The 115343-nt window shown below is 59.3% G+C and carries 103 protein-coding genes and 1 riboswitch; of the genes, 39 read left to right on the top strand and 64 right to left on the bottom strand.

What is annotated here, in order from left to right; genetic code table 11:
* Positions 1–128: 128 nt before the first annotated feature.
* From hslV to tatC, 10 genes are all read left to right on the top strand, one after another.
* Positions 129–650, top strand: a complete 522-nt coding sequence (gene hslV, locus NAT21_RS02300; RefSeq protein WP_250935353.1) for an ATP-dependent protease subunit HslV — start codon at positions 129–131, stop codon at positions 648–650.
* Between the two features lie 4 nt (positions 651–654).
* Positions 655–1980: an ATP-dependent protease ATPase subunit HslU gene (hslU, locus tag NAT21_RS02295; RefSeq protein ID WP_250935352.1), complete on the top strand. Its 1326-nt coding sequence runs from the start codon at positions 655–657 to the stop codon at positions 1978–1980.
* Between the two features lie 67 nt (positions 1981–2047).
* Positions 2048–2431, top strand: a complete 384-nt coding sequence (locus NAT21_RS02290; RefSeq protein ID WP_250935351.1) for a gamma-butyrobetaine hydroxylase family protein — start codon at positions 2048–2050, stop codon at positions 2429–2431.
* Positions 2432–2553: 122 nt separating this feature from the next.
* The gene (ubiE, locus tag NAT21_RS02285; RefSeq protein ID WP_250935350.1) at positions 2554–3300 is read left to right on the top strand and encodes a bifunctional demethylmenaquinone methyltransferase/2-methoxy-6-polyprenyl-1,4-benzoquinol methylase UbiE; all 747 of its coding nucleotides are present in this window, start codon (positions 2554–2556) and stop codon (positions 3298–3300) included.
* A gap of 69 nt (positions 3301–3369) precedes the next feature.
* Positions 3370–4008, top strand: a complete 639-nt coding sequence (locus tag NAT21_RS02280; protein ID WP_250935349.1) for a ubiquinone biosynthesis accessory factor UbiJ — start codon at positions 3370–3372, stop codon at positions 4006–4008.
* Positions 4005–5633, top strand: a complete 1629-nt coding sequence (ubiB, locus tag NAT21_RS02275; RefSeq protein ID WP_250935348.1) for a ubiquinone biosynthesis regulatory protein kinase UbiB — start codon at positions 4005–4007, stop codon at positions 5631–5633. The genes NAT21_RS02280 and ubiB overlap by 4 nt, the downstream gene beginning before the upstream one ends.
* Before the next feature lie 64 nt (positions 5634–5697).
* Positions 5698–6045: a phosphoribosyl-ATP diphosphatase gene (locus tag NAT21_RS02270; protein WP_250935347.1), complete on the top strand. Its 348-nt coding sequence runs from the start codon at positions 5698–5700 to the stop codon at positions 6043–6045.
* Between the two features lie 68 nt (positions 6046–6113).
* On the top strand, positions 6114–6365 hold the full coding sequence (gene tatA / locus NAT21_RS02265; RefSeq protein WP_250935346.1) for a Sec-independent protein translocase subunit TatA: 252 nt from the start codon (positions 6114–6116) through the stop codon (positions 6363–6365).
* 5 nt (positions 6366–6370) lie between these two features.
* The gene (tatB, locus tag NAT21_RS02260) at positions 6371–6736 is read left to right on the top strand and encodes a Sec-independent protein translocase protein TatB (protein ID WP_250935345.1); all 366 of its coding nucleotides are present in this window, start codon (positions 6371–6373) and stop codon (positions 6734–6736) included.
* Positions 6733–7497, top strand: a complete 765-nt coding sequence (gene tatC / locus NAT21_RS02255; protein WP_250935344.1) for a twin-arginine translocase subunit TatC — start codon at positions 6733–6735, stop codon at positions 7495–7497. The genes tatB and tatC overlap by 4 nt, the downstream gene beginning before the upstream one ends.
* Before the next feature lie 6 nt (positions 7498–7503).
* Here the strand turns inward: tatC and elbB are convergent, their stop codons facing one another.
* A complete protein-coding gene (elbB, locus tag NAT21_RS02250) occupies positions 7504–8163 on the bottom strand; it encodes an isoprenoid biosynthesis glyoxalase ElbB (RefSeq protein ID WP_250935343.1) in 660 nt (219 codons plus the stop codon).
* A gap of 281 nt (positions 8164–8444) precedes the next feature.
* Here elbB and ppk1 point away from each other — a divergent pair, with 281 nt between their 5' ends.
* Positions 8445–10616 carry a polyphosphate kinase 1 gene (gene ppk1, locus NAT21_RS02245; protein WP_250937953.1) on the top strand — a complete coding sequence of 724 codons (2172 nt, stop codon included), beginning with the start codon at positions 8445–8447 and terminating at the stop codon, positions 10614–10616.
* On the opposite strand, the gene NAT21_RS02240 is transcribed toward ppk1, so the two are convergent.
* The 7 genes from NAT21_RS02240 to trxA form a co-directional block, all read right to left on the bottom strand.
* Positions 10587–11669 carry a 3-deoxy-7-phosphoheptulonate synthase gene (locus tag NAT21_RS02240; protein WP_250935342.1) on the bottom strand — a complete coding sequence of 361 codons (1083 nt, stop codon included), beginning with the start codon at positions 11667–11669 and terminating at the stop codon, positions 10587–10589. The genes ppk1 and NAT21_RS02240 overlap by 30 nt on opposite strands.
* A gap of 502 nt (positions 11670–12171) precedes the next feature.
* Positions 12172–12300: a hypothetical protein gene (locus tag NAT21_RS15470; RefSeq protein WP_265896203.1), complete on the bottom strand. Its 129-nt coding sequence runs from the start codon at positions 12298–12300 to the stop codon at positions 12172–12174.
* Positions 12301–12366: 66 nt separating this feature from the next.
* Complete coding sequence (locus NAT21_RS02235; RefSeq protein WP_250935341.1) at positions 12367–13071, bottom strand: SDR family NAD(P)-dependent oxidoreductase; 705 nt, start codon at positions 13069–13071, stop codon at positions 12367–12369.
* The gene (locus NAT21_RS02230; protein WP_250935340.1) at positions 13068–13802 is read right to left on the bottom strand and encodes a ferredoxin reductase domain-containing protein; all 735 of its coding nucleotides are present in this window, start codon (positions 13800–13802) and stop codon (positions 13068–13070) included. Before NAT21_RS02230 ends, NAT21_RS02235 begins: the two co-directional genes overlap by 4 nt.
* Before the next feature lie 9 nt (positions 13803–13811).
* The gene (ubiD, locus tag NAT21_RS02225; RefSeq protein WP_250935339.1) at positions 13812–15302 is read right to left on the bottom strand and encodes a 4-hydroxy-3-polyprenylbenzoate decarboxylase; all 1491 of its coding nucleotides are present in this window, start codon (positions 15300–15302) and stop codon (positions 13812–13814) included.
* Between the two features lie 84 nt (positions 15303–15386).
* Positions 15387–16646: a transcription termination factor Rho gene (gene rho / locus NAT21_RS02220; RefSeq protein WP_250935338.1), complete on the bottom strand. Its 1260-nt coding sequence runs from the start codon at positions 16644–16646 to the stop codon at positions 15387–15389.
* A gap of 362 nt (positions 16647–17008) precedes the next feature.
* Positions 17009–17338 (bottom strand): thioredoxin, encoded by a 330-nt coding sequence (trxA, locus tag NAT21_RS02215; protein WP_250935337.1) that lies wholly within the window; start codon positions 17336–17338, stop codon positions 17009–17011.
* A 161-nt stretch (positions 17339–17499) separates the two neighbouring features.
* Here trxA and ppx point away from each other — a divergent pair, with 161 nt between their 5' ends.
* A complete protein-coding gene (gene ppx / locus NAT21_RS02210) occupies positions 17500–19020 on the top strand; it encodes an exopolyphosphatase (RefSeq protein WP_250935336.1) in 1521 nt (506 codons plus the stop codon).
* On the opposite strand, the gene tilS is transcribed toward ppx, so the two are convergent.
* The 18 genes from tilS to rpsB all read right to left on the bottom strand — a co-directional run bounded on the left by tilS (position 18977) and on the right by rpsB (position 39694).
* Positions 18977–20302 carry a tRNA lysidine(34) synthetase TilS gene (gene tilS / locus NAT21_RS02205; protein WP_250935335.1) on the bottom strand — a complete coding sequence of 442 codons (1326 nt, stop codon included), beginning with the start codon at positions 20300–20302 and terminating at the stop codon, positions 18977–18979. The genes ppx and tilS overlap by 44 nt on opposite strands.
* A gap of 80 nt (positions 20303–20382) precedes the next feature.
* Positions 20383–21336 (bottom strand): acetyl-CoA carboxylase carboxyl transferase subunit alpha, encoded by a 954-nt coding sequence (accA, locus tag NAT21_RS02200; protein ID WP_250935334.1) that lies wholly within the window; start codon positions 21334–21336, stop codon positions 20383–20385.
* A 160-nt stretch (positions 21337–21496) separates the two neighbouring features.
* Complete coding sequence (gene dnaE, locus NAT21_RS02195; protein ID WP_250935333.1) at positions 21497–24994, bottom strand: DNA polymerase III subunit alpha; 3498 nt, start codon at positions 24992–24994, stop codon at positions 21497–21499.
* Positions 24995–25054: 60 nt separating this feature from the next.
* Complete coding sequence (gene rnhB / locus NAT21_RS02190) at positions 25055–25669, bottom strand: ribonuclease HII (RefSeq protein WP_250935332.1); 615 nt, start codon at positions 25667–25669, stop codon at positions 25055–25057.
* On the bottom strand, positions 25662–26795 hold the full coding sequence (lpxB, locus tag NAT21_RS02185) for a lipid-A-disaccharide synthase (protein ID WP_250935330.1): 1134 nt from the start codon (positions 26793–26795) through the stop codon (positions 25662–25664). The genes rnhB and lpxB overlap by 8 nt, the downstream gene beginning before the upstream one ends.
* The gene (gene lpxA, locus NAT21_RS02180; RefSeq protein ID WP_250935328.1) at positions 26795–27568 is read right to left on the bottom strand and encodes an acyl-ACP--UDP-N-acetylglucosamine O-acyltransferase; all 774 of its coding nucleotides are present in this window, start codon (positions 27566–27568) and stop codon (positions 26795–26797) included. The genes lpxB and lpxA overlap by 1 nt, the downstream gene beginning before the upstream one ends.
* Positions 27565–28008: a 3-hydroxyacyl-ACP dehydratase FabZ gene (gene fabZ / locus NAT21_RS02175; protein WP_250937951.1), complete on the bottom strand. Its 444-nt coding sequence runs from the start codon at positions 28006–28008 to the stop codon at positions 27565–27567. Before fabZ ends, lpxA begins: the two co-directional genes overlap by 4 nt.
* A 129-nt stretch (positions 28009–28137) precedes the next feature.
* On the bottom strand, positions 28138–29175 hold the full coding sequence (lpxD, locus tag NAT21_RS02170; RefSeq protein ID WP_250935326.1) for a UDP-3-O-(3-hydroxymyristoyl)glucosamine N-acyltransferase: 1038 nt from the start codon (positions 29173–29175) through the stop codon (positions 28138–28140).
* A 21-nt stretch (positions 29176–29196) separates the two neighbouring features.
* A complete protein-coding gene (locus NAT21_RS02165; protein ID WP_250935324.1) occupies positions 29197–29709 on the bottom strand; it encodes an OmpH/Skp family outer membrane protein in 513 nt (170 codons plus the stop codon).
* Between the two features lie 31 nt (positions 29710–29740).
* Positions 29741–32083: an outer membrane protein assembly factor BamA gene (gene bamA, locus NAT21_RS02160; protein WP_250935322.1), complete on the bottom strand. Its 2343-nt coding sequence runs from the start codon at positions 32081–32083 to the stop codon at positions 29741–29743.
* Between the two features lie 188 nt (positions 32084–32271).
* Positions 32272–33630: an RIP metalloprotease RseP gene (gene rseP, locus NAT21_RS02155; RefSeq protein ID WP_250935320.1), complete on the bottom strand. Its 1359-nt coding sequence runs from the start codon at positions 33628–33630 to the stop codon at positions 32272–32274.
* Positions 33631–33644: 14 nt separating this feature from the next.
* Complete coding sequence (gene ispC, locus NAT21_RS02150) at positions 33645–34829, bottom strand: 1-deoxy-D-xylulose-5-phosphate reductoisomerase (protein ID WP_250935318.1); 1185 nt, start codon at positions 34827–34829, stop codon at positions 33645–33647.
* A 4-nt stretch (positions 34830–34833) separates the two neighbouring features.
* Complete coding sequence (locus NAT21_RS02145; protein ID WP_250935316.1) at positions 34834–35631, bottom strand: phosphatidate cytidylyltransferase; 798 nt, start codon at positions 35629–35631, stop codon at positions 34834–34836.
* Positions 35624–36370: a polyprenyl diphosphate synthase gene (uppS, locus tag NAT21_RS02140; RefSeq protein ID WP_250935315.1), complete on the bottom strand. Its 747-nt coding sequence runs from the start codon at positions 36368–36370 to the stop codon at positions 35624–35626. The genes NAT21_RS02145 and uppS overlap by 8 nt, the downstream gene beginning before the upstream one ends.
* Positions 36371–36418: 48 nt before the next feature.
* A complete protein-coding gene (gene frr / locus NAT21_RS02135) occupies positions 36419–36976 on the bottom strand; it encodes a ribosome recycling factor (protein WP_250935314.1) in 558 nt (185 codons plus the stop codon).
* Between the two features lie 4 nt (positions 36977–36980).
* The gene (gene pyrH / locus NAT21_RS02130) at positions 36981–37712 is read right to left on the bottom strand and encodes a UMP kinase (protein ID WP_250935313.1); all 732 of its coding nucleotides are present in this window, start codon (positions 37710–37712) and stop codon (positions 36981–36983) included.
* Between the two features lie 228 nt (positions 37713–37940).
* Positions 37941–38813 carry a translation elongation factor Ts gene (gene tsf, locus NAT21_RS02125; protein ID WP_250935312.1) on the bottom strand — a complete coding sequence of 291 codons (873 nt, stop codon included), beginning with the start codon at positions 38811–38813 and terminating at the stop codon, positions 37941–37943.
* A gap of 140 nt (positions 38814–38953) precedes the next feature.
* Positions 38954–39694, bottom strand: coding sequence for a 30S ribosomal protein S2 (rpsB, locus tag NAT21_RS02120; RefSeq protein ID WP_250935311.1), 741 nt, complete (start codon positions 39692–39694; stop codon positions 38954–38956).
* Positions 39695–39979: 285 nt separating this feature from the next.
* On the opposite strand from rpsB, the gene map reads away from it, so the two are divergent.
* The 6 genes from map to NAT21_RS02090 all read left to right on the top strand — a co-directional run bounded on the left by map (position 39980) and on the right by NAT21_RS02090 (position 46659).
* Entirely contained in the window at positions 39980–40768 is a 789-nt protein-coding gene (gene map / locus NAT21_RS02115) for a type I methionyl aminopeptidase (protein WP_250935310.1), read from the top strand.
* Between the two features lie 68 nt (positions 40769–40836).
* Complete coding sequence (locus NAT21_RS02110) at positions 40837–43524, top strand: [protein-PII] uridylyltransferase (RefSeq protein ID WP_250935309.1); 2688 nt, start codon at positions 40837–40839, stop codon at positions 43522–43524.
* A 107-nt stretch (positions 43525–43631) separates the two neighbouring features.
* Positions 43632–44015, top strand: a complete 384-nt coding sequence (locus NAT21_RS02105) for an arsenate reductase family protein (protein ID WP_250935308.1) — start codon at positions 43632–43634, stop codon at positions 44013–44015.
* 29 nt (positions 44016–44044) lie between these two features.
* A complete protein-coding gene (dapD, locus tag NAT21_RS02100; protein ID WP_250935305.1) occupies positions 44045–45070 on the top strand; it encodes a 2,3,4,5-tetrahydropyridine-2,6-dicarboxylate N-succinyltransferase in 1026 nt (341 codons plus the stop codon).
* 50 nt (positions 45071–45120) lie between these two features.
* Positions 45121–46263, top strand: a complete 1143-nt coding sequence (dapE, locus tag NAT21_RS02095; protein ID WP_250935303.1) for a succinyl-diaminopimelate desuccinylase — start codon at positions 45121–45123, stop codon at positions 46261–46263.
* A 3-nt stretch (positions 46264–46266) separates the two neighbouring features.
* Positions 46267–46659 carry a hypothetical protein gene (locus NAT21_RS02090; protein WP_250935301.1) on the top strand — a complete coding sequence of 131 codons (393 nt, stop codon included), beginning with the start codon at positions 46267–46269 and terminating at the stop codon, positions 46657–46659.
* Positions 46660–46713: 54 nt separating this feature from the next.
* On the opposite strand, the gene NAT21_RS15465 is transcribed toward NAT21_RS02090, so the two are convergent.
* Complete coding sequence (locus tag NAT21_RS15465; RefSeq protein WP_284732644.1) at positions 46714–47202, bottom strand: cold-shock protein; 489 nt, start codon at positions 47200–47202, stop codon at positions 46714–46716.
* 75 nt (positions 47203–47277) lie between these two features.
* Here NAT21_RS15465 and NAT21_RS02080 point away from each other — a divergent pair, with 75 nt between their 5' ends.
* Positions 47278–47553 carry a SlyX family protein gene (locus tag NAT21_RS02080; RefSeq protein WP_250935298.1) on the top strand — a complete coding sequence of 92 codons (276 nt, stop codon included), beginning with the start codon at positions 47278–47280 and terminating at the stop codon, positions 47551–47553.
* Between the two features lie 108 nt (positions 47554–47661).
* Here NAT21_RS02080 and trxB read toward each other — a convergent pair whose 3' ends face one another.
* The 3 genes from trxB to NAT21_RS02065 form a co-directional block, all read right to left on the bottom strand.
* Complete coding sequence (gene trxB, locus NAT21_RS02075) at positions 47662–48639, bottom strand: thioredoxin-disulfide reductase (RefSeq protein WP_250935296.1); 978 nt, start codon at positions 48637–48639, stop codon at positions 47662–47664.
* 156 nt (positions 48640–48795) lie between these two features.
* Complete coding sequence (locus tag NAT21_RS02070) at positions 48796–49398, bottom strand: peroxiredoxin (protein WP_250935294.1); 603 nt, start codon at positions 49396–49398, stop codon at positions 48796–48798.
* 158 nt (positions 49399–49556) lie between these two features.
* Positions 49557–49769 carry a zinc ribbon domain-containing protein gene (locus NAT21_RS02065; RefSeq protein ID WP_250935292.1) on the bottom strand — a complete coding sequence of 71 codons (213 nt, stop codon included), beginning with the start codon at positions 49767–49769 and terminating at the stop codon, positions 49557–49559.
* A 285-nt stretch (positions 49770–50054) separates the two neighbouring features.
* Here NAT21_RS02065 and acnA point away from each other — a divergent pair, with 285 nt between their 5' ends.
* Entirely contained in the window at positions 50055–52790 is a 2736-nt protein-coding gene (gene acnA, locus NAT21_RS02060; RefSeq protein ID WP_250935289.1) for an aconitate hydratase AcnA, read from the top strand.
* Between the two features lie 142 nt (positions 52791–52932).
* Here acnA and NAT21_RS02055 read toward each other — a convergent pair whose 3' ends face one another.
* Positions 52933–54624, bottom strand: coding sequence for an NAD-dependent malic enzyme (locus NAT21_RS02055; protein ID WP_250935287.1), 1692 nt, complete (start codon positions 54622–54624; stop codon positions 52933–52935).
* Between the two features lie 258 nt (positions 54625–54882).
* A complete protein-coding gene (locus NAT21_RS02050; protein WP_250935285.1) occupies positions 54883–55896 on the bottom strand; it encodes a tryptophan--tRNA ligase in 1014 nt (337 codons plus the stop codon).
* 187 nt (positions 55897–56083) lie between these two features.
* Here NAT21_RS02050 and NAT21_RS02045 point away from each other — a divergent pair, with 187 nt between their 5' ends.
* A complete protein-coding gene (locus NAT21_RS02045; protein WP_250935283.1) occupies positions 56084–58099 on the top strand; it encodes a S9 family peptidase in 2016 nt (671 codons plus the stop codon).
* 404 nt (positions 58100–58503) lie between these two features.
* Positions 58504–59691: a GGDEF domain-containing protein gene (locus NAT21_RS02040; protein WP_250935280.1), complete on the top strand. Its 1188-nt coding sequence runs from the start codon at positions 58504–58506 to the stop codon at positions 59689–59691.
* On the opposite strand, the gene NAT21_RS02035 is transcribed toward NAT21_RS02040, so the two are convergent.
* The 4 genes from NAT21_RS02035 to NAT21_RS02020 all read right to left on the bottom strand — a co-directional run bounded on the left by NAT21_RS02035 (position 59678) and on the right by NAT21_RS02020 (position 64748).
* Positions 59678–60913 (bottom strand): YeeE/YedE family protein, encoded by a 1236-nt coding sequence (locus tag NAT21_RS02035; protein ID WP_250935278.1) that lies wholly within the window; start codon positions 60911–60913, stop codon positions 59678–59680. The genes NAT21_RS02040 and NAT21_RS02035 overlap by 14 nt on opposite strands.
* A 98-nt stretch (positions 60914–61011) precedes the next feature.
* Positions 61012–62202 carry a class I SAM-dependent rRNA methyltransferase gene (locus tag NAT21_RS02030; RefSeq protein ID WP_250937949.1) on the bottom strand — a complete coding sequence of 397 codons (1191 nt, stop codon included), beginning with the start codon at positions 62200–62202 and terminating at the stop codon, positions 61012–61014.
* 197 nt (positions 62203–62399) lie between these two features.
* Positions 62400–63212, bottom strand: coding sequence for a bifunctional DNA-formamidopyrimidine glycosylase/DNA-(apurinic or apyrimidinic site) lyase (gene mutM, locus NAT21_RS02025; protein WP_250935276.1), 813 nt, complete (start codon positions 63210–63212; stop codon positions 62400–62402).
* Between the two features lie 102 nt (positions 63213–63314).
* Entirely contained in the window at positions 63315–64748 is a 1434-nt protein-coding gene (locus tag NAT21_RS02020) for an NAD-dependent succinate-semialdehyde dehydrogenase (protein WP_250935273.1), read from the bottom strand.
* A 236-nt stretch (positions 64749–64984) separates the two neighbouring features.
* Here NAT21_RS02020 and NAT21_RS02015 point away from each other — a divergent pair, with 236 nt between their 5' ends.
* Genes NAT21_RS02015 through NAT21_RS02005 form a run of 3 tightly spaced genes read left to right on the top strand, consistent with a single transcriptional unit; the run spans position 64985 to position 67176 of the window.
* A complete protein-coding gene (locus tag NAT21_RS02015; RefSeq protein ID WP_250935271.1) occupies positions 64985–65737 on the top strand; it encodes an amino acid ABC transporter substrate-binding protein in 753 nt (250 codons plus the stop codon).
* A gap of 48 nt (positions 65738–65785) precedes the next feature.
* Positions 65786–66436, top strand: coding sequence for an amino acid ABC transporter permease (locus NAT21_RS02010; RefSeq protein ID WP_284732695.1), 651 nt, complete (start codon positions 65786–65788; stop codon positions 66434–66436).
* On the top strand, positions 66433–67176 hold the full coding sequence (locus NAT21_RS02005) for an amino acid ABC transporter ATP-binding protein (RefSeq protein ID WP_250935267.1): 744 nt from the start codon (positions 66433–66435) through the stop codon (positions 67174–67176). Before NAT21_RS02010 ends, NAT21_RS02005 begins: the two co-directional genes overlap by 4 nt.
* Before the next feature lie 44 nt (positions 67177–67220).
* Here NAT21_RS02005 and NAT21_RS02000 read toward each other — a convergent pair whose 3' ends face one another.
* The gene (locus NAT21_RS02000; RefSeq protein WP_250935265.1) at positions 67221–68048 is read right to left on the bottom strand and encodes an HDOD domain-containing protein; all 828 of its coding nucleotides are present in this window, start codon (positions 68046–68048) and stop codon (positions 67221–67223) included.
* Positions 68049–68167: 119 nt separating this feature from the next.
* Between NAT21_RS02000 and NAT21_RS01995 the strand changes: the two genes are divergently transcribed.
* Positions 68168–68635 carry a YchJ family protein gene (locus tag NAT21_RS01995; protein WP_250935263.1) on the top strand — a complete coding sequence of 156 codons (468 nt, stop codon included), beginning with the start codon at positions 68168–68170 and terminating at the stop codon, positions 68633–68635.
* 9 nt (positions 68636–68644) lie between these two features.
* Here NAT21_RS01995 and NAT21_RS01990 read toward each other — a convergent pair whose 3' ends face one another.
* From NAT21_RS01990 to NAT21_RS01965, 6 genes are all read right to left on the bottom strand, one after another.
* Positions 68645–69067, bottom strand: a complete 423-nt coding sequence (locus NAT21_RS01990; RefSeq protein ID WP_250935262.1) for a DUF3465 domain-containing protein — start codon at positions 69065–69067, stop codon at positions 68645–68647.
* Positions 69068–69116: 49 nt separating this feature from the next.
* Positions 69117–70049 (bottom strand): efflux RND transporter periplasmic adaptor subunit, encoded by a 933-nt coding sequence (locus NAT21_RS01985; RefSeq protein ID WP_250935261.1) that lies wholly within the window; start codon positions 70047–70049, stop codon positions 69117–69119.
* A 15-nt stretch (positions 70050–70064) separates the two neighbouring features.
* The gene (locus NAT21_RS01980; protein ID WP_250935260.1) at positions 70065–70271 is read right to left on the bottom strand and encodes a DUF1656 domain-containing protein; all 207 of its coding nucleotides are present in this window, start codon (positions 70269–70271) and stop codon (positions 70065–70067) included.
* On the bottom strand, positions 70261–72324 hold the full coding sequence (locus tag NAT21_RS01975) for an FUSC family protein (RefSeq protein ID WP_250935259.1): 2064 nt from the start codon (positions 72322–72324) through the stop codon (positions 70261–70263). The genes NAT21_RS01980 and NAT21_RS01975 overlap by 11 nt, the downstream gene beginning before the upstream one ends.
* Positions 72325–72561: 237 nt before the next feature.
* Entirely contained in the window at positions 72562–74010 is a 1449-nt protein-coding gene (gene pepD, locus NAT21_RS01970) for a beta-Ala-His dipeptidase (RefSeq protein ID WP_250935258.1), read from the bottom strand.
* Between the two features lie 23 nt (positions 74011–74033).
* Positions 74034–76157, bottom strand: a complete 2124-nt coding sequence (locus NAT21_RS01965) for a tRNA(Met) cytidine acetyltransferase TmcA (protein ID WP_250935257.1) — start codon at positions 76155–76157, stop codon at positions 74034–74036.
* A gap of 237 nt (positions 76158–76394) precedes the next feature.
* On the opposite strand from NAT21_RS01965, the gene NAT21_RS01960 reads away from it, so the two are divergent.
* From NAT21_RS01960 to NAT21_RS01910, 11 genes are all read left to right on the top strand, one after another.
* Positions 76395–76916, top strand: a complete 522-nt coding sequence (locus NAT21_RS01960) for an iron transporter (RefSeq protein WP_250935256.1) — start codon at positions 76395–76397, stop codon at positions 76914–76916.
* Between the two features lie 51 nt (positions 76917–76967).
* Positions 76968–77297, top strand: coding sequence for a cupredoxin domain-containing protein (locus NAT21_RS01955; protein WP_250935254.1), 330 nt, complete (start codon positions 76968–76970; stop codon positions 77295–77297).
* A 69-nt stretch (positions 77298–77366) separates the two neighbouring features.
* Positions 77367–78218, top strand: coding sequence for an FTR1 family iron permease (locus tag NAT21_RS01950; RefSeq protein ID WP_250935252.1), 852 nt, complete (start codon positions 77367–77369; stop codon positions 78216–78218).
* Complete coding sequence (locus tag NAT21_RS01945) at positions 78218–79630, top strand: 4Fe-4S binding protein (RefSeq protein WP_250935250.1); 1413 nt, start codon at positions 78218–78220, stop codon at positions 79628–79630. Before NAT21_RS01950 ends, NAT21_RS01945 begins: the two co-directional genes overlap by 1 nt.
* A gap of 69 nt (positions 79631–79699) precedes the next feature.
* On the top strand, positions 79700–81436 hold the full coding sequence (locus NAT21_RS01940) for an ArnT family glycosyltransferase (protein WP_250935248.1): 1737 nt from the start codon (positions 79700–79702) through the stop codon (positions 81434–81436).
* A 98-nt stretch (positions 81437–81534) separates the two neighbouring features.
* A complete protein-coding gene (locus tag NAT21_RS01935) occupies positions 81535–81891 on the top strand; it encodes a hypothetical protein (protein ID WP_250935246.1) in 357 nt (118 codons plus the stop codon).
* 132 nt (positions 81892–82023) lie between these two features.
* Positions 82024–82953 carry a Gfo/Idh/MocA family protein gene (locus NAT21_RS01930; RefSeq protein ID WP_250935244.1) on the top strand — a complete coding sequence of 310 codons (930 nt, stop codon included), beginning with the start codon at positions 82024–82026 and terminating at the stop codon, positions 82951–82953.
* 27 nt (positions 82954–82980) lie between these two features.
* Positions 82981–83850 carry an SMP-30/gluconolactonase/LRE family protein gene (locus tag NAT21_RS01925; protein WP_250935243.1) on the top strand — a complete coding sequence of 290 codons (870 nt, stop codon included), beginning with the start codon at positions 82981–82983 and terminating at the stop codon, positions 83848–83850.
* A gap of 119 nt (positions 83851–83969) precedes the next feature.
* A riboswitch (cobalamin riboswitch) is annotated at positions 83970–84154 on the top strand.
* A gap of 35 nt (positions 84155–84189) precedes the next feature.
* A complete protein-coding gene (locus NAT21_RS01920) occupies positions 84190–84864 on the top strand; it encodes an energy-coupling factor ABC transporter permease (protein ID WP_250935242.1) in 675 nt (224 codons plus the stop codon).
* Between the two features lie 166 nt (positions 84865–85030).
* Complete coding sequence (locus tag NAT21_RS01915; RefSeq protein ID WP_250935241.1) at positions 85031–86164, top strand: YncE family protein; 1134 nt, start codon at positions 85031–85033, stop codon at positions 86162–86164.
* Between the two features lie 217 nt (positions 86165–86381).
* Positions 86382–87551: a glycerophosphodiester phosphodiesterase gene (locus tag NAT21_RS01910; RefSeq protein WP_250935240.1), complete on the top strand. Its 1170-nt coding sequence runs from the start codon at positions 86382–86384 to the stop codon at positions 87549–87551.
* Positions 87552–87573: 22 nt separating this feature from the next.
* On the opposite strand, the gene yccS is transcribed toward NAT21_RS01910, so the two are convergent.
* From yccS to NAT21_RS01835, 15 genes are all read right to left on the bottom strand, one after another.
* Entirely contained in the window at positions 87574–89766 is a 2193-nt protein-coding gene (yccS, locus tag NAT21_RS01905) for a YccS family putative transporter (RefSeq protein WP_250935239.1), read from the bottom strand.
* A 164-nt stretch (positions 89767–89930) separates the two neighbouring features.
* Complete coding sequence (locus NAT21_RS01900) at positions 89931–90371, bottom strand: RbsD/FucU family protein (RefSeq protein WP_250935238.1); 441 nt, start codon at positions 90369–90371, stop codon at positions 89931–89933.
* A 52-nt stretch (positions 90372–90423) separates the two neighbouring features.
* The gene (locus NAT21_RS01895) at positions 90424–91488 is read right to left on the bottom strand and encodes an ABC transporter permease (protein WP_250935236.1); all 1065 of its coding nucleotides are present in this window, start codon (positions 91486–91488) and stop codon (positions 90424–90426) included.
* Position 91489: 1 nt separating this feature from the next.
* Positions 91490–93013: a sugar ABC transporter ATP-binding protein gene (locus NAT21_RS01890; RefSeq protein WP_250935234.1), complete on the bottom strand. Its 1524-nt coding sequence runs from the start codon at positions 93011–93013 to the stop codon at positions 91490–91492.
* Positions 93013–93627: a DUF2291 family protein gene (locus NAT21_RS01885; RefSeq protein ID WP_250935232.1), complete on the bottom strand. Its 615-nt coding sequence runs from the start codon at positions 93625–93627 to the stop codon at positions 93013–93015. The genes NAT21_RS01890 and NAT21_RS01885 overlap by 1 nt, the downstream gene beginning before the upstream one ends.
* A gap of 49 nt (positions 93628–93676) precedes the next feature.
* The gene (locus NAT21_RS01880; RefSeq protein ID WP_250935230.1) at positions 93677–94621 is read right to left on the bottom strand and encodes a D-ribose ABC transporter substrate-binding protein; all 945 of its coding nucleotides are present in this window, start codon (positions 94619–94621) and stop codon (positions 93677–93679) included.
* A 328-nt stretch (positions 94622–94949) separates the two neighbouring features.
* Positions 94950–95963 (bottom strand): substrate-binding domain-containing protein, encoded by a 1014-nt coding sequence (locus NAT21_RS01875; RefSeq protein ID WP_250935228.1) that lies wholly within the window; start codon positions 95961–95963, stop codon positions 94950–94952.
* A gap of 253 nt (positions 95964–96216) precedes the next feature.
* Entirely contained in the window at positions 96217–98415 is a 2199-nt protein-coding gene (locus NAT21_RS01870) for a xanthine dehydrogenase family protein molybdopterin-binding subunit (RefSeq protein WP_250935227.1), read from the bottom strand.
* Complete coding sequence (locus NAT21_RS01865) at positions 98412–99416, bottom strand: FAD binding domain-containing protein (RefSeq protein ID WP_250935226.1); 1005 nt, start codon at positions 99414–99416, stop codon at positions 98412–98414. Before NAT21_RS01865 ends, NAT21_RS01870 begins: the two co-directional genes overlap by 4 nt.
* Positions 99416–100075, bottom strand: coding sequence for a (2Fe-2S)-binding protein (locus NAT21_RS01860; RefSeq protein ID WP_250935225.1), 660 nt, complete (start codon positions 100073–100075; stop codon positions 99416–99418). The genes NAT21_RS01865 and NAT21_RS01860 overlap by 1 nt, the downstream gene beginning before the upstream one ends.
* A 48-nt stretch (positions 100076–100123) precedes the next feature.
* A complete protein-coding gene (locus tag NAT21_RS01855) occupies positions 100124–102337 on the bottom strand; it encodes a xanthine dehydrogenase family protein molybdopterin-binding subunit (protein ID WP_250935224.1) in 2214 nt (737 codons plus the stop codon).
* On the bottom strand, positions 102334–103335 hold the full coding sequence (locus tag NAT21_RS01850) for an FAD binding domain-containing protein (protein ID WP_250935223.1): 1002 nt from the start codon (positions 103333–103335) through the stop codon (positions 102334–102336). Before NAT21_RS01850 ends, NAT21_RS01855 begins: the two co-directional genes overlap by 4 nt.
* 3 nt (positions 103336–103338) lie before the next feature.
* Positions 103339–103878 (bottom strand): (2Fe-2S)-binding protein, encoded by a 540-nt coding sequence (locus NAT21_RS01845; protein WP_250935222.1) that lies wholly within the window; start codon positions 103876–103878, stop codon positions 103339–103341.
* A 182-nt stretch (positions 103879–104060) separates the two neighbouring features.
* Positions 104061–105587 carry a DHA2 family efflux MFS transporter permease subunit gene (locus NAT21_RS01840; RefSeq protein WP_250935221.1) on the bottom strand — a complete coding sequence of 509 codons (1527 nt, stop codon included), beginning with the start codon at positions 105585–105587 and terminating at the stop codon, positions 104061–104063.
* The gene (locus NAT21_RS01835; protein ID WP_250935220.1) at positions 105587–106714 is read right to left on the bottom strand and encodes an HlyD family secretion protein; all 1128 of its coding nucleotides are present in this window, start codon (positions 106712–106714) and stop codon (positions 105587–105589) included. Before NAT21_RS01835 ends, NAT21_RS01840 begins: the two co-directional genes overlap by 1 nt.
* A gap of 80 nt (positions 106715–106794) precedes the next feature.
* On the opposite strand from NAT21_RS01835, the gene NAT21_RS01830 reads away from it, so the two are divergent.
* On the top strand, positions 106795–107412 hold the full coding sequence (locus tag NAT21_RS01830) for a TetR/AcrR family transcriptional regulator (protein WP_250935219.1): 618 nt from the start codon (positions 106795–106797) through the stop codon (positions 107410–107412).
* On the opposite strand, the gene NAT21_RS01825 is transcribed toward NAT21_RS01830, so the two are convergent.
* The 6 genes from NAT21_RS01825 to NAT21_RS01800 form a co-directional block, all read right to left on the bottom strand.
* A complete protein-coding gene (locus NAT21_RS01825) occupies positions 107409–108386 on the bottom strand; it encodes a S66 family peptidase (RefSeq protein ID WP_250935216.1) in 978 nt (325 codons plus the stop codon). The genes NAT21_RS01830 and NAT21_RS01825 overlap by 4 nt on opposite strands.
* 11 nt (positions 108387–108397) lie before the next feature.
* Positions 108398–109006: a DNA-3-methyladenine glycosylase gene (locus NAT21_RS01820; protein ID WP_250935214.1), complete on the bottom strand. Its 609-nt coding sequence runs from the start codon at positions 109004–109006 to the stop codon at positions 108398–108400.
* 69 nt (positions 109007–109075) lie between these two features.
* A complete protein-coding gene (locus NAT21_RS01815) occupies positions 109076–110989 on the bottom strand; it encodes a metallophosphoesterase family protein (RefSeq protein ID WP_250935212.1) in 1914 nt (637 codons plus the stop codon).
* A 126-nt stretch (positions 110990–111115) separates the two neighbouring features.
* Positions 111116–112240 (bottom strand): NAD(P)-dependent alcohol dehydrogenase, encoded by a 1125-nt coding sequence (locus NAT21_RS01810; protein WP_250935210.1) that lies wholly within the window; start codon positions 112238–112240, stop codon positions 111116–111118.
* 107 nt (positions 112241–112347) lie between these two features.
* Positions 112348–112752, bottom strand: coding sequence for a thiol-disulfide oxidoreductase DCC family protein (locus tag NAT21_RS01805; RefSeq protein WP_250935208.1), 405 nt, complete (start codon positions 112750–112752; stop codon positions 112348–112350).
* Positions 112753–112830: 78 nt separating this feature from the next.
* On the bottom strand, positions 112831–113760 hold the full coding sequence (locus tag NAT21_RS01800; protein WP_250935206.1) for a LysR family transcriptional regulator: 930 nt from the start codon (positions 113758–113760) through the stop codon (positions 112831–112833).
* A gap of 148 nt (positions 113761–113908) precedes the next feature.
* Between NAT21_RS01800 and NAT21_RS01795 the strand changes: the two genes are divergently transcribed.
* Positions 113909–115306, top strand: coding sequence for a GntP family permease (locus tag NAT21_RS01795; RefSeq protein WP_250935204.1), 1398 nt, complete (start codon positions 113909–113911; stop codon positions 115304–115306).
* The last annotated feature ends 37 nt before the right edge of the window (positions 115307–115343 follow it).

Raw genomic sequence — 115343 nt, 5'->3', positions numbered from 1 at the left:
CGGGGGCCGCCTGCCTTGAGTTCTCGCTCGACCGACCTCATTTCCCCTTCATGATCTCCCATGGCGCCGTCACGCGGTGTCAAAGTCACCTGGGGTTTTCCCCTTTTTATGTATACCGGAGCACACACATGACCACGATCGTATCCGTTCGCCGCGGCGAGCAGGTCGCCCTGGCTGGCGATGGTCAGGTTTCTCTTGGCAACACCGTCATGAAAGGCAATGCCAGCAAGGTTCGCCGACTGTATCGCGGCCAGATCCTGGCCGGCTTTGCCGGGGGAACGGCGGATGCCTTTACCCTGTTCGAGCACTTTGAAGCGCAGCTTGAAAAATATCAGGGCAACCTGACCAAGGCCGCCGTCGAGCTGGCCAAGGAATGGCGGACCGATCGCGCGTTGCGTCGTCTTGAAGCCATGCTGGCAGTCGCCGACAAGAATGCCTCGCTCATTATCACCGGAACCGGCGATGTGCTGGAACCCGAACACGGCATCATCACCATCGGCTCAGGCGGACACTACGCCAATGCCGCTGCGCGCGCCCTGCTGGATAACACAGACCTGTCCGCCCGTGACATTACCGAAAAAAGCCTGACCATTGCGGGCGATATCTGTGTGTTCACCAATCACAACATCACGCTTGAAGCCCTGGATTAATCTCATGAATGAACAGATGACACCTAGAGAAATCGTCCATGCACTGGACCAATACATTGTCGGCCAGGGTGATGCCAAGCGCGCCGTGGCCATCGCGCTTCGTAACCGCTGGCGCCGCATGCAGCTCGGCGACGACCTCAGAGGTGAAGTGGTTCCGAAGAACATTCTGATGATCGGCCCGACCGGCGTGGGCAAGACCGAGATTGCCCGCCGTCTGGCGAAGCTAGCCAATGCACCGTTCATCAAGATCGAGGCGACCAAGTTCACCGAAGTGGGCTACGTCGGGCGTGACGTGGAATCCATCGTGCGCGACCTGGTTGAAACGGCAATGAAACTCGTCCGCGAGCAGGCCAAGAAAAAGGTCGAAAGCAAGGCCGAAGACGCCGCTGAAGAGCGCATTCTTGATGCCCTTCTGCCTCCGGCCCGTGGCAACGAATACGATAGCGGCGCCCGTCAGGACAGCGCTACGCGCCAGACCTTCCGCAAGAAGCTGCGTGAAGGTCAACTCGATGACAAGGAAATCGATATCGAAGTGACCCCTCAGGGTCAGGGCATCGATATCATGACGCCGCCGGGCATGGAAGAAATGACCAGCCAGCTGCAGAACATGTTTTCCAGCATGGGCAAGCAGAAAAGCGAAACCAAGCGGATGGCCGTGAAGGATGCCATCAAGCTGGTTCGTGACGAGGAAGCCTCGAAACTGGTCAACGATGAAGACCTGAAAGCCCAGGCGATCGATGCCGTCGAGCAGCACGGCATCGTGTTCCTCGATGAAATCGACAAGGTCGTCAAGCGCGGCGAGTCCGGCGGCGACGTATCCCGTGAAGGGGTACAACGTGACCTTCTGCCGCTGATTGAAGGCTCGACCGTATCCACCAAGCATGGCATGGTGCGCACTGACCACATTCTGTTCATCGCATCGGGCGCCTTCCACCTTGCCAAGCCTTCGGACCTCATCCCGGAGCTGCAGGGTCGCCTGCCGATCCGCGTTGAGCTCGCGGCACTGACCCCTGATGACTTCAAGCGCATCCTGACCGAGCCCTCCGCCGCACTGACCCGTCAGTACGAGGCGCTGCTCCAGACGGAAGGCCTTGAAATCCAGTTTACGGATGACGGCATCGAGCGGATTGCCCGCATTGCCTATGACGTCAATGAAGGCACGGAAAACATCGGAGCACGCCGCCTGCACACCGTCATGGAGCGCCTGCTTGAAGAGGCCCTCTACGCCGGTGGCGACATGCAGGGGCCGTTGGTCATTGACAATGCCTACGTGGAAGAACGTCTGGGTGATCTGGCGCAGGACGACGACCTGTCCCGCTACATCCTCTAGACTGGTTCGCTCCGGCCCTGCGCTGCAGGGCCGGTTGTCCCCTCTTCATGTTCGGCAAGGAGACCTCATGTCCACCCCGGAACTGACCCACGTGCATTATCGCCGCGACGCACGCGAACTGGTGCTGACCTTCGGCAACCAGCCACCCTTCACATTGAGTGCGGAATACCTGCGGGTCCATTCCCCCTCTGCCGAAGTGAGAGGGCATGGCAAGGGCCAGGAAGTCCTGCAGACCGGCAAGCAGGACGTTGGCCTGCTGAATATTACCCAGACCGGCCACTACGCTCTGAAACTGCATTTTGACGATGGTCACGACAGTGGTTTATATACCTATGACTATCTTCATGAGCTGGCAACGCACCAGGCAGACTACTGGCAGCAGTACCTGACCCGCCTCGAACAGGCCGGCGAATCCCGTCAGGCACCATCGATCATGATCAAGCAGCTCTAGCCCACCGCACCGAAAGACAAATGCACGGCTGACCGCTACAATGTCAGCGTTATCGGAATGCGATACACCACGCAACCGATGCCCGCCGATCATTTTTCAGGCCCAACACCGTTGAGGAAAGCATGGACAAGCGAACCACAGACTTTGGCTATCAAAAGGTCGCGTTTGAAGAAAAAGCCGGACGTGTCGCCGATGTGTTTCACTCTGTCGCTTCCCGCTACGACACCATGAACGATCTGATGTCGATGGGCATCCATCGAGTCTGGAAACGTGTCACCCTGGAGCGCTCCGGCGTTCGTCGTGGTCACCGGGTCCTCGATATTGCCGGTGGCACCGGTGATCTGGCGGCCAAGTTCTCGAAACGCGTAGGCGATACCGGCCGCGTGGTACTGGCTGATATCAACAGCTCCATGCTCAATGTGGGTCGCGACAAGCTGACCGACCTGGGCATCTGCGGCAACATCGAATACGTTCAGGCTAACGCCGAAAACCTGCCATTCGATGATAATACCTTCGACTGCATTACCATTGCCTTCGGTCTGCGAAACGTGACCGAAAAGAGCAAGGCACTGCGCTCCATGGCGCGTGTTCTGAAACCCGGCGGCCGTCTTCTGGTGCTGGAGTTCTCGAAACCGATCAATCCGGTATTTTCCCGGGTCTACGACGAATATTCCTTCCGGGTGCTTCCACAGCTCGGCCGCCTGATCGCCAATGATGCCGAATCCTACCGGTATCTGGCAGAATCCATTCGCATGCATCCTGACCAAGAAACACTCAAGAGCATGATGGAACAGGCAGGCCTCGAGCGTGTCGATTACACCAACATGACAGGTGGCGTGGTCGCCCTGCACCGTGGTATCAAGCTGTAAGGCCCGGGGCGCCCGCTCGCAGATTTTCCCTGACGCAGCTTCGGCTGCGTTTCCGGCAAGAGTATAACCATGACGCTACTGACATCCATGCTGCTTAACGGCATGGAGAAAACGGTCAATCAGCTGCTGGATCGCGATCCTGCAGCTGCCGAACGACTCAATGCGCTCGCCGGCCTTCGCATGCTGGTCTGCCTGGAGCGTCCGGCAGTGAATGTGCGCCTGAGTTTTGATCCCCGCGGCATTCATCTGGCCTCGCTCAGAAATATTCAGGAAAAGGATGCCGACATCATTGTCGAGCTGACGCTCGAGACACTGGCAAGCCTTCTGGGCGGCGCGGATGTTCGTCAACTGATGTTTTCAGGCCGGCTGGCTGCGCGCGGCCAGATAGCGCGTCTTGAAACCGTCCGTGAACTGTTCATGGACCTGGACATCGACTGGGAAGGCGCACTGGTCGAGTGGTTCGGTGAAGTGCCGGCACACAGCCTCGCTACCGGCCTGCGGCGAGTAGGTCATTTCGGCCTGCATTCACGTGACGCCCTGACCAGGGATCTCCAGGAATATATGCAGGAAGAAGCACAGATCATTGCCGGGCAGTCCCAGACACGTGTCGCACGGGAACACCTGACCAACCTTCAGGTCGCCGTGGATCGTCTGGAAGCCCGCATGAATCTGATGCAACACCGGCTTCTTGATGAGGACGCTTCGTGAAACTGGTTCGCCTCGTTCGCATCGGCTGGATCATTGCCCGTTACCGCCTTGATACGCTGGTGCCTGTCGAGCGATTACCCGCGATCGTCCGCATGGTCATGGTCATTTCACCGCTGAAGTTGATCCCGAAGGGAGACAAGTCCCGCGGTGAGCGGCTTCGGCTGGCCCTTGAATCCCTAGGCCCCATTTTCATCAAGTTCGGCCAGATGCTTTCCACGCGTCGCGATCTGCTGCCTCCCGACATTGCCGTCGAGCTGAAGCGACTGCAGGACCAGGTTCCGCCCTTTCCCAACGACGTGGCACGTGCCACGGTCGAACAGGAGCTCGGAGCCAGTATTGATGAGTGCTTTGCCGAATTCAGCGCCGATCCGCTGGCCTCGGCATCGATCGCTCAGGTTCACCCCGCCAGGCTGCATACCGGCGAGCAGGTAGTCGTCAAGGTCATTCGGCCTGGCATCGATCAGATCATGCGCAGCGACATTCAGCTGCTGTATACCTTTGCCCGGTTACTGCTGCTGCTGTGGCCGGATGGCAAGCGCCTGCGACCCGTCGAAGTGGTACGTGATTACGAATCCACGCTGTTCGACGAACTCGATCTGATGAAGGAGGCGGCCAACACCTCCCAGCTCAAGCGCAACTTCCAGCACTCACCCCTGCTGTACGTACCGACAATCTACTGGTCGATGTCTCGCAAGCGCGTCATGGTGCAGGAACGGATCGAGGGTATTCCCGTCGCCGAGACAGAAGCACTGGTAGCGGCCGGCATTGATCTCAAGAAGCTTGCCGAGCGCGGCGTCGAAATATTCTTCACCCAGGTCTTTCGCGATAACTTCTTTCATGCCGACATGCACCCAGGCAACATCTTCGTTTCGACCGAGCATCCGCATGACCCGCAATACATAGCCATTGACTGCGGGATAGTCGGCAGCCTGACGCGTGAAGACCAGGATTACCTGGCCCGCAATATCCTAGCCTTCTTTCACCAGGACTATTACGAAGTGGCCATGCTGCACATCGAGTCCGGCTGGGTCGGTGAAGGTACCCGCGCCAACGAATTTGCGGCCGCCATTCGCGCCGTGTGCGAGCCTATTCTTGAAAAGCCCCTGAAGGATATCTCCTTCGGCCAGGTATTGATGGGCCTGTTCCAGACTGCTCAGCGCTTTCATATGGAAGTGCAGCCCCAGCTCGTACTGCTGCAAAAGACCCTGCTCAATATCGAGGGTCTAGGACGTCAGCTTCACCCCGAGCTTGATCTGTGGCATACCGCCAAGCCGTTCCTGGAAGAATGGATGAAGGAACGTGCCGGGCCCAAGGGATTCTGGAAAGAACTGAAAAAGCAGGCGCCCGACCTCGCACAGCGCCTTCCAGGGTTGCCCGTTCTCGCCCATCAGGCGCTCTCCCGGATAGAGAGCGAACGCAAGCAACGCCTGCAGCAGGCTACCGCGCTGGATAATATTCAGCGTGAGCTGAAACATACCCGCCAGGGAACCCGTCAGCTCCGCCTGGGTCTGATACTGGTTGCGATAGCCCTGGGCTGGCAGCCATTGCTGTCCTGGGCAGATCATCAGCCCTGGGGCGTACTTGCAGCCGCCGCGCTGGGCGTGGTGCTTCTGGCATGGCGCTGATCGAGCCCTCATGTTTCAATTGCAGCCAACCGGGGCTTATCAGGCCCGCATAGACAGGTAGTTCATGAAACAGACACATTCTGATGACACGCTGGCACAGCTGGCGGATATCCTTGCCAGCCGTCGACATGGTGACCCGGACACATCCTATGTGGCTCAATTGCACCATCGAGGGCTTAACAAGGTACTCGAAAAAGTCGGCGAGGAAGCAACCGAAACACTGCTGGCTGCCAAGGACGCACATCTGGGCGATAGTCAGCGTCAGGCAGTGATCAGTGAAACAGCGGATTTATGGTTTCACTGCATGGTCATGCTTTCCCATCTCGATATCAGCCATGACGATGTCCTCGCCGAACTGGCGGGGCGCTTTGGCATGTCGGGGCTTGAAGAAAAGGCCGCTCGATCATCCTGATCGTGTGTACCCGCGATATTATCTGAACCGGAACATCAATGCGGCAGGTGCCGCCAGGAGTAGACAGCATGTTAGGTGGCATCAGCATTTGGCAGTTGCTTATCGTCCTCGGGATTATCATCCTCATCTTTGGTACCAAGAAGCTGCGCAACATGGGCGGTGACCTGGGTTCGGCAGTAAAAGGCTTCAAGGAAGCCGTTAATGACGACAAAGACACCACTGGCGATGCACAGCACAAGGTAGGCCAGGAAGATGATGCTGGCAGTCGCACCTATACACAGGACGCGACCAGTGAAAAACAGCCCGATAACCGGAAGTAACCATCATGTTTGATGTCGGCTTTTTCGAGCTGATGGTCATTGGGGTTATTGCCCTGCTGGTCCTGGGCCCGGAGCGCCTGCCAACAGCCGCGCGTACTGCCGGGCTCTGGATTGGTCGCATCAAGCGAACCATTTCGAGCGTACAGCAGGATATTTCATCACAGCTGGAAGCCGAAGAACTGCGCCGCAAGATGAAGGCGCATGAAGACTCGCTGAACGAAGGCTTTGACAAGGTGCGCAAGGGCGCCGAGTCGCTGGGGCACTACGAAGGGCCTTCTTCTCGCCCCACTGATACTGCCTCCAGGCACCCGTCTGCCGTCGCAGAGACAAGCACTGCACTGTCTGATCACAAGGACGACAGCACATCATGAGTACCCCGCCGGACGTGGACCAACAGATGCCGCTGATCGAACACCTGGTCGAATTGCGCTCGCGACTCCTGAAAGCCGTCGTGGTGATCGTGGTGATCTTTCTAGGGCTTTACAGCTTTTCAAACGATATCTACACCTTCATTGCCCAGCCGCTGATGTCGCTGCTACCCCCGGGCTCGCAGATGATTGCAACCGAAGTAGCATCCCCGTTTCTTGCTCCATTCAAGCTGACACTGGTGGTGGCACTGTTTATTGCAGTGCCCTTTCTGCTTTATCAGGCATGGGCCTTTATTGCGCCAGGGCTTTATACCCACGAAAAAAAGCTGGCCTTTCCCCTGCTGGCATCCAGCATTGTGCTGTTTTATTCCGGCGCCGTATTTGCCTACTTTGTCGTGTTCCCACTGTTGTTCAAGTTCTTCACGACTGCAGCGCCCGCCGGCGTACAGGTGATGACAGACATCAATGCCTACCTGACATTCGTGCTGAAGCTGTTTTTTGCCTTTGGTCTGGCCTTTGAAATCCCCATTGCCACATTCCTGCTGATCCTGACCGGTGCTGCCACCGTTAAAACGCTCTCATCCAAGCGCCCCTATATCGTCATCGGCTGCTTTGTGGTGGGCATGCTGCTTACGCCCCCGGATGTGGTCTCCCAGAGCCTGCTGGCCGTCCCAATGTGGTTGCTGTTTGAAGTGGGTATCATCTTTGGCCGATTCGTGAAGCATCAGCGCGGAGGACGCGCCGAGGAAACCCCCGACGCGTAAGACAGATCAGCGCAGCATATCGCCGATTTTCTCTACCAGCTTGAAGATACCACGAGCGGCGTCGTCAAGGTTTTCCGCCAGCAGATAGGCGGGAGTGGTAACGACCTTATGCTCATGGTCAATCACGATATTGTCTACGCTGCAGCTTCTGTGTAGCCCACCCATGGCGCTGATGGCCCCGGCAATGCTGGCATCATCACCAATCGTGACCGGAATGCTGCCGTTGAGCATTTTTGGCACCATGACCGGCGCGATGCACATCATGCCGATTGGCTTGTTGGCTTCGTAAAAGGGGCGAACCTTCTCTACCAACAGGGGCAGAATCGTGATGCTGTCGCCGGTGATGGCGAAGTCACACAGGTTCTTGGCTGCGCCAAACCCGCCCGGAATGATGATCGCGTCAAAGGCATCAGGGTCCAGTTCGTCCAGCGGCTGGATTTTACCACGCGCCAGACGTGCCGATTCCCTCAGCACATTGCGCGTTTCTCCTTCCACCGGCTCACCGGTGACATGGTCCATGACGTCATGCTGATCAATATCAGGCGCAAAGCACTGATACGGCATCTTGAGCTGGTCAAGACGCAATAGCGTCAGCGTCGTTTCATAGATCTCGGACCCGTCAAGATAGCCACATCCAGCCAGTACAACTGCAATTTTCCTGTCCATACCGTACTCTCTTGATAGTGCATGAAGGGCGGCTCTCATGGTTTTCAACACAAGAGGCCGATAAACAAGGTGAGGCAGGTAGTGGGTAACCTGGCAGTGCATCAACTCTAGCCAATCAAAGTGGCTTACGGCAAGGAGAGTCCACTTTCCGTTACCGTCACCTCACTGTCATGAGGCGGACTTATGCTACGGCGCCAACACTACAACAACTCGAGGGCCTTGATATGGGTACGCCGGAAACACCAGCCATGAAACAGGCAGCCATACCAGAGGCGCAGCAGATGGACGCGCCGGATGCCCTCCCGATCGATCCCGCCGCCTCATTGCGACTGAACCGCACACGCACCGGCATTCGCACCCGCCCGGCCCCTGAGCGTAATACGGAACTGACGCATCCGCAGCTTTATTTCAATCGTGAAATCTCTACTCTGCAGTTTCATATTCGTGTATTGGAACAGGCGCTCGATGAGGCCCATCCGCTGCTGAACCGATTGATGTTTTTGCTGATCTTCTCATCCAACATGGATGAGTTCTTTGAAATACGGGTGGCCGGGCTGAAGCAGGCCATTGGCATCGATGAAAGCGCCAAGAGCCGCGATGGCCAGACCTATCAGCAAACGCTGGCCGATATTTCGCAGATAACCCATGAGCACGTCGCTCGGCAGTACATGATCCTGAACAAGGTACTGATTCCGTCATTGGAACAGGAAGGCATCCGCTTTTTACGACGCGCCAACTGGACGAAAGCCCAGCAGCACTGGATAGCATCCTACTTCGAAAATGAAATTCAGCCGGTCGTGAGTCCGATCGGGCTGGACCCGTCCCACCCCTTTCCGCGTCTGGTCAATAAAAGTCTCAATTTCATTGTTGAGCTGGATGGACAGGATGCCTTTGGCCGCACGGGCGGGCTCGCCATCATCCCTGCGCCACGCTCGCTCCCACGACTTATTCAGTTGCCTGCTGAAGTCAGCTCTGGTGAAGGCACTGATTATGTTTTTCTGTCGTCGATGATTCACGCCCATGCCAACGAGTTGTTTCCCGGCATGATTATCAAGGGATGTTACCAGTTCAGACTGACACGCAACGCAGACCTCGCGGTTAACCCCGAGGATGTCTCTGACCTGGCCTCTGCACTGAAAGGCGAGCTGCTGGCAAGGCGTTATGGCAGTGGCGTACGACTCGAAATCGCCAATAACTGCCCGGCGCATCTGACAACCTTCCTACTGCAGCGCTTCGAACTCAGCGAGCAGGATCTCTACCTGGTGGATGGCCCGGTCAACCTGGGCCGGCTGATGGCAGTGATCGAAGGCGCCGGCCGCCCTGATCTGCTGTACCCTCCTTTCACACCTGGATTGCCTCGCGCCCTGAGACGCCAGACCGGCAGTTATTTCGATACCGTCGCCGAGGCCGACATCCTGCTGCATCACCCTTATCAATCCTTTGCACCGGTTGAGCAATGGCTCAAGGAAGCCGCCGTAGACCCCGACGTGCTGGCGATCAAGCAAACCCTGTACCGTACCGGCCCTGGTTCACGCATCGTTACAGCGCTGACCGAAGCGGCCCGCAATGGCAAGGAAGTGACAGTGGTCATCGAACTGCGAGCCCGTTTCGATGAAGCTGACAATATCGAGCTGGCATCGAGGCTGCAGGAATCCGGTGCCAATGTGATTTACGGGCTCATGGATTACAAGATCCATGCCAAGCTCATGCATATGGTACGACGGGAAAATGGTCGCCTGCGCCACTACGCCCACCTGGGAACCGGTAATTATCATGCCACCACCGCCAGGCTTTATACCGATTACAGCCTGATGACGGCACACCCGGAAATCTGTCAGGACGTACATCTCATATTTCAGCAGATTGCCGGCATGGGCCAGCCACGTACCACCCGGCATGTCCTGTATGCACCGTTCACCCTCAACAGTACCCTGATCGACATGATCGACCGTGAAGCTGCGCATGCCCGGCGCGGCTGCAAGGGGTATTTGATGATCAAGTGCAATGCCCTGACCGAGCCTGGCCTGATACAGGCTCTGTATCGGGCTTCACAGGCCGGAGTGAAGTGCGATCTGATTATTCGAAGTACCTGCTGCCTACGCCCCGGGATTGAAGGCGTGTCATGCAATATCCATGTCCGCTCGATCGTCGGGCGTTTTCTGGAGCATACCCGCGTCTTCTACTTTCGCAACGCCAACAAGCCGGAACTGTGGTGCGGCAGCGCCGATGCCATGGAGCGCAACATGTTCCACCGGGTCGAAACCTGCTTCCCGGTGCTGGATAAAAAACTGGCGCGCCAGATCAAAAAGGACATGGATACGTATCTTTTGGACAACTGTCAAAGCTGGCAGCTGGAAGCTGATGGCCATTATGTCGCCACGCCACTGCCCGACCAGCAAGAGGCCATCAGCGCTCAGGAAACCCTACTCTACGCTTACGCTCTGAAGCGATGAGCAGCTCATCGGGGCTCGCAGTGCCTGTGCTGCACGCAAAAGCTCCTGTTCGGTGCGCTCCCAGCTCAGGCACCCATCGGTAACGGACTGCCCATAGATCAGCTCCGTTCCGGTGAACGCCTGACGCCCTGCAGCAATGAAGCTCTCAAGCATGACACCACGCAGCGCCTCGGCTCCGCCACGGCGCTGGGCAATGACACTCGACAGCACCTCGGGCTGACGTTCGGGGTTCTTGAAGCTGTTGGCATGAGAGCAGTCCACCATGATGGCTGGGGCTACACCCGCAGCGGCCAGCAGTGTTGATGCACTGGCGACACTTTCAGGACTGAAGTTGGGACCGGACGCCCCACCACGCAAGACAAGATGTGTATCCCGATTGCCGGGGGTCACGCATGCCGCCGGCTGGCCGGAATCATCGACGCTGAAGCAGTAATGCCCGTGAGCAGCGCTGTTGATAGCATCCACCGCGACCTGAATCCCGCCATGTGTATCATTTTTGAACCCTACCGGCAGCGATAGCCCACTGACCATTTCACGATGCAGCTGAGACTCCGTGGTTCGTGCACCAATCGCCCCCCAGGCCAGCAAATCATCCACATACCGTGCCACGACCGGGTTAAGAAGCTCGGTGGCGACCGGCAATCCCATGGACACGATGTCACGCATGACCTCGCGAGACTGTCTGAGCCCTTCTGCCATGTCATGACTACCATCAAGCTGGGGATCATAAGCCAGCCCTTTCCAGCCGGTTATCGTACGCGGCTTCTCGATATAGACCCGCATGACCAGAAGCAATTGATCAGAGACTGCCTCGCTGAGCTGCAACAGGCGCTGCGCATAATCCAGCGCCGCTACCGGGTCATGAATGGAGCACGGGCCGGTAACGACCAGCAGCCGTGAATCCTCTCCGGACAGCACGCGGCAAATATCGCGGCGTTGCATTTTGATACGCTCATCAAGGTCAGGATGAGAGGGAATTGCCTGGCGCAGCATGGCCGGAGAAGGCAGCGACTGGTGGCAGGCGGGGGAAGATGTGCAGGTCTCAACGTTCATGAAAGCTCCAGGCCGAGCGCGCTCGGTTCAACAGTGTAATGGTTCAGGTCTTGAATGCGGGGTATGACGGGTCATCCCCTGAGAAGTCAACGACACGTAATACCAGGCACCGATTTCAAAATAAAAATATGTCATGGCTCGTTCCTCACAGTGGTCTTCACAGTTGTGTATCTATTATTACAGCCATAAAAAAACCCCGGTCGGGGGGCCGACCGGGGTGCTGTGCTGGATGGTCGGCCGGTATATCGGGCGACCTGACAAAAATCAGGCGTGCCCGCTACTAAACCAGTACCAATAACCAAAACCTGCACACGACACGATGCACGCCTGGCCGGCGGCATCGAAACGACATGCAGATGTGGTTGAAGGTACTGTGTTCATGACGGCTACTGATCCATTCCTGGTGTTACAGCGGTTTATCATGGCCGGCACCTTCAAGGTGCATGGCCGATTCATCTTTGTTCAGGAATCTTCCCAAGCTTAAGGAGCCTTCCTGCATCTTTCAAGAAAACAGCTTAAGCCAAAGAAGCACCGTAGGTACTGCAGTAAGAATACCCAGCACTGCCACACCGGTAATCAATCCAACCAGTGCCACATGCTCACTGCGTGTACGTGACTTTACTGCTGCCATGCCCGACACCTCCTGGCACGTTATTGTTGATGACATACAGGGCCTATCAGTTCAGCACCTGTATATTTACGCCACGTGATGGCTGCCGTCAACCGGCAGGGTTATACCTGTAACGAAAGGCGTATCCAGCAAATAACGAAGACCTTCCCAGATCACAAGAGGGCCAGGCGGTACCGGGCCCGAGACGGCGCGCTGTGAAACAGGCGCCTGCTCGAAATCTGATTCACGTTGCATCACCAGCCCGGGCGCAATGGCGTTGACCTGAATATGCGGGGAAAAACGTTTGGCGAAGGAGCGCGTCAGGTTGTCAAGGCCAGCCTTGGCCGCTGCATATTCCGGCCTGTGCGCACAGCCCGAAGTCGTTCTGGCATCGGTAAGGTGGATAATATCGCGCTGCGGCTCGCCACTGGCCATCAGCAGGTCGTATGCCGCAAGATTGACCAGATACGGTGCCATCATGTTGGTATGGAACTGTCGATCAAACTGTTCGGCGCCCCCCTCGCACTCCTCGACCGCCGCCCCGGCATTATGAATGACTGCACGCAGTGACGGCGCCTGAAGGATCAGAGCTTCGATAAACGCCTCGATGCCTTCTCGCGTACTGAAATCCGCATGCATGGTCCTGGCACCAAGGCGCTCCAGCGCATCAACCGCGGAGCCCCGCGTACGCCATGTAATGATGACCGGATGACCATCTTCCATCAGACGCTCGGCACAGTAGCGACCAAGGCGACGAGTGCCTCCGGTAATCAGTACCGGTGAAACACTCATGACGGGGATGACGCCGAGGGCCTGGGCGCGTAGCTGAATACGTCGGAGAAGACCCGCTCGGTCAGCGGCTCGATCGCCTCCAGAGTATCGACCACGGCATACACCATACCCGGGGACCCGGAAATGAAAATGCTGGCCTCGCGGGTACTGGTGACGCATTCATGAAGCGCCCGATCGATGCGCGCCACCACACCGTCAAAGTCATGCTCATCCGGCGCCTCTATCACAGGCGTGAAACTGACATTCCGGTGATCGGATACCCACTGTCTCGCAAGTGATTCAAGATAAAGGTCAGCACGTGTCTTGCCAGCCCACCACAGGTGAATAACACGGTCGGGATGATGCGCCAGCGCGGCCTCGACAATGGCCTTCATCTGGGCAAAGCCGGTACCTGCGGCGATCAGCATCAATGGACGGTCATCATCGACATCCAGCACACTTTCACCACTGGGCAAGCGTACCGTCAGCTCGCCATGTGCCACCAGCCGATCAAACAGCGCCAGGGAGCGGCTGCTTTCAGGCGCCTGTTGAACATGGAGCTCAAGCTCACCGCTCCCCTGATGGAAATTGGCAATCGAAAACGGCAGCCACTGGCCGTCAATATCGATCTCGAGATACTGCCCCGGGGCATGAGCAATGATGGCAGCATCCCCCTTTAAAAATACGCGATATACCGATTCGCTCAGGGTCTCGATCGCTTCAATCCGGCAGGATACAACCGTCGGACTCATGAAAATACCTCAATGTGTTTCATCGGCAGGTGGTTTGACTATAGCGAATTCATCCCAGCGCGCCGTGACGCGCGCCTTGATTTCTTCATTCATGACAATGGGCTGGCCCCATTCCCGGTTTGTCTCACCGGGCAGCTTATCGGTTGCATCCATGCCCATCTTGGATCCCAGGCCACTGACCGGCGAGGCGAAATCCAGATAATCGATCGGCGTGTTTTCAACCAGTACCGTATCACGGGCCGGGTCCATTCGTGTCGTAATGGCCCAGATGACATCCTTCCAGTCCCTCACATTGATATCATCATCCACCACGATCACGAACTTGGTATACATGAATTGCCGCAGGAAGCTCCAGACACCCATCATCACGCGCTTGGCATGCCCCGGATACTGCTTTTTCATCGACACTACCGCCATGCGGTACGAGCACCCTTCCGGCGGCAGGTAGAAATCAACGATTTCGGCAAACTGACGCTTGAGAATCGGCACAAATACCTCATTCAGTGCAACACCGAGCACGGCTGGCTCATCCGGTGGACGGCCGGTATAGGTTGAATGATAAATCGGCTCAAGACGGTGTGTAATACGCTCCACGGTAAAGACAGGGAATGTATCTACCTCATTGTAGTAACCCGTATGGTCACCGAACGGACCTTCCTCGGCCATGTCATCCGGATAGATAAACCCTTCCAGCACAATCTCGCTCGACGCAGGCACATCCAGATCCGCATGGCCGCACTTGACCAGCTCCGTCCGTGATCCACGCAGCAATCCAGCGAACGCGTACTCAGACAATGAATCCGGTACCGGAGTCACTGCGCCCAGAATGGTCGCAGGATCCGCGCCCAGCGCGACCGCAACAGGAAAGGGTTCGCCGGGATGCGTCTGCTGCCATTCCTTGAAATCCAACGCCCCGCCGCGATGCGATAACCAGCGCATGATCAGACGGTTTCTGCCGATTTTCTGTTGCCGGTAGATGCCAAGGTTCTGACGCGTCTTGTGAGGCCCCCTGGTCACTACCAGAGGCCAGGTCACCAGCGGCGCGGCGTCACCGGGCCAGCAGTGCTGAATGGGAATCACGTCAAGGTCTACCGCATCGCCTTCCAGTACGACTTCCTGACAGGGTGCCTTGCGAACCCGCTTCGGCCCCATGCTCATGACCTGCTTGAAAATCGGCAGCTTGTCCCAGGCATCCCGAAAGCCCCTGGGTGGCTCGGGCTCCTTCAAAAAGGCCAGTAATTCACCCACTTCACGTAGAGCTTCGACGCTGTCCTGCCCCATACCCAGCGCAACCCGTTTTGGCGTTCCGAACAGATTGGCCAGAATCGGCATACGGCTTCCCCGGACATTTTCAAACAGCAGCGCCGGTCCGCCGCCCCGCAGCACGCGATCACAAATCTCGGTCACCTCAAGGTGAGGATCAACTTCAGCCTGAACGCGAACCAGCTCACCTCGCGCCTCAAGGCCTTCGATAAATTCCCGTAAATCCCGGTACTGCATAGGGCTACCGTGCTCCGTGCCGTTTTTTGCCTGTCATAAAAAAGGGCAGGAATAACCCTGCCCTTTTTACATCCTGTCTGCCGATCAACGACGCTTCATGGCTTCGAAGAATTCCAGGTTGGTCTTGGTATCCTTCAAGCGGTCGATCATGAACTCGGTCGCTGCAACATCTTCCATGGGATTAAGCAGCTTGCGCAGAATCCACATACGCTGCATCTCTTCTTCGCTGCACAGCAGATCCTCGCGGCGCGTACCGGAGCGGCGAATATTGATGGCCGGGAAAACGCGCTTTTCCGCCAGCTTGCGGTCCAGGTGCGCTTCCATGTTGCCGGTACCCTTGAACTCCTCGAAGATTACCTCATCCATCTTGGAGCCGGTGTCGACCAGTGCGGTTGCCAGAATGGTCAGGCTGCCGCCTTCCTCGATATTACGAGCGGCCCCGAAAAACCGTTTGGGTTTTTCCAGAGCATGTGCGTCGACACCACCGGTCAGCACCTTGCCGGACGACGGCACTACCGTATTGTAAGCCCGCGCCAGACGAGTGATGGAATCGAGCAGGATAACCACATCCTTTTTATGCTCCACCAGCCGCTTGGCCTTCTCGATCACCATTTCAGCCACCTGAACGTGACGCGCCGGCGGCTCGTCAAAGGTGGAGGCCACAACCTCGCCCCGCACGGTGCGTGACATTTCGGTCACTTCCTCGGGACGCTCATCGATCAGCAGCACAATCATGTGACATTCAGGATTGTTGCGGGTGATGGAGTTGGCAATATTCTGCAGCATCAGTGTCTTGCCGGCCTTGGGCGGCGACACGATCAGGCCACGCTGGCCCTTGCCGATCGGAGCGGCGAGATCAATGATGCGGGAAGTCAGATCCTCGGTAGACCCGTTACCGATTTCCATCGGCAAACGTGACTGAGGGAACAACGGCGTGAGGTTTTCAAACAGGATCTTGTGCTTGGCGTTCTCAGGCTTGTCGAAGTTGATCATGCTGACCTTCAACAGCGCAAAATAGCGCTCGCCTTCCTTCGGCGGCCGAATCTTTCCGGCAATCGAGTCGCCCTTGCGCAGGTTGAAGCGGCGGATCTGGGAGGGCGAGACATAAATATCGTCAGGACCTGCCAGATACGAGCTGTCGGCGCTGCGCAAAAAGCCGAAACCATCCTGAAGTATTTCCAGCACGCCATCTCCGAAGATGTCTTCGCCACTCTTGGCGTGCTTTTTCAAAATGGCAAAGATGATGTCCTGCTTCCGCGAACGCGCCAGGTTGTCGATGCCCATCTGACGGGCAAGTTCAAGGAGTTCGGGAACGGATTGTTGCTTGAGTTCGGTAAGATTCATCGGTTTATTCGAAAATCGCTCGTGTCAGCATGGCAATGGAGGTGCGATGTGATGCAGGACAGGAGGCGGTCAAAACAGAGTCAAAGCCGCCCGGTGCGTTCAGAAGCCTCTCGGGTGTCATTTTGTGTCCCGACAGCGCGGCATAGCGCGGCGACACTTCTGGTCGAGACATGCAGGAAATGATCGATAACAACGTTCGCCTGTAGCTTGAAACACGTGCCGCAATACTGGCATTGAACCGTGCTCAAGAAAACCGGCGATCTGGGAAAACCGCAAATGGTGCGGCCGGAAAGCATTCAAAACAGGTGAACGGCTCGATGGTAGTCAACCTGGGGAAGCAACGCAAGCCTTCCATGAAAATCCTATTTAAGCTCTTCCTCCACAAATGCAACAATCTGGTCTCGTGGCAGGGCACCAACTCGAGTAGCCTCGACATTCCCGTCAACGAACAGGATAAGCGTGGGAATACCGCGCACGCCAAACCGGGCAGCAAGTTCCGGGTGCTGATCCACATCCACCTTGCCGATCCGGACCCGGCCATCGTAGTGCACGGCCATTTCCTCAAGCACGGGCGCAAGCTGCTTGCATGGCCCGCACCATGGCGCCCAGAAATCCACCAGTACAGGGCCAGAGTGCGCCGATACTTCACGATCAAAGGAAACGTCATCAAACAACGCGACGCTATCGCTCATGGTCAAGCCTTTTAAATAAAACCAGGTTAATGTGGCCGATAAAGCCACGCAGAAACTGCGTTATGCTGAATCAGCATGCTTACCAACTATAAAGCGGGGCAGCGAACTTGTCACAGGCAAGTGACGACGACTCGTGATTGTGCATATACCAGGATACCCCTATGACCCAGGCCCGTGACGGCAGTGCGCCACGTCAACTGGCAGCCATCGATCTTGGCTCCAACAGTTTTCACCTGCTCATCGTCGAGTACAGCGAAGGCTATTTCAAGACGCTTGAAAAGCGTGGTGAAAAGGTGCAACTGGCCGATGGCATGGACCACCACGGACAGCTGAGCGAAGAAGCCATGGAACGCGCCATGGCCTGCCTGGCCATGTTTGCACGTTTCATCGATGGCATTGCACCGGAAGATATTCGCATTGTAGGCACCAATGCGCTCCGTATTGCATCGAACAGCGGCGAATTCCTGTCTCGCGCCCAGCAATTTCTGCAACATGACATCGAGATCATTTCAGGCCGCGAGGAGGCTCGACTGATTTATCTGGGAGCTGCCCATGCCCTGGCGGATGTCCATGGACGACGACTGGTCGCCGACATCGGCGGCGGGTCCACCGAGATGATCATTGGCGAACGTTTTACCCCCCTGGCGCTTGAAAGCCTCGAGATGGGATGCGTGGTATATACCGATCGATTTTTTGCCGACGGCCGAGTGACCGAGAAGAATTTCCGTCAGGCTGAGCGAGAAGCGCGCTCCGAGCTTGCCAGTATCGCAAGAAACTACCGTCGCCTTGGCTGGCAGGATCCGATCGGCACCTCCGGTACCATCCGGGCCACGGCAGAAATACTGGAAGCCCACCAGCAGTGCAGTGAAGGCATAATTACACGCAAGGGACTTGAATGGCTGAAAAAACGCCTGATCAAGTCAGGTCAGCTGGAAGGATTGGCTCTGGACGGGCTTAAACCGACACGAGCACGGGTCTACCCCGCTGGACTGGCTATTCTGCGCGCCATATTTGACCTTCTTGAGCTGGAAAGCATGCGCTATGCCGGGGGCGCTCTGCGTGAAGGCGTCATGTATGACCTGATCGGCAGGAATACCCCGGAAGACCCTCGCCACGAAAGCGTCAAGGCGCTGGTCAAGCGCTTTGATATTGATGAGCGCCAGCAACTCAACGTCTGTCAGACAGCAGACATTCTGTTTTCATCCGCTCGCAGCGAATGGGGGCTCACCGAACTGCACCGCTGCTACCTGCAGTGGGCGGCATCGCTTCATGAGATGGGCCTGAGCATTTCACACGCACGCTTTCATCGTCACGGCAGCTACATTCTCGAAAATGCAGATTTATCCGGATTCTCTCGCCCGGAACAGGGACTGCTGGCATTTCTTGTACGCGCGCACCGACGCCGCTACCCGACCAGAGAAGCCAGGCAACTGCCGGAACGCCAGGCACTGCATTTTCAACGCATTGCCGTGCTGCTGCGTTTGGCCGTCATGCTCAACCACTCCCGCGATGACGAACCCTTTCAGGACCTTTCGCTGACCGTCAAGGGTGAAACCCTCATCCTGACACTGCCCGAGCAGGATACGCTGCGGCTGAATGATGCCGAGCGTGAAGCACATTACCTGCAGGAAGCCGGTATCACGCTTGAGGTGGCAATCCGTCAGACCAACCCGCCTGCATAAGCTGCCAGTGATCAGCGACCAAGGGTGCTCGATCACTGTGGGGCGGAAAGATCAGGGCAACAGGGCGGGATGCAACGCTTAGCACCACACATTGTGTTCGCTGCCATGGCGGCACCCCGGCCTCCTGAAGCAGGGTCTTGAGACGACGGTGATGGCCACGAAGGTACAGCTGCTCGCCCCCCCGGCGAGCAGAGGCCTGGCCCTGAGGCACCGGCCCGGCCAGCAACGGCAGCAACTCGCCATGCCACCGGCCCAGCGGCGTATCAAGCGCCACACCGCTGGTCCACTCGACACACCAGTCCGGTGGCAGCGAGGTGGCGGGCGCTTCAAGATACAACCGCCCCCGCCAGCACCGCGCCTCGGCTCCCGGCCAGACCACACAAGGCAAGGCATTACCAGTCGCCTCCAGCTGTTCAAGAAGGCTTTCCAGACGCGCCCGTGGCGGCATGGGCAGCTTCACTCGAGCCAGCGCGCTACGAATCAGCACGCGACGGGCGGCAGGCTCCTGCGCCTTCAGACCGGCTATATCCAATACCCCGGGCACTGGCATGATGGTCTCAAGAAACGTTCCACTCCAGTCAGCCATCAGCGCAGATGCCTCGCGGGCCTGATGCGCCGATGAAGCCATGGCACCGGCAGCCTGCGGCCAGCGCGCCATAAGCAGCGGCATCACCTGATGGCGCAGATAGTTGCGATCAAGCGACATATCCTCATTGGTGGGATCATCATGAAAATGAAGCCGATGATGACAGGCATACGCTTCAAGCTGCGTGCGGGATACCGACAGTAATGGTCGCTCGACCCGAAAGCCTCCGGCGGCGTCGCGCTTCTCGGCCATTGCTCCCAACCCGTCTACACCACTGCCTCGCAATAACCGAAGCAATACGGTTTCCGCCTGATCGTCCAGGTGGTGGGCCAACCACAGAACATCACCGGCACCCATTACCTCATTGAAGGCTTGATAGCGCGCCTCACGCGCGGCGGCTTCGATGCCTCGGCCGCTGCTGCGGTCAACCTCCACCGTCATAACGTCCAGCGGTACAGAAAGCGCATCACAAAGAATCTGACAGGCCTGCTGAAGGGTACCTGCGTCTTCATGGAGTTGATGATTGACATGCACAGCCCTGACAGTCATCTCAGGGGGACAGGACCGTGCAGCCAGATGCAGGAGGCAGGCACTATCGAGCCCGCCAGACACGCCAACAAACACCTGGCGAGATGCCAGGGCCTTCAGTGCCTGACGAATCATGCCCTGAAGCTCAGGGTATGCATACCCACTCATTACCGCCTCCTGTCATTGCCGCCTTTCGCAGAACCAAAAAAAGGCGTGCCAATGCACGCCTTTCATGGATCACCGCAGGATTATTGCGGTGCCCCGTAGCTCATCAGACGAGAGTAACGCCGCTCGAGCAGCGCCTCGGTGTCCATGGCTGTCAGCCGGTCAAGCGAGTCATTAAGGGCCGTGCGAATACGCTGAGCCGTCGCCTCACGCTGGCGGTGCGCACCGCCGAGCGGCTCTTCGATCAATGTATCGACAAACCCGAGCTCCTTCAGGCGAACCGCCGTAATCCCCATGGCCTGGGCGGCATCAGATGCCTTGTCTGCGCTCTTCCACAGGATCGAAGCGCACCCTTCCGGAGAAATGACCGAATAGGTGGAATACTGCAGCATCTGGAGCTCATCACACACGCCAATGGCCAGTGCACCACCGGAGCCACCTTCGCCAATCACCGTCGAGATGATGGGTGTCTTGAGTCTGGACATCACCGCCAGGTTACGCGCAATCGCCTCACTCTGGCCACGCTCCTCGGCATCAATGCCCGGGTAGGCACCAGGGGTATCGATGAATGTCAGGATCGGCATCCTGAAGCGCTCGGCCATTTCCATCAGCCGCTGCGCCTTGCGATAGCCTTCCGGCCGGGGCATACCGAAATTGCGCCGCACCTTGTCCTTCACGGTACGTCCCTTTTGATGGCCGATGACCATGACAGGACGCTCATCAAGTCGGGCTACGCCGCCCACCAGAGCTGCATCATCGGCAAAAAGACGATCACCGTGCAGCTCTTCGAAATCAGTGAAGATCTCTTCAAGATAATCCAGCGTATACGGGCGCTGCGGATGACGCGACAGCTGCGTCACCTGCCAGGGCGTCAGGTCCCGGAAGATCTGCTCGGTCAGCTTTCGGCTTTTTTCCTCAAGCTTGCCCACTTCGTCGCTGATATTGATCTTGGAGTCATTGCCCACCAGACGCAGCTCTTCAATCTTGGCCTGCATCTCGGCAATAGGCTGTTCAAAGTCCAGATAGTTCGGATTCATAGGGGCTTTATCACACTCTCGGGCAGCTCGTCATACAGGAAACCGGTACGGAACTGTCGGGTTTGCTCGCCGCTACTGTCATGCTGCCGACGAGCGTAAATGGCGTATTATCCCATGGTGCTGCGTGACTGCAAGCACCGGGGCCGTTGCCGTGAATGCATCAGCGATACCTGAGGCTGACGCGCTCCTGGCCTTCTACCTCATTCAGGGCGATGAACAGCTCATCGCTGGGGGTCACCCGCCAGGCCTCGCCCAGCTCTACCTGGCCCTGTGCTACCGCGTTGCGGTAGGTCAACCGGACGGGAAGTCCCTCAGCCGCCTTATAGGGCGTGAGCTGTGCCTGCAGCGTTCGGATCAGCCCGCCGTTGGCGCGCGCACCATCGATATGCAGCTCCACCGCCTCACCGAAGCGTGTCCGCGCCGAAACTATCGGCGTAATTTCCTTGCCACGCAGCCGCAAGCCGCCGGAATAATCGTCCTGGCTGACCTCGCCTTCGATAATAAGCACCTGATCTTCCGCCAGCTGGCCACGCACCTGATCATAAAGCTCTCCGAACAGGGACGCCTCGATACGCCCGGTGCGATCATCCAGAGTAGCAAAGGCCAGCGTATCGCCGCGTTTTGACTTCATGGTGCGCATCGCCACTACCAGCCCGGCTACCCGCTGTGACTCACGGGAAGGCTTGAGATCAACGATACGGGTGCTGACAAAGCGCTTCAGTTCGCGCTCATATTCATCGATCGGATGGCCGGTCAAATAAAGGCCGAGGGTATCCTTCTCCCCCGCCAGCCGCTCACGATCCGTCCAGTCACGGACACGGCGATACTCGAGGTAGACATCTTCATCAGCGGTACTGTCACCGAAGGCCTCACCAAACATGTCCATCATGCCGATGCTGGCATTGGTATGGCTCTGGGACGCCGCCTTGATGGCATCATCAAGCCCGGCGGCCATGACAGCACGCGATGGCCCGACCGAGTCAAGGGCACCGGAGCGGATCAGCGCCTCCAGCGTACGCTTGTTCATGCGCTTACCGTCGATACGCCGGCAGAAATCGAAGATGTCCGAGAAATCTCCCCCTTCGGCACGCGCTTCTACGATGGCCTCGATCGGCCCCTCACCAACGCCACGAATGGCGCCGAGCCCGTAAACCACTTCATTTTGTTCATTGACGGTGAACTTGTAGCCGCCCACATTCACGTCCGGTGGCGTCACGGTCAGCCCCATCCGTCTGCATTCCTCGATCAGCGGCACCACCTTGTCAATGTTGTGCATCTCGGTGGAAATGACAGCGGCCATGAACGGTGCCGGATAATGTGCCTTGAGCCAGGCCGTCTGATAGGACACCAGACCGTAGGCCGCCGAGTGCGACTTGTTGAACCCGTACCCGGCAAACTTTTCCACCAGGTCAAAAATGTTGCCGGCCAGGCTTTTTTCAACCCCATTGGCAGCGCACCCTTCCATGAAGCCAACACGCTGCTTGGCCATTTCCTCGGGCTTTTTCTTACCCATGGCACGACGCAGCAGATCCGCCTGCCCCAGACTGTAGCCGGCCAGCACCTGTGCAATCTGCATGACCTGCTCCTGGTACAGGATGATCCCGTAGGTCGGCTCCAGTACCGGCTTCAACGATTCATGCTGATAATCCGGATGAGGGTAGGACACCTCGGCCCGGCCATGCTTTCGGTTGATGAAGTCATCCACCATGCCTGACTGAAGGGGGCCGGGACGAAACAGGGCCACCAGGGCGATCATGTCTTCCAGCGAATCCGGCTGAAGCCGTTTGATCAGCTCTTTCATGCCACGGGACTCAAGCTGAAATACCGCGGTGGTCTCGGCCTTCTTGAGCATGTCAAAGGTAGGCGCGTCGTCCAGCGGGATCGTAGCGATATCCAGCGGTTCCTGTCCTTCGCGTGCACGCACCGCGTCGACCATCTCAAGTGCCCAGTCGATGATCGTAAGCGTCCGGAGCCCCAGAAAGTCAAACTTGACCAGACCGGCTTCCTCGACATCGTTCTTGTCGAACTGAACGACCAGTCCGGAACCGTCCTCGTCACACAGCAGCGGCGAGAAGTCGGTCAGTTTGGTGGGTGCAATCACGACCCCACCGGCGTGCTTGCCGGTACCGCGCGTAATGCCCTCGAGCTTCTGCGCCATTTCCCATATTTCATGGGCTTCTTCGTCATTGTTGACGTAATCCCGCAGCCCCTCCTCCTGATCCCAGGCCTTGCCCAGGGTCATTCCGACTTCAAACGGAATCAACTTCGACAGCTTGTCGCCCAGCGAATATGGCTTGCCCTGGGCACGCGCCACATCCCTGACCACCGCCTTGGCGGCCATGGTGCCGAAGGTCACGATCTGGGATACGGCCTCACGCCCATACCGATCCGCCACATAGTCGATAACCCGGTCCCGCTTCTCCATGCAGAAGTCGACGTCAAAGTCGGGCATCGAGACACGCTCGGGATTCAGGAACCGCTCGAACAGCAGATCGTATTCCAGTGGATCCAGATCAGTGATCTCAAGCGCATAGGCCACCAGCGAGCCGGCACCGGAGCCTCGCCCGGGCCCGACCGGTACGTCGTTCTGCTTGGCCCAGCGAATGAAGTCCATCACGATCAGGAAGTAACCGGGGAACCCCATCTGGTTAATGACGTTCAACTCGAAATCCAGTCGTTCACGATAAGCCGGCTCACAGGCAGCGCGATCACGATCACGATAGATGGCATGGTCGGCATCGAACAGCTTGTGCAGACGCTGGGTCAGACCGTCATGGGACAACTTGCAGAAGAACTCTTCCATTGTCATGCCATCAGGCACGGGGTACTCGGGCAGAAAGTATTCTCCCAGCCGAACATCCACGTTGCATCGCGCGGCAATCATGACCGTATTATCGATGGCTTCGGGCAGGTCAGAGAAAAGCTCGGCCATCTCGTCGGCCGACTTGAAGTATTGCTCTTCGCTATAGCGCGTTTCACGACGTGGATCATCCAGCGCGCGACCTTCACCTACAGAGACGCGGGTTTCGTGCGCCCAGTAATCCTCACGGTGCATGAAGCGGACATCATTGGTGGCTACCACCGGCGTGCCGGTCTCGAGGGCCAGCTCGACACTCAGGTTCACACAGGCTTCCTCGTACTGGCGCTTCGTGCGCTGCAGCTCAAGGTAGAATCTGTCAGGGAAAAACCGCTGCCATTCGGTCAGCAGGTCACGGGCAGTCTGATAGTGTTCGGACAGCAGAAAACGGCCGATTTCACCCTCTCGCCCACCGGACAGAACAATCAGCCCGTCACTCTGCTCGAAGATCCATTCCTTCTTGAGCTGTGCACGGCCCTGACGCTGGCCATGCTGCCAGCTACGAGCAATCAGCTCAGTCAGGTTGCGATAGCCCTGATTATTCATTGCAATCAGGGTCAGCCGGTAGGGATGATCCTCATCGAACGGGTTATCCATCCAGACATCCGCACCGATGATCGGTTTGATACCTGCCGCTTGACTGGCCTTGTAGAACTTGACCAGCCCGAACAGATTGGAGTCATCGGTCAATGCCAGCGCAGGCAATCCCTGCTCCCCTGCCTGCTTGACCAACGGCTTGAGCCGAATCAGACCGTCAACCAGCGAATACTCACTATGAACGCGGAGATGAACGAAGGACATCGCTGAAACCACTCATTGCTGTCTGTCGAAAGAGGGCATGGGTGCTGAAGGCACACCCACTCAAAAAAGATTGTGCTGGTGCTTGAGCGGCGCAAAGGACCGGCGATGCTCCGGCAAGGGCCCCAGTCGCTTCAGCGCGTCCAGGTGCTCCCGTGTCGGGTACCCCTTGTGCCGGGCAAAACCATACGCCGGGTGCGCTGCGTCAAGTGCAACCATCTGCCGGTCACGGGTGACCTTGGCGATGATCGATGCTGCGGCAATGGCGTCATGTCGGGCATCGCCCTTGACCACGGCCTGGCCGGGAAGAACATGGCCCGGCAGCTTGTTGCCATCCACCAGCAGATATTCTGCCGCCGGCGTGAGCGCGTCAATGGCACGACGCATGGCCAGGTGGGTGGCATGATGGATATTGAGCGTATCAATCTCATCCGGGGTGGCGTGGGCGATGGCAAAGCAGAGCGCCTGCTCGCGGATCAACTGATCCAGTGCCTCTCGCCGCTTGCTGCTGAGCTTCTTGGAATCCGCCAGCCCGGTAATCGGTCGCGCCGGATCAAGTATCACCGCTGCGGCGACCACATCACCTATCAGCGGCCCGCGTCCTACCTCATCCACACCCGCCAGGCGCTCGCCCTGATAATCAATCACCAGCGGTGGCCACTGCATTGCCTCAGCCATGCTCAACCACCTCCAGCACTGCTCTGGCGGCTCGCTCGCTGGCACCACACTGCAACTGCCTGTGCAGGGCTCTGAAACGTTCGCCTATCTGCTGCCGCTCGGCCTGATGCTCAAGCATGGGCCACAGGGTCTCGGCCAGCGCCTCGGGTGTCGCTGCATCCTGAATCAGCTCCGGCACGATTTCTTCCTGCGCAATGAGATTGGGCAGTGAAATCCAGGGAGTCTTGACCAGCCGCTGCGCCATCCAGTGCGTTACCTGGCCATGACGATAGGCCACGACCATCGGCCGATGGCAAAGCATGGCTTCAAGCGCGGCAGTGCCGGACGTCAACAGGACGGCATCTGCAGCAGTCATGGCCATCCAGGCCAGACCATCAAGTACCGTGAAGCCACCGGCCTGATCCATGCCCAGTGCTGCCAGCTCATCCCGTCGCTGGGTATTGGCCGCCGGAATCACGACCTGCAACTCTGGATCACGCTGTCTCAGCAGCGCGACTGCATCACGAAACGTCGGGGCATTGAACGCAATTTCCTGACGTCGGGAACCGGGCAGAACGGCAAGCACTCGAACTGTTTCAGACAGACCCAGCTTGTCCCGGGCGGCCTCCCGATCATCTTCCAGTGGCAGTTCTTCTGCCAGCGGATGACCGACAAAGGTAACCGGTACCTGATGGGCACGATAGAAGGAGGCTTCAAAGGGCAAAAACGTCAACATTCGATCAACGGATGCTCGAATACCCTTGACCCGCCCCTGACGCCAGGCCCAGACCGACGGACTGACGTAATGAACGGTTTTCATGCCGGTAGCGCGCAACTGACGAGCCAGCCGTAGATTGAAATCAGGGTAATCAATACCGACCATGATATCGGCCTGCCAGGCCAGTGCATCTTCACGCAGCCGGGCACGAAACCCGAACAGAGCAGGCAGGTGGCGAACCACTTCCACCAGCCCCATGATAGCCAGCCGCTCGAGCGGAATCTGACTATCCAGCCCTTCGGCCTGCATGCGTGGCCCGCCGACACCTCGAAAGGCAATATCGGGGTGCAGCGCCTTCAGCGCCCGCATCAATCCGGAACCAAGAAGGTCCCCGGACAACTCACCCGCCACCAGGTAGACCCTGATCATCAGCGAGTAATGCCACGCTCGGAGGCCTTGAGCGACGCGATAAAGACGTCTATTTCAGGTCCTGTCAACGCATCATCCTGCTCAATGCTGTCGATGGCCTGCTCAAGGGTCAGCCCCTGCCGCCATGTTCGCTTGTAGGCTGTCTGCAGGGACAAAAGAGCCTGGCGGGAGAACCCACGACGTTTTAGCCCTACCAGATTAAGCCCGTGCACATGCGCCGGGTGACCGTTGGCCATGGTGTACGCCGGAACGTCCTTGGTCACGATCGATCCACCACCACACATGGCATGATCCCCGATATGGCAGAACTGATGCACTGCCGAAAGACCGCCCAGAATAACGTGATCGCCAATATGCACATGGCCGCCCAGTGTTGCCTGGTTGGCCATGATGACGTGGTCACCAATGTCACAGTCATGGGCAACATGTGCGTACGCCATGAACAGACCATGGCTGCCAATCCGAGTCAGCTCCTTGTCCTGGGTAGTTCCCCGGTGCACCGTCACACCTTCCCGGAAGGTATTGTAATCTCCGATTTCAAGACGCGTCGGTTCACCGGCATACTTCTTGTCCTGGCACTCTTCGCCGATCGACGTGAACTGAAAGATGCGGTTATTGATGCCGATGCGCGTCGGCCCACTGATGACACTGTGAGGACCGATAACGCAGCCGGAGCCTATTTCGACATCAGCCCCCACGACACAGAACGGCCCGATGTCAACGTCATCGGCAATCACAGCCGATGGATCGATGATAGCGGTTGAATGAATCAAGCGACCTTCCTCTCGGCACAAATGATATCAGCTTCGCACACCAGTTCGTCGTCCACGTGCGCACGGCAGGCAAACTTCCAGATACCCCGACGGGCCTTGATCATCCTTGCCTCGAGGCGCAACCGATCCCCCGGCAGCACGGGGCGCTTGAAGCGAACATTGTCGCTTCCGACGAGGTAGTAGATATACCCGTCTCGTGGCAATTTGTTAACGGTCTTGAAGCCAAGAATACCTGCTGCCTGCGCCAGCGCTTCAATGATAAGTACGCCCGGCATGATGGGATGCTCGGGGAAGTGGCCATTGAAGAAAGGCTCATTGATGCTGACGTTCTTGAAGCCGACGATGGATTCACCGGTGGTGAGTTCCGTCACCCGATCAATCAAAAGAAACGGATAGCGATGGGGGAGATACTCACGAATCTCGTTGATGTCCATTACCATTGGCATGCAACCTCTAGAATAACGAAATGCCTGCCATTACTGGCAGGCATGTAGCGGGGCAATATCCCCGATGACTGGTCGGCCATTATACGCGACCTGAAGGTGACCACCAGTCACGGTCGGAGAGTATCAGTTTTGACTGCGCTCCAGCGCCCTGACGCGTCGGGACAGCTCATCAAGCTGCTTGAACCGAACGGCATTGCGGCGCCACTGGGCATTGGGCATGGAGCCGGTACCGGAAGAATATACCCCGGCGTCCGTAATCGAATTGGTCACCAGGCTCATGCCGGTCACCTGTACCCTGTCGGCAATGTCGATGTGACCGGCAAGACCTACCCCACCGCCCAGCAGACAGTGCTGCCCAACACGGGTAGAACCTGCCACCCCGACACATCCTGCCAGGGCACTGTGATCACCGATGTGCACGTTGTGCGCAATCTGTACCTGACTATCGATCTTGACGTCATGGCCAATGACCGTATCACCCAGCGCACCACGATCAATACTGGTGCAGCTGCCGACTTCCACGTCATTGCCCAGCACCACACCACCAAGCTGTGCGATCTTGTGCCAGCCCTGGCCGTCATGAGCAAATCCGAAACCATCCCCGCCGATTACGGCACCACTATGCAGGATGGCACGCTCGCCGATCACGACACCGTGGTAAATCACCACACCGGCGTGCAGGTAACTTTTATCACCAAGCGCACTGTCAGCACCGACAAAGCAGTTTGCCCCGATATGCACGCCGTTACCCAGCTGCACGCCGGCCTCGATAACCGCGTGAGGGCCAATGAAAACACACTCACCAAGCACCGCTGACTCATGCACCACGGCACTCGCATGAATCATCGTTACAGCGTCATCACGGCGCAATGGATCAAAGCAGTGGGATAGACGGGCATAGCCGAGATAAGGATTATCCAGCACCAGAGCCGATACCGGACACTCATCGACGTAATCAGGGTGCAGCAATACAGCCGCCGCCTGTGTGGTTGCCAAATATTTGGCATAGGCCTTGTTGGCCAGAAAGGCAATGTCGTTCGGACCGGCCTCGGTCAGCGTGGACAGGCCGGACACACGACACTCGCCGTCACCGGCAAGCGTCGCATTGAGCAGGCTGGCCAGTTCGGCCAGCGAGTATGAGGAAGATGCTTTTTTGGTCATCGTTTCCGGCTAACGCCGCACTCAGTTTTGTGAGTTGAAAGCGTTGGTGACTTCCTGGGTAAGATCCAGGGAGTCCTGGGCATAAATCACGCTGTTGCGATCGACCAGCACCTTGACATTGTGTTTGCTGACCACTTGCTGAATGGCCTTGTCCAGCTTTGGCTTGGCCTGCTTGAGAAAGGCCTGCTCCTTTTGACTCCGGGTCTTTTCAAGGGAAGCGCGCTGCTCCTGGAACTGACCGCCCTTCTGACGCAGTTGCTGGATCAGGTTCTGGCGCTCGGAGTCAGACATGACATCGCCGTTTTTCTGCAGTTTTTCCTGCAGGCTCTGCACCTGTTCGCCCAGTGCCTTCACTTGCTGCTGCTGGCTACCCAGCTGATTCTTGAGCTGGTTCATGGAGCGCTGCGCAGAACTGGTATTGAGCAACGCCTGCTGCCAGTCAAGCACAGCCACATCGTCTGCCTGCGCCTGCGCTGCTACACCTACGCTTCCGAGAAGCCCTGTAAGGCACAATGCCACGGTCAATTTACGCATACCACTCTCCTTGAACAATGCTGCCAATCTATCAGAAAGTCTGACCCAGCGAGAACTGGAAAACCTGTGTATCGTCACCATCCTTCTTGTTCAGCGGCTTTGCAACGCTGAAGGTCAAGGGACCTACCGGAGTAATCCAGGACAGGCCGACACCGAAGGAATAGCGGAGATCGCCTACATCAACACCGGAGTCGCACTCGGAGGTCTGTCCGGCAGGCACACTCATGCAGTCCGTCTGATACGTATTGCCCGCATCAATGAACAGGGAGCTTTGCAACTGACGGCGATCTTCTATGAACGGGAACGGGAAGATCATTTCAACCGATCCTTCCACCAGAGCATTGCCCCCCAGGGTGTCATCGTCGCCATCGTTGCGCTCGGTAGTCTTGGCACCAAGCGTATTGCTCTTGTAGCCGCGAACGGATCCCAGACCACCGGAGTAGAAGTTCTCGTAGAACGGATAAACGTCCGTATTGCCGTAGCCATCGGCATACCCGACTTCGGTGCGCAGCTTCAACGCCCACTCTTCACTGGTGGTCAGCGGGAAGAGTTTCTGGCCACGATAGCGGAGCTTGTAGTACTGGGCATCGCTGCCCGGTGTTGAAGCCTCCAGAGACACTCGCTGATAGCTGCCAGCCGTCGGCAGAACGCCTCGGTTAAGGCTGTTGCGCGTCCAGCTGCTGGTCAGCTTGAAGTTGTTGAACGTATCGCCTTCATCATCCAGATACTGGATGATTTCGTAGGGCGAATCATCGTAGGAATCGATGGAGATACGCTCGACACCCAGCCCGAAGTTCAGGCGCGACAGATCACTGATCGGATAGCCGAAATTGATCCCGCCGCCGATGGCATCGGTGGAGTACGTGGAAATATCGGAATCTTCGTAATCGGTCTTGCGGTAATACACGTTATAGCCACGCGAGATCCCGTCCAGCGTCCAGTAGGGATCCGTAAAGCTGAAATTCAGATTGGTATAGTAATCGCTTTTCTGGGCACCAATATCGACCCGGTTACCCGTTCCCAGAAAGTTGCTTTGAGACAGGGACGCGCCATAGATCACACCGGCCGATTGAGAAAAGCCGACACTGGCGGAAATACTGCCTGACGGCTGCTCCTGAACATTATACGTGACGTCCAGCTGATCCGGATGATTGGGAACCGGTCGGGTCTCGACATCGACCTGCTTGAAAAAGCCCAGACGCTGCAGGCGCTCCTGGGAGTCCTTGATATTATCTGTTGAGGCTGGTGCACCCTCAAGCTGTACCAGTTCACGACGCAGCACTTCATCTGCCGTAGTCGTATTTCCCTTGAAGTTGATACGACGTACATAGGCACGACGGCCGGAATTGACAGCGAAAGTCACATCTACCGTATCGCCATCCTCATTGACCTGAGGAACACTATTGACCTTGGCAAAGGCAAACCCCATGGCACCCAGCCGCTGCCGCAGCGCTTCGCTGGACGATGTAAGGCTGGATTGAGAGAACACATCACCCTCGCTGGCAGTCACCAGCTTGCGAGCATCGGCTTCCGGCATGTGAACATCCCCGGCAAACTTGATATCGCCAATGCGATAGCGCTTGCCCTCATCCACATTCACCGTAACAAAGATATTCTCCTTATCGGGGCTGATCGATACCTGCGTCGAGGTAATATTGAAGTTGACGTACCCACGATCAAGATAGTAGTTGCGCAGGTTATCAAGGTCGGCGCTCAGCTTTTCCCGGGAATACTTGTCATCCGAGAACCAGCCCAGAAACCAGCCTGGATGATCTTCCAGCTGAAAAAGGCCGGTCAGCGTCTCGTCATCAAATGCATGGTTACCGACGATATTGATCTGCTTGATCGTCGCGACGGCCCCTTCATTGATGTTGATGTTCACTTCTGCGCGATTATTGGCCTGCTTTTTGACAGAGGTCTTGATCCGCGCACTGTAACGCCCCTGAGCCTGATAGACCCGCTCAAGTTCGCGCTGCATCTCCTCGAGGGTTGAACGCTGCAGTACCTGGCCTTCGGAAATACCGGAATCGGTCAGCCCCTTGCGAAGGTCGTCGGAGGATATGCGTGAATTACCCTCGATATTGATCTTGGCAATGGTGGGGCGCTCAGCCACATTGACAACAAGCACGTTGCCATCACGCGAAAAGCTCACATCATCAAACAGCCCCGTCTTGAACAGATCATGGCCCGCCTGTGAAAGCTCTTTGTCATCCACAACTTCATGGGCAGAAACAGGAAGCGCGTTGAAAACCGTGCCTGCCGACACGCGCTGCAAGCCTTCAACTCGTATATCGGACACTTCAAAACTATCGGCAAAAGCCGCCTGCGCGCTGCCGAGCAGACACGCCATTAACCCCAGGGTTTTTATCTTCATGCCGTCATTTCGCTTCTACTGAATTCCGCCCGCCACCACATGTCGGGTCGATGAGTGCCACCTGAACCGTCACACGGAACAGATGAATCGTATGACCCCTCACTGACAGAGGCTGCCTTGTGAACAGGCACCTTATACACAACACCCCCCTACTGACAAGCACAGGGGGTGGCGGGTAGCGCCGTGAACTAGAGTCGCATTAAATCAAAATAAAAGGCTGTCACCATCAGCAGCCCGATCAACATGAAGCCTATTTTAAGCCCCATGACCTGGATACGTTCAGGAAGCGGCTTGCCGCGAATGGCTTCGGCGATATAAAACAGCAAATGCCCTCCATCAAGGACAGGCACCGGCAGCAGGTTCAACACGCCAAGGCTGATCGACAGGTATGCCAGAAACGAGACAAAGGTTTCAAATCCGGAACGCGCCGAATCACCCGCCACACGAGCAATCGTAATGGGGCCGGAAAGATTTGACGGTGAAATGAGCCCGGTCAGCATCTTGCCAATGGACCCCACGGTCAGCCCGGTCATCTCTCCCGTACGTGTCATGGCCTGCCCCATGGCATCGATCGGACCGTAGCTGACGTTTCGCACGTGAGAAGGCGGCCATGAAAAACGTGCCGCAGAGGCTCCAATGTACCCTGTCTCCTGACCATTTTTCAGCTGTTTGGTTTCAGGAGTCAGCGACAATTTCTTCAATTGTCCATCACGACGTACGGTCAACGCCAGCGGCTCACCGGCGGAGGCGCGAATTCGCGCAACCAGCGCCGGCCAGTCGGCAATGCTATCGCCATCGACCCCCACTACTTCATCACCGGCACTGAGTCCGGAACGCGCTGCCGGGGAATCGTTCAGAACATCACCAATTCGTGCCGGCACCGAGGGGCGCCAGGGCCGGATCCCCAGAGAAGCCAGGGGAGAGGGCGTTTCCTGACCGACCAGATAACCTTCGACCGGAAGCCGGTACTCGCGTGAGGCCCCATCGTTACCAAAGGCCCTGGCTTCCACAACAATATCACCGTCATGACCGATGTCGGACATCAGTTGCAGGCTTACAGCCTGCCATGACGGGGTGGGATGACCATTGATGCGAGTAATTTCAAGATTGGGCGTCATGCCCGCCTCGGCCGCAGACGTTCCGGGGGCAACCTGCCCCACCACCGGCACGATGGCTGTCGTGCCGTACATGAAAATGACCCAGTACGCGATTGCGGCCAGCAGAAAATTGGCCAGTGGCCCGGCTGCCACGATGAACATGCGTTTGTAGACCGACTGGGTATTGAATGCCTCGGCACGCTCATGGGGCGCTACATCTCCTTCACGCTCATCCAGCATGCGCACATAGCCACCCAATGGAATGGCTGCCAGAGCGAATTCCGTACCATGCCGGTCACGACGCATCAGCAGGGGCTTGCCGAACCCTACCGAAAAGCGCAGCACCCGAACGCCACACCGGCGGGCCGCCCAGAAATGACCATATTCATGAATGGTAATCAAAAGCCCCAGCACGACAACTACAGCCAGAATGTTTTCCAGCACGCCCATGACGCTACCTCACCTCAACTGTAGTGTTGCTGCAGAAGCGTTTCTGCCAGCGCTCGTGCCCGGCGATCTTCTTCAACAATGACGTCAAGCGCATCGGCAGGCTGAAAACCGCCTGTCGCCAGCACACGAGCCACCAGATCACTGATACCCAGAAAGGACAAACGCCCGTTCAGGAAGGCATCGACAGCCACCTCATTGGCGGCATTCAGCACTGCCGGCGCCGTCCCGCCCTCACGCATGGCCGATGCCGCCAGAGCCAGGCAAGGAAAGCGTTCCGTATCCGGGCGCTCGAAATCAAGCCGGCCTATCTCGAACAGGTCGAGCGGGCCAACGCCGGCATCCACTCGTTCCGGCCATGCCAGACCATAAGCGATCGGCGTACGCATGTCCGGATTGCCGAGCTGGGCCAGCACAGACCCATCGGTGTAGGCCACCATGGAATGAATGACACTCTGGGGATGAACAACCACCTGCACCTGATCCACCGACGCATTGAACAACCAGCAGGCTTCGATCAGCTCCAGCCCCTTGTTCATGAGCGTCGCACTGTCCACGGATATCTTCCGCCCCATGGACCAGTTGGGATGAGCACAAGCCTGCTCCGGTGTCACCTGAGCCAGATCTTCCCGCACCAACCCTCGGAAAGGACCGCCTGACGCCGTAAGAAGCAACTGACGAACACCGAGAGGGGCCAGTCCCTCCCGATGATGGGCTGGCAGGCATTGATAAATTGCATTGTGCTCGGAATCGATTGGTAGAAGCGTGGCACCGTAACGACGCACCTCTGCCATGAAAAGCGCACCGGACATGACGAGCGCCTCCTTGTTGGCCAGCAGAATACGCTTTCCGGCTCGCACGGCAGCCAGTGTCGGTACCAGCCCTGCCGCACCGACGATAGCAGCCATCACGGCATCTACTTCGGGTGCGCGGGCAATATCACATAACGCTTCCACCCCGGAACGCGCCTCGGTATCGAGCCCCTCCTCACGCAGGCGCTCGGATAACCAGGCCGCATCCTCCTCGCGGGCAAGCACTGCCACTCTGGGTGCAAACTGGCGGCACAAGGCTAGCAATGCATCGCGGCGGCTCCCGGCAGACAGGGCAAAAACCTCATAGCGATCCGGATGACGAGCAATCACATCCATGGTGCTACTGCCAATCGACCCCGTAGCCCCCAGCACTGTAATCTGCTGCTTCATGGCGTCAGCTCACCCAAGGCGCAAGAAGCGCAAACAGGGGAATAGCCGCTGTCAGGCTATCGATGCGGTCCAGAAGACCACCGTGGCCCGGCAGCAGGTTGCCCGAATCCTTCACACCGCGATGACGCTTCAACATGCTTTCCAGCAGATCGCCCACCACGGAAGAAAGGGCCACTATCAGGGAGATCGTAACAAGCCAAAGTGCTCCCCCCAACCCGATCTGCTGAAAGCCGGCCATGATCAGCGCCAGCACTACCGTCATGGCCAGACCACCGTATACACCAGCCCAGGACTTGCCCGGACTGACCCGTGGTGCCAGCTTGCGGTTACCAAAGGCACGGCCCGCAAAATAGGCACCAACATCTGCGCCCCAGACTACAAAAAGCACATAAAACAGCCACCAGGGAGTTTCACGCAACTGCATGAACCCTACCCAGCAGGGAAGCAGAATGAAAAAGCCCAGAATGTAACGTCGAGTCTGGCCCTGCCACTGCTCCCGTGCCTGCGGATAACGCGCGACCCAGTAAAGTGCCAGCATCCAGCAGACCAGCGACAGCAGCAACGGCCAGGTGGCCTGAGCCGAAGCAGTCACCCACAGGAGCACCAGCCCCGCCAGCAAAAGCCCGACATAACCGGCCTTTTCCTTCGACGACTCGGCGCCGGCGAGGTTGGCCCACTCCCATCCGGAAGCCAGAACGATCAGCCCCACAAAACAGGCATAGGCCCCGCCATCAAGCCCGAACAACAGGACCAGCGCCAGGGGTGCGATTACCAGGGCAGTCAGTACACGTTGCTTAAGCACGCTCTACCTCGATCTGGTCATCTGTCATTCCAAAACGGCGATGACGGTGGGCATAGGACTCAATGGCCTCATCGAAGGCATCACCATCGAAGTCGGGCCAGAACAGTGGCGAAAAATAAAACTCGGCATAAGCCAGCTGCCACAGCAGGAAATTACTGATGCGCTGCTCGCCGCTGGTACGGATGCATAAATCCACTTCAGGCACATCGTGAAGACACATTTCCCGCTCAAGGCGGTTTTCATCAATGTCATCGGCCAGCAGCTCACCGTCTGCAACCTGCTGGGCCAGCCGGCGCGCTGCCTGAGTAATGTCCCATCGGCCACCGTAATTGGCAGCAATGATCAGGTGAAGCCCGGTGTTGTTGCACGTCCGGCGCTCACCGCGCTCAATGGCCTTTTGCAGCGACTTCGGCAACCGTTCCCGCTCACCGATAATACTCAGCCGTACATTGTGGCGATGCAGCTTGCCGATTTCACGACGTAGAGCCAGTACGAACAACTCCATCAGTCCGGAAATTTCGTCGGCTGGCCGCCGCCAGTTTTCACTTGAAAAGGCAAACAGGGTAACTGCCTTGACGCCCCGCTCGCTGGCACGACGAACCACGTGGCGTACGGATTCGACGCCAGCGTAGTGCCCACGGAGGCCTGACAGACCGTGAGCCTTGGCCCAGCGGTTGTTTCCATCCATGATTACAGCGACGTGGCGCGGCAAGGTGTGGTGCGTTAGCGATGACGTCATGAGAACTCACATTGCAGCACCGGCGGGAGATTTTCCCGCCGATTCAATTCATACTTGCATCAGATCGTGTTCTTTCTGTTCCAGCAGCTTATCGATTTCAGCGATAAATCCGTCTGTCAGCTTCTGGATCTCATCTTCGGTCTGACGCTCTTCGTCTTCCGAAATTTCCTTTTGCTTGAGCAGTGCCTTCACATCACTGTTGGCATCACGGCGCACATTACGCACCGCTACGCGGGCCTGCTCCGCTTCAGCCCGAGCCTGACGCGTGTAATTCTTGCGGGTTTCTTCCGTCAATGCCGGCATCGGCACACGAATGACGGTACCGTTGGTCGCCGGATTAAGCCCCAGATCCGAAGTCATGATGGCCTTCTCGACCTTCTGCACCATGCTTTTTTCCCACGGCACTACTGCCAGCGTACGCGCATCTTCCACGTTCACATTGGCCACCTGGGAAATCGGCATTTCAGAACCGTAATAATCCACCCGGACAGCATCAAGAATGCTGGGGTGGGCGCGACCGGTACGGATCTTGGAGAATGCGCTCTGAAGCGACTCCGTACTCTTCTGCATGCGTGACTTTGCGTCTTTCTTGATCTCGTTAATCACTGACTCATCCTTTATCTATCAGCGTGCCTTCATCAGAACCCACTACCAGGTTCAGCAGGGCTCCGGGCTTGTTCGTATCAAATACTCGGACCGGCATTTCATGATCACGTACCAGGCAGATGGCCGTCAGGTCCATTACACCCAGCTTTTGATCAAGTACCTGATCATAGCTCAGACGCTCGTAACGGACGGCATCCGGATGCTTGACCGGGTCCTTGTCGTAGACACCGTCAACCTTTGTAGCCTTCACTACTACATCGGCATCAATCTCGATACCTCGAAGGCAGGCTGCAGAATCCGTGGTGAAAAACGGATTACCTGTGCCGGCGGAGAAGATAACGACATCACCACCGGTAAGGTAGCGGATAGCCGTACGGCGATCGTAATGCTCTACCACACCACTCATTGGAATGGCCGACATGACACGCGAGCGAATATTGGAACGCTCAAGCGAGTCACGCATGGCAAGTGCGTTCATGACGGTGGCCAGCATCCCCATGTGATCTCCGGTGACCCGCTCCATGCCGGCAGCATGAAGGGCCGCACCGCGAAACAGGTTGCCGCCGCCGATCACCAGCCCCACCTGAACACCGATACCAACCAGCTGGCCGATTTCGAGGGCCATACGGTCGAGCACCTTGGGATCAATACCGAAATCCTGATCACCGCTCAGGGCTTCACCGGACAGCTTGAGCAATACGCGCTTGTACTTGGCTCTACGTTCATTGGGGGGCATGCAACACTCCTGGGAGGTAAAATACGTGCAAATTGGCTACCACACTGACAAGGCCCTGAACCGCCGCAGGCAATCCCGCCGGCAGGGCCGGACAGTCTGCCGAGGCACACGCTCGGGCATCAGCCTACATCCTGAAGCCACTATCGGCCAGTCAGATGGCGGTCATTTTGATATGCGAAAGCCGCGCATGGCCAGGCCACGTCGCGGCTTTCAAAACAGTCTGTCGCCTTAGCTGCGACGAGCCTGTTCCATGACTTCCTTGGCGAAGTCAACTTCTTCCTTCTCGATACCTTCACCGACTTCATAACGCACGAAGCTCAATACTTCGCCACCGTTGGAAGCCTTGGCAAATTCAGCCACGGTCTGGTTCGGATCCTTGACGAACGGCTGATTGATCAGGCTGTTCTCGGCCAGGTACTTCTTCAGACGGCCCTGAACCATTTTCTCGGCAATTTCAGACGGCTTACCAGCCATGTCCGGCTGCGCCAGAATGACGGCCTTCTCCTGATCCAGCTGCTCCTGAGGCATATTCTCGGGGCGGGCTACCGCAGGATTGATCGCCGCAACGTGCATGGCGATGTCATGAGCTGCATTCTGCGTACCGCCCTGCAGAGTGACCACCGCACCGATACGGCCGCCGTGTACGTAGGCACCCAGAATACCACCTTCCGGCGCTTCGACGATTTCAACACGACGAACAGAGATGTTCTCGCCGATCTTCTGGACCAGCTGATTGCGCGCTTCTTCCAGCTCGCCTTCCATCAGGGCAGCCACGTCAGTATGACGTGTAGCAAAGGCCTTGTCGGCAACCTTGCTGGTGAAACCCTGGAAGTTTTCGTCACGTGCAACGAAGTCGGTTTCGGAGTTGACTTCGATCATGACGGCCAGGCTGGCGTCGTCGGCAACGCGAGTAATGATCGCACCTTCAGCGGCAACACGACCCGCTTTCTTGGCAGACTTGAGACCTGCATTCTTGCGCAGGTTGTCAATCGCCAGCTCAATATCACCATCGGCCTCGGTCAGAGCCTTCTTGCATTCCATCATGCCAAGACCGGTGCGCTCACGCAGTTCCTTGACCAGAGATGCGCTGATAGCTGCCATATCCAGATCCTCTCGTTGATCGCAATGATCATGATTATCGGCCAGGGCGCACACACGGGCGCCCGGACCTGAAATTAATGTTTTTTCGCATCACACACTGCCCGCGCCGACTCACGGCCACAGGCAGTGCCTGACAGGACTTACTCTGCGGAAGCTTCCGGAGCGTCTTCAACGACTTCAACAAACTCGTCATTACCAGCCTGATCCTGCTTGGATTTACCACAGGCATCGGCAATGGCGCGCACATAGATCTGCAGCGCGCGGATGGAGTCATCATTACCCGGGATCACGTAATCAACGCCATCCGGGTTGGAGTTGGTGTCGACTACACCGATAACCGGGATACCCAGCTTGTTTGCTTCATTGATCGCGATGCGCTCGTGATCAACGTCGATAACAAACATGGCGTCCGGCAAACCACCCATTTCCTTGATACCACCGATGGAACGCTCAAGCTTTTCCTGCTCGCGCGTAGCCATCAGGACTTCCTTCTTGGTCAGCTTCTCGAAGGTACCATCTTCATGCATGGTTTCGAGTTCGCGCAGACGCTTGATGGACTGACGGATGGTCTTGTAGTTGGTCAGCATGCCGCCGAGCCAACGATGGTTCACGAACGGCTGACTGACGCGGTTCGCTTCTTCCTTGATGATCTTACTGGCAGCACGCTTGGTACCCACGAACAGGATCTTGTTGTTGCTGGACACCAGCTTCTCGACCACGGCAGTCGCTTCATTCAGCGCCGGCAGGGTGTGCTCGAGGTTGATGATGTGGATCTTGTTACGAGCGCCGAAGATATACTTGCCCATCTTCGGGTTCCAGTATTTGGTCTGGTGACCAAAGTGAGCACCGGCTTTCAGCAGATCACGCATTGAAACTGACATAGGATTCTCCAGAATCGGGTTATGCCTCCACGCCCCCCATCGACCCGACCGCAGGGCGGCACCCTGGGCGATGTGCCGGAGCGTGTGTGTCGTTTTGGATAGTTGATTGACTCGCCTGCCTATCGTCTGACCCGTGGCCATCAATTTGCAGGAAAGCGCGCGGGTTTATACCATATAATGCATTCAAGTTGAAGAAATGCCTTGCCACAGGCAGGTATAATTCCATCGATTCGCTGCCCGGCCATGAAACCCACCGGGCCCTGTTGCCCTTACCACCGAGTCCCCATGTCCATCCCGATCAATACCCCTGACGATATCGAAAAACTGAAAATTGCCGGACGCTGCGCCGCCAAGGTGCTCGAGATGATCGAGCAGCACGTACGTCCGGGCATATCCACCGGTGAGCTCGACAAGCTGTGTCAGGATTATATCGAGCAGGACCTTGAGTGCATCTCGGCCACCATCGGTTACCATGGTTACCAGCACTCCACCTGCATCTCGCTCAACCATGTCGTGTGTCACGGCATCCCCGACTTCAACAAGAAACTGAAGAAAGGTGACATCTTCAATATCGATGTGACCGTCATCAAGGATGGTTATTACGGTGATACCAGCCGCATGTTTCATGTCGGCGACAACATCAAGGGCGAGCGCCTATCCCGTGTCACACAGGAATGCCTTTACAAGGCACTCGAGGTCGTCCGCCCAGGCACGAAGCTTTCCGATATCGGCCGCGTGATTCAACAGCATGCCGAAAGCAACGGATACAGTGTTGTGCGCGATTTCTGCGGGCATGGCATCGGCAAGAACTTTCACGAAGAGCCTCAGGTATTGCATTATGATGGCTATGACCGACATAACGATGCCGTGCTTGAAGAAGGCATGTGCCTGACCATCGAGCCGATGATCAATGCAGGCGCATGGCCTACCAAGGTACTCAAGGATGGCTGGACAGCCGTCACGCGCGACAAGAGCCTTTCCGCACAGTTCGAGCACACGCTGGTGGTCAGCAGAAACGGCGTCATCGTTACTACCGTTCGCGAGGATGAAGACCTGTCCTTTTTGGCAGAATAAATACCGGCGGCATCACATGATGCCGCATCGGATCAAGACCTATCGTGCGTCACGCCGAGAGCCGAACCATGCTATTGCATCATTACCGCTTTGTTCCCGACCCGACACTGTTTGATATCGGGGAGTTCGAACAGGCACTGAACGACGCACGCCATCCGGTCCCCCTGTTCAAGCAGGCACTGCGTGACATCACGGCCCGACTGGACGAGCGGTTCATGGCTGGCGCAGACATACGGGACCTGATCCACGGTCGAGCATGGTGCCTGGACCAGTTACTGCGCATTGCCTGGCAGCGCCAGCACTGGCCGAGCAAGGCTGTAGCCCTGCTGGCTGTTGGGGGTTACGGGCGCGGAGAACTGCACCCCCACTCCGACATCGATCTGTTGATGCTGCTCGAAGAGGACGACGACACTCCCTTTCGCGAGCCCCTGTCGGACTTCATTACCTTTCTTTGGGATATCGGACTCGACATCGGCCACAGCGTCCGGTCACTGAACGACTGCGAACGCGAAGCCCGTGATGACGTTACCGTCATTACCAACCTGCTCGAGACGCGCACCATTGCCGGCAATGACGGCTTGCGTGGCATGATGAAGGAACGCATCGGCCCGGACATCATCTGGCCCAGCCCGGCCTTTTTTGAAGCCAAGTGGCAGGAACAGATCAGCCGCCACTACAAATTCAACAATTCCGAATACCACCTTGAACCCAATATCAAAAGCTCGCCAGGCGGGCTTCGCGACATTCAAATGGTCGGCTGGGTCGCCAAGCGGCATTTCGGCGCCCGGCTGTACGAGGAAATTGTCGAACGGGGCTTCATGGTGGACACCGACCTGCGCATCCTGAGCCAGGGTCAGGCCTTTTTATGGCAGGTGCGTTACGCATTGCACATGCTGGCAGGCCGAGCAGAGGACCGGCTGCTGTTTGATCATCAGCGCGCCATCGCCGAATTCTTCGGCTACCAGGATACCGAGGAACACCTTGCGGTCGAGCAGTTCATGCGCCGTTATTACCGCATTGTCACCACCCTGGTAGAGCTCAACGACATGCTGCTGCAGCATTTCGAAGAGCGCATTCTTCGCGCTGGTGAGGCCCCGAGCATCACCCCCATCAATAACCGGTTTGAAATCCGCGATGGCTATATTCAGGCCCGTGACGCGCATGTCTTTACGCGCCGCCCTTCGGCGCTGCTCGAACTGTTTCTGTTGATGGCCCAGCACCCTGACATTGAAGGTGTACGTGCTGAAACGATTCGACTGATACGCGACCACCGCCACCTGATCGATGATGCCTTCCGCAACGATGTTCGCCATCAAAGCCTTTTCATGGAGCTCTTGCGCGCTCGGGGCAATGTGCCACTTCAGCTGACCCGCATGGCGCGTTACGGCATTCTGGGCAAATACCTGCCGGAATTCGGGCATGCCGTCGGCCTGATGCAGCATGACCTGTTCCACATCTATACCGTGGATGCCCACACCCTGCGCCTGCTGGAAGGCATACAGCGCTTTCGAGAATCCCGCAGGGATGAGCAATTTCCGCTGGCCGCCGCCCTGATGCATCAACTGCCTCGCCACGACATCCTGTGGATTGCCGGCCTGTTTCATGATGTGGCCAAGGGGCGTGGAGGCGATCATTCCCTGCTTGGCGCCGAAGATGCCCGCAATTTCTGTGCACGCCACGGTATCAGCGCTCGGGATACCCAACTGATCAGCTGGCTGGTGACTCACCATCTACTGATGTCCAAGACCGCCCAGAAGCGCGACATCACCGACCCGGAAGTGATCCGCGAATTCGCCGGGCAAATGCATAACGAGCTTCAGCTGGATTATCTCTATGTGCTGACGGTCGCAGATATCAGCGCCACCAACACCTCGCTGTGGAATGGCTGGCGCGCATCACTGATGCGTCAACTTCATACCGAAACGAAACGGGCCCTGCGCCGAGGCCTTCAGAACCCACTGGACCGGCAGGAATGGGTCAATGAAACCCGCGAGGAAGCTCATGCCCTACTGGCCGGCATGAATGCACCGCTCGACCAGGTGGACAGGTTATGGCACACCCTGGGCGATGAATACTTCCTGCAGTACAGCCCCAGCGAAGTGGCCTGGCACACACTGGGCATACTCGAATCCAACTATCAGGTCATGCCGCTGATTCTGATCAGCGCGCCGACCGAGGACATGGCGGACGGTGGCACCAAGGTGTTCATCCACACGCGCTCGGTCAACAACCTGTTTGCGGCAACCGCAGCAGCCATCGAGCAGCTGGGCCTGTCTATTCACGATGCCCGCATCGCCACCTCCAGCAACCAATGGACACTCAACACCTTCATCCTGCTGGATGAGCAGGGCGAACCCATACGAGACCCCGGCCGCTTGAGAGGCATTCACGAGCACCTGGTCGAGGAACTGGATGACCCGGACGATTATCCGCGCATCGTGGCGCGCCATACACCGCGCCAGCTCAAGCACTTCCGGGTGCCCACCCGGGTACATATCGAACAGGACGATGCCAATGACCGCACCGTGCTGGAATTGATTACCGCAGACCGCCCGGGCCTGCTGGCGCGCATTGGCCGTATTTTCATGGAGCAGGGCATTGCCCTGTCCGGCGCCAAGATTGCCACGCTGGGCGAGCGTGTCGAAGATATCTTCTTCATTATTGATCAGCAGGGCCAGGCCATCACCGATCGCACCAGGCTTGATGAGCTCAGCACTCATCTATGCGATGTACTCAATACCGAAGCCGGTCTTTGAGCCGGCGACCCATCCGCATTTGAGCAAGTTGCCCGGCCCGCTTATAATCGGGCGCCTTGTACCTCGGGACGTCTGCCGTTACCGGCCTCCCCCCAATGGGATCACTCATGTTCACCTTTCTGGGACTGAGCACCTGCGATACCTGTCGCAAGGCGCGTCGCTGGCTCGACAATGCCGGCATTGACTATCAGGTTATCGATGTCCGCAAGGACACTGTTTCCGCGGAACGTCGCCGAAGCCTGCTGGAACAGGTAGGCCCGGCCACACTGATCAATCGCCGCAGCACGACCTGGCGAAACCTCAGCGAAAGCGAACGTCAGTCACTGGACAACGACCAGGGGCTCGACGCCGCCGACCACCTCCTGGAATCCAGCCCGTCACTCATGAAGCGCCCGATACTGATGGCATCGGACAAGGTGGTCATGGTCGGGTTCGACGCCACGCGCTACCAACAGCTTATCAATGATTCAGGCGACGCCCCCACGGCGTAACCCTCGACTTTCAAAAAGGACTACTCGACATGCTCAGCTTCGCACTCGGCATCGGCACTCAAAATACACAGGGCGACTGGCTGGAGATCTACTATCCGGCGCCGCTGCATCATCCTGATGCAGCCCTGACTGATGCCGCCCGACGCATCCTGAACGCGGAAGGCGGCACACAGGCCATCAGCCTGTTGCCGGAACATGCGGGACAACTGGCAGATGCCTTCAGCGAAGCCGGTTTCACCGAACAGGCAGAGCTCGCCAAGGCCATGACAGCAAGCCAGCGCCCGCTGGTCGCTACCTTCATCGATGAAGACGCCTCACCTGCCAGTGTCCCGGAAGTCTATTTGAAGCTGCACCTGCTGTCGCACCGCCTGGTCAAGCCTCATGACGTCAACCTGACCGGCATGTTTGGCCTGCTCAAAAACATTGCCTGGAGCAGTGAAGGCGCCATCGATATTGCCGAACTTCAGACCCGCCAGCTCAAGGCGCGTCTGGAAGGCCGTACGCTGTCCGTGGACTGCGTCGACAAGTTTCCGAAAATGACTGACTACGTGGTGCCCGGCGGCGTACGCATTGCCGATACCGCCCGGGTGCGACTCGGTGCCTATCTTGGTGAAGGCACCACGGTCATGCACGAAGGGTTCTGCAACTTCAATGCCGGCACCGAAGGCCCGGGCATGGTGGAAGGTCGTATCTCGGCAGGCGTCATGCTCGGCAAGGGCTCTGACCTTGGTGGCGGCGCCTCCACCATGGGTACCCTTTCAGGCGGAGGCAACATCGTGATCGGTACGGGTGAAAACTGCCTGATCGGCGCCAATGCCGGTATTGGCATCCCGCTGGGCGATCGCTGCACCGTCGAAGCCGGACTTTACATTACCGCCGGAGCCAAGGTGGCCGTTCTGGACGACCAGGGGCAGGACGTTGAGACGGTAGCTGCCCGCCAACTGGCAGGCCAGAACGACCTGCTGTTTCTGCGTAACTCGGTAAGCGGGCGGCTCGAGTGCCGCACCAATAAAAGCGCAATTGCCCTTAATGACGCGCTGCACGCCCACAACTAAGACTGCGCGCCGGCGTACTGCCGGCGCCTTTCCCGTTTGACGGATACCTCATGCCTGACACGCTTTCCGATACACTGCAACTTGCCTGTGACCTGCTGGCCCGCCCCTCCGTGACACCAGACGATGCCGGCTGCCAGGCCCTCATTGCCGAGCGTCTGGAAGCACTGGGCTTTCACATCGAGGCCATGAACACTCACGGCGTTACCAACCTATGGGCTACCCGAGGCACCGGCCCGACGCTCGTGCTGGCAGGGCATACCGATGTGGTACCTACCGGCCCGGAACAGTCATGGCAGCAGCCGCCCTTCACACCCCTCATTGATGAACAGGGTTATTTGCGGGCACGCGGTGCATCGGATATGAAAGGCAGCCTGGCCGCCATGGTCACTGCCGTCGAACGCTTTATTGCCGAGCAGCCTGACCACCCGGGACGACTGGCCTTTTTGATCACCAGTGACGAGGAAGGACCAGCCATCCATGGTACACGGGCCGTGGTTGAAACCCTGGCCGAGCGTGGCGAGCGCCCGGAGTACTGCATCGTGGGTGAACCCTCATCCACGTCTCGACTGGGCGATGTGGTCAAGAACGGGCGACGCGGCTCACTGGGCGCCACGCTTCGTGTATTTGGCCAACAAGGGCATGTGGCCTACCCGCATATGGTCGACAACCCGATTCATCTGGCCGCTCCGGCGCTGGATGCCCTGGCACGCGAGCAATGGGATGAAGGCAACACCTTTTTTCCCGCGACCAGCTTTCAGATTTCCAACATTCATGCAGGCACAGGTGCCACCAACATGGTGCCCGGCACGCTGGATGTCGTCTTCAATTTCAGGTTTTCCACCGAAGTCACCGCCGAGCAATTGAAGGAGCGCACCTGCGCCCTGCTCGACCGCTTCGGATTTGAATACAGCCTGGACTGGACGCTGTTCGGCGAACCCTTCCTGACCCCGGCTGGCGCCCTGCTCGACAGTGTTGTCGATGGCGTTCGTGCCGTCACCGGCGAGGCCCCACAGCTACTGACCAGCGGCGGCACCTCGGACGGGCGCTTCATCGCCACACTGGGAACCCAGGTCATCGAACTGGGCCCCTGCAACGATACCATTCACCAGATTGATGAACGTGTTCGGGCTACCGATCTGGACACGCTCAGCGATTGCTACCAGGCCATTTTCCAACGCCTGCTGGGACACTGACTGATGACGGAACACTACCCGGATATCGAGATTTATCTGGCCCCGGTGTCACTGGACGCTGTACAGCGCTGGTTGAGTGACCGGCTTGAACAGGCGGTAACGCTCAAGGCCAGCAGCAAGGGACAATGGCGAGCACGGGTCGAAACTCCCGGCGGCACGGTTCCTGTACTGCTGATTGAAAAGGCAGCAGACCGCTTCATGAGCCTGTGGCTTGACAGTGATGCCACGCCCTGGGCCCGGGACGTGGACTGCGCACGTGATGCCCGTGAATCACTCGGCATTGAAGTGCGCTGCTCTCTTGGGGGGTGGCAACCAGGCGATGAACCCGACCGGTTCTTCCGTGTACTGGCTTCCGGTGAAGAAGAAGTCTTTCACTGGCCGGATCCAGGGGCCTGACCGATACAAGAACGCCCCGGCGTGCCGGGGCGTCATGATAACTCAGCGCAGACGTCAGGTAATGACGGTCACATCTTCGGCCTGCAGCCCACGGTCGTTGCGCATGGCGTAATAACGTACCCGCTGCCCTTCGGCCAGAGTACGATGCCCCTTGCCACGCAGGGCGCGAAAATGGACGAATACGTCTTCTTCACCGCCAACATCACGGGTGATAAAGCCATACCCCTTGTTGACATTGAACCACTTGACCACGCCCTGTTCGCGATCGTCATCCTCTACATCAGGGGTAGCGGCAGGTGCATGTGTCGAGGCCGGTGCAGATGAAGCCTGTGCCTGCTGCCGGCATGGCCGCGCCAGCAGGGTAGCCACTTCCAGCACGATAAAACCGGCTACCGCAGTCAACAGGTAGGCAAGAAGGGGGTCCATGGCCGATGTCAGAGGCGAGCTGCCGGCCGCCATCCAAAGGCCCTGTATCAAAAGAGGTAACAGCAGCGCCAGAACGGCACTGATAACAGTACAATGCAGCAATGATTTACGACTCATATACCTGGATATCTCTACAATTATTGGAATTGAATGTAATGTCCCACCCACGCACCCGCGCCGGAGTCAGCCTGCATGAGTAGTTCCTCAGACTCGTCAAAGTGTAACACGGCGATTGACATTGCGCTCGCCGAAGTGGTAAGCCGATTGACTGACATGGAAAGCCGCACGACCTACCAGGAAGACTGGCTGGAGCAGCTTGATGCCACCGTCATCTCGCAACAACGTCACATTGACCGGCTGGAACGCCAACTGCAACTTGCACAACAAAAGCTGCAGCGCCTAGATAACGATGATGGCTCGCACCAGGATAACTGGCAACCCAGCGACGACCTGCCCCCACATTACTGATACCTGATACAGCAGACCACCTGTTTTGTATCGGCGGTCGTTGAAAAGACATTAAAAAGGGAGCCAGAGGCTCCCCTTGAACAGCGCGACTCTGCACATCACACCGAATTACCAGGCGGAATGTGGTACCGACGGGTCAAGCCCGTCCAGATAACGCTCGGCATCTAGCGCTGCCATGCAACCACTGCCGGCGGAGGTAATGGCCTGACGGTAGACATGATCAGCCACATCACCGGCGGCGAACACGCCCGGCAGACTGGTCGCCGTAGCATTGCCTTCCAGACCCGACTTGACCACTATGTAACCGTCCTTCATGTCAAGCTGACCGGTAAACAGGTCAGTATTGGGCTTGTGGCCAATGGCCACGAACAGACCTGTCGCTGCCAGCTCCTTCGTATCCTCCCCCTCGAAGGATTTCAGACGCACGCCGGTCACACCGCTGCCATCGCCCAGCACCTCATCGACCACATGGTTCCATTCGAGCCGGATATTGCCGTTCTCGACCTTGTCGAACAGCTTGTCCTGCAGGATTTTTTCAGCCCGCAGGAAATCACGGCGGTGCACCAGCGTGACGGTTTTGGCGATGTTGGAAAGATAAAGGGCTTCTTCGACAGCCGTGTTGCCGCCACCGACCACAACCACGTCCTGATTGCGGTAGAAAAAGCCATCACAGGTCGCACAGGCAGATACACCCTGCCCCTTGAAGCGATTCTCGGATTCCATTCCCAGATACAGTGCACTGGCACCGGTCGCAATGATCAACGCATCACAGGTATAGGTATCGCTCCCTCCCTTGAGGGTAAAGGGGCGCTCATCAAGCGTCACACTTTCAATGTGATCCAGAACAATCTCGGTCTCGAAACGCTCGGCGTGGCGCCGCATACGCTCCATCAGCTCAGGTCCCTGCACGCCACTGTCATCACCTGGCCAGTTATCGACATCGGTGGTGGTAGTCAGCTGGCCACCCATTTCCATCCCGGTAATCAGCATGGGCTTCAAATTGGCGCGGGCAGCATAGACAGCGGCGGAGTATCCGGCCGGGCCGGAGCCCAGAATGATCACGGATCGATGGCGAACATCACTCATGAAGACCTCATCATCAGGCGAAGCAGTACAGCACTTCGGTACGTCAATGCATATAAAAACGGCCTGAGGACACCCGCAAGGGCATCATCAGGCCATAACCTGTTACTGCGTATATGGATGCGATCAGGGGCACCTTCAAGGTACCCCTGGCACCATTTACAGGCTGGAGGAGTTGGAAGAAAGGTACTTGGCGACCCCTTCTGCCGTATCCTTCATGCCTTCCTTGCCTTCTTCCCAGCCTGCCGGGCAGACTTCGCCGTTTTTCTCGTGGAACTGGAGTGCCTGAACCATGCGCACCATCTCATCCACATTACGGCCCAGAGGCAGGTTGTTGACGGTTTGATGCTGAACGATACCGTCCTTGTCGATCAGGAAGGAAGCGCGCAGTGCAACGCCGGCTTCGGGATGCTCGATGCCGTAGGCCTGAGCAATCTCGTGTTTTACGTCAGCTACCATCGGGAAGCGAACCTCACCGATACCGCCGGCATCCGGAGAGGTCTTGCGCCAGGCGTGGTGCGTGAACTGGGAGTCAATGGATACGCCAATGACTTCAACGCCGAGTTCCTTGAACTTTTCCAGACGGTTGTCGTGGGCAATGATCTCGGACGGGCACACAAAGGTGAAATCGAGCGGCCAGAAAAAGACAATGCGGTATTTGCCATTGCTTTCGGAAAGCGTGTAGCTGTCAACGATAGAACCGTCGCCCAGAACAGCAGAGGCATTGAAATCAGGGGCCTGACGGCCTACGAGTACGCTCATGAATATCTCCTTCGTACAAATTGAATTCAGGTATCGGGCTAAGAAAACAAACCAATCGTATAAGTCAGGGCAGAAATTGCCAATTTAAATAAGGCAATGGTAAAAATAGTGTCGCCCTATAGCATCAATAGTACGACATAGGTCGATGTCTCGTCGCCCTACTGATCACTATTGTCGTCTCGATGCACGGTCAGTGACGAAAGCGTTCCCATTCCCTCATCCACCTCGATGTCAATCTGCATCGGCGCACAGCAGCGCTCACAATCTTCGATGGTACTGATGGACCCCTGACTGATATCGACCAACAGGGTGCATTCACTCCCGCAATACGGACACTGAACCTGGCGTGGTTCAAGCAGTTCTTCATTCATGACACCACCTCATTGAAACTGACGGACGCCATCCGGGGATGTGCATCATCAAGGACCTGAAGTGTAGTTCAGCTCTGTCTGTGCATAATGGCCGGTTCATTGTCTACACTGGAATAACCACTGCAAATCGAGCAGAAACCGCGTGACACATCTATCTTCTAGTCAGCACGGCGCCGTCAGGGTGTCGACGTCTGCGAAGTATACGTTACCGTGACCCTACAACGATGCTGTTCACGACCCGCAATGAAGCAGCACTCTGCCAAAAGATGAGTGAGGAGGAGGATGATGAGCACCAAGGATCCCAACGAAATGATTTCCGAGCTGAAAGTCGGTGACAAGACCTACCACTATTACAGCCTGGCCAGTGCAGAAAAGGCCTACGGTGATATTTCAAAGCTGCCCTTCACCCTGAAAGTACTGCTTGAAAACCAGCTACGCTATCAGGATGGCGAAACTGCCACGGAAGATGACATTCAGGCTCTGGTTGATTGGCAGAAGGACTGCCGTTCCACCCGTGAGATCGGCTACCGCCCGGCACGTGTACTGATGCAGGACTTCACCGGCGTTCCCGGCGTGGTCGACCTGGCCGCCATGCGTGACGCCGTCAAGGCACTTGGCGAGTCACCGGACAAGATCAACCCCCTCTCTCCCGTTGACCTGGTCATCGACCACTCGGTCATGGTCGATCATTTCGGCGATGACGACGCATTCGAAGATAACGTCAAGATCGAGATGGAACGTAACCTGGAGCGTTATCAGTTCCTTCGCTGGGGGCAGCAGGCCTTCGACAACTTCAGCGTAGTGCCGCCAGGTACCGGCATCTGCCACCAGGTCAACCTGGAGTATCTGGGTAAATCGGTCTGGACGAAGGAAGAAGATGGCAAGACCTTTGCCTTTCCCGATACCCTGGTAGGTACCGACTCTCATACCACCATGATCAATGGCCTGGGCGTACTGGGCTGGGGCGTTGGCGGCATTGAAGCGGAGGCCGCCATGCTGGGGCAGCCGGTATCGATGCTGATCCCGGAAGTCATTGGCTTCAAGCTCGAAGGCAAGCTCAATGAAGGCATCACCGCTACCGATCTGGTGCTGACGGTTACCCAGATGCTCCGTAAGAAAGGAGTAGTCGGCAAGTTCGTCGAGTTCTATGGCGATGGCCTGAAGGACCTGCCGCTGGCAGACCGGGCCACCATTGCCAACATGGCTCCGGAATATGGCGCCACCTGTGGCTTCTTCCCGCTGGACGATGAAACCCTGACCTACATGAAGCTGACCGGCCGCAGCCAGGAGCAGATTGAACTGGTCAAGGCCTATGCCCAGGCTCAGGGCATGTGGCGCGAGCCCGGCCAGGAACCCATCTTTACCGATACGCTCGGGCTGGACATGAGCACGGTCGAAGCCAGCCTTGCCGGGCCAAAGCGTCCGCAGGATCGTGTTTCACTGAAAGACATGAAATCCACCTTCCTGAAGCTGCTTGACGAGCAGGGTACCCGACAGGGGGAAACGGAAGATGGCAAGTGGATGAGCGAAGGTGGCCAGACGGCTCCTTACGTTGGCAACAGCTATCGGGACAACCCCAATGTCAGCTGGAAGGACAGCGACTTCCGGCTTGACCATGGCGCTGTCGTGATTGCGGCCATTACCTCCTGCACCAACACCTCCAACCCGAGTGTCCTGATGGCTGCCGGCCTGCTGGCCAAGAAGGCAGTCGAAAAGGGCATGCAGACCAAACCCTGGGTCAAGACCTCCCTGGCACCCGGCTCCAAGGTCGTCACCGACTATCTGGCAGCGGCCGGCTTCCAGGAATCCCTTGATACACTGGGATTCAACCTGGTCGGTTATGGCTGCACCACCTGTATCGGCAACTCGGGGCCCCTGCCGCCCCCGATCGAAAAGGCCATGCAGGACGAAAAGCTGACAGTGGCCTCGGTACTGTCAGGTAACCGCAACTTTGAAGGGCGTATCCACCCGCTCATCCAGACCAACTGGCTGGCGTCACCCCCCCTTGTCGTAGCCTATGCACTGGCCGGCAACATGCGTATCGACATCACCAGCGATGCACTGGGCCAGGACAGTGATGGCAACGACGTGTTCCTGAAGGATCTCTGGCCCAGCCAGAAGGAAATTGCCGAAGCCGTTGAGCGCGTCAAGACCGACATGTACCGCAAGGAATATGACGAGGTTTTTGACGGTGATGAAACCTGGAAATCGATCAAGGTTGAGCCCAGCGAGGTCTATAACTGGTCTTCAGACTCCACCTACATCAGCAACCCGCCCTTCTTTGAAGGCATGGGCCGTGAGCCCGACAGCATCAAGGACATCAAGGATGCCCGTGTGCTGGCCAAGCTTGGGGACTCGGTCACCACAGACCACATTTCACCGGCAGGCTCCATCAAGCCGGACAGCCCCGCAGGTCGTTACCTGAAGGAAAACGGCGTCGAAGTGAAGGACTTCAACTCCTACGGCTCACGCCGTGGCAACCATGAAGTCATGATGCGCGGTACCTTTGCCAACGTGCGCATCAAAAACGAAATGCTCGACAACGTGGAAGGTGGTTACACCCGGCATGTGGTGTCCGGCGACGAGATGTCGATCTACGACGCTGCCATGAAGTACATGGAAGATGACACGCCGCTGGTTGTCATTGCCGGCAAGGAATACGGGACAGGCTCCTCGCGTGACTGGGCCGCCAAGGGCACGCGACTGCTGGGCGTTCGGGCAGTCATTGCCGAATCCTACGAGCGTATCCACCGTTCCAACCTGATCGGCATGGGCGTGCTGCCACTGCAGTTCCCGGAAGGAGAAGACCGCAACTCCCTGAACATGACCGGCGATGAGAAGATCTCCATCAAGGGTCTGGGCGAGTTGTCACCGGGCAGTGATGTCGATGTCAGCATTACCTTTGACGATGGCAGCGAGAAAACCATTTCAGCCAGGTGCCGAATCGATACGGCCAACGAGATGGAATACTACCGCCATGGCGGTATCCTGCACTACGTGCTGCGCAGCATGCTCGACTGAGCAGAGACAATGCAGCAATAACTACGGCGGCCTTCGGGCCGCCGTTTTTTTATCAGGAAACAGGCTGTAATAAAAAGCACCGCCAGCCTCTGGTGCCCGCGGTGCAGTACGTTATTGCAGAAATCCGGGACTATCCGGCACCTTAGAAAGCGCCGCGACGGTACTCACGATAGCGTGGATGCCAAAAGTGACGATCGATCTCTTCGCGAAGATGCTCTTCACTGGATTCTAGCGCCACCTTCTCCTTCTGCGCCTGTTTGGCCACGGCCAGGGCAATCGACCGACTCAGGGGTTGAACGTCCTTGAGTGATGGCAACAACGCACCCTCACCGTGTTGAACGATGGGGGAGCTGTCGGCCAGTGCGCGCGAAGCGGCCATCAGCATTTCATCAGTAACTCGAGACGCCCTTGCAGCTACAACACCCAGCCCGATTCCCGGGAAGATGTAGGAGTTGTTGCACTGGGCAATCGGAATGTCCTGTCCTTCGAAGCTGACCGGCTCGAACGGGCTTCCGGTACAAACCAGTGCCTTTCCGTTGGTCCAGCGAATAATATCTTCCGGTAGAGCCTCGACACGGGACGTCGGGTTGGAAAGCGGCATGATCAGCGGCACATCACAGTGCGCATGCACGATCTTGATGACCTCTTCCGAAAACAGCCCCTTCTGCCCAGACACACCGATCAGAATGGACACGCCCGCATTGCTTACCACATCCATCAGCGACACCAGCGCCCCATCACTGCTCCAGCTGGCCATATCGTCGCGCGCATGGGCCAACCGCTGCTGGAAGGGATAAAGACCGGTCATGTCGTCAGTCACAAGGCCATTGCGGTCAATCATGTAGACACGCTTGCGCGCCTCGGCTTCGGAAATGCCCTCATCGGTCATGGCCACGACAATGTGTTCGGCAATACCACACCCGGCCGAACCGGCGCCAACAAAGGCAACGACCTGATCACTCAGGCGTTCGTTCTTGGCAGAACAGGCCGCCATGATGGTCCCCAGTGCCACGGAGGCCGTGCCCTGAATGTCATCGTTGAAGCAGCAGATATCGTCACGGTACTTTTCAAGAAGGGGGTTTGCATACTTCTGTGCAAAGTCCTCGAACTGCAGCAGCACGTTCGGCCAGCGACGCTTTACGGCATCAACGAACAGTTCAACAAACTGATAGTACTCATCTTCCTCGATACGCGGATGCCGCCAGCCCATGTACATCGGATCATCCAGCAGGTCCTGGTTGTCGGTCCCGACATCCAGCACGATCGGCAGGGTATACGCCGGGCTGATGCCACCACACGCGGTATAAAGCGACAGCTTGCCGATCGGAATGCCCATTCCACCGATCCCCTGATCGCCCAGCCCGAGAATACGTCCGCCGTCGGTCACCACGATGACCTTGACGTTATCCTTGGTAGCGCTGCGCAGGATGTCGTCCATGCGATGACGGTCCGGATAGGAAATGAACAATCCGCGGTGATTGCGATAAATCTCGGAAAACTTCTCGCACGCCTGGCCGACCGTGGGGGTGTAAATGATCGGCAGCATTTCGTAGAGGTGCTCTTCCAGCAGGCGGAAGAACAATGTTTCGTTGTCGTCCTGGATGCCACGCAGATAGATATGACGATCAAGGTCGTTGCTGCATTGCGTATATTGAAGATAGGCGCGCTCGACCTGCTCCTCGATGGACTCGACCCGATTGGGCAGCAGACCGATCAGATTGAAATCGACTCGCTCTTCAAGGGTAAAGGCGCACCCCTTGTTCAACAGGGGAATCTCGAGCAGGCTCGGGCCGGCATAGGGAATGTACAACGGGCGTTTGGATGATTCGCTCATGATCTCACTCATGCTGTAATGACATGGAAGGCCGGCTGCAGGCCGCCAGACAAAAGTGTCCATATGGGCAGCCTCCATCACGACAACAGCGTTGCCGGAACGTCGGCGAGTGGAATGTGGCTACAAGTGTAGTAGCCGGAAACGATATAGTGACAGGCGACAGGATAGCCGCCTGTGAAGTAATCATTCTAACATTGTCGACACTCTGTCCCGGTGGTTTTTTTAATTTGAAAAAAGCCACCGGGAAACCACCATGCCCTAGATAAAGCGCCCCAGGCCAACGGCACTGCGTAACCGATCCAGGGTTTTCGCCGCTTCCTCGCGTGCCTTCTCCGCCCCCTGCTGCAGAATCTGCTCGATGTGGCCGGGATCATCCAGCAACGAGTAGTAACGCTCACGCGGCGCGGTCAATTGCTCGTTGACGAGCTCAAACAGCTGATTCTTGGCGTCTCCCCAGCCGATGCCCTCGGCATATCGCTGACGCATGGCCTCAGTCTCGGCAGTGTCGGCAAAGGCCTGATAAATCTGAAACAGGGTATCCCCTTCTGTCTCCTTGGGCTCCCCCGGCTCCAGGGAATTGGTCTTGATCTTGCGAATCAGCTTCAGCAGCTTTTTCTCGCTGACAAACAGCGGAATGGTGTTGTCGTAGCTTTTGGACATCTTGCGCCCATCAAGCCCGTTGAGGAGCTGCACTCGCTCGTCGATGACCGCCTCGGGCAGCGTAAAGTACTGCCCCTTGTAGAGGTGATTGAATCGGCCGGCAATATCGCGCGCCATCTCTATATGCTGAACCTGATCACGGCCGACCGGCACCCGGTTGGCATTGAACATCAGGATATCGGCAGCCATGAGCACCGGATAGCCATAAAGACCCATGGTAATACCACGGTCCGGGTCGGCACTGCCGCCCTCCTCATTATCCGCCACGGCCGCCTTGTAGGCATGGGCGCGGTTCATCAGACCCTTGGCGCAGACACAGGAAAGCAGCCAGGCCAGCTCGGGGATCTCGGGAATATCGGATTGCCGATAAAAAGTAGACCGATTGGTATCCAGCCCTAGCGCCAGCCAGGTAGCAGCGATTTCCAGCCGGGACTGCTCCACCACCCGAGGGTCACGTGCCTTGATCAGGGCATGAAAATCGGCCAGAAAATAAAAGGTTTCCATCGCGCTGTCCTGGCTGGCCTCAATGGCCGGCCGGATGGCGCCAACGTAGTTGCCCAGGTGCGGAGTGCCCGTGGTGGTGATGCCGGTGAGAATGCGGGTATGAGTCATCGAAGTCCGTCGCAAGTGTCTACAATGGCAAGGTGAAATGGCGCCGGTAACTTCCACGGCAGCCCTGATGGAACCGTATATTACCCAGGCGATTGCAGCGACGCGAACCGAACCGGCTTGATATCCGCCTCTCTCACCGCCATTGAGTAATGAAGAGGCAACATGCCCGTTTGAACAAGGAGGTTTCATGCGCTGGATGACAACGTATTCCACCCCGTATCTGCAGTCCGCAGCCCCCGACGCCGGCACCTCCGGCGGCAGCTCGCTGATCTCACGTGAAAAGCTGTTCGGCAACCCGACTCGTATTGGTGCCAAAACCAGCCCTGACGGGCACTGGCTTTCCTGGATCGCGCCGGTTGATGGCGTACTGAACCTGTGGGTCGCACCCAGACAACACCCCGATGAAGCAAAGCCACTGACGCATGAGCAAACGCGGCCGATACGCAGCTACTTCTGGTCACCCGACAGCCGGCAACTGCTTTACGTCAACGACCAGGGAGGCGATGAAAACTTTCGCCTCTTTGCCGTCGAAACCACCGGCAGCGGGCCGCGACTCCTGACACCTCAGGATGATATTCGTGTCATGGTCATCGGCATCAGCCCGGATGTCACCGACCACCTGCTGATCGGCCTGAATGACCGTGACCCTCGCTGGCATGACGTCTATCGACTCTATCTGGCTGACGGCCGGCTTGAGAAGGTACTGGAAAACGAAGGCTACGGCGGCTTTCTGGCAGATGATGACCTGAACCTCAGACTGGCCATGCGCCCGGCCCCGGACGGCGGGGAACAATTCTTCCGCGTCAGCGGGACGGATATCGATCCCGAGCCCTTTGCCACCGTCGGGTTTGAAGACAGCAGCAACACCGGTCCGGCCGGCTTTACCCGTGACGGGAAAACCCTGTACTGGATCGATAGCCGTGGGCGTGATACCGCGGCCCTGACCGCCCAGGACTGGGAAAGCGGTGACCTGACCGTCATTGCTCACGACCAGCGGGCCGACATTACTGATGTCATGCTGAGTCCCGACCGTCGCGAGGTGCAGGCCTGGTCCGTCGACTACCTGCGCGAACAGTGGTACTTCAAGGATGGCGACATCGAGGAGAGCCTTCAGTGGCTTGAAAGTGAACTCAAGGGAGATGTTCACGTGACGTCCCGTACGCGGGATGACCGTTTCTGGATTGTCGTTAATGATCCGGTAACAGCACCGGCTCACACCTGGCTGTTCGACAGAAAAGCCCGTGCGCTTACCTCCCTGTTTGTCAGCCGTCCCGAGCTCGAAGGTGCACCGCTCAACGGCATGACGCCGCTGGAGATCACCGCACGCGACGGCCTGACCCTGACCGCCTACCTGACCCTGCCCAGGGGCGCCAGTGACGGTGACGGCTTCACCACACCGGCAACGCCGCTCCCCATGGTGCTGCTGGTTCATGGAGGCCCCTGGGCACGCGATGGCTATGGCAGCAACAGTTACCATCAGTGGCTGTCCGACCGTGGCTATGCGGTACTATCGGTCAACTTCCGAGGCTCTACCGGGTTTGGCAAACGCTTTACCAGTGCCGGGGATGGCGAGTGGGGCACCGCCATGCACACCGACCTTCTGGACGCCGTGGACTGGGCTGTCAGTGCAGGCGTGGCCGACAAGGCTCGCGTTGCGATCATGGGCGGCTCCTACGGGGGCTATGCAACGCTTGCCGGGCTGACCATGACGCCGGACGTTTTTGCCTGCGGGGTCGATATCGTGGGACCGTCCAACCTCGAGACACTGCTGGACAGCATTCCCGCCTATTGGGAGGCCGGTCGTCAGCAGATGTATCGCCGCATGGCATCTCCGGAAACCGAAGAAGGCCGAGCCTGGCTCAGGGACCGCTCGCCACTGACGCATGCCGGGCGCATCCAGCGTCCGCTGCTGATCGGTCAGGGCGCCAACGACCCACGAGTCAAGCAGGCTGAAAGTGATCAGATTGTGGAAGCCATGCGCACCAATGATATCCCGGTGACGTATGTGCTTTTCCCCGATGAGGGCCATGGATTTGCACGCCCCGTCAACAACATCGCCTTCAATGCCGTGACCGAAGCCTTTCTGGCCGATGTGCTGGGTGGGCAGTTCGAGCCTGTCGGCGATGCACTTGAAGGTGCCTCTCTGACAGTGCCTCACGGTGCCGAGTACGCGCCGGGGCTCAAGGCCGCCCTCTCGTCCTGACCCCATCGCAGGACAATCTCTTCAAAAGGCGCCTTGCGGCGCCTTTTTTCGTTCACCCCGCATCAGCATGGGTGCAATATTTCCTCATCAACGACCAAAGCCTGACACCACCTCGCCGATAAGCATCACTACGCCGCGTTCATCAAGATCGTTTCATGTACAGACATGCGCGGCAGTATCCTGGACCATCAGATGCATGGCCATGGTGCTTGCCCTGCTGATCAGGCCCTCCGGCCCATCAGCCGCCCCTGTGTACCGACACAGCGTTTCTGCGCAGGAACATGTGATGTCGAGATCAACCCGGAGCGGCTGATACAGGACACCGGCATCGGTTACCGATCCCGGGAAGACGCCCACTCACACTGTCTTCTGTCCGAGGCCACGACGATACGAGTACACACGGCATGGAACTTGACATCACCACCTTTCATTTCTCGAGCATCCTGAGCCGGGTCGGCTTTTTCATTGTGTTCTCGGTCATGATCGCCAGAAGCCCACAGGCCCGATACCTCTGGTACTGGGGCGGTGCGCTTGCGACTTCGACAGCAGGATCGATCATCGCACTGTCGATCCCCCAGGAAGCCATGCCTGCCCCGATGCTCGGGGCACTCATGTTCAGCGCCTACACGGCCAGCATGGCGCTATCATGGAACGGGCTTCGCCTCTTTTACGACAAGCCCGGGAAATGGCGTCATGTTCTGACACTTACCGGGCTGGCGGGGGCGAGTTACATTGTCCTGCCCGCACTGTCCGTCCCGATGACAACCGAAATGTCGGCACTCTATCTGATGGCAGGGCTGGGCGCGGGGCTGGTGGTCATCGAAATATACCGGGCTCGCCACGAACGGCTCTGGTCACAATACGTGGTCGCAGCGGCCTTTCTGGGGTACCTGATGAGCTTCGCCATCGGGATAGCATTACTGTTTACCAGCGAAGAGGCCGTCACGATGACCAGTGCCGGACAGGGCCCAATGATCTTCGATCAGGTCACAAGCATCATGGTATACCTAGGCTTTATCGCAATGAGCAGTGAATGGGCCAATCAGCGCCTGATCGAGCAGGCCGAAACGGATCACCTCACCGGACTCACCAATCGCCGCGGAGTGGCACGCCTGCTTGGCGCAATGCACTTTTCAAGCACCACCAGCGCCGTGCTGATGCTGGACATCGATCACTTCAAGGAGATCAACGACCGATACGGCCACGAAGAAGGCGATGCAGTGCTGATCGAATTTGCCGAGCGCATTCGTCAGACGCTCAAGGATCATGCCCTGGTCGCCCGCTGGGGTGGTGAAGAATTTCTGGTCGTGCTGACAGACAGCACCCCACAGACAGCATGGCAGCGCGCCGAAGACATACGCCGCGCGGTGGCAGGCGCACCGTTTCACACCGCCGGCGGCCTGCTTGATGTCACCGTCAGTATCGGTGTGGCCATCACGCCGACTCTCGTCAGACAGTTCGATACCACCGCCAGCGCGGCCGACGCCGCGCTCTATCAGGCGAAACACAACGGCCGCAATCGGGTGTGCCTTTCAGGCCCCTCATCGGCCGACCATGTGCCTTTACGCTCGGGACAGTTCAACAACCCTTGACGGCAGGCCGATATGGCGCACGGAAGAAAAACGGCCGCAGGCGGACGCCCAGCATGTTGCCGGCAAAGGCAAACACCATCCACACCCACCCGTGAAGGCTACCCGAGGCAATGCCGCTGAAATAGGCACCGATATTGCAGCCGAAGGCAATACGCGCACCGTACCCAAGCAACAGGCCGCCAATGACCGCTGCCGCCACCGAGCGCAGCGGAATTCGAAAATTCGGCGCAAACCGACCGGCCAGCGATGCCGCTACCATGGCTCCCAGCACGATACCGATATTCATGACCGAGGTTACATCGTGATCGATTCCTTCCTTGAGTGACGCGGCCCGACCGGCATCCTGCCAATAGGCCCAGCTGCCCGGATCAAAACCGATCATCGCCGCACCTTTCGCGCCCCACAGGGCAAAGGCAGAAGTGATCCCCCAGGGCCGCCCGGCCAGTGCCAGGGTTGCAAAGTTCAGAAGTGCCAGAGCCAGTGCCCCCAGCAACAGGGGCCACGGGCCTCGCAGCCAGCGAGAACGGTCCGACGGCAATACGCCACCACTGGCCTCCACACTGCCGTGCCTACGTTTTTCAAGCCATAGCGTGGCCAGCGCAATCACGCCGAACAGGGCAAGACTCAGGAAAATACCGTTGGCAGACCCCATTGTTTCAGGCAGCGACACGGGGGCCAGCGCCGGCAGGCTCATCCACCAGTCAAAGTGAATGGTCGCCAGCACCGAGCCGATGATGAAAAACACAAGCGTTATCACCATACGGGCATTGCCACCCCCGGCGGTAAACAGCGTACCCGACGCACACCCTCCGCCCAGCTGCATGCCCAGACCGAACATGAAGGCCCCGGCCACGACCGATACACCGATCGGCGAAACAAAGCCGTGTACCGGATGGCCAAACAGCGTGCCACTGGCCAGGGGCGGGAAAAACAGCACCACAGCCACGGCCAGCAACAGCATCTGGGCGCGCAGCCCTCGACCTCGCCGCTCGACAATCATGCGACGCCATCCGGAGGTAAAGCCGAAGGCCGCATGATAAAGCACAACGCCCAGGCCGCTGCCGACCAGAAGCAGCGCTGCCTGCACCAGGCTGACCATGCCCGCCAGCCAGCCAAGCCCTGCCAGAAGAAGCGCCAGAGCGGCAATCCCCGGCAGGCCAAGGGGCCGTGATGGTGGCGTGGCAGGCGCCTTCCTGCCCTGTACTGCTTTCAAATGTGCCATGGTGTCCTCCTGAAACAGACCGGGCCGATGACATGGCAGTCATCGGCCCGCTTTCACATTACTGTCCACGGCCAGAGGCTTGCCCCGGCCGCTCATGCTCAGTCACGAAATACCCGAACACCCAGCGCCTTGAGGTATGCGGTTTCGGGAATCGACGGATGAATCGGATGATCCGGGCCCTGGTGTCCCTGGAAGATGAGCTGGCCATGACGATCCTGATGGCGGGCTGCGCCACGCACCAGGTCGATGTGACGCTCGCTGGCCAGGTGCATGGAGCAGGACGCGGAAACCAGCAGACCATCACGACCCATCAGGCGCATCGCTTCACGATTGAGGCGGCCATAGGCCCGCTCGCCGTTATTGATGTCCTTGCGCTTCTTGATGAACGCGGGGGGATCGAGAATGACCACGTCAAACTGTTCACCGGCCGCCTTGAGGGATGACAGCACCTCAAAGGCATCACCTTCCTGCACGGAGACCCGGTCTTCAACGCCATTGAGGCGTGCATTACGGCCGACATGCTCCAGTGCAGTCCCCGAGGCATCAACGCACATGACCTGGCTGGCACCATGATTGGCGGCCTGTACCCCCCAGCCACCAACATAGCTGAAGACATCCAGCACCCGCTTGCCTTCAACCAGACGATTAAGCCACGCCCGGTTGACACGGTGATCATAGAACCAGCCGGTTTTCTGGCCATCGATCACGCGCGCTTCAAAACGGGTATTGTTCTCTTCCATCATCACCGCCTCGGGAAGTTCCCCCTGCACCACTTCGATGCTGGGCTCGAGCGACTCCATGCGACGCCCGCTGGTATCTCCCTTGAATACGATGACCCGGGGTGAAACCACCTTGTTCAGGGCGTCAATAATGCTGTCACGCATGCGTTCCATGCCCAGCGTATTGAGCTGCACGACCAGGATATCATCGAAACGATCAATCACAAGGCCCGGCAACAGGTCACCCTCACCGTGCACCAGACGATAAAAGGGCTTGTCGAACAGGCGCTGACGCAGGGCCAGTGCCTGCTTGAATCGATGGACCAGCAGCGAGCGATCGAGCCGCACGTTGGGGTCCCGGGAGACCACTCGGCCGCAGATCAGCGAGTTGGGATTGACGTAGGCGACACCCAGTTCCTTGCCACCGGCAGCTTCAACAATCGCCTGCGCGCCGGCTTCAAAATCCTTCAGCGGCGTCTTGGTGATGTCTATTTCGTTGGAATAAAGCCAAAGATGCCCGGCCTTGAGCCGTTTATCGGCATTTTTCTTGAGGCTCAGGCGCCGGGTAATGGATACATCAGACATGGGAAAACTCATCCTGGGGCCCGCAGGCCATCAATATGTCGCGGGCAGCCCTTAAGGGCTGCCAACAAGCGTATGGGGGAATGATACACGCCTGCGCCGACTGCGTAAGCCACCAACAGACGATGGCACATCAGATACGGCCCGACCGGGTGTGGATAACCTGAATCCTGCCGCGTCCGGGATCAGTGCTGACAGGTCGGACAAAAGACCGTCGCACGCTGACCGATCACCACACCTTCCAGCAGCGTGCCGCATTCCCTGCAGGTTTCACCACGACGTCCATAAACATAAAGCCGCTGGGCGAAATAGCCCGGCTCACCGGTGCCGCTGACAAAGTCACGCAGGGTCGTGCCGCCCTGCTCAATGGAAGCAGCCAGTACCTGGCGAATCGCCGCGCACAGCACCTGGCACTCGGCCAGCTCCAGCTCACCGGCCGGCCGGCGCGGGTCCACCCGGGACATGAACAGCGCTTCGTTGGCGTAAATATTGCCTACGCCTACCACTACGGCGTTATCCATGATGAAATTCTTGACTGCCACTCGCTTTCCCCGAGAGCGATCAAACAGCACCTGCGCGGTGAACCCATCATCAAGCGGCTCCGGCCCGAGCCGGGCCAGCCGGGGGTCACGGTCCCAGTCATCCACCAGATCAATCAGCCCGAACCGGCGAGGGTCGTGATAGCGCAGGACCCAGCCGGAGGACATGACCCAATCGATATGATCGTGCTTTCGGGGCAGTGTTCCCGGTGCCACCAGCCTCAGGCTGCCGGACATGCCCAGATGCCACAGCACCCTGACCGACTCCACCTCGATACACAGGTACTTGGCCCGTCGCGTTATCGCAGTAACGGTCCGACCAACCAGTCGGTTTTCCAGACCGTCGGGCACCGGAATACGCAATGTCGGAAAGCGTACCCGTACTTCATTGATCTCGAACCCTTCCACGTAGGGCAAAATGCCTCGACGGGTGGTTTCCACTTCGGGTAACTCGGGCATGCTGTCTCCTGATGTCCTGCCGCACCCTGTGCGTCCCGCAAAAAAATGACGCCGGCTACGCCGGCGTCATCTCATCAGTATATCAATCCAGCGCTTACCGCGTCAGCGGGCAGCCTGAGTGACATAACGAAGTTCCAGATAGCTCTCGATGGCTTCACTGCCACCTTCAGTGCCATAACCGGAATCCTTGATACCGCCAAACGGAGCTTCAGGCAGACCCAGCCCGTTATGGTTGATGGTCAGCATGCCACATTCAACGTCACGCCCCAGCGCTGCCACAAGGCGATGATCACGCGCATACGCATAGGCCGCCAGGCCGAACGGCAGACGATTTGCCTCGGCAACCGCCTCATCGTACTCGCTGAAGGACTGGAAGAGCGCAACCGGGCCAAACGGTTCTTCGCTCCAGGCACGCGCAGAAGCAGGAACATCCTTGAGCACGGTCGGCTCGAAGAAGAATCCCTTGCCTTCGCCGCGCTTGCCGCCGGTGACCACCTGCGCCCCCTTCTCGACGGCGTCATTGACGAACGCCTCGATATTGTCACGGCCACGCCCATGGATCATGGGCCCGATCGTAGTGCCCTCATCCAGACCATCGCCCTGCCTGAGCGCCCTCACTTCGGCGGCAAACTTGTCAATGAAGGTGTCATAAACCGCGTCCTGAATCAGAAAGCGGGTAGGCGCGATGCAGACCTGACCCGCGTTGCGAAATTTTGCCAGCGCCATTTCGCGGGCTGCCACATCCAGATCGGCATCCTCGAATACCAGCACGGGGGCATGACCGCCCAGTTCCATCGTGGCCCGCTTCATGTGCTGACCAGCCAGTGCTGCCAGATGCTTGCCGACCGGCGTCGAACCGGTAAAGGAAATCTTGGCCACCTTCGGGTGCGGAATCAGGTACTCGGAAATGTCAGCCGGCACACCGTACACAAGGTTGATGACGCCGGCAGGCACACCGGCATCAGCAAAGGCGCGCACCAGTTCGGCGGGAGACCCCGGCGTTTCCTCCGGCCCCTTGACGATAATGGTACAGCCGGCAGCCAGGGCTGCAGACAGCTTGCGCACGACCTGATTGATCGGGAAGTTCCACGGCGTGAAGGCAGCCACCACGCCCACCGGACGCTTGCTTACCTGCTGCTGCACATCAGGCTGACGTGCCGGCACCAACTGACCGTATGTACGCTGGGCTTCTCCGGCAAACCAGTCGATCGTATCCGCAGCGCCCAGGGTTTCAGCCCTGGCCTGAGCCAGCGGCTTGCCCTGCTCGCGAGTCATGATGCCGGCAATATGGTCAGCCCGCTCACGCAGCAGTTCGGCAGCGCGACGCATGGTCTTGCCTCGCTCGAGCGGAGAAGTGATACGCCAGGTAGCGAAAGCCGTCGAGGCCGCGTCAAGCGCCTTGTCAAGGTCGGCCTGACCGGCTCGGGCAACCTGTCCGATGACCTCTTCCGTGGCCGGATTGACTACATCCAGACTGCCTCCATCGGCCGCCGGCTGCCATTGACCGTTCACGAACAACATTACGTCAGGATACATACGCTGGTTTTCTCCTTTGAACAGGAAAGGTAGTATGACCCACCCCATTTGTTAGCATGCTAGTTAAATGGGGATGGCTCTTTCGATTTCAACCCTGTCAGCATAATGAATATGCAGCGCCGGGATATCCTGATCGAATAAAACAAAAAGGCATATAGATTTATTCTTTTATGACGTTATTGAATTATTGACCTACCATGTTGCCAATAACGATGACGTGAACAAGGACTCCATCGATGAACATCAAAACACTGCTGTCTGTTGTGGCCCTGGGAACATTGACCCTGGCTACCCTGCCCGCTCAGGCCGATATCAGGGTCGGCATGTCCGGCAACTATTTCCCGTTCACCTTCGCCCGGCAGGGCAAGCTTCAGGGCTTTGAAGTCGATGTTCTGAACGCCATCGGCAAGCAGATCGGTGAAAACGTGTCCTTTGTCACGGCCAACTTCTCCGGGCTGGCCGGTATGCTGGACGCCGGGCGCATCGATACGATCGCCAACCAGATCACCATCACCGACGCGCGCAAGGCCAAGTACGCCTTCAGCACACCCTATGTGTATGACGGTGCACAGGTCGTGGTGAAACGGGGCAATGACAGCATTCAAGGCCCCGCGGATCTGTCCGGCAAGACCGTCGCCGTCAATCTGGGTACCAACTTCGAGCAATTGCTGCGTGAACTGCCCAATGCCGACGACATCAACATCAAGACCTATGAGTCCAATGTCGAGCAGGATGTCGCCCTTGGTCGCTCCGATGCCTTTGTCATGGACCGCGTCAGTGCCGCTCAGGTCATCAAGAAAACACCGCTGCCACTGCAACTGGCCGGCCAGCCGTTTTCACGCATCGAAAACGCCCTGCCGTTTCGCGATGACAGCGAAGGCGTAGCCCTGCGTGACAAGGTCAATCAGGCACTGGCAACCCTTCGAGATGATGGTACCCTCGCGCAGATTTCCGAGAAGTGGTTTGGCACTGACATTACCTCGCCATAAGCGAGTCGCACCAGGAGGCAGCGTGTGAGCGTGCTTGATTTTTCCTACATGGCCCAGCTGGCGCCGTATCTGCTCACCAAGCTGCCGATTACCCTCGGCATGGCCAGTGCCGGCATGCTGTGCGCGCTGGTACTGGCCTCGCTGCTGGCGGTGATACGTGTCACCCGCCCGCCGGTACTGAACCAGCTCACGCTGCTGTTCATTTCCTTTTTCCGCGGCACCCCGCTACTGGTTCAGCTGTTTCTGTTCTATTACGGTCTGCCGCAGATCTTCACGTCGCTGGTCAAGGTAGATGGCATCACGGCCACCATCCTCGGCCTGACCCTGCATTTCAGTGCCTACATGGCTGAATCGATCCGGGCAGCCATTGCCGGTGTCGACCGCAGCCAGACCGAGGCGGCGCTGTCGATCGGCATGACCCAGGGGCAGCTGATGCGGCGTATCGTGTTGCCTCAGGCCACACGCATTGCCGTGCCAACGCTGATGAACTACTTCATCGACATGATCAAGTCGACGTCTCTGGCCTTTACCCTGGGCGTGACCGAACTGATGGGCGCGACCCAGAAGGACGCTTCCAGCAGCTTCATGTATTTCGAGGCCTTTCTGACCGTGGCGATTATCTACTGGGTAGTCGTGGAACTGCTGTCCCGGCTGCAGAAGATGCTGGAACATCGTTTGAACAGGGCCTACGCGCGATGATTACTCTCTCCCGTCTCGTCAAGACCTTTGGCAACAGCACCGTACTCGACGGCATTGACCTCACCATTGAAAAGGGCGAGATCATTGTAGTGATCGGGCCCAGCGGTACCGGCAAGTCCACCCTGCTGCGCTGCATCAACATGCTGGAAACGCCGGACAGCGGCGAAATAAGCCTGAACAAGCTTCGAATCGACTTTGCCAAAGCCTCCCGGGCAGAGCAGCTAGCGCTGCGGCGCAATACAGCGTTTGTCTTCCAGAACTACGCCCTGTTTGCCAACCGGACCGCGCGCGACAATGTCGCCGAACGCCTGATCGTGGTGGACGGCTGGCCCCGGGCCCGCGCCCACGCCCGCGCCATGGAACTGCTGGAGCGTGTAGGACTTGGCGACCGGGGCAACGCCTATCCGTCGGCCCTGTCGGGAGGTCAGCAGCAGCGGGTCGGAATTGCCCGGGCCATGGCGGCCGATGCCGAAGTCATCCTGTTTGATGAACCTACCTCGGCACTCGACCCTGAATGGGTCGAAGAAGTTCTGGGCGTCATGAAACAGCTGGCCAGCCAGCGCCAGACCATGATGGTAGTGACTCATGAAATGCAGTTTGCCCGCGATGTGGCAGACCGGGTGATCTTCATGGAAGGCGGACGCATTGTAGAGCAGGGGCCACCGGACCAGCTGTTCAGTGACCCGAAGGACCCCCGCACTCGCAGCTTTCTCAGAAAGGTACTGGGCACCTCGGCATAAAGCCCTGTCCGGGGCCCTGGACGGGCCCCGGGTATCACGCAGGCTCAGGCCAGGATGGTGTCGATGTCGTCGTCCTGATGCATCAGCTCGACGATATCCTCGTAAAGCGTCAACAGGTCCAGTGACAGCGGCTTGCGCACATCCACCGGGAACTGCCCAAGCGCCTCTTCCTCGGACTTGCCGTTGACGATGCACCGATACAGGTATGCAGACAGGTGAACCGCCGCGGCGTACGCCGAAAACGGGCTGGTATCCAGCGGATGGTTCTGAAATTCCAGCGCCGTGCGAATGGTTTCCGGAAAGCGCCAGCGGCGCGCCAGCTCGGCGCCGACCTGGGTGTAATCATAGCCGAACTGGTTCAACTCCAGCTCGCTTCGAAGGGCTCCCTGCTCCACCAGCTTGTCGATCCGCAGCATTTTATCGGGATGCCCGATATGCATGAGGGTCAGGCCGATGTTATGCAGGATGCCACAGGTGAAGGCCGTTTCCGCTGACACGTCCTTTATCTTGCTGTTGCGAACGATGGTCCGGGCGATATTGGCCACCATGAAGGACTCGCGCCAGAACTCGCGCCGATCAAGTCCGGGAATTTCCTTGAAGGCACAGGTCACCCCGGAGGCAATCACCAGGGTCTTGACGCAATCAAACCCCAGCAGCATGACCGCATCATCGATTGACCCGATATTGCGTCCGGCACCATAGCGCGCCGAGTTGGCCATGCGCAGCACCTTGAGGGCCAGGTTCGGGTCCTTCTTGATACTGCTGGCCACTTCATCAACGCTGATATTGCGGTTGTTGAAGTTCTCGATCAGCTCCATCACTACTTCAGGAACATTCGGGAGTTGGTGAATTTTTTCGAACAGTTGATCCATGAGAAGCCCAGCCTCTTGTCGCAGTCACGCACGGCGCAGCCGGCGAAGTTGCTGCTTAAAACGGCATACCGGCTCGAATCTTGATAGGCTTCACTCACATTCCAGACCCGGAAGTTTCCATGCCTGCTCCCTGCCCCTGCCAGTCCGGCCATCCTTACGCCACCTGCTGCGCGCCCCTGCATCGCGGTGAGGCCGTTGCGGCCACCTGCGAGGCACTGATGCGCTCCCGCTATAGTGCCTTCGCCCTTGGCGGGCTGGGAGACTACCTGCTGGCGACATGGGCCCCGGGCCGTCCAGAGCGCCGGGAGCTATCGGCGGCGGCCCTGTCGCGACGTGAGGCCGAATGGACGGGGCTCGAGATCATTTCAAGCCAGGAACGGGGCCGGCGGGGCGAGGTGGAATTCAAGGCGGCCTTTTTGGCGGAGGGAATATCTCACGTCATGCATGAGCGCTCGCGTTTCATCCGCGAGGAGGGCCACTGGTATTACCTGGACGGGATTCAGAACCCACCAGCGGAAAAGGTTTCCCGCAATGGCCCCTGCCCCTGCGGCAGCGGTAAAAAGGCAAAGCGCTGCTGCATGGGCTGACAGCAGCACTTACTGATAGCGTCGGCCGTCATACTCCAGAAAGCCATCCGGATGGCGTCCCCGCGGGTCATGATGAGTCCAGTGGAGCACGCCCCCTCGCGCGTTCCAGACATATTCACCACGAAAACGAACGTGGGCGCCGCGTTCAAGGCCATCCAGCCGTGGGGCAAGATCGATATTATGCGCCACCAGCAGCGTCTGCCCATCGGCCAGTCGCAGAATGAAACGCTGGTGCCGGTCTCCGCGCGTATCATCGCTCAGTATCCGAAACACCACCCCCTCACCGGTGATCAGCACATCACTCTGATGTGCCTCGAACGCCTGAGCGGCCGTGGCCTCGGGCGGCGACGAGCCTGCCGCCAGGCTGACTGCCGGCCCGGCAAGACACAGCATGCACAACAGCACACACCAGCGGATCAGCACGGTCATCATGGCTCCCCTGCCAGCAATGGATCACGATCGGGCATGGGCCCGACCTGTTTCAAACGTTGAAGAAGCCTTCCAGCCACTGGCGCAGCGACCGTCGCCAACCGGACTCGTTCGGAGGTATATCACTACCGATATAGACCGTGGCCGTCAATCCGGCAGATAACTGAACATCGTCCGGGATGTCATCGATGGTAATGCGTACCGGTAACCGCTGGGACAGGCGCACCCAGTCAAAGGTCGGATCAACGCTGGTCAGCCCGGAAGACTGGCTGGACAGGCTGTTGTCGGTAATGCCGCGTGCAATGCTGTTCACATGTCCCCTGAGCGGCTCACTCCACGCCATCAGCTTGATACGCGCGGGGTCGCCCGGGTGAATATGCGACAGCTTGGTTTCCTCGAAATACCCCTGCACATAGAAGCTGTTCGCATCGACCAGCGTCAGGGTTTCTGCGCCGGCATTCACATACTGCCCGGGCCGCAGCAACAGGTTGGTGATATACCCATCGACCGGCGACTTGACGACGGCTCGCTCAAGGTCCAGCTGTGCCTGGCTGACGGCCACCTCGGCCTGAGACACGGCCGCCTGTGCCGCACGGTAGCTGAATTCGGCGTCGTTGCGCTCTTCATCGGAGACGTACTGTTTCAGGTCCCGACGACGCTGGTAGCGCTGACGCGTGTTGTCGGCATCGACCTTCAGCTTCGTCAGATTCGCGCGAGCGTTGGACAGCGCCAGCTCGTAGCGCGCCTTGTCGATGGTAAACAGCACCTGCCCCTGGCTGACGCGCTCGTTGTCGTGCACGTTCAGCTGGTCGACCAGCCCGGACACATCTACCCCGACATGGACGATATCAGCCCTGACACGGCCATCCCGCGTCCAAGGGTCATGCATGTAGTGCTGCCATATCTGATAAAGCGCCACGCCGGCCAGCACCAGCAGTGCCAGAGTCAGCACAAGCCGCAGGGGTTTTCGATTGATTGACACCATAATCACTCCGATGCGTTACACGGGGGCAGGCCACAACGCCATGACTACCCATAACCACAAGGCAAAAAATGCCATATCCACAAGGCTCGGATGCCAGAACCAGCGATACAGCCCGATCCGCGACCACAGACGTCGCGACAGGAAATGAAGCACGCCCGCCAGCAGCAGTGGTACCAGCAGCGGCGGCAGCAAAAAGCCGAACAGCGACCACTCATTCAGCATGATCATCCTCCACAGACAGGGTGTTGTCCGAACCGGCAAGCGCCGTCAATCGATGGGACAGCATCTCGAGCTCGGCGGCCATGCTGATCCAGGGCGGTCTGGCATGATAAAACGTCCGCGCCCAGTCGATGGCCTCATGCGATGCCTGTCGGCTTGCCTCCCGATCAACACCACTGTGCGCCTCCTGCTCCTGATACAGCGTGTGCCCCAGCCGCGACAGCCAGTGATCGAACTCGTCCAGGGCCACCCCCTCGGTCGAGGACGCCATGCGCCGCCGCAGATGGCGCAGCCGCCAGACCCCAAGACCAAGTCCGTGCAGCGTAGTGGCCATGTGAAGCTGATCTGCCGTACTGCCAAGCGCCATCATTCGCCCCAGGCGATCATGCAGTCGGACCTCGAGCCGCCCGCGATGAGGCAGCGCACTGTCTCCGGCCAGCCGGGCAAACTCATCCCAGAAGCCCCCAAAGAGGTTCTGCAGCCGCTGATGACTTGGACGCTGGCGAAACAGCAGAAAGACCACCACTGCCGCCGCGGTACCCACCAGCGACGCCAGTGAGGAATTAAGCAGCGCCAGGGGGGCAAAGTGAAACTGCTGCTGCAGGTTCAGGGTCATCGACAGGTTGATGATTGCCGGCAGCGATGCCGCCAGCGCGGGATAGGGCAACATCAGCGCCGTCAGCCCGACGGGCACTGCCAGACTGATGGCCATCAGCCAGAACCCGCTGATGGCAGGAAAGATGATAAAGGAATACAGCATGGCCACCGGCACCGAAATCGCCGTGCCGATGAAAAAGTGAAATACGATGCGGTGAGGGTTCGGCGCCTTGGCAAACAGTACACAGAACACCGCCATCATCATCATGGCGAAATAGCCGGACAGCCAGCCGCTGTGAAGCCAGAACAGCCCCAGAGCCGTAAAGCCGGCAAAGACACGAAAGGCGTTGAAGGCAGCAACACGATGCTCAAGGTGCAACCAGGTTCCCCTCGCTCGCCGGGGCAGCTCGCGAGGCGCCCGCCCCGTGTGCAGCGTCGACAGCAGGCGCTGGCCATGCAGCATCAGGGCAGAAATATCCTGCAGTCGCGAGATGACCAGTGCCATGCAGGCCTGTGTCGGCGGCGGAACCGAGGTATCCCGCTCAAGGACAGGAAAGGACAGGGCGTCATCACTGACGCGCCCGGTATCATCAAGCCGTTGCCAGGCCATGAACCACGCCTGCATCCGGGCGCTGATGTCACTGGCCAGCGCCTCCCCACCCGGCTTGAGACGCAGCCGCGCCAGAGCCACCTCCAGATCGGCCAGGGCCGACAGCAGTGCCAGACTGTCGCTGGCAAAGCGGGCCAGCGGCTGACGGTGCAATCGATAGCGCCAGTGTTCAAATCGGGCCATGCCCTGGGTCTGATCCATCTGACGCTGCTGTTGCAGCAGCGCCTGATAACGAGCCAGACGATTGCTGTCTGCCGACTGCTCAAGCAACGCGGTCGACTCACGCGCCACCTCCCTTAAAAACGTGGTGATGGCCTGAGGCAGCCGGTCGCTGCCAAACCGGGGCATGACGGCAATGTTGATTATCAGCCCCACGATAATGCCCAGCCCGGTTTCTTCCGTCCGCCCGATGGCATAATCAATGACATGAACCGGATCATGGCCGATGGCGGTCAGCGACACCATGGTAGCGGTATAGCCACACAGCATCATGGTGTAACTCAGCGGCTCATCCTGAAGCAGCATCACGCCATAGGTGCACACGGCAAGCCAGGCGCCGGCGGCAAGCACATACAACAGGGGTTGCTGACCGAAGAACCCGATCAATACCACACCGGCCACGGCGCCTATGACCGTGCCAAGCAGACGCGCGATACCACGGCGTACCATCACGCCCACCGGCGGCGTCGCGCCGGTAAACATCATCGGCTGCACCGTCACCAGCAGTACACCCAGAATGGCCCAGGCCGGTTGAACCAGTCCGAAACGAATCGCGATATAAAGGGTAATGACGACGGCAATGGCGGTTTTAAGTGCCATCAGTACACGATCAGCCCAGATCGCATTCATTGAGCCACCTCGGATAAAAACAGGCCTGTCCTGGCGGAACAGAAAGGAAGGTTACTGATTACTAAAAAGCGCGCCGGATCGCCCGGCGCGTAATACGAGCAAAGCCGCTCATTAGTAAGGATGCTCAGTATTTCACGAGGTTACGTCTGCCGTCTACCCCTCATGACAATTCTGCGTCACCACACAACGCTGCCGGCACAGGGGCCGGCAGCAATGAACAGCGAAAAAACCAGAGGGTCAGGCCAGATCCGTCACCATGGCCTTGAGCAGGGCATAAAACTCCTCGACCGCTGCAAGCTCTACTCGCTCGGTCGGAGAGTGCGCCCCCAGGATGGTCGGCCCGAAGGAAATCATGTCCAGCCCCGGGTAATGGGCACCGATGATGCCGCACTCAAGCCCGGCGTGAATGACCTTGACCTCCGCCTCACGGCCCAGCTCCCGCTCGTGAAGGGCCAGAAAGCGGGCGAGCAGTGGAGAGTCTGCCTGAGGCGCCCAGCCGGGATAGCCCTCACCGGCAATGGCTTCCACGTCAATCAGGGAAAACAGCGCCCGGAACCGCTCATTGATCGCCTCGGCGCTTTCAAGCCGCAATGCCCGTACCATGGCGCCCAGATGCAGATGGCCGTTTTCAAGCCGCAGCACGCCGATGTTGTTGGAGCTTTCGGCAATGCCGGGCACCGTCTGGCTCATGCGGTCGATGCCATAAGGCATGGCCGTCAGCACCGCCAGCAGTTTGCGGCTGTCTTCCATGGTCATGGCCTGAGCGGATTCGCCGTCTTCCACGCTCAGCACCAGTCCGTCATCGACCCCCTCGTACAGCAGGGCTTCCCGCGTCTGGAAGGCCGCCACGGTTTCAGTCACCAGGCGGCGCGCCGCCTCGGGTACCAGAAAGACCGCACGCGCATCACGGGTAATGGCATTGCGCATGGTGCCGCCGTCCAGAGATATCAGCTGCAGCCCGGTATCGCGCAGCGACCACAGACAGGCACAAAGCAGTACGTTGGCATTGGCCCGTCCCTTGTCGATGTCCATGCCGGAGTGGCCGCCGACCAGCCCACTGACCGACAGTGACAACGCGGTCTGACCTTCGCCGGGTGCCACCAAGGTGAAATCATGATCAACCTTGACGTCGTTGCCCCCGGCACAGCCGATATAGACCTCCCCCCGGGACTCCGAATCAAGATTCAGCAGATAGTGACCGCTCAGCCAGTCCTTCTGCAGGTAACGTGCGCCCACCAGTGAAGCCTCTTCCTCCACGGTAAACAGCGCTTCCAGCGGGCCGTGAGTCAGCGATGACTCGCCCAGAATGGCCAGCGCCGCTGCCGCGCCCACGCCATTGTCTGCGCCAAGGGTGGTCCCCCGGGCATGCAGCCAGCCGTCCTCGACAAAGGTATCGAGGGCATCGCGAGTGAAGTCATGATCATGGCCGCTGGCCGCCTGCGCCACCATATCCACGTGTGACTGCAAAATGACGCCGGGGGCGTTTTCATGCCCGGGCGTGGCCGGCTTTCTGACCAGCAGATTACCGGTGTCATCACGCTCGCAGGTCAGGCCACGCTGCTCGGCCCAGTCAACGATTTTGCCGATGATGGCCTCTTCATGACCGGACGGCCGCGGGGTATCACAAAAGGTACGAAAATGGCGCCACAGGGCGGTCGGTTCGAGCGTGTCGAGCTGTTCGTTCATGGGGATCTCCTTGATGCGTTGCCCTAGGATAGCTGCTCGCTTCCCCATTGCGATAGCCACCGGGCCAGCCAGCGCCGCCGACCGGTAACGCCGCTGGCCTCGGCTGGCAACAGCCGGGCCAGCAACGGCTGCGGGGCCTCCATGCTCTGAAATGCCAGCCCAACCGCCACACCACTGCCCTCCACCAGGCCATGGCATGCCAGCACCTGCCAGACTGCTTTCTGCACCACCGGGCGGCTCAGCGCCCAGGGGGCATTGGCGCTGATGAAACGATCAAGCCGCTGTGCGTCGCCCTCCTCCGCGGACGGTGTGGGCAAACCGGCCAGTACGCCCGCCGCCTGAGCAGGGTCCAGTGCCACCAGCTCCCGGGCCAGCCAGTCGGGCAGCAGGGTGGAAAACCGAGCGGCCAGCCGGGCACGCAGGGTGTTTCCATCGGCCGTGAGCGGGCGCGCCATCATCAAGGCATGCTCACCGCTGGCAGTTTCCCGGGTCAGGCCGACGCGCACCGGCGTGAACCCCAGCGTCTGCCAGAAGGCCGGCAGGGTGTCATCCAGCCCGAAACTGACCCCCAGCAACGCCGCCCCGCCAGCGTCTGCCGCCAGCGCCTCGACCAGTTGACGCCCTACCCCCCGGCGGCGGCGTGCCGGATGGACAGCAACCCGCATGATACGCCGCCACCGCACCTGCGCTGCAGCGGCCTCCCCCAGATGCAGGGTCAGCGACTGGGCAACAAGATGCCCCTGCGGGCGTCGCTCCCCCCGAGCAATCTGTTCCGCCAGCGGGGCATCAAAGCCGCCCTCGCTCAGACTTACCAGCACGCCGATCACCTGCTCGCCTTCCAGCGCCACGCGCACCTCGATACCCGGGCCATCCAGCAGCTGTCGCAGGTCGGCCGGCGAGGTACGGTAATGGGCCTGAACCAGCAACCCGAACACCTCGGCCAGACGGTCTTCATCCCGGGCCAGCGCCTTCCGATCCAGCACAACCACCCGTACCGGCTCGCCCGATTCACCGGGCGCAGTCGGCTCGGCGTCCAGCAGCAACAGTCGATGAGTCAGCTGCTCAAGGGGATCTCCCTCGGCCCAGCGCACCGGTGACGTCATGGTCATGGCGCGCCATTGAGGCGCCCGCCGATCAAGCAGAGAGCGAAAGCGCAACTCAAAGCCACGACCGGAGCCCTCATAGCCGTGCACCGTGGTGGCGAAGGCGATCCGGGGAAAGGCCTCCAGCGCCTGGGTCAATACCTGTACCGGCAGGGCCGCCGCTTCATCGACAAACAGCGTGGTGCCAGGCCCGCCACTTGCCGCCAGTTGATCCGGTGCCAGAAACTGCAGCCGCTGTTCGCCGATCAGAAAGGCAGTGCCGTCGCGGTGCCCATCGGGCAGCTGCTCCGCCAGACGATCAAACACCGGCTCGATGGCAGCCATGGCAGGTGCCGTAATGAACAGTGTGGTCTGCCCGCCTGCCAGCAGCCGAGCCGCCGCCAGCCCCAGAGATGCGCTCTTGCCACGGCCCCGGTCTGCCGTGATCACCAACGGCCGCCGCCGCTTGAGCGCTATCAGTGCATTGACCACGGCGGTCTGATCGTCAGTCAGACTGCCATCAGACCGGACGCCGCTCTCGGTGTGGCGCTGGTGCTCGGTGACCCCCTGGTGGATGTCACGTTCCGGGATGGCAAACGAGGCGGCTGACGATTCAAGCAGCCGGGCACAACGGGCCAGAAAACGGGACGACAGGCTCGCCGGCTCCCAGGGCCAGTCGGCGAGACGGGCATAGCCATCATCCGGTGTCTGGCCGAATGTCTCGGACAGCAGCAGCAGCAGCACTCCGCCAGCCCTGACCGTCCCGGACAGCGCGCCCAGGGCTTCCGGGTCGAACACCTCGGTGGCATCCATCACGATGATATCCCGCTCGCGCCCCAGCCAGGCGCGGGCACGCCCGGGCCGACAGTGAGGCACGTCGATGGCCTCCGGCGGTGTCGGAGACACCCACAGCACATCCCCCTGATCAGCCAGATACTGCCGGGCGCGCGCGACCAGCTCGACAGGTGTTCCCTGCCAGCACATCAGCGCGCGATGGCGACGGGCAGCCAGGACGCGACGCTGACAGGTCAGCGCTGCAAAAGGGGCGGATAAATCACTGGTCACGAGGCAGTCTCCGGTAATCGACACAGGCAGCCTGCCGCGACAATCCTGGCGTGGCAATTGTCTGCACTGACTTTTATTGATCTTCAGGCATGGATTCACTGGTTGTGCGTCGGTGATAAACGTTATATTTACCATTGCGAACCGATTCTCATTCATGCGCTATCCCTGAAGCACGCGCGTCTCGGGAACCGGACGGCAGATAATCCGTCAGAGTCACCAATCACCAAAGGAAATGTCATGAGTGCATCACGTATGTTGTGGGCCCTGCCCGCCCTGGCGCTGTTTTCCACTTCCGCCATGGCTCTTGAATACCCGATCGGCAAGCCCAAACATGAAGCAGGCATGGAAATCGCGGCGGTCTATCTGCAACCGGTCACCATGGAACCGGCCGGCAAGCTGGCTGCCAACAAGGCGGATGTTCACCTGGAAGCCGATATCCACTCGCTGGAAGACAACCCCAACGGCTTTGCGCCCGGCGACTGGATTCCCTACCTGAGCGTTCATTATGCGCTCAGCAAAAAGGGCAGCGATAACACCATCGAAGGGGATTTCATGCCGATGGTGGCCAGCGATGGCCCTCACTACGGTGCCAACGTAAAGCTTGATGGCCCGGGCAAGTATCACCTGACCTACACCATTACCCATCCGGACATGCAGCGCCATGTCGACAAGGAAACCGGTGTCGGTGCATGGTACGACCCCATCACCGTGGAGTATGACTTCACCTATGCAGGTGTAGGCAAGAAAGGCGGTTACTGAGTCTTCGCCGCGCCCGACTGCCGGGCGCGATCCCTTTTCAGGAGTGCACCAATGAAAGCCCTGCTGTTTCTGACACTTCCGATACTGCTGGCCGTACCAGCGCTGGCCCAGGCCGCCCTGCCTTCATACACCCTGACGCTTCACAACGGGGAGCTGACGCCGCAGACCCTGCATGTCAAGGCCGGTGAGCGGTTCAAGATCGAGCTGCACAATACCGGCAACACGCCGGTCGAATTCGAAAGCACGTCGCTGCGCAAGGAAAAGGTGATGGGGCCTGGTGTCAGCTCCTTTGTCGTGGTTCATCCGCTCAAACCGGGCGAATACGACTTTTTCGATGAGTTCCATCTCCCTGACGCACGCGGCACCCTGGTGGCGGAGTAAGCGCCGACCGGCGTGAAGAAGACGTGCGCATGATTTCCATTGACCGTGCCGGAAGGAGAATCCCTTACCATGTGGGAGCAGGTTCTATTCATTGTCTGGCGTGAAAGCGTCGAGGCCATCCTGATCGTCGGTATCGTGTACGCCTGGCTCAGGCAGGCCGACTCGCGCATCGGGCTGCGCTATCTGTGGCTGGGGGTGCTGGCCGGGCTGGGGCTGGCCGGTATTGTCGGTGCAGCGCTGATGCAGGCCGACAGCTGGCTGCAGGGCGACTCGCAGGACATCTTTCAGGCAACGATGGTACTGATTGCCTGCGCCCTGATCGTACAAATGGTGCTCTGGATGCGGGTACACGCCCGGCACCTGAAGCGCGAGCTGCACGAGGGACTTGAAAACGCCGTCCAGCAGACCCGCTTCTGGGGCATTGCCGTGCTGGTGGCCATCGCGGTGGCCCGCGAAGGCAGCGAAACGGTGGTCTTTCTGTATGGCATGGGCATGGCCCAGCTTCAGATGGGCGGGCTGTGGAGCTTTGTCAGCGCCGCTGCCAGCGGGTTCGGCCTGGCCCTGGTGACCTTTTTCCTCATGCAGTTGGGTTCACGGGTGTTTTCGTGGAAATGGTTTTTCCGCATTACCGAAACCCTGCTGTTACTGCTGGCCTGCTCGCTGCTGATCAGTGGCGTTGAAAAGCTGATGGGCCTCGGCGCCCTGCCCACCGGCATGGACCCGCTATGGGATACCAGCGCCTGGCTGGACGACAGCGCAGGCGTCGGCGGGTTGCTGGCCACCTTCGCGGGCTATCGCGCCTGGCCGGCTGAAACCATGGTCATTGCCTTCGGTCTTTACTGGGTTACGGTACTCGGGTTGCTCTCCTGGCAGAAGCGCCGCCAGCAGCGGCTGCAGGTGGCTGCGCAGGGGGGCGTCTGATGGGGGGATGTGCCGGCGCGGCCCCACCGAAGGTCAACCGACTGGCCGCCCTGGGGCTCTGGATGCGCCGTCACCGGCGGCCCATCCAGCTGATCCAGTGGGTGGTGGTGGGTCTGTATGCCTTTCTGCTGATCGTGCCCGCCCTGCTGCCGCTACCTGACTATCAGGACCACATCCTGACCAACCTGACCGTGCTTGCCGCCTTTGTATTCTGGGGGCTCTGGTGGCCGTTTGTATTGATCAGCATGGTGCTGCTGGGCCGGGTATGGTGCGGTATTTTCTGCCCCGAAGGCACACTGACCGAGGCGGCCAGCCGCGTCGGCCTTGGCCGCGCCATCCCCAAATGGCTGCGCTGGCAGGGCTGGCCGTTTGTCGGCTTTCTGGGCACCACCCTGTACGGTCAGATGGCCAGCGTTTACCAGTACCCTACCGGGGCGCTGGCCGTGCTGGGCGGCTCGACCGTAGCAGCCATCATTGTCGGGCTGATCTACGGGCGTGGCACCCGCGTCTGGTGCCGTCATCTGTGCCCGGTCAACGGCGTGTTCATGCTGCTGTCCAAGCTTGCCCCGGTGCATTTTCGTACCGACCAGCGCGCCTGGACGGCATTCAACCGGGAGCATGCCGGCCAGCCCATTCGTCATGAAAGCGTGCACTGCCCGCCGCTGGTGCCCCTCAAGCAGCTGCAGACTGCCAGCGCCTGTCACATGTGCGGCAAGTGCAGCGGCCACAAGAATGCCATTTCGCTGAAGGCTCGTTCCTCGTCCGAGGATATCGTGCAGGAAAGCGCGACACGGGCGACTCGTGAAGAGTTCATCCTGCTGCTGTTCGGGCTGTTCGGCGTGGCCATTGGCGCCTTCCACTGGTCGGCCAGCCCCTGGTTTGTGAGCCTCAAGCAGGCCTGCGCGGTCTGGCTGGTCAATCACGACATCATGTGGCCGCTGACCACCACCGCCCCCTGGTGGATATTGACCAACTACCCCGAGCAGAATGACGTGTTCAATCTGCTCGATGGCGCCATGCTGATCACCTATATCCTGGCCACGGCGCTGGTGATGGGCAGCGTGCTGAGCCTGACGCTTTGTCTGGCCAATCGCCTGCTGGGCGGCTGGTCTACCCAGCGGCTGTGGCATCTGGCTCATGCACTGATCCCGCTGGGCGGGCTGGGCGTATTTCTAGGGCTCTCCGCCACTACCGTCACCCTGTTGCGCGGCGACGGTCTGACGCTTTACTGGATCAACGACCTCAGAGCGGCGCTGCTCGCCGGCGGCAGCCTGTGGAGCCTGTACCTGGGATATCGCATCACGGGACGCTATCGTCAGGCCCTGCTGCCCCGGCTGGCCGCCCTGGCCGGTCTGGGCGTAACGATCAGCGTGATTCTGTATGCCTGGTGGCTGATGTTCTGGGGCTGGTAACCTGCGTTAATAAACACGTAAGCCAGACGGGATACCCTTGATGTCCACGTTCACAAGGGTATTCCGGTCATGGTTGTCCGCCCGGCCTTCAGAGCTCATATCCCCCGCGTCACACCCCTCCACTGGTGGTGCCTTGGTCTGATCAGCCTGCTGGTGCTTGGCGCCGGACTGGGGCTGCGCCATCCCTGGTCACCGGATGAACCCCGTTACGTTCTGATCGCTCGGGAAATGCTATCGACCGGCCAGTGGCTGATACCGCACCGCGCCGGAGAACTGTACCCGGACAAACCCCCGCTGTACTTCTGGCTGGTCGCGCTGGCACAGCTTGTTACCGGCAGCCCGAAGGCCTTTCTGCTGCCCTCACTGCTCGCCGGGCTGGGTACCCAGGCCCTGGTGGCAGACCTTGCCCGTCGTCTTTATGGCGCGCGCATCGGCCTTCTGGCCGGTATGGCCCTGTTGATCACGACGCAGTTTACCCTGCAGGCCAAAAGCGCCCAGATCGACATGACCGTGACCTTCTTCATCACCCTTGGCGTTTACGGGCTGCTGCGTCATGCCCTGCTGGGGCCGGCTCGCCGCTGGTGGTATACGGGCTTTATCGCCATGGGACTTGGCATCATGACCAAGGGGGTCGGGTTCCTCCCGCTGTTGATGCTGCCCGCCTGGGCCTTGCTGCACTGGCGAAGGCCCGCCGGGCCATGGCGGCCTCACCCATTGAAGGCAAAAGAGCTGGCCGGCGGCCTCGGCCTTCTGGTTCTGACGCTTTCACTGTGGGTCGTGCCGATGGTGATCTACACCACCTGGCTGCATCCGGACCCGGCCCTCGCTGCCTACCGCGACAATATCCTGTTCAAGCAGACCGGCCAGCGCTACGCCGACTCCTGGGCTCATGTGCAACCTGCCTGGTACTTTATTGTTGACGTGCTGCCCTGGGCCTGGCTGCCCTGGACCCTGACCCTGCCCTGGGTGGCACCCTCCCTGTGGCGCCGCATCCGACGCGCTGATGCACGAGTGTGGCTACCGATGTCGATGCTCGGCCTGATGCTGCTGTTTTTCTCGATGAGCCCTGGCAAGCGCGGCGTCTACATGACGCCGACAGCGCCGCTGCTGATTCTGATACTGGCTCCCCTGCTTCCCGGCCTGTTACGAGCCGCATGGCCCAACCGGCTGTGCTGGTGGCTGGCCATGACAGGAGGAGCGGTGCTGGGGCTTGTGGGCCTGCTCGGCGCCGCCGGCCTGCCTTCACTTACCCGACTGGCCGCCGAGGAAGGATTGTCTCCCTGGGCCTGGTGGGGCGTGACCGGCGCCCTGACACTGGGTCTGGCGCTGTTCATTCGCCCCAGGCAGGGGCTGATGCTGTACACCCCGTGGATACTTCTGTGCTGGCTGGGCTGGTCACTGGTGGGGTATCCCCAAATGGATACGACCCGCTCGGCAGCGTCACTGATGCGTGAGGTGGTCGCCGTGACCGGCGCTCGGAGTACGCTGGCCCTGTCCACCAACAATGAATCCGCCATGCTCGAAGCACGTCAGCCGGTGGTCACTGCCGGCATCCATGCCGGCAGTGATGAAGAGTTCGAACGCTTCAGTGGCTGGATACGCCAGGCCCCCACCTCACGCTTCATGCTGGTGGACTATCATGAACTTGATGATCATCCGTGCGTCGACCCCACACGATCACATCGCCTGACCCACGGGGGAGATGACTGGGCGCTGATACCCGCCACCGCGCTGGAGACGTGCCCCGCCTCATCCTACGGGGTGAGTGTCATTCCGGCACCACCGCTTGCGATGACGCCCCCGTAACGCCCTGCGCCGGGCAACAGGAACGTGGCCCGGCGGACAAGGCTGTACCCGAGGCGCGTTCGGCCGATATCAAGGGGATACCTTCAAGGAGTGAGTTCATGCGCCATTTTCCCTGCCGCCTGCTGGTCGCGGCCCTGACATTCGGCCCGGCCCTGCCGAGCATGGCCGAGACGGTCATTATCGAACGGCAGCACAGCATCTCGAACCAGGGACAGTCAGCGCATCATGAGCGCGACAGGCGCCCACACATCGAGGCCAATGTACTCATCGCCCCCGACACGGAACACTGGCGATCCAACTACGTGCCGGACAACTACCACCTCGAGGATTACGACGGAACGCCCAACAGGAGCACCATCTGCGAAGGGTCCGGCGGACGCACCCTATCAACCACCGATCGCCCCTGCCCCGAAGGTCAGAGTGCCTCCGGCGGCACTCGCTACTCCACCGACTGACGACCCGGGGCAGGCGATAATCCTGCCCGCGTAACAGGCACATACAACGTCTCTATAGACTAACGTTGTGTGTGCAGGCCTGCTTAAGCCGCTACTCTATCGAGGCGCCCCAATCAGCCAGGAGATAGCTTCATGTCAGCGCCCATACGCATCGGCCTCGTCGGGATCGGCAAGATTGCCCGTGACCAGCATATTCCCGCCCTCGCCCATTGCGACGAATTTACCCTGGTCGCCGGTGCCAGCCGCAACGCCACGCTTGACGGCATCACCACCTTCAATGATCTGGACGAGATGCTCGCCGGCAATGACGAACTGCAGGCCATCTCCCTGTGCACACCGCCCCAGGTGCGCTATGGCCAGGCGCGGCGCGCCATAGAGGCCGGTCGCCATGTCTTTTTGGAAAAACCGCCCGGTGTCACACTGAGCGAAGTCGAAGACCTGTATCGTCGCGCTCATCAGGCAGGCGTCACCCTGTATGCCAGCTGGCATGCCCGCGAAGCCGCCGGTGTCGCTCAGGCACGCGAATGGCTTGTCGGCCGCAGCATCACCCGTGTCGATATTCAATGGCGTGAAGATGTGCGGACCTGGCACCCCGGCCAGGAATGGATCTGGCAGCCCGGTGGGCTGGGCGTGTTTGACCCGGGCATCAATGCCCTGTCGATCGTGACCCACATCCTGCCGATGGATTTCTTCCTGACCAGGGCGCGACTTGAAGTCCCTGAAAACCATCAGGCCCCGATTGGCGCCACCCTCGATTTCACCGACGCCAACGACACACCGATCCATGCCGACCTTGACTGGCGCCAGACCGGCCCTCAGACATGGCGCATCACGGTGGAGACTCGCGATGGCACACTGGTGCTGGATGAAGGGGGCAGCAAGCTGTTCATCGATGACGAGCTGGTACTTGATGGTGACGACGTTGAATATGTCGGGCTGTATCGTCACTTCGCCGAGCTGATCCGTGCCGGCATGTGCGATGTGGACATTCGCCCGTTCCGCCATGTGGCCGATGCCTTCATGATGGGCGAGCGCGTGATCGTTGATGCCTTTCACGACTAGATCATTCGCCGAACAAGGGAGTTCACCATGTTGACGCTGCACTGTCGATTGACCATGACGCTGGGCGAAGGCGTGTTCTGGGACGATGCTACGGCTCGACTTTACTGGGTGGATATTCGGGAAGGTCGGCTGTACTGGCTTGACCCGGGCGAGTCGGCGCCCGACTACATCACCATTGACGAACCCCTGGCCTGCGTTGCCCTGCACGACGATGGCGGCTTTGTGGCTGCCACCCGCTCAGGGCTCTGGCGGCTGGATGCCGAGGGCCGGAAACAGCACTGCCTCGTTGATGGTCCGCAGGACTCGAACGTGAGCTGGTGCAATGACGGGCGTTGTGATGCGCGCGGACGTTTCTGGGTCGGTACCAAGCATGATGGTGAGTCCGACCCCGTCGGCGCCCTGTTCAGCTACCAGCAGAGCATTGAACAGCACCTTGAGGGCATCACCATTGCCAACGGCCTTGCGTTCAGCCCGGACCAGCGCTGGCTGTACCATGCAGACTCACCTCATCGACGCATTGACCGCCACGCCTTTGACCTTGATACCGGCAGGATTGGCCCGGCAACGCACTGGGTGGACCTCGATACCCTGGGCATTGAAGGCTACCCGGATGGCGCCGCGGTCGACCGGAACGGCCACTACTGGTGTGCCCTGTATGCCGGCAGTGCCGTGATCGAACTGTCGCCGGAAGGCGAGCTGCTGTCCCACCACCCCCTGCCGGTACCGCAACCCACCAAAGTGGCGTTCGGCGGCAAAGACCGCCGCACGCTGTTTGTGACCACCGCACGGCAGCACATGAGTGACGAGGCCCTGCAGCAGGCGCCGCTGTCCGGCTCGCTCTTTTCCATGCCGGTCGACACCGCCGGGCTTGAGGATTACCGCTTCAGGGCCTACTGACCGGTACGGCCCTCCGGTTCGCTGCCGCGTCGAGGCTCGGCAGCGCAGCATTTTCCTGACATCAATCATTACCGGAATCACCCGGGTATCAACAGGCGTGCTCATCCTGACCGATGCACGTATGCTCTGGTTCATCCGGTGGTTCAGCCCGTTGAACTGAAAAGGGAACGCGGTGAAAGACCGTGGCTGCCCCCGCAACTGTAAGTGACGAGCCCTTTCATGTACCCACTGGCGCACAGGTCGGGAAGGATGAAACGGGCCAGGACGCACAAGCCAGGAAACCTGCCGGATAACCACCTGACCACACGACTGCACGGTGGGTGCAGACAAGGAGATGATATGCATATCGAACCCGGTGTAGTGACCGGCGCCAAACTGATGCTCAGTTATGCGACAGCCGCCGGTGCGCTGGGCATCGCCGCACGCATGGCCTGGCAGACCATCAGCCGTGATGGAGGACTGATCGGCATGGTGCCTCGTAGCCTGTTGGCTACCCTGCTGGTCTTCGGCTTCTTTCAGGTACTGCCTCACCATCCGGTGGGAGTATCGGAAGTCCACCTGATTCTGGGCTCTACGCTTTTCCTGCTGTTTGGTGCAGGCCCGACGGCCATTGGGCTGGCAGCGGGGCTTTTGCTGCAGGGGCTGCTTTTCGCTCCGTTTGATCTGCCTCAGTACGGCATGAACGTCACCACGCTATTGATACCGCTCTGGGGTATCCATGTGCTGGCCGGACGTATCATTGCAAGGGGAACGCGCTACACCGAGCTCACTTACACCCAGGCGCTGAAGCTTTCAACGGCCTATCAGGGGGGCATCGTAGCCTGGGTAGCCTTCTGGGCCGTATACGGCCAGGGGCTCGAGCACGTGGCCAGTATTGCGAGCTTCGGCGTGGCCTACATGTCAGTCATCCTGGTGGAGCCGTTGATTGATCTCGGAGTGCTGGCAACGGCCAAACGCCTGCACCGGCTGTCTGCCACCCCGCTGTTTACACGACGGCTGCTCAATCCGGCCTGAGGGCATAAACGCCCGTGCCTGCCTCTCACACAACGCCCGCCACTGCGGGCGTTTTTTTGGTGCCTCGGATGAAAACAACGCCGGAACCCTTTATCATTCATGAGAATCATTATAATTTAACAATGACTATCATACGCGTTTAAATTCATCATCACAGGGAGTCACCATGCCCATCTCCACCCCACGCGCGCTGGTTCTAGGGGCTTTTGTTGCCCTGCCGCTCTGGACGCTACCCACAGCCGCAGCCGATCAGACCACGTCACCAGATACCGCCGAAAGCCGCACCATGCCCACGGCCGGCTGGCAGGTGCGCACCGACCGGGCGCTGGGCCATGCGCTGTATGAACTGGCCTATAGCCCCTCGATGAATGCGGTGTTCGTGGCCAGCGCCGGCGGGTTCGACGAGGGTGCCAGGGGCATGGTCTACCAGCTCGATCCGAAGACGCTCGACATTCAAAAACGCTGGGCGCTGCCGGGCAAGGCCTTCGGACTGGCACTCGATGATGCCAGCAGGACCCTGTATCTGGGCGATACGCTCGATCAGAGCCTTATTCGTCTGAACCTCGACACCGGCGACACGGATACCCTGCAACTGGCCAGGCCCGCCCCTGAACCGGCCGAGGGGGAAGAGAAGCCGTTCGGCCCCAACCCGCGCCAGCTGGTGCTTTCCCCTGATGGCCAGACGCTTTATATCTCGGGCGTCGGCACTGACAGCGTGCTGTGGGTCGTCGATACCCAACGCTTCTCGCTCGAAAAGACTGTCACCGGGTTCGGCGAGTGGGCCACCGGGCTCGCGCTTGATGCCGAAAACGACCGCCTGTTCGTGTCGACCTACAAGGACAACGCGGTGCGCGTGGTAGACACGGCCCACAACACGATCGTCGATCAATGGCCTACCGGCGGCAGGAGCCCGCTCAACCTGGCGTTCGACAAGGCCGCACACCACCTGTTCGTGACCCACGCCAAAAGTGATGCCGTGACCGTACTGGATACCACCACCGGTAAACGGATCGCCTCGATCGACCTGGGCGGCGACAGCCTGGCCGCGACCCTTGATGGTCCAAAGCATCGCCTGCTGGTAAGCCAGCGTGACGCGAAGACACTCTCGATCATCGATACCGATGACCTGACGCTCACGGGGCAACTCCCGCTGGAGGCCGCCATGCCCAACAGCCTGGCACTCTCGCCGAATGGCCAGCACGCCTGGCTCACACTCAAGCAGCCGATCAAGAAGGTCGGAGAGACCTACAAGGCCGAAAAACCGGATCACGTGATGACCCTGACGCCGTCGAATGGCTAGCGCCTGCCTACAGCCGCGCTGGCGAGCATTCACTCGCATGAGCATGGGCAGCGTCATCGAGATGACACACCCATGATGAACACTGCATGACAATGCCCGAGCATGTCGAAAACCCGGTGCAGACCTTCGGACCAGGCAAGCCGCAAAGAGACAGCCATACTGAACATGCCGGCCGGATATCCCGACCGGTATTCATGAAAACATTCAGGGAACCTGTATGCCTTCACGTCACCCGATCGCCCGTACCTCACTGCTGGCCATGGCCATCACTGCAGCGCTTTCTGCCACACCCACCCTGGCCGACGAGACCAGGGACGCCTCATCCTCCGCGCAGACCAGCGCCGCCCTCGGCATACCCGACCCGGCGGTCATTGCCCATCGTGGCGACTCCTTCAACGCCCCCGAATCCACGCGGCCGGCCTACCTGCTCGCGCGTGACCTGGGTGCCGACTATCTGGAACTTGATTTACAGCGCACAAGGGATGGCCACCTGGTTGCCCTTCACGACAACACCCTGCAGCGCACCACCAATGTGGCCGAGGTGTTTCCGGCCCGCGCCGATGCCCCGGTCAGCCAGTTCACCCTGGCCGAACTCAAGCAGCTGGATGCCGGCAGCTGGTTCAACACGGCCTACCCGGACCGGGCCCGACCAGGCTTCAAGGGCCTGAAGATCATGACGCTGGATGAGATTCGTGATATTGCCGAGGGGGGCAGCAACCACCCCGGGCTTTATATCGAGACCAAGGTACCTACCCTTTTTCCGGGCATCGAGAAGGATTTGAAGCAGTACCTGCAGGCCCACGACTGGATTGGGCCACAGGCCGGAACACAACCGGCCGGTGAGTCCAATGGGGCAGTCAATGTTGCCTATACGCCAGGCCGCGTCATCCTGCAGACATTTGAAAAGCCAAGCCTTGAGGCCTTGCAGCAGCAGATGCCGAACGTGCCGAAGATCCTGCTATTGTGGGGCGGGGAAGGCTCGATACCGCTTGAACAGTCAGCCCCGCAGGGCGCAGATGAAACAGACGCCGATTACTACGCACGCCAGAAGGTTGCCTCGAAGGCGGACTACGGTGAATGGCTGAGCTACGCGAAGGATCACGGTGCCATCGGGGTAGGACCATCAACAATTCAAAGCGAGCATGACGGAGACTTTTCACGCCAGTTCAGCTATAGCGAACTGGCTGCCCCATGGATGATCGACATGGCGCACGAACACCATCTGCTTGTGCATGCCTACACCGTGGACCAGCCGGCAGACCTTGAGACCTATCGCCAGCGTGGTGTGGACGGCTTTTTCACCAATCGCCCGACCGTCGCCCTCAAGACCTTTGACCGTGCGCCTGATCAGTCGGTCAATGACATCCTGACCGCCTACGATTACTGACCGCCGGCATCAGCGGCGGCGTTCATGCCGTCGCTGACCGGATGTGGGCACCAGAGACATCGCTCTGCAAGCGCGCGGCCTGCTCGCGCACGGTGGACAGCAGCTGTGAAATTAGCAACAGCTCCATCTGCACCAGCCGGTAGGGGCTGTCCATGCCCTGCAGCGATGCCTTGAGCGCCGCTTCGATACGCGCACCCTCCTCTCCCTGCCCCGGCACTGCCCGCCGTGCCGTCAGATCATCGGCTACCTCTTCCAGCGACTGCGCCAGATAGGCACTGCTTTCATCCAGTAGGGCCAGATGCGGATGGGCCGGCAGTGCATCCCGATGCGCGCCGAGGGCCGACAGATAGTTAAGCAGCGTATGTGTGGTCACCATCAGCGGCAGACAGGCTTCAGCATCCTTTCGAAAATGCCCGGGTTCCAGAGCCATGTTGGACAACGCCGAGGACAGGGCCATGTCAGCATTGTGGGCATTACGTCGGGCCAGCCGGTAATCAAGGTCATCCTGCTTGCCGGAGCTGTACTGCACGATCAACTGGCGCAGATAGGCGCCATTGCTTTTGAGTGCCGTGGCCGCGAGCTGATGAATCCGACGACCCTGCCAGTCAGGCAGTACCAGAAAGACCGCCAGGCCCGACAGCAGACTGCCAATGACCGTATCCACCAGGCGGGGCCAGATGACGCTGTACCCGTCCAGTACCTGGTTGAAACAACACACCACCATCAGCGTGATGGCCCCGGTCGCCAGCATGTAGCGGCTGGACCGGTTCACGAAAAAGGCAACGCCTGCCGCCACGGCGATCGTGCTTTGTATCCAGGGCGAGGGAAACAGCGTCAGCGAGGCCCAGCCGGCCACCAGCCCGACGATCGTGCCGGCAATACGCTGGGTCAGGCGAAGCCGTGTCGAGCCGAAGTTGGGCTGGCAGACAAACAGCGTGGTGAGCAGAATCCAGAACCCGAGTTCAAGATCGCTGACCTGCATGACACCAACCCCGGCGACCAGCGCCAGCGTCAGACGCAGGGCATGCCGAAAGATCGGCGAGGACGGCTTCATGTGCTGCCGGAAACGGGCCCAGGCATCGCGCAGGGACTTGGGTGAGCGGTCATAGAGGGTATTGTGCGGGGCCAGTACCGTTTCTTCCGGCGCGTGTGCCCGGGCCAGCTCCTGGTCCAGCACGCTCAGGTTATGCGCCAGTGCGTCCAGCGCCCCCAGCAGCATCGGATCAAACCGCCCTTCCTGCTGATGCAGCCAGGCAAGCGAGGTGTGCAGATCCTCCATGGCGCCGGGGTGACGGGTATCGTTCAGGGGCTCGCGTCGCCGAATGGCCCGACCCAGACTGCGGCAGGCCTTGCCCTGGCTCTTGAGCAGGCGCTGGCAGCGAAACAGGATGTCGCTGTGAAAGAAGGTTTCGGCCAGGGTGTGATAGGGATAATGCGTGGAACTGGCCCGCTCATGCAGGCTCTGGGCAATGAAATAGATCGTCAGGTAACGCTGCAGCTCGGGCTGTTCGCGCCGACTATCCAGCCGGTTGATGATCAGCTCCTTGACCTGATTCATCGCCATCACCACCCGGGTATTCTGCTGCGCCAGCGCCAGACGGGTCTGGTCAATATCGCGGGTATCGCTGGGTTCGAACAGCGAGGATTTCAGAATCAGGTACTCGCTGAGCTGACGATACAGTTCCGCCATGCCCTGCTGTACCGGCTGGCGTGAAAACAGCACGCACCAGAGAATCGACAGCGCCCCGTACCAGGCCGCCCCCAGTGTCAGCATGGTGGACTCAAACCACCAGACGTGGTGGTTGCCCTGGCTCTGCTCCAGACCGATCATGGTGTAGACCGCCAGAATCAGGGTGGCACGGGCAATGGTGCCATAACGCTCGCCGAGCGCCCCGCCCATGGTCAGCAGAAATGCCCCCACCGTTAACGCCGCCACGAATCCAATGGGATGAGGCAGCAGCATCTGTACGCCCAGCGCCACACTCCAGAAGGCTGCCAGCGTCAGCGCCACGGCCCGTGTCCGTCCCCAGACGTTATCATCGGTTTCCGCCAGTGCGCAGGCGATGATGCCCAGAAACCAGGGAATGACCCAGGAAACATGCCCGAGATACCAGCCCAGTCCCATCGCGCCACTCAGGGCAATGAAGACCTTGAGTCCGGACGAAAAGCGTTTCAGGGACCAGAGGCGTTGAAGCGAAAGCAAAAGTGAGCTCAAAGTGCAGTATCCCGAAGCAGGGGCAGCAGGCATGCCGAATAATAATATTTGACTAAAGTCTAACGTGTTTTATCGGCCGTCCAAAACAGCCTGACAGGGTAACGGACATAAAAAAGCCCGATCGGCGGCTATCCGATCAGGCTGCTGGCAGTAACGCGCTCCGCTCAGGAAAAAATGACGCCCTTTTTCAAAAGAAAGCAGCCATATCCTCGCGCCTCGCCGGTGACCACCACCGCAAAGGCCTGACGGGTAGCCTCGTAAAAGGCAAACCGCTCCAGCGACCCCATCGCCGCCCTGTCACTATCGACCGAGTGCAGCAGAGCTGAAAACTCCTGCTGTACTTCCGGCAGGGTCGCGGGGTCTTCACCGACCACTTCCATGCGCCGCACCGGGTGATCCACGAAGCTGTCGAGCGGCAGTACCGACAGAATGGCTTCTGCCGCCTCGCTGACGCTGTTGCCGTCCAGCCGGATGACCGGCCGCCCGTTGGCCAGCGAGGTCGCGGGGAAGTTGCGATCAACCAGGGCAATATCATCACCATGCCCCATGGTGCGCAATACGTTCAGCAACTCGCCACTGAGTAGCGGGTGTATGTTCTTCAGCATGTCCTGCTCCAGATCCTGCCGGCACCGCCGAACGCGGCGGTGGCTCGGCGCGCTATTTTTGTTTGACGATGGCAGCCTTGTGCTGCAGCCGGCTTTGTTTCTGATCGATGATGACCGCCACAATGATGACCAGCCCCTTGACCACCATCTGCCAGAATTCGCTGACCCCCATCATGACCAGGCCATCGGCCAGAATCCCGATCACGAAGGCGCCGATCAGTGTGCCCATGATCGAACCACGACCGCCGGCCAGTGAGGTGCCGCCCAGCACCACGGCCGCAATGGCATTCATCTCGAAGGCGATGCCGGTGGCCGGGTGGCTTGCCACCAGCTGGGATGACACCACAATGCCCGCCAGTGCCGCGCACAGCCCCGAGATGGTATAGACCCACACCTTCACCCGAGCGACCTTGACCCCGGAGAGCTCCGCAGAGTGCTCATTGTCGCCAATGGCAAATACGTGACGCCCGAACTGGGTCCTTTTGGCGATATAGGCAATGACGGCGGCCAGAATGAACATCATCCAGATCGCATAGGGCAGTCCCAGCAGCCTGGCCGAGCCGATCAGTTCAAACCCGGTATTGCCCAGTTGCGGATTGCCGGACAGGCCGGTAAAGGTCTCGCCACCGGACAGCAGCATGGCGGCGCCACGCACGATGTACATGGTACCGAGGGTGCAGATGAACGGCGCGACGTTGTAGCGAGTGATCAACAGGCCATTGAGTGCCCCGATCAATCCACCGATGACCAGTACCATGGGCACGACCAGCCAGATGCTTGGAAAGATGGCAATGCCCAGCATCGGCAACACGATACCCTTGGTGATCAGCCAGCCCGCCACCATGCCGCAGAAGCCCAGAATGGCCCCGATCGACAGGTCAATGCCGGCGGTGATGATGACAAAGGTAATGCCCAGGGCCAGAAAGGCATTGATGGCAATGTGCTTGACCATGATGACCAGGCTGCTGGGCTCCAGAAAGCCCGGCACCATCACGGTAAAAAAAGCCAGTATCAAGAACAGGGCGATGAACGTCCGCATCTTCAATACGAGCAACAAAAGGTTGTCCTTCGACATGATGGACGCCGGGGAAGAAGTGCTGTTGTGTGGTGTATTCATGCTAGAGCCCTTGCGCACTTGCCGAGACAAGCGCGGATTCTGTTGCGTCGTGACGCGATACGTTGGCGGTCAGCCTGCCGCCTGACATCACCAGGATACGGTCCGAGACGGCCATGATTTCCTTGAGGTCCGAGGTCGAAAACAGCACCCCGATCCCCCGCTCGGAGAGCGATACCATCATGTCGAACACGTCGCCCTTGGCGCCGATGTCGATACCGCGGGTAGGTTCATCCAGCAGCAGCATCTTTGGGTCGGTCAACAGGGTGCGACCGATCACGACCTTCTGCTGGTTGCCCCCGCTCAGGGCACGAATCTCGATATCCGGCGAGGAGACCTTGATCGACAGGGTGTTGATGGCCGAATTCACTGCGGCATCTTCTGCCGGTTCATCGATGGTGAAGCGGTGCTTCAGCCGTCGCCACAGGCTGGAAATCGTCATGTTGTTACTGACCGAGGACACCGGGAAGATGCCGTTTTTCTTGCGATCTTCCGGCACCAGACACATGCCCCGGCGAATGCGCTCACTGGTACTGGTGCCCTCGTGCACGCTCTGGCCATCAAGGGTAATCTCGCCCTGATAGCGCTGAAGGCCGAGCAGACATTCCATCAGCTCCGTGCGACCGGCGCCCATCAGGCCGTAGACACCGACGATCTCCCCGGCCCTTACCTCAAGCGACACTTCATCGACCAGCGTCAGCCCGGTAGTGCTGACCAGGCTCAGGTTGCGCACCTCCAGTACCGGCTCGCCAAACTCACGGCCCGGCTTCAAAAAGTCGGTCACCGGATCACTGCCCAGCATTTCACGCACGATCCATGGCACATCGATGGCTTCGATCAGCGCCTCCGATTGCAGATTGCCGTCGCGCAGGATGGTGATGTGATCACCGATCGCCATCAGCTCCTCGAGCCGGTGAGAAATGTAGATGATCGATACGCCCTGGGCCGTCAGATCACGGATGACCTCGAACAACAATTCGATTTCGGTCTTTGAAAGCGCCGAGGTCGGCTCGTCCAGGATAAGTACATCCGCCTGATCTGCCAGAGCCTTGGCGATCTCGACCAGCTGCTGCTGGCCGACCTTGAGGTTGGAAAGCAGCTCCGAGGGAGCGATATCCTGATTCAGTCGCGCCATCAGCTCGGCGGTAATCCGGTGCTGTTCGGCGGTGTCGATCGGCATCAGCCCGCGCTGACGTTCACGACCAAGGAAGATGTTCTCCGCCACGCTCAGGTTGCCGAACAGGTTCAGCTCCTGATGCACCATGCCGACACCTCTGGAGGCTGCGTCCCGGGTGCTGCTGAACGTCACCTGCTCTTCGTTCAGAAAAATCCGGCCGGATGTTGGTTGCTGCACCCCGGCCAGAATCTTCATGAGTGTCGACTTGCCTGCACCGTTCTCCCCGATGATCACGTTCACCTTGCCGCGGTATACGCGATAATCCACCTCGTTGAGAGCGATCGTGCCCGGGTAGACCATGGAGATCGCCTCGGCACGCATCACCACATCCGCCGTATCGCTGCTATGCATTACTCGCCGCTCCGTTCGATCTGAATCGGCACTGCGTCACGCAGCGTTCCATGGTCGAACGTGATTGCAGCAATCACGGACACGGGCTGCCCTTGCCAGCTTTCATCCAGCGCGCCGGCTCCCTCGATGGCACGAGAGTTCAACTCACGAGAGATCTGGGCAAAGCGAATCTGGTTCTTGAAGTCATCGAACACGACGTATCGAGATGCATCACGAATGGCGTTGCCTCGCACGATCCGGCCGGTCTGCAATACGACGTCCTGATCATCGACCTTCACGGTCACCGATCCACGTATCCTGCTGGTGTCGACACGCTCGACCACGCCATCAAAATGAACGAAAACACTGGTCGCGGTGCCATCACCCGGCGCGGCAAGGCGGGCCATCAGAGTGGGCCAGTCGATGGCCTCGTCACGAGCTTCAGGCAAGATCCTGGGGGCCCACAACGTGTCCGCCACTTCCGACAGGCTCAGGTGCTCGTAACTTACCGGCGCGTTCGGGTCGGCGGGAATAATGGGGTTACCGTCATCATCAAGATCGGTAACGGTACAGGCGCTCAGCAGATGAAGGCAGAAAACCAGGCCCAGCAGCCGGAACAAGGAGTTATAACGCATGATAAACCCTGCAGCGGAGCAGCCAGGCATGGCCGCTCCGCTCTGGTGGTTATTGTTTGAGGGAGAAGTTGTCGAGCCTTGCCGCATTGGAGCTGTCGATCAGTACACAGTCCATCAGCTGTTTTTCAGGCATGCCGGTGGAACCGGTACGGATGTACTTGTCGGCCTGTTCGACCACACGCTGCGCCTGGGCATAAGCCGGCTGCATGACGGTCGCCTTGATGTTGCCCCCCTTCAGGATCGAATCGCGGGCATAATCAAGGCCGTCGAAGCCGACGATGAAGACATCATCGCGGCCTGCGGCCTGCAGTGCCGCTTCCGCACCCAGCGCCATGGAGTCATTGCCGGTAATGATGCCCTTGATATCGGGATTGGCCTGCAGGATGGACTCGACACGGCTGAAGGCTTCGGTCTGGCTCCAGTTGGCGCTCTGCTGCGCGGCCATTTCAAACTCTGGGAAGTTATCCAGAATGTCGTGGAACCCGGCGCTGCGTACCTGCGCATTGGTATCCGATTCCGGACCCATCAGCTCGACGTACTTGCCCCCATCGCCCATCAGCTCGGCAAACTTCTCACCGGCCAGCTGCGCGCCCTGGAAGTTGTTCGACACGATCTGGGTCACGACCACACCGGTCTTGTTGACTTCACGGTCATACAGAAAGGCCGGAATGCCTGCCGCCTTCAAGCGCTCCAGGGAGCCGACACTGGCTTCGGAGTCGGCATTATCAAGCACCACGGCTTTCGCCTGACGGGCAATGGCGGTTTCGATCAACTGATTCTGCTTGTTGACGTCACCATCATGAGAGGCTGACAGGGTGTCATAACCCAGCTCTTCCGCCTTTTCCCTGGCACCTTCGGCCCCCGCCTTGAAAAACGGATTATCGTGGGAGGGAGTAATAATGGCGATCAGGCCATTGCTTGCCAGCACACTGCCGCTGGCAAGTGTCAATAGCGTTGCCGCCATCATGCTTTTCAGGAAGGTTTTCTTTTTCATTGTTGTCTCCGACAGGCCCTGTCATGGAAATAGCAAACGATTGCGTAAAATGTCTGCCATTTCTAAGCCAGAGCCCTGGACGATGTCAACGAGCACATCGAAAAAGAATAAATTGTTGTTTTTAAAACATTAAAAAGAAGGGATGCGCGTCTTTATCTGTAATTCAGCTACATGTTGCAAGCATCTGAATTTGAAGAAACTAACGGGGCATCAATAATGAATTCCGGTCTGAAACCCCGGGTTTCATCGTGGCCTGTAATCAATAAATTTATTTTCCCCAATAGTCATCTACGAAAGTATATAAATCCGTCAAAAGGGCTGTTGCTTCTCAACAGCGAGCCATGGTTTTGACGGAGGAGCGTATCACCAGATCAGGCTCGAGCATGATCAGGCGCCCGTTCTGGCGCGGATTATCGATCCGCTCGATCATGGAGGCGACGGCCTGCTCTGCAAGCCGACGCTTGGGCTGATCGATGGTGGTCAGCGGAGGCGTCAGATAGGCCGAATAAAAGCAGTTGTCGTAGCCGACGACGGAGAGCGTCTCCGGGATACTCACCCCTGACAACTGCGCTTCACTCATTGCCCCCATCGCCATGGCATCGTTCCCGATGAACACAGCGCTTGGCAAGGCAGGGCTCGCCAGCAGACGACGCATGCCGAGCTTGCCACCTTCAAACTCGAAGTTGGACTCGATGATCCACTCGGGCACCACCGGCAGACCGGCCTCGTGCATGGCCTCCAGAAAACCATCGTAGCGCTGCCGCGCCGGCAGCTTTTCAAGTGGGCCGCCAATGTAGGCGATGGCCTCATGTCCCTGCTCGACAAGGTGCTGAACGGCCAGATGGGCCCCTTTCACCGAATTGTCCTGAATGCGGTCGACGTAATCCCCGGAAGGCCCCCAGTCCATGACGACCATGGGCAGGTCACGCTTGCCGATCACGGCACTGAACAGGGAATCATCGTACTCGGAGCACATCACCAGAATGCCATCGACCCGCTTTTGCGCCAGCATCATCAGATAGGCGTTGGTCTTTTCAAGCTCGCCATCGGTATTGCACAGCACCAGGGTATACCCCTGTTGATAACACTGCCGTTCCACTTCCTTGACCACTTCGGCAAAAAAGGGGTTCAGGGTGGTCGTCACCAGCATGCCAAGACTTTTTGTGGTCTTGACCTTCAGACTGCGCGCTACCGCGCTCGGCGCGTAATGCAGCTCATTGGCCGCCTTGAGCACACGTTCTCGGGTGGCCGGCGCCACGAAGCGCGTCTTGTTCAGCACATGCGATACCGTGGTGGTCGATACCCCTGCCAGTAACGCCACATCCTTGATTGTTGCAGACAAACGATTGCCCTCTCCTCGGCACCCGGTACATCCATGAATCATTGACCACAACCGCGGACCGGCTCGTCAAAAGCGGCAACCGGACGACGTGTCGTGACCAACAGGGGACGCGCCGGATGCCCTGCCCCGGGCGGGACAGGGAATGCGACGCTTCTCGAGTATATCGGAAAGCAACCCATCATGAGGGACCGCCGTACCGAGGCACAGCCCATGAAAAAGCCGCCCGAAGGCGGCTGTTGATGGCCTGCCCTGCTCAGGCGCCAGCCATCAGCCTTTCCTTTGTAATCGGCAAATCCCGCACCCGAATACCCGTGGCATGGTAGACCGCGTTGGCTACTGCAGCAGCCAGCCCCGTAATCCCGATCTCGCCGATACCGCGTGCCCCGAACTCGTTGAATGCGGTATCCGGATAGTCCAGAAGAATCACATCAATCTCGGGCTGGTCGGCATGCACCGGCACCAGATATTCGGCGTAATTGTTGTTGACCACCCGGGCGGTTCTCGGGTCGTACTCGGTATGCTCGAACATCGCCATGCCAAGCCCCATGACAATCGCCCCCTCGACCTGGTTGCGGGCGGTCTTCTCATTCATAACCCGCCCCACGTCGATGGCACTGACCACCCGCGCCACGCGCAGATTGGCCAGCAGCGGGTCCCAGCGCACTTCAACGAAGTGGGTGCCGAAGGAGCGATAGGAGTACTTCGAGGTATCCGCGCCCTCGGTATGAGCGTCGCCTTCGGCGTTGGCGAGCTTCATCGAGGACAACACCTCGGCAAACGACATCTGTTTACCGTTGTGGGAGAGTACGCCGTTTTCGAAGTTGAGCGACGCGACATCGACGCCGTCGAACGGTCCCCCCGAGCGTACGGCGCGGGTCTTGAGCTCCATGATGGCATGACGAGTGGCCTCGGCAATCGCCGGCAGCGTGGTTGCCGTGGTCCAGGAACCGCCGGAAATCGGCCCTTTCGGGTAGGACGTATCCCCAAGCTCCACCTCGATGCGCTCGAAGGGGACCCCGGTCAGCTCGACCAGCGTCTGCGCCACGATGGTATAGGTGCCGGTACCAATATCCTGGGTGGCACAGGAGGCATACACCGTACCGTCGGCGCGCAGCGCGACATGGGCATCACAGGGACGCTTGAGGGCCTCCCAGTTGCAGGCCGCCATGCCGTAGCCGATGATCTCCCGCCCTTCGCGCATGCTTTTGATCTTCGGATTGCGCTGATGCCAGCCAAAGCGTTCTGCGGCGCGCTCGGCCGTCTCCCTGATATGGTTGCTCGAAAACGGCAGGTCCTGACTTTCATCGCGGTCGGCAAACTGGTCGAGCCGAAAGGTCAGGGGATCGATACCGGCGGCCAGCGCCATTTCATCCACTGCCGATTCCAGCGCGAACAGCCCAGGCGCCGCACCCGGAGCACGCATGGAGGTCGGCGTACCACGGTTGACCTGGGTCGTGCGGTGATCGACCGAGACGTTGTCACAGCTATAGAGGCTTTTGGTCACGCTGCCACAGGTTTCAACGTACTGATCGGTGCAGGACGTGTTCGAAATCGAGTGATGGCTCAGCGCGACCAGGCGGCCCTGTTCATCGGTGGCAAGCTTCAGTGTCTGTTTCGTTTCCGGCCGGTGACCGGTAGTCGTGAACATCTGCGATCGCGGCACCACCAGTTCGACAGGCCGCCCGATTTCCCGTGACGCCGCCGCTGCGGCGACTGCATGTGGCCACATCCACAGCTTGCTGCCAAACCCTGATCCGATGAAGGTCGAGATAACCTCCACCTTGTGCGGCGCCAGATTGAAGATCTTGGCCATCGCCCCCTTTTGCTGCACCACCCCCTGGGAGGACTCAAAGACCTGTAGCCGACCGTTCGGCCAGTGGGCCAGGGTGGCATGCATCTCCATCGGGTTATGCGTTTCGACCGGTGTGGTGTAGGTCGCCTCCATGCGATGCGTTCCGCTCTCGAAGGCCTGCTTCGCATTGCCCCGCGAATGATTGCCCTTGCCCTCGCGAGTGCCATGGGCGGTCAGGCCCTGCTCGAGATTCGCCCGCGGAGTCTCTTCTTCATAGCGCACCGTAACCGCCTGCGCTGCCGCGCGGGCCTGATCAAACCGTTCGGCCACGACCAGCGCGACGAACTGGCCATCGTAGTAGATGCGCTCATCCTCGAACGGCAGCCGGGTTTCCTCGACCTTGTTGCCCCCGGCCATCGAGGAGGGGGTATGGTGCAGGGCCGGAAAATTACCGTGATGGAAGATCTCGATCACGCCAGGCATGTTGCGTGCAACCTCGAGCGCCAGCCCCGTGATGCGCCCACGACTGATGGTCGAGAAGACACCGTAGGCGTGGGCCTTGTTGTCGAGCTGATGATCGGCGGTATAGGTCGCCTGGCCGGTCACCTTGAGCCGGCCATCAATGCGTTTGGGCCCCGCGCCCAGCGTCTGATCGCTCATGAAACCTCCTGCATCGTCTCGAGTCCGGTCAACGCGCCGAGTTCGGCGATGATGGCATGCCGGCCCAGCGGAATCTTGAAGGCGTTGTGTTCATACGCGGTCGCGCCGTTGAACGCGGCACTGGCGGCCTGTTCGAACAGCGCCCTGGAGGGCACCTTGCCATCCAGCATTCGCTCGGCGTCGGTGGCTCGCCAGGGTTTGGTGGCCACGCCCCCGAGCGCAATGCGCGGTGCGCGGATCACGCCACCTTCCACCGACAGTTGCGCCGCACAGGAGGCCAGCGCGAACTGATAGGACGCGCGATCCCTGAGCTTCAGATACCCGGAGCGAGCACCGCCGGGAGGGGCGTCCAGTGTCACGTGGGTAATCAGCTCATCAGGCTCGAGCGCATGCTCCCGCGCAGGCGATGTGCCTGGAAGCAGATGAAATGCGTCAAAGGGAATATCGCGCGGGCCGTTGGGGCCCATTACGCTGACCGTGGCACCGATGGCAGCCATCGCCACACACATGTCGGAGGGATGAGCCGCAATGCACTGATCGCTGGTCCCCAGCACTGCAAACGTTTCGCGATTGACGCCGCCAATGGCCGCACAGCCACTGCCAGGATCACGCTTGTTGCAGGGCGAGGTACCATCACGAAAATAGGGGCACCGCACGCGCTGCATGACGTTACCCGCCGTAGTGGCCTTGTTGCGAAGCTGGGTGCTGGCACCGGACAGCAATGCCTGTGAGAGCACCGGGTAGTGCGTCTCGATCAGCTCATGCCGGGCAAGCGCCGTATTGGTGACCAGCGCGCCGACCTGCACCCGTCCATCCTTCAGGCGCTCGATGCGGTCAAGCCCCAGGCCGTTGATATCCACCACCTGGTCGGGCTGCATGATATTGATTTTCGCCAGATCCAGAAGCGTCGTGCCACCGGCCAGATAGGCAGAGTTCGCCCGGGCATGGGTCGCAATGGCGGCGTCCACCGCCCCGGGGCGGGTATAATCAAATGCGCGCATCAGGCACCTCCCTTCATGACCTGTCGGGCATCCTGGACGGCCGCGAGAATATTCCTGTACGCCCCGCACCGGCAGATATTGCCGCTCATGGCCTCCCGAACGGCAGCGTCGCTTTCACCCATCTGCTTATCGTTGAGCAGGGCCACGGCACTCATGATCTGACCGGAAGTGCAGTAGCCACACTGAAAGGCATCGTGCTCCCAGAAGGCTGCCTGCACCGGATGCAGTTCACCGTTATGCTCCAGCCCCTCGATGGTGGTGATCTCATCGGTCTGATGACTGATGGCCAGCGACAGACACGAATTGATCGCCTGACCGTTGACCAGCACCGTGCAGGCGCCACACTGGCCGTGATCGCAGCCCTTCTTGGTGCCGGTCAGACCAGATTCGTTACGCAGCACATCCAGAAGCACCATCTGCGGTGCGATATCCACGGTATGCAGGTGCCCATTGATGTTGAGCCTGATGCGGCTCAGGCCCTGACGGGGGGCATCCGAGCGAGGGGGCGGGTCATCAGCAGCCCGGGCCTGGGCAGCCGGGCCCCAGAGCGGCACTGACGCCGCCGCCACCCCTGATGCCCCCACGGTTTTCAGAAAATGTCGACGCGACGTCGATGCCGTCTCGTCCTGTTGAGTCCCTGGATCGAAATGCTCGGTCATGATCAACTCCGGTGCACCGGCGGCGGACAGCGCCGCCGCCGGCAATCTTCAGTCGGCCAGCAGCCGCTCGGGGGTGATCGGCAGGTCGCGAATGCGCTTGCCGGTAGCGTGGTATACCGCGTTGGAGATGGCCGCTGCGATACCGGTCAGGCCGATTTCGCCCACCCCACGTGCCCCAAACACGTTGAGGTGATAATCGGGGTGATCCAGCAGCTCGACCTCGATCGGCGGAATGTCGGCATGCACCGGCACGATGTAATCGGCCAGGTTACTGTTATAGAGGTAACCGTTATGGTCGAATTCGGTCTGCTCGAACATGGCCATGCCCAGCCCCATGACCAGACCGCCTTCCACCTGGTTACGTGCCGTCATCGGGTTGATGGCGCGCCCGATATCGATGGTGGAAACAATACGAGCCACCCGCAGCCGCGAGATGCCGGGATCCCAGCGCACCTCGACAAACACCGCGCCGAAGGAGCGGAAACTGAACCGGTCCTGCTCGTCACCAGGCGCGGTCGATGCCACGTCACTGATCTGCCCCAGTTCAAGCTCATCCAGCAGTGCAGTGACAGCCACCTTGCGGTCGCCCTGTACGAGTGACCTGTCCTTCAGGGTGATGTCGTCGGCAGATGCGCCCTCGAAGGCCTGACCATCACCATTGACCCGCTCGGCCAGTTTCCTGACCGCCGCCTCGATGGCCGCCTTGACGGCCGGCAGTACCGTGGCGGTGGCAAAGGAACCGCCGGACAGCGGGCCGGAAGGCAGGGCGGCATCACCAAGCCGCACATCGATGTCATCAATGGGGATGCCGGTCAGTTCGCTGGCAGTCTGCGCCACGATGGTATAGGTGCCGGTGCCGATATCCTGAGTACCGCAGGCAATCTGCATGCCGCCATCGGCCAGAAAGGTGGCCCGCGCCGAGCAGTGCTGGCGCATCGCTTCCCAGCTCTGGGTCGCCATGCCGTACCCGATGACTTCATCCCCTTCACGCATCGAGCCGATTTCAGCAGTGCGATTTTCCCAGCCAAACCGCTCGGCCGCATTATCCCAGCATTCCTTGAGGTAATTGCTCGACCAGGGCAGATCACTGGCCGGGTCCTTGTCAGTGAAGTTGCGCCGACGCAGTTCCAGCGGGTCAATATCCAGCTGCCAGGCCAGTTCATCCATGGCCGTTTCCAGCGCGAACAGCCCCGGGGCTTCTCCCGGTGCGCGCATCGGACACGGCATGCCGTGGTTGACCTCAGCCACCCGATTGGTGACGGCGACGTTATCGCAGGCATACATGCTGGGGGTGGCCGTAATGACCGTGTCGTCATGCATTCCGACGAAGGCGGTCTCATTGTTGGCATCATGGCGGATGGAGGTCAGGGTGCCATCCTTGCGCGCCCCGATTCGGATTCGCTGCAGTGAGGCAGGGCGGCTGCCGGCAGAGGTAAAGACCAGCTGACGCGGTACGACCGTCTTGACGGGTTTGCCAAGCCGCCTTGCAGCGACCGCGGTCATGACCGCGTGTGGCCACATGAAGAGCTTGCCGCCAAAGCCTGATCCGATGAAGTGAGAGATCACATTGACCTTCTCGGAAGGCATCGAGAAGATCTCGGCCAGTGCGTTTTTCTGAAATACGACGCCCTGGGTGGATTCATACACCGTCAGCCGATCACCGGCCCAGACTGCAGTGCTGGCATGCAGCTCCATGGCCGAGTGGGTTTCGGTAGCAATACTGTAGAAGGCGTCGTGGGTAACCTCGGCGTCATCAAAGGCCGCAGCAGCATCACCGCGGCTGTTGCTGTCGCCCTCCTGCAGCACTCCCGGCAAACCGGTATCGTCCGTTGGCAGGGCGGAAAGGCTGTCAATGACCGCCGGGCGGTCATTGCTGTACCAGGGAATCACCTCGCCGGCGGCCGCGCGGGCATGCTCAAGCGTATCGGCCACTACCAGGGCAATGTACTGACCGTGATAATGAATGGTCGAGTCTTCAAACGGCAGGCGCGGTTCGCTGACGGTATTTTCCTCGGCAAAGCTGTTGGGCGAATGCCTGAGGCTCGGATCAAAGTTTCCAGCGTGATAGATATCCACCACACCCGGCATCGCCAGTGCAGTTTCAAGTTCCAGCCCGGTCAGTTCGCCACGGGCGATGGTGCTGCCCACCGGATAGCCGTACAGCTGACCTTCCAGCGAGATATCAGCGGTGTAATCCGCCTGCCCGGTCAACTTGAGCGCGCCATCGATCCGGGGTTTCGGGGTGCCTGTGGCAGTACTCATGAGCGATCTCCCTGTGCCTTGAGTGCGCGGGCTGCATCACGCAGCGACCGTACGATAGCCTGCTGCCCAAGGGTGACCTTGAAGGCATTGCCGGACTGCGGAACAGCGCCTTGAAACGCCAGTACCGCGGCGTGTTCAAAGCTGTCGGTGGTGGCTTCCATGCCAACCAGCGCCGCTTCCGCATCCAGGGCGCGCCAGGGTTTGGTGGCTACCCCGCCAAGCGCCAGACGTACGCTGCTGACGGTATCGCCATCCAGCGTCAGAATGGCCGCGCAGGAGGCCAGTGCAAATTCATAGGAGGCCCGGTCGCGCAGCTTCAGATAGTTCGATGCTGCACCGGCCTGAGGGGCATCCAGAATCACATGCGTGATCATCTCGTCATCGTGAAGGTCGTGCTCCTTCTCGGGGTGACGCTCGGGCAGAAGGTGAAAGTCGGCAAACGGCACTTCACGCTGCCCCTTGCGCCCTTCCAGCACCACCGTGCCACCAATGGCAGCCATGGCCACGCACATGTCGGAGGGGTGAACGGCAATACAGGCTTCGCTGCCACCGAGTACCGCGTGATTTCGATTGATGCCGGTCAGGGCGCTGCAGCCACTGCCGGGCGAGCGCTTGTTGCAGGGCATGGCCGTATCACGGAAGTACGGGCAGCGAGTACGCTGCATGACGTTACCTGCCGTGGTAGCCATGTTGCGAAGGCTGGTGGACGCGCCGGACAGCAGCGCCTGCGACAGTACCGGGTAATCCCGCATGATGCGGTCATCCCTGGCAAGGTCGGCATTGCTGACCCGCGCGCCAATGCTGACTCGGCCGTCGTCCAGCGTCTCGATGTCATCAAGGCCAAGGCCATTGATGTCCACGACCTGTTCGGGCCGCATGACACCGAGCTTGACCAGGTCAATCAGGTTGGTACCGCCGCCGATGAAGGCATCGCGCGCACCATGGTGCTCCAGCGCGTCGCCGATGGCTGTCGGCCGCGTCAGTTCAAAGGTTCTCATGGGTTACTCTCCGCCGTTCAGACGCGCATCCGCGGTCTTGATCGCATCATGAATATTCTTGTAGGCACCGCAGCGGCAGATATTGCCGCTCATGGCATCCTTGATGGAGGCATCGGTACGCTCAATGGAGGGATCATTCAAAATGGCGGTGGCGCTCATCATCTGGCCGGCCGTGCAGTAACCACACTGATAAGCGTCATGCTCCAGAAAGGCCTGCTGTACCGGGTGAAGCGTGCCATCCGGCTTCGCCAGACCTTCAACGGTGGTGATATCGCAGCCATCGGCCATCGAGGCCAGCATCAGGCAGCTGTTCATTGATCTGCCATCCACCAGCACGGTGCAGGCACCGCACTGACCATGGTCACAGCCTTTCTTGGCGCCGGTCAGCCCCAGGCGTTCACGCAGGGCATCCAGCAGGACCACGTTGGGTTCAATGGACAAGTGGTGGGTCTGACCGTTGATGGTCAGCTCGACATCATGCAATCGGGGCGTCGCTGCAGGATCAGCATGCTGAACCGCAGTCGCGGGGGTGGTGTCTACCATGACATTCCTCATCAATGAGTCCGGCCCGATTCTTGTTATTTGGACCTGGATAATCTGAGGCAGCCTGCCTTGGCTGCCTGGGGTTTTGTCTGCGCCCGCCTACGGTCAAGGCAGGGACAGACCCTGGAAAAGCGTAGTCAATCAGAACAGAGGATGCGAGGCCCGGCTGGGCCGGGACGGTATCAGGTCGGTTTCCTGAGCAGAAAGACGATCGGGAACGCCACGATGTAGATCAGTCCCAGCCACAGGAAGATATCGTTGAAGGCCAGCACTTCTGCCTGGCCGGCCACCCGCGAGGCAATCATCTTGATGGCCGCCGCCTGGGGGTCACTCACTACGCCGGTGAACTGCTGCTGGTATCGGGCCAGCTCCGTCACCACTACCTCGCGGCCCTGATTGATGGAAGGAATCAACTGCATCCAGTGATAGTCACGCTGGTGATCACGCACGGTATCCAGCAGGGCCAGTCCCACGGCACCGCCCAGATTACGCATGACCGAAAACATGCCACTGCCATCACCGACCTGCTGGGGCGACAGGCTGCCCAGTGCGATACGGGCACAGGGCACCATGCACATGATCATGCCGACGCCACGCACCAGCTGTGGCAGGAAGAACTCCCAGTAGCCGGAATCCTCCGTCAGGTTCGCGTTCATCACCGAGCCGATACCAGTCAGCAACAGTCCCAGCCCGATCAGGATGCGCAGATCCACCAGGTCACTGAACTTGCCAACCAGCGGGGCCGTGACAAACATCGCGATGCCGGTCACGAACATGACCTCACCGATCTGAAGGCTGTTGAAATGACGCACCGTACCGAAATACAGCGGCATCAGATAGACCAGCCCGTACAGCGCGATCCCGATGACAAAGACAAGCCCGACCCCGGTGGCAAAATTACGCTCACGGAACAGCCGCAGATTGATGATCGGGTATCTGGCGGTGAAGGCCCGCCAGAAAAACAGCACACAGGACACGGCGCATACCACACTGAAGCCCAGAATCAGCCGGTTGCTGAACCAGTCATCATCAGGCCCCTCCTCAAGCACAAACTCAAGCGTGCCCAGAAACAGCGCCATCAATGCCAGACCAATGACATCAAGGCGCTTGATGGCCTTCCTGTCAGCGGTATCGATATCCAGCAGGCACCAGACGCCAATGGTCACCAGAATGCCGGGGATGACATTGACCAGAAAGAGCCAGTGCCAGCTCATGTGCTGCGTGATGTAGCCCCCCAGCGTCGGCCCGATGGATGGCGCGATGGTTGCTACCAGGCCAATGACGGCCTGTACCGAGCCCATCTTGTGACGTGGGAAGATCGTGAAGCTGACGGCCTGGGTAATCGGGATCATCGCCCCACCCATGAATCCCTGGATGGCGCGCAGCACGATCAGTTCGTTGATGGTGCTGGCCATGGCGCAGCCAAGACTTGCCAGCGTAAATCCGACACTTGAGATCACAAAGGCCGTGCGGGTCGAGAAAATGCGCGCCATGACGCCGGACAGCGGAATCATGATGATCTCGGCAATCAGGTACGCGGTCTGAATCCAGGAGATTTCATCCTGGCTGGCAGAGACACCGGCCTGAATCTCGTTCAGGGAACTGGCAACGATCTGGATATCCAGAATGGCCATGAACATCCCGAACACTGCCGCGACAAAGCCAATCCGCACGCGCCAGGAGGGCATTTCCTGCACCGGCGTATTCATCAATCGGCGCCCGGAACCCGAGGCGTGATATCACGAACCACCGGCCCGGACAGCGGGGCGGCAACATAAAGCCCCTGCCCTTCGTCACGCGTATCCACAGATGGCACCACCGAAAGACCCGAATGCAGATACGGCAACATTTTTTCCGGCCCGGTCAGGCGAATGCGCACCGGTATCCGTTGTACGATCTTGTTGAAATTGCCGGTGGCATTATCCTGCGGCAACAGGCTGAACTGGGCACCGGTTGCAGGAGCCAGACTTTCGACAACCCCGGTAAATTCGGTATCCGGATAGGCATCCACTTCGATGTGCACCGACTGCCCTACGCGCATGCGGGCCACCTGGGTTTCCTTGTAGTTTGCCACTACATACAGCGAGTCCACCGGCACCAGCGTCATCAGTGTCAGTGACGGCTGGGCATAGGTACCGGGCTCTACGGTGACATTGCCCACAACGCCACCAAACGGTGCCGTAATATGGGTCTTGTCCAGCTGATGCTGCGCAGCCTGAAGGGCAGCCTGGGCGTTATCCCGACTGGCCTCGGCATCCTCCAGGCTGGCGCCATCCACCGACAGCTGGCGCCTTGCCGACGTCAGTGCTGCCTTGCTGGCGCTGACGCGTGCCTGGGCCACATCAAAACCGGCCTGATCACTGTCAAGCTGCTGCCGCGACGAGTAGCTCTTGCTCACCAGGGTTTTAGTGCGCGACAGGGTCTGGCGCGCCTCCTTCAACTGCGCGGCAGCAGACGCGATATCAGCGTTTCGCTGCTCAATCACCGCCTTTTGCAGTTCAATGCTGCGCTCCGCCCGGGTGACGGCAGCACGTGCCTGGGCCAGCTGCGCTCGTGCCTGGGCCAGATCATCCTGGTAGTCCGTCGGATCAAGGGTCACCAGCGTATCACCGGCATGGACCCGCTGATTATGATCAACGTTGACACCGATGACCCGCGTATTCAGCTCGCTGCGTATCGCCACGCTGTCGGCATGAAGGTAGGCATTATCGGTTTCCTCGATGAAGCGTCCGGCCTGCCACCAGTGCCACCCCTTCCAGAGACCGGCCAGCAGCAGCACAACAATCACCAGCGCGATAATAAGCCGTTTGATCCAGGTTCTTGCAATGGACGCCATGAGAAAGGTTCCGATAACGCGGGAAAAAACGTAGCATACGCTACACTTTTTGCAGGCACCAGCACAGGAAGTCGCTATTCATGGGTGATGACATTACCCGGCTCACCCCCAAGGGCCAGCAGCGGGCCGAGCGATTCTTGAGTGTCGCGCTGGAGGTGTTCATCGAGCAGGGGTACGAAAAGGCCAGCGTCAACGAAGTGGTTCGTCGCGCAGGAGGCTCCCTTTCGACCCTCTACAAGATGTTCGGTAACAAGGAAGGGCTGTTCATCGCCATCATCGAACAGCGCGCCCTCTCGATCTTTGCACCGCTCGAACAGGCACTGGCCGACAACAGCTCACCGATTGACGGGCTGACACGCTTTGGTCATCGGCTGCTCGATTTCCTGCTCGAACCCGAGGCCCTGGCCATGTACCGACTGGTTTTGAACGACCTTCACCGCCACCCGGTGATGGCGCGTCACTTTCTCGATCATGGCCCGTTCCAGACCCTGGACAGGCTTACCCGCTACCTGGCGCATCATGTCAGTCAGGGCCATTTGATCATCGATGACCCCCGACTGGCCGCCGGCGAATTCTCCGGCATGCTGATCAGCGACCTGCATATTCAGGTCATGGTCGGCCAGGTACCGAACCTTCCGCCGGAAGAACGCCAGCGCCGCGTCGCCTCGGCCGTTCGTCGTTTCATGGCATCGGTCTAGCGCGGCAGTAGCGTTACTGATTCACGAGTAAAATCGATACGCAGGGTGGCACCAATAGGCACCGTGAGCATGGGGTGCGTATGACCAACATCCATGCCATCCACAATGGGAAGGGGCCGACCGTCCAACACCTCTCGCACGACGTCGATCGTCGTTTTACCGCTGCCCTGGTCATCCAGCCGTTCATGTTTTCCAATAATCAGTGCTGCAATACGCTCAAGGACCCCACAGAGCGACAAATGGGCGATATGGCGCTCAACGGCGGCGATCGTTTTTTGACTGTCCTCGATGAGAAGAATATCTCCCTCTTGAATCTCGGGCATATAGATGCTGCCCCAGATCCCGGCCATCGTATGCAGATTGCCGCCGATCACCCGGCCTTCAATGACGCCTGAACCATCAAAGTGCCAGCGGTTAGCCTGCGTGGGCTTGGCATGATGCTGGGTTTCCCAGGGTACATACGCATCAGTCCAGTCAGGTGGCATGTTATAGCGAAGGGACGTTTCCCCTGAGCTGACCGTCATATTCTGAAACGATGCAAAGGTTTGATCGACCAATGGCGGCTGCTCGCCGAACGAGGCGACCAGAGTTGGCCCATAGAAGGTAACCAGGCCCAATCGAGCATAGATTCCCAGCAACAGTGCTGTAGCATCCGAATAACCGACGATGATTTTGGGGTCAGCAGCGAGTGTTTCCCAATCGAGATAGGGCAGTAAGGCATTGCTGTTGTGACCGCCGATCGTTGCCATGAGAACGCGAACCTCAGGGTCACGAACCAGCGTATTGATTTCGTCTGCTCGCGCCTTGATAGACCCGGCCCGATATCCATCACTATTCCCCGTCAAATGTCCCGCTTTTACTCGGTACCCCTGCTGCGTGAGGTACTGGATAGCCCGGCGAGTACGATCAGGGGCAAAGGCGGTCGCCGGCGACGAGGGCGAAAAGAAGCCGATCAGCGCACCAGGCTCAAGCACAGGCGGATATATCATGCTCGCCTGGCGTCCCGTTTGACACGAAACCGCCAGGGCGCGTCGCGGTGCTCAGGCTCGGCGTAATCGATGCCGATGCGCGGCCCGGTGAGTACATCCGCCTCCGGTACGGGGGAACCGGCCTCGATCCAGAGCCCCTGACCGGTGCAGATGTCGTGGCGATTGAAGGCTGATCTTGTAATCCCCAGCGCTCGTGTCAGCTTGCCCGGGCCATTGGCCAGTTCGCGTCCGCGCTTTCCGCCTCGACGGGCAATCATGGCGCTTTCCCCTTCCAGCGGCTCAATGGCCCGGATCAGCACCGCACAGGGATCATCCAGCGGCCCGACCACCACATTGAGCATGTCGTAAATACCGTAGATCAGATAAACGTAGGCATGGCCCGGCGGCCCGAACATGACCTCGGTACGGGGCGTACGGCCATGAGAGGAGTGGCAGGCCGTATCGGCAAAGCCCAGATAGCCTTCGGTTTCTGTGATACGGCCGACAAGACGACCATCCTCGTGGTCCACGATCAGATGGCAGCCGAGCAATTCCCGGGCGATATCAAGGGTCGGGCGATCATAAAAGGCACGCGGCAGGGGCGCGGCGACGGGGCGAGACGACATGAAGACTCCTGTTGGCAAGTGTCTTCCAGGATAGTCCGCTGCACCCTGCACCGCCACGTGATCGGCACCTCAGCGCCGGATCGGCCTGAAGCGGGTATCACGAGCATCAGCGCCCAGCTGAACTATTTCGGAAGGCTCACCCTGCTCGTTCAACCGTACCCGCCCGATACCAGCGTTGTTCCACAACCGCTCCCCGTGACGTGCGCCTTCGGGCCGCCAGGGAATGACTGCAATCCTGCGCCGCTTGGTCAGCCAGTTCAGGGGGGACCAGGGGGCATACAGCCACCGGTTGAGGCGATCAAACCAGGTCAGCAGCGTCTCCGGAAAGGTATTCTTGAGCCCGCTGCTGGTAATCTGCCACATGCGCGGGCTGTCCTGATGGCCCCGGCGCAGGCTCAGCGCGTAGACAAAGGAATAGTGAACGTCGCCTGAGAGAATGACGTAGCGCTGAGGCGTACGTCGGTGTCGCAGGATATTGAGCATGGTATGGGCGGCGCCGCGGTGCGCCATCCAGTTCTCGGCGTCCACCATCAGTGGCTTGCCGGCCAGGGTGAACAGACGCTGGATGCCTTCGATCAGCTTGACACCGAAGATCGGGGCAGCGGATACGATGACTACGGAAGGCTGCTCCAGTACGTCCTGCTGAAACTCGCACAGCGCCTCCCAGTCCATCAGCCCGGAAGGCCGATGCAGACGCCGCTCACTCCGCCACCGGCGGGTACGGGTATCCAGCACCACCAGCTTCGGCGTGGTGTCGAGCGTATAGCCCCAGCCGGTGAAGCGCAGCAGATGATCAATCAGCCCATCGTGGGCGGCCGCATCCAGCATGCCTGTTTCGCTGGCCGTCGCCAGCCAGTGGCCCGCCTCATGAAGCGGTGCGTTCATTTTATCGGGGTCGTTGCCCCATCCCTGACACAGCAGATACGCCACCAGCGCATTGCCGACAATACGCCGTGAAAACGGGTGCGAATATACAGCCACTTCCCAGGCTGCCGTCAGGTTCCAGTCGTCGGTCACGTCATGGTCGTCAAAGATCATCAGGGACGGCAGGTGCGCCAGCACACGCGCCACACGCGGCAGACCAGCGACAAACGCATCCACGACCCGGGCTTCATCGGTATATCGGTCCTGAAGCTCGGCCTCCAGTGACGGCGTGGCCACCTCGATGAGGGTCCAGGGCACCGGCGACCAGACCAGCAGATACATGGCCAGCATTTCCGCCACCGTCATCAGGTGATTTTCGGCATTGGCGGTGGTGAAGACCGGCTTGCGCTTGCCGCCGAAGAACTTGTCGCGCAGCGCCTCGTTCGAAGGCTGATCCGGCAGCAGATGGGCACGCCGGTAAAGCAGATCATCACGGCCGGCAAGCTCGCGCCCATGGCTTACAGCGGCCTCTTCCAGCGGCTCGTCATGAAGCCCGAGGCGCATAACCAGGGCATGAATGGCCGAAAGCATTGGCCCGGCCACGTCATCGGCGTAAATCTGATCCCCGGTCATCAACAGGGCAGCCGGGCGCTCCAGCGCCTCGGCCTGGCCGGCCTCGACCCACTCATCGGCCCGCACCAGCCCATCGCCACAAGCCTGGTGCGGCTTTCGACAGGACCCGTGCAACACATCATCAAGCCGGGAGCGCAGTACCAGTGTGGGCAACGCCTCCCCCGGATAGCACAGGGTCGGCGTCATGCTGAACGGGCTTTGCCAGACGGCGTCGGGGTCACGGTACTGAAGGTCGTAGCGCAACCGCACGTCCTGGGGCAACGGTGTCTCGAAGGGCACATCGATCAAATGAATGAACGCGTGGCGGCCTATCGGCAGGCACACCAGATGAGGCGTAAGGTCATGGCAGGACATGGCCGGTTCGGCACCATCCAGCAGCAGTTGCAGGGTCAGCGGCCGGGATGCCACCAGCCACCACACCACGCGGTGAGGCTCGGCACGCCGCAGCAGCGGGCCGGCGAGAATATCGGGCAGGGAGTCAGTCATGGAGGTGAAAGGCGGTCCTGGAATCAAGATAGGCCGGGCACGGCCCTGGTGGCCGCCAGCATACGTGAGCATCCGGCGCGCTGTCATGCCAGGTGCTCACGCATCGAGCCCCCCAGAGCCAGGGTGTCAGCGGGCCATGCGCAGGATGGGTTTCAGCGTCAGCCCCCGTTCACTGTCTTCGGCGGCCTGGTTGATATCCTCGAAATCATAGAACTTCACCAGCCGATCAAACGGGAACCGCCCCTGACGATGCAGCTCCACCAGTTGCGGAATAAAGTCCCGCGCCACACTGTCGCCTTCAACAATGCCACGAATGCTCTTGCCGCCAAGCAGAAGGTCGTTGACGTCAAAGGCTGCTTCATGACCCAGCGGCGGAGCCCCCACCACGCCGAGCGTGCCGCGGCCGGCCAGCACATCAACGCCCTGCCTGAGCACCTCGGTTCGCCCGGTCGATTCCAGTGCATAATCAACCCCACCACCGCCAAGCTCGCGCACGCGCTCAACCACGTCTTCGTGGCTGGCATTGATAACATGAGTGGCGCCAAGCTCCATCGCCAGTGCCAGGCGCTCAGGCACCACGTCGATGGCAATGATCATGGCCGCCCCGGCCACGCGGGCCGCCATTACTGCCGACAGGCCAACGGCGCCGGCGCCCAGCGCGGCAAACCGGCTGCCCGGGCGTACCCCAAGGGTGTTGATTACCGCACCGGCACCGGTCTGGATACCGCAGCCCAGAGGCCCAAGCAGCTCAAGCGGGGCCTCTTTGGATACTTTCACGGCACTGTCTTCCGTGCTGATGGCATAGGTCGCAAAGGAGGACTGGGCGAAGAAGTGATCATGAACTGCCTCGCCCTGGCGATCCGTAATGGCGCACTTTCCATCCGCATCACTGCCGCCGAAGTTACGACCGAAGAACTCCTTGCAGTACGACATGTGGCCGTGATCGCAGGGCGAACAGCCGCCACAGAAGCCATAACTCATGACCACATGATCTCCTACCGCCAGCCGGGTCACGTTCGGTCCGATGGCCTCGACCACACCGGCGCCTTCATGCCCCAGCACCAGTGGCAGCGGCACCGGATACAGCTGGTCACGCACGATCAGGTCGGTATGACACATGCCGGTGGCGACCACGCGCACCAGCACCTCAACGCCCTCAGGCTCACGGATGTTGACCTCTTCCAGCGTAAAGGGGGCACCCTTGCCGCGAACAACAGCGGCCGTGATGGCCCGGGATATCGTGGTATTCATGAAGGACACCTCTCGTGGTCTCATGCCATTTGACTATGTGATATAGCAAGTATCACCGGATCACATCAAAATGACATTACGACCTTGTGCCGAGAGGCACAGCAGCATCATCGGCGGGGAATATCGCACTTGCCGGACGCGCAACTGTCGCAGCGACGGCGTCCCGTCAGTACGCCGGAAATCGTATAGCGGTGACGCGCAAACCACAGGTACACCCGATCCGCCACCGGCCGCACGACCGGCCAGCGCAAGGGAGCCGTCAGCCATCCCCTGCCGACCAGTGACCAGGCACGGTGGGTAACATCCAGCCCCTTGATAACCTGCCCATGGTAATGCCCCAGAAGAATACTGCTGGCTTCCTGCGGGTCGACCTGCGGCCAGCGCATCTCGAAATCATCCTTCTGGATATCCTCGCACTGGATCCGCCCCTGTTCATCGAGGCGGGTCAAATGGCCAATCTCGCGGACGCATAGAGGGCAGGCGCCGTCATAAAACAGAATCAGTTCGGCCATGATGTTCTCTCCATTATCGTTGCCGGCAGGCAATCTCCAAGGATAGATGATTCACACCGAATGCACCGCGACACGTCATCACATCCGGCGGCGGATTTCCTCCATGACGGAGGCCACCGCGGGTGACAGGCGCTGCCGACGCAGACTGACCAGCCCATAAGGCTGCACGCTCAACTTGTTGCGGGCATTGAGAATTCTGAAGCGCGCCGTGTCACACAGCAGGGCCGCCACCTTGTGGGTCGCTACGGTAATGAACTCGGAGCGATCCACCAGCGCAAGGGACGCCGGCAGATCCGACGTATCAACCACCCAGCGCGGGAAGTCCACGCCCCGATGACGAAACAGATCCTCTATGCGCTGACGCATCAGGGTACCCGGCGGCTGCAGCGTCCAGGGATAGTCTGCCAGGTCGGTCAGTTCCGGCGGATTGCGCTCCCCCATGGGGTGGCTGTCACTGCAGATAAAGCACAGGTCTTCTTCGCCAATTTCCTCGAAAACAAAGGCATCTCCCGGAAAACCAGCCGGGATACGAGCGATAATGAAATCGAAATGGCCATCCATCAGACCATTGACCAGCGCACGGCTGTCGGCCACATGGACGGTAATCTTGAGCCCCGGACGGTCCTTGTGTACCTGCTCGATGGTCTGCGGGACCAGCGTGACGGCCGGCTCCATGACCGCACCGATATTGACCACCCCCAGCAATCCGGCCGAAATGGCGTTGAATTCCTCTCCCGCATCACCGAGTTCATCCAGCACGGCCCGCGCACGACGAATCATCAGCTGGCCAAAGGGATTGGGCGTCAGTCCACGCCCATGGCGTTCGAACAGGGACTGGCCGAGACGCGTCTCGATTTCAGCCAGCAGCCGCGACGCCGCCGGCTGACTGATCCCCATCAATTCAGCGCTCTTGTGCAGATTGCCCTGCTCCCCGATGACCACGAACAGATACAGGTGGCGCAACTTTAGTCGCGCCCGAAAAAACCAGTCTGCCGTTAAAGCGCCCATGCCCTCGTCACCTTTATATGATTGATATCATTTTTGTTATCGGATTAAGCCGCATTCCGCATTATTCTGATATACCCCTTTGGGTTTACTGTCCCTCCAGACCCGGCCTTCCCGTCGGTAGTCACTGTTGACTGGTTTGGAGTGTGTCATGAATCCACAGGATGCCGCTCAGACGGCACTATCTACCCCACTACTGCTGTCGGTATGCGCCGTTGCCATCGCGGTCCTGCTGCTGCTGATCATCAGGATCAAATTGCATCCCTTCTTTGCGCTGGTTGTTGTCAGCATTGGCACCGCCCTGGCGACCGGGATCGAAATGACCAGCCTGATGGGCACGCTGGTGGGCGGGTTTGGCAAGACCCTCGGCAATGTCGCCCTACTGATCGGCTTTGGGGCCGTTCTGGGTCGCATCGTATCCATTTCAGGGGGGGCGTATGTGCTGTCCAATACCCTGATTCGGATCTGTGGTCGCGAGCGCGCCCCGCTGGGTTTATCCATTGCGGCGTTGCTGTTCTGCTTCCCGATCTTTCTCGATGCCGCCTACGTCGTCATGTTGCCGATCATCTATGCGGTCGCACGAGAGCTGAAAGGCTCGGTCCTGCTGTTCGGCCTGCCCGTGGCCGGGGCCGGTCTGGTCATGCACGCTCTGATGCCCCCTCACCCCGGCCCGGTAGCGGCTGCGGTCTTTTTGAATGCCGATATCGGCCAGGTGCTGTTTGTCGGTCTGCTGGTCGGGCTGCCGACCTGGTACATCATGGGATATCGCCTGTCAGTGTTCCTTGCCCGTCGTACTGCGTTTCAACCAGTCCCCGACATGATGGGCAATACCGACGGTGACGATGCGCCGCCCCCGGCCTTTAGCACGATCCTGCTGGTGCTTATTCTGCCGCTGGTCCTGATTTTCATGAATACCGGTCTGGCTACCCTGGTATCTTCCGGCACGCTGCCTGAAGGCAACTCGCTGATCAATGCACTGATGCTGATTGGCCAGACCCCCATGGCCCTGTTGATCAGTACCTGTATTGCCATGTGGCTGCTGATTCTGCGTCGGCGCCCCGAGGAAGGCATGGATGCGATCAATGACATCGTGGAGCACGCCCTTGCTCCGGTGTGTTCGATCATTCTGATTACCGGTGCCGGTGGCATGTTCGGCGCCGTACTGACCGCCAGCGGCATCGGCTCGGCACTGGCCGGCAGCCTGGAAGAACTGGGCATGTCGTTGATTGTGGCCGGGTACGTGATCGCGTCCGTGATTCGTATCGCCCAGGGCTCAGCCACCGTCGCCGGCACGACGGCCGCCGGCATCATGGCCCCCGCCGTGCTGGCCTCACCGGAACTGGCAGGCCTGCCTGCGGCCTGCATTACCACCGCCATCGTGGCGGGTGCCATTGGCTATTCCCACGTCAACGATTCCGGATTCTGGCTGGTCGGCCGGTTTCTGGGCGCCTCTACCCGCACCATGCTCACCACCTGGAGCGTGATGTCGGTCGGCATTTCCCTGATGGCCTTCAGCCTTGCCTGGCTGCTGTTCACCTTTGTCACCTGAATGATGCAGGGCGGCCATACGCAGCCGCCCGGCCCAA

It is taken from the genome of Larsenimonas rhizosphaerae (assembly GCF_023700005.1).
Lineage (GTDB): Bacteria > Pseudomonadota > Gammaproteobacteria > Pseudomonadales > Halomonadaceae > Larsenimonas > Larsenimonas rhizosphaerae.
This window is presented reverse-complemented; position numbering and strand designations above follow the sequence as displayed.

Bases quoted from the DNA above. Each gene is read 5' to 3' on its own strand.
- NAT21_RS02270 (WP_250935347.1), top strand. From the start codon at position 5,698: ATGAAACAGACACATTCTGATGACACGCTGGCACAGCTGGCGGATATC.
- fabZ (WP_250937951.1), bottom strand. From the start codon at position 28,008: ATGGTAATGGACATCAACGAGATTCGTGAGTATCTCCCCCATCGCTAT.
- NAT21_RS01830 (WP_250935219.1), top strand. From the start codon at position 106,795: ATGGGTGATGACATTACCCGGCTCACCCCCAAGGGCCAGCAGCGGGCC.
- lpxB (WP_250935330.1), bottom strand. From the start codon at position 26,795: ATGATCAGGGTCTACCTGGTGGCGGGTGAGTTGTCCGGGGACCTTCTT.
- rnhB (WP_250935332.1), bottom strand. From the start codon at position 25,669: ATGGCTGAGGCAATGCAGTGGCCACCGCTGGTGATTGATTATCAGGGC.
- ubiE (WP_250935350.1), top strand. From the start codon at position 2,554: ATGGACAAGCGAACCACAGACTTTGGCTATCAAAAGGTCGCGTTTGAA.
- NAT21_RS01915 (WP_250935241.1), top strand. From the start codon at position 85,031: ATGCCCATCTCCACCCCACGCGCGCTGGTTCTAGGGGCTTTTGTTGCC.
- lpxD (WP_250935326.1), bottom strand. From the start codon at position 29,175: ATGACCAAAAAAGCATCTTCCTCATACTCGCTGGCCGAACTGGCCAGC.
- rseP (WP_250935320.1), bottom strand. From the start codon at position 33,630: ATGGGCGTGCTGGAAAACATTCTGGCTGTAGTTGTCGTGCTGGGGCTT.
- NAT21_RS02105 (WP_250935308.1), top strand. From the start codon at position 43,632: ATGTTCACCTTTCTGGGACTGAGCACCTGCGATACCTGTCGCAAGGCG.
- acnA (WP_250935289.1), top strand. From the start codon at position 50,055: ATGAGCACCAAGGATCCCAACGAAATGATTTCCGAGCTGAAAGTCGGT.
- NAT21_RS01855 (WP_250935224.1), bottom strand. From the start codon at position 102,337: ATGAGTACTGCCACAGGCACCCCGAAACCCCGGATCGATGGCGCGCTC.
- ispC (WP_250935318.1), bottom strand. From the start codon at position 34,829: ATGAAGCAGCAGATTACAGTGCTGGGGGCTACGGGGTCGATTGGCAGT.
- NAT21_RS02040 (WP_250935280.1), top strand. From the start codon at position 58,504: ATGGAACTTGACATCACCACCTTTCATTTCTCGAGCATCCTGAGCCGG.
- NAT21_RS01885 (WP_250935232.1), bottom strand. From the start codon at position 93,627: ATGCGTTATAACTCCTTGTTCCGGCTGCTGGGCCTGGTTTTCTGCCTT.
- ubiD (WP_250935339.1), bottom strand. From the start codon at position 15,302: ATGCAGTACCGGGATTTACGGGAATTTATCGAAGGCCTTGAGGCGCGA.
- NAT21_RS02080 (WP_250935298.1), top strand. From the start codon at position 47,278: ATGAGTAGTTCCTCAGACTCGTCAAAGTGTAACACGGCGATTGACATT.
- NAT21_RS01880 (WP_250935230.1), bottom strand. From the start codon at position 94,621: ATGAAAAAGAAAACCTTCCTGAAAAGCATGATGGCGGCAACGCTATTG.
- ppx (WP_250935336.1), top strand. From the start codon at position 17,500: ATGACCCAGGCCCGTGACGGCAGTGCGCCACGTCAACTGGCAGCCATC.
- NAT21_RS01900 (WP_250935238.1), bottom strand. From the start codon at position 90,371: ATGCTGAAGAACATACACCCGCTACTCAGTGGCGAGTTGCTGAACGTA.
- dapD (WP_250935305.1), top strand. From the start codon at position 44,045: ATGCTCAGCTTCGCACTCGGCATCGGCACTCAAAATACACAGGGCGAC.
- NAT21_RS02280 (WP_250935349.1), top strand. From the start codon at position 3,370: ATGACGCTACTGACATCCATGCTGCTTAACGGCATGGAGAAAACGGTC.
- NAT21_RS01935 (WP_250935246.1), top strand. From the start codon at position 81,535: ATGCGCCATTTTCCCTGCCGCCTGCTGGTCGCGGCCCTGACATTCGGC.
- NAT21_RS01850 (WP_250935223.1), bottom strand. From the start codon at position 103,335: ATGAGAACCTTTGAACTGACGCGGCCGACAGCCATCGGCGACGCGCTG.
- NAT21_RS01955 (WP_250935254.1), top strand. From the start codon at position 76,968: ATGAAAGCCCTGCTGTTTCTGACACTTCCGATACTGCTGGCCGTACCA.
- NAT21_RS02010 (WP_284732695.1), top strand. From the start codon at position 65,786: ATGGCCCAGCTGGCGCCGTATCTGCTCACCAAGCTGCCGATTACCCTC.
- NAT21_RS15470 (WP_265896203.1), bottom strand. From the start codon at position 12,300: ATGGCAGCAGTAAAGTCACGTACACGCAGTGAGCATGTGGCACTGGTT.
- NAT21_RS01820 (WP_250935214.1), bottom strand. From the start codon at position 109,006: ATGTCGTCTCGCCCCGTCGCCGCGCCCCTGCCGCGTGCCTTTTATGAT.
- tatB (WP_250935345.1), top strand. From the start codon at position 6,371: ATGTTTGATGTCGGCTTTTTCGAGCTGATGGTCATTGGGGTTATTGCC.
- NAT21_RS01950 (WP_250935252.1), top strand. From the start codon at position 77,367: ATGTGGGAGCAGGTTCTATTCATTGTCTGGCGTGAAAGCGTCGAGGCC.
- NAT21_RS01990 (WP_250935262.1), bottom strand. From the start codon at position 69,067: ATGATGACCGTGCTGATCCGCTGGTGTGTGCTGTTGTGCATGCTGTGT.
- hslV (WP_250935353.1), top strand. From the start codon at position 129: ATGACCACGATCGTATCCGTTCGCCGCGGCGAGCAGGTCGCCCTGGCT.
- mutM (WP_250935276.1), bottom strand. From the start codon at position 63,212: ATGCCCGAGTTACCCGAAGTGGAAACCACCCGTCGAGGCATTTTGCCC.
- pepD (WP_250935258.1), bottom strand. From the start codon at position 74,010: ATGAACGAACAGCTCGACACGCTCGAACCGACCGCCCTGTGGCGCCAT.
- dapE (WP_250935303.1), top strand. From the start codon at position 45,121: ATGCCTGACACGCTTTCCGATACACTGCAACTTGCCTGTGACCTGCTG.
- rho (WP_250935338.1), bottom strand. From the start codon at position 16,646: ATGAATCTTACCGAACTCAAGCAACAATCCGTTCCCGAACTCCTTGAA.
- NAT21_RS01840 (WP_250935221.1), bottom strand. From the start codon at position 105,587: ATGAATACGCCGGTGCAGGAAATGCCCTCCTGGCGCGTGCGGATTGGC.
- NAT21_RS02055 (WP_250935287.1), bottom strand. From the start codon at position 54,624: ATGAGCGAATCATCCAAACGCCCGTTGTACATTCCCTATGCCGGCCCG.
- NAT21_RS02090 (WP_250935301.1), top strand. From the start codon at position 46,267: ATGACGGAACACTACCCGGATATCGAGATTTATCTGGCCCCGGTGTCA.
- NAT21_RS02020 (WP_250935273.1), bottom strand. From the start codon at position 64,748: ATGTATCCTGACGTAATGTTGTTCGTGAACGGTCAATGGCAGCCGGCG.
- NAT21_RS01810 (WP_250935210.1), bottom strand. From the start codon at position 112,240: ATGAATACCACGATATCCCGGGCCATCACGGCCGCTGTTGTTCGCGGC.
- NAT21_RS01845 (WP_250935222.1), bottom strand. From the start codon at position 103,878: ATGGTAGACACCACCCCCGCGACTGCGGTTCAGCATGCTGATCCTGCA.
- tatA (WP_250935346.1), top strand. From the start codon at position 6,114: ATGTTAGGTGGCATCAGCATTTGGCAGTTGCTTATCGTCCTCGGGATT.
- tilS (WP_250935335.1), bottom strand. From the start codon at position 20,302: ATGAGTGGGTATGCATACCCTGAGCTTCAGGGCATGATTCGTCAGGCA.
- map (WP_250935310.1), top strand. From the start codon at position 39,980: ATGTCCATCCCGATCAATACCCCTGACGATATCGAAAAACTGAAAATT.
- bamA (WP_250935322.1), bottom strand. From the start codon at position 32,083: ATGAAGATAAAAACCCTGGGGTTAATGGCGTGTCTGCTCGGCAGCGCG.
- trxA (WP_250935337.1), bottom strand. From the start codon at position 17,338: ATGAGCGATAGCGTCGCGTTGTTTGATGACGTTTCCTTTGATCGTGAA.
- NAT21_RS01960 (WP_250935256.1), top strand. From the start codon at position 76,395: ATGAGTGCATCACGTATGTTGTGGGCCCTGCCCGCCCTGGCGCTGTTT.
- NAT21_RS02070 (WP_250935294.1), bottom strand. From the start codon at position 49,398: ATGAGCGTACTCGTAGGCCGTCAGGCCCCTGATTTCAATGCCTCTGCT.
- hslU (WP_250935352.1), top strand. From the start codon at position 655: ATGAATGAACAGATGACACCTAGAGAAATCGTCCATGCACTGGACCAA.
- NAT21_RS01805 (WP_250935208.1), bottom strand. From the start codon at position 112,752: ATGGCCGAACTGATTCTGTTTTATGACGGCGCCTGCCCTCTATGCGTC.
- NAT21_RS01995 (WP_250935263.1), top strand. From the start codon at position 68,168: ATGCCTGCTCCCTGCCCCTGCCAGTCCGGCCATCCTTACGCCACCTGC.
- NAT21_RS02165 (WP_250935324.1), bottom strand. From the start codon at position 29,709: ATGCGTAAATTGACCGTGGCATTGTGCCTTACAGGGCTTCTCGGAAGC.
- NAT21_RS01945 (WP_250935250.1), top strand. From the start codon at position 78,218: ATGGGGGGATGTGCCGGCGCGGCCCCACCGAAGGTCAACCGACTGGCC.
- NAT21_RS01890 (WP_250935234.1), bottom strand. From the start codon at position 93,013: ATGCATAGCAGCGATACGGCGGATGTGGTGATGCGTGCCGAGGCGATC.
- NAT21_RS01925 (WP_250935243.1), top strand. From the start codon at position 82,981: ATGTTGACGCTGCACTGTCGATTGACCATGACGCTGGGCGAAGGCGTG.
- NAT21_RS02065 (WP_250935292.1), bottom strand. From the start codon at position 49,769: ATGAATGAAGAACTGCTTGAACCACGCCAGGTTCAGTGTCCGTATTGC.
- NAT21_RS01800 (WP_250935206.1), bottom strand. From the start codon at position 113,760: ATGGGCGCTTTAACGGCAGACTGGTTTTTTCGGGCGCGACTAAAGTTG.
- tatC (WP_250935344.1), top strand. From the start codon at position 6,733: ATGAGTACCCCGCCGGACGTGGACCAACAGATGCCGCTGATCGAACAC.
- NAT21_RS02045 (WP_250935283.1), top strand. From the start codon at position 56,084: ATGCGCTGGATGACAACGTATTCCACCCCGTATCTGCAGTCCGCAGCC.
- NAT21_RS01865 (WP_250935226.1), bottom strand. From the start codon at position 99,416: ATGCGCGCATTTGATTATACCCGCCCCGGGGCGGTGGACGCCGCCATT.
- NAT21_RS01920 (WP_250935242.1), top strand. From the start codon at position 84,190: ATGCATATCGAACCCGGTGTAGTGACCGGCGCCAAACTGATGCTCAGT.
- rpsB (WP_250935311.1), bottom strand. From the start codon at position 39,694: ATGTCAGTTTCAATGCGTGATCTGCTGAAAGCCGGTGCTCACTTTGGT.
- dnaE (WP_250935333.1), bottom strand. From the start codon at position 24,994: ATGTCCTTCGTTCATCTCCGCGTTCATAGTGAGTATTCGCTGGTTGAC.
- trxB (WP_250935296.1), bottom strand. From the start codon at position 48,639: ATGAGTGATGTTCGCCATCGATCCGTGATCATTCTGGGCTCCGGCCCG.
- NAT21_RS02050 (WP_250935285.1), bottom strand. From the start codon at position 55,896: ATGACTCATACCCGCATTCTCACCGGCATCACCACCACGGGCACTCCG.
- NAT21_RS01975 (WP_250935259.1), bottom strand. From the start codon at position 72,324: ATGAATGCGATCTGGGCTGATCGTGTACTGATGGCACTTAAAACCGCC.
- pyrH (WP_250935313.1), bottom strand. From the start codon at position 37,712: ATGCCCCCCAATGAACGTAGAGCCAAGTACAAGCGCGTATTGCTCAAG.
- NAT21_RS01895 (WP_250935236.1), bottom strand. From the start codon at position 91,488: ATGAATACACCACACAACAGCACTTCTTCCCCGGCGTCCATCATGTCG.
- tsf (WP_250935312.1), bottom strand. From the start codon at position 38,813: ATGGCAGCTATCAGCGCATCTCTGGTCAAGGAACTGCGTGAGCGCACC.
- NAT21_RS01985 (WP_250935261.1), bottom strand. From the start codon at position 70,049: ATGGTGTCAATCAATCGAAAACCCCTGCGGCTTGTGCTGACTCTGGCA.
- NAT21_RS01815 (WP_250935212.1), bottom strand. From the start codon at position 110,989: ATGACTGACTCCCTGCCCGATATTCTCGCCGGCCCGCTGCTGCGGCGT.
- NAT21_RS02240 (WP_250935342.1), bottom strand. From the start codon at position 11,669: ATGAACGTTGAGACCTGCACATCTTCCCCCGCCTGCCACCAGTCGCTG.
- NAT21_RS01930 (WP_250935244.1), top strand. From the start codon at position 82,024: ATGTCAGCGCCCATACGCATCGGCCTCGTCGGGATCGGCAAGATTGCC.
- NAT21_RS02015 (WP_250935271.1), top strand. From the start codon at position 64,985: ATGAACATCAAAACACTGCTGTCTGTTGTGGCCCTGGGAACATTGACC.
- NAT21_RS02290 (WP_250935351.1), top strand. From the start codon at position 2,048: ATGTCCACCCCGGAACTGACCCACGTGCATTATCGCCGCGACGCACGC.
- NAT21_RS02005 (WP_250935267.1), top strand. From the start codon at position 66,433: ATGATTACTCTCTCCCGTCTCGTCAAGACCTTTGGCAACAGCACCGTA.
- NAT21_RS01940 (WP_250935248.1), top strand. From the start codon at position 79,700: ATGGTTGTCCGCCCGGCCTTCAGAGCTCATATCCCCCGCGTCACACCC.
- NAT21_RS02110 (WP_250935309.1), top strand. From the start codon at position 40,837: ATGCTATTGCATCATTACCGCTTTGTTCCCGACCCGACACTGTTTGAT.
- NAT21_RS15465 (WP_284732644.1), bottom strand. From the start codon at position 47,202: ATGAGTCGTAAATCATTGCTGCATTGTACTGTTATCAGTGCCGTTCTG.
- NAT21_RS01980 (WP_250935260.1), bottom strand. From the start codon at position 70,271: ATGCTGAATGAGTGGTCGCTGTTCGGCTTTTTGCTGCCGCCGCTGCTG.
- NAT21_RS01860 (WP_250935225.1), bottom strand. From the start codon at position 100,075: ATGACCGAGCATTTCGATCCAGGGACTCAACAGGACGAGACGGCATCG.
- NAT21_RS02235 (WP_250935341.1), bottom strand. From the start codon at position 13,071: ATGAGTGTTTCACCGGTACTGATTACCGGAGGCACTCGTCGCCTTGGT.
- ppk1 (WP_250937953.1), top strand. From the start codon at position 8,445: ATGGACGCGCCGGATGCCCTCCCGATCGATCCCGCCGCCTCATTGCGA.
- NAT21_RS01835 (WP_250935220.1), bottom strand. From the start codon at position 106,714: ATGGCGTCCATTGCAAGAACCTGGATCAAACGGCTTATTATCGCGCTG.
- NAT21_RS01910 (WP_250935240.1), top strand. From the start codon at position 86,382: ATGCCTTCACGTCACCCGATCGCCCGTACCTCACTGCTGGCCATGGCC.
- NAT21_RS02000 (WP_250935265.1), bottom strand. From the start codon at position 68,048: ATGGATCAACTGTTCGAAAAAATTCACCAACTCCCGAATGTTCCTGAA.
- NAT21_RS01795 (WP_250935204.1), top strand. From the start codon at position 113,909: ATGAATCCACAGGATGCCGCTCAGACGGCACTATCTACCCCACTACTG.
- accA (WP_250935334.1), bottom strand. From the start codon at position 21,336: ATGAATCCGAACTATCTGGACTTTGAACAGCCTATTGCCGAGATGCAG.
- NAT21_RS02035 (WP_250935278.1), bottom strand. From the start codon at position 60,913: ATGGCACATTTGAAAGCAGTACAGGGCAGGAAGGCGCCTGCCACGCCA.
- elbB (WP_250935343.1), bottom strand. From the start codon at position 8,163: ATGGACAGGAAAATTGCAGTTGTACTGGCTGGATGTGGCTATCTTGAC.
- NAT21_RS01870 (WP_250935227.1), bottom strand. From the start codon at position 98,415: ATGAGCGATCAGACGCTGGGCGCGGGGCCCAAACGCATTGATGGCCGG.
- uppS (WP_250935315.1), bottom strand. From the start codon at position 36,370: ATGACGTCATCGCTAACGCACCACACCTTGCCGCGCCACGTCGCTGTA.
- NAT21_RS02230 (WP_250935340.1), bottom strand. From the start codon at position 13,802: ATGAGTCCGACGGTTGTATCCTGCCGGATTGAAGCGATCGAGACCCTG.